The sequence below is a fragment of the Rhodothermales bacterium genome (assembly GCA_041391505.1).
Lineage (GTDB): Bacteria > Bacteroidota > Rhodothermia > Rhodothermales > JAHQVL01 > JAWKNW01.
In genome coordinates, this window is sequence record JAWKNW010000006.1 from 115344 (window position 1) to 230686 (window position 115343).

90 protein-coding genes (2 of these 90 cut by a window edge) are annotated in these 115343 nt (G+C 64.1%); 38 read left to right on the forward strand and 52 right to left on the reverse strand.

What is annotated here, in order from left to right:
* The 5 genes from R2834_08285 to R2834_08305 all read right to left on the reverse strand — a co-directional run.
* Positions 1-265: the start of a PmoA family protein gene (locus R2834_08285; GenBank protein MEZ4700312.1), read on the reverse strand. 935 nt of this gene lie to the left of the window's left edge; the window shows 265 of its 1200 coding nt (coding positions 1-265); its start codon is at positions 263-265; the stop codon falls past the left edge of the window.
* 1 nt (position 266) lies between these two features.
* Positions 267-1355 (reverse strand): PmoA family protein, encoded by a 1089-nt coding sequence (locus tag R2834_08290; GenBank protein ID MEZ4700313.1) that lies wholly within the window; start codon positions 1353-1355, stop codon positions 267-269.
* Between the two features lie 66 nt (positions 1356-1421).
* Entirely contained in the window at positions 1422-2807 is a 1386-nt protein-coding gene (locus R2834_08295) for a Gfo/Idh/MocA family oxidoreductase (protein ID MEZ4700314.1), read from the reverse strand.
* Between the two features lie 26 nt (positions 2808-2833).
* Positions 2834-3682 (reverse strand): sugar phosphate isomerase/epimerase, encoded by an 849-nt coding sequence (locus R2834_08300; GenBank protein MEZ4700315.1) that lies wholly within the window; start codon positions 3680-3682, stop codon positions 2834-2836.
* A gap of 88 nt (positions 3683-3770) precedes the next feature.
* Positions 3771-4592 (reverse strand): DUF1080 domain-containing protein, encoded by an 822-nt coding sequence (locus R2834_08305; GenBank protein ID MEZ4700316.1) that lies wholly within the window; start codon positions 4590-4592, stop codon positions 3771-3773.
* A gap of 523 nt (positions 4593-5115) precedes the next feature.
* On the opposite strand from R2834_08305, the gene R2834_08310 reads away from it, so the two are divergent.
* A complete protein-coding gene (locus R2834_08310) occupies positions 5116-5733 on the forward strand; it encodes a thioredoxin family protein (protein ID MEZ4700317.1) in 618 nt (205 codons plus the stop codon).
* A gap of 163 nt (positions 5734-5896) precedes the next feature.
* On the forward strand, positions 5897-6712 hold the full coding sequence (locus R2834_08315) for a TerB family tellurite resistance protein (GenBank protein MEZ4700318.1): 816 nt from the start codon (positions 5897-5899) through the stop codon (positions 6710-6712).
* A 9-nt stretch (positions 6713-6721) separates the two neighbouring features.
* On the opposite strand, the gene rsgA is transcribed toward R2834_08315, so the two are convergent.
* Positions 6722-7693, reverse strand: coding sequence for a ribosome small subunit-dependent GTPase A (gene rsgA, locus R2834_08320; GenBank protein MEZ4700319.1), 972 nt, complete (start codon positions 7691-7693; stop codon positions 6722-6724).
* 46 nt (positions 7694-7739) lie between these two features.
* Here rsgA and R2834_08325 point away from each other — a divergent pair, with 46 nt between their 5' ends.
* Positions 7740-8165 carry a hypothetical protein gene (locus R2834_08325; GenBank protein ID MEZ4700320.1) on the forward strand — a complete coding sequence of 142 codons (426 nt, stop codon included), beginning with the start codon at positions 7740-7742 and terminating at the stop codon, positions 8163-8165.
* Positions 8166-8173: 8 nt separating this feature from the next.
* Positions 8174-8413, forward strand: coding sequence for a hypothetical protein (locus R2834_08330; protein MEZ4700321.1), 240 nt, complete (start codon positions 8174-8176; stop codon positions 8411-8413).
* 64 nt (positions 8414-8477) lie between these two features.
* On the opposite strand, the gene lon is transcribed toward R2834_08330, so the two are convergent.
* Together lon and R2834_08340 are read right to left on the reverse strand one after the other, a co-directional pair.
* A complete protein-coding gene (gene lon, locus R2834_08335) occupies positions 8478-10988 on the reverse strand; it encodes an endopeptidase La (protein MEZ4700322.1) in 2511 nt (836 codons plus the stop codon).
* Between the two features lie 174 nt (positions 10989-11162).
* Complete coding sequence (locus R2834_08340) at positions 11163-12620, reverse strand: response regulator (GenBank protein MEZ4700323.1); 1458 nt, start codon at positions 12618-12620, stop codon at positions 11163-11165.
* Between the two features lie 212 nt (positions 12621-12832).
* Here R2834_08340 and R2834_08345 point away from each other — a divergent pair, with 212 nt between their 5' ends.
* The gene (locus R2834_08345) at positions 12833-14254 is read left to right on the forward strand and encodes a cystathionine beta-synthase (protein MEZ4700324.1); all 1422 of its coding nucleotides are present in this window, start codon (positions 12833-12835) and stop codon (positions 14252-14254) included.
* Positions 14247-14567 (forward strand): DUF3467 domain-containing protein, encoded by a 321-nt coding sequence (locus R2834_08350; protein MEZ4700325.1) that lies wholly within the window; start codon positions 14247-14249, stop codon positions 14565-14567. Before R2834_08345 ends, R2834_08350 begins: the two co-directional genes overlap by 8 nt.
* Before the next feature lie 9 nt (positions 14568-14576).
* On the opposite strand, the gene R2834_08355 is transcribed toward R2834_08350, so the two are convergent.
* The gene (locus R2834_08355; GenBank protein MEZ4700326.1) at positions 14577-15662 is read right to left on the reverse strand and encodes an LptF/LptG family permease; all 1086 of its coding nucleotides are present in this window, start codon (positions 15660-15662) and stop codon (positions 14577-14579) included.
* 240 nt (positions 15663-15902) lie between these two features.
* Here R2834_08355 and sucC point away from each other — a divergent pair, with 240 nt between their 5' ends.
* From sucC to R2834_08370, 3 genes are read left to right on the forward strand one after another with little or no spacing between them, the layout of a single operon-like run.
* Positions 15903-17078, forward strand: coding sequence for an ADP-forming succinate--CoA ligase subunit beta (gene sucC / locus R2834_08360; GenBank protein ID MEZ4700327.1), 1176 nt, complete (start codon positions 15903-15905; stop codon positions 17076-17078).
* Between the two features lie 10 nt (positions 17079-17088).
* Positions 17089-18117, forward strand: coding sequence for an ABC transporter ATP-binding protein (locus R2834_08365; GenBank protein ID MEZ4700328.1), 1029 nt, complete (start codon positions 17089-17091; stop codon positions 18115-18117).
* A 32-nt stretch (positions 18118-18149) separates the two neighbouring features.
* Positions 18150-18581 (forward strand): GNAT family N-acetyltransferase, encoded by a 432-nt coding sequence (locus R2834_08370; GenBank protein ID MEZ4700329.1) that lies wholly within the window; start codon positions 18150-18152, stop codon positions 18579-18581.
* On the opposite strand, the gene R2834_08375 is transcribed toward R2834_08370, so the two are convergent.
* From R2834_08375 to R2834_08415, 9 genes are all read right to left on the reverse strand, one after another.
* Entirely contained in the window at positions 18541-18903 is a 363-nt protein-coding gene (locus R2834_08375; GenBank protein ID MEZ4700330.1) for a hypothetical protein, read from the reverse strand. The two genes, R2834_08370 and R2834_08375, sit on opposite strands and share 41 nt — an antisense overlap.
* A gap of 444 nt (positions 18904-19347) precedes the next feature.
* Positions 19348-21978: a putative LPS assembly protein LptD gene (locus tag R2834_08380; GenBank protein MEZ4700331.1), complete on the reverse strand. Its 2631-nt coding sequence runs from the start codon at positions 21976-21978 to the stop codon at positions 19348-19350.
* A 31-nt stretch (positions 21979-22009) separates the two neighbouring features.
* Positions 22010-22996, reverse strand: coding sequence for an ROK family protein (locus tag R2834_08385; protein ID MEZ4700332.1), 987 nt, complete (start codon positions 22994-22996; stop codon positions 22010-22012).
* Between the two features lie 20 nt (positions 22997-23016).
* Positions 23017-23343, reverse strand: coding sequence for a septum formation initiator family protein (locus tag R2834_08390; GenBank protein ID MEZ4700333.1), 327 nt, complete (start codon positions 23341-23343; stop codon positions 23017-23019).
* A gap of 17 nt (positions 23344-23360) precedes the next feature.
* Positions 23361-24644, reverse strand: coding sequence for a phosphopyruvate hydratase (eno, locus tag R2834_08395; protein MEZ4700334.1), 1284 nt, complete (start codon positions 24642-24644; stop codon positions 23361-23363).
* Between the two features lie 114 nt (positions 24645-24758).
* Positions 24759-26036, reverse strand: a complete 1278-nt coding sequence (locus tag R2834_08400) for a tetratricopeptide repeat protein (GenBank protein ID MEZ4700335.1) — start codon at positions 26034-26036, stop codon at positions 24759-24761.
* 139 nt (positions 26037-26175) lie between these two features.
* Positions 26176-27501 (reverse strand): hypothetical protein, encoded by a 1326-nt coding sequence (locus R2834_08405; protein ID MEZ4700336.1) that lies wholly within the window; start codon positions 27499-27501, stop codon positions 26176-26178.
* Positions 27502-27538: 37 nt separating this feature from the next.
* Positions 27539-28702, reverse strand: coding sequence for a hypothetical protein (locus tag R2834_08410; GenBank protein ID MEZ4700337.1), 1164 nt, complete (start codon positions 28700-28702; stop codon positions 27539-27541).
* Positions 28703-28894: 192 nt separating this feature from the next.
* The gene (locus tag R2834_08415; GenBank protein MEZ4700338.1) at positions 28895-29659 is read right to left on the reverse strand and encodes a glycogen/starch synthase; all 765 of its coding nucleotides are present in this window, start codon (positions 29657-29659) and stop codon (positions 28895-28897) included.
* Positions 29660-29970: 311 nt separating this feature from the next.
* On the opposite strand from R2834_08415, the gene R2834_08420 reads away from it, so the two are divergent.
* A complete protein-coding gene (locus R2834_08420; protein MEZ4700339.1) occupies positions 29971-30396 on the forward strand; it encodes a DCC1-like thiol-disulfide oxidoreductase family protein in 426 nt (141 codons plus the stop codon).
* Positions 30397-30405: 9 nt separating this feature from the next.
* Here the strand turns inward: R2834_08420 and R2834_08425 are convergent, their stop codons facing one another.
* On the reverse strand, positions 30406-34071 hold the full coding sequence (locus R2834_08425; protein ID MEZ4700340.1) for a DUF4175 family protein: 3666 nt from the start codon (positions 34069-34071) through the stop codon (positions 30406-30408).
* 288 nt (positions 34072-34359) lie between these two features.
* Between R2834_08425 and R2834_08430 the strand changes: the two genes are divergently transcribed.
* The 3 genes from R2834_08430 to R2834_08440 all read left to right on the forward strand — a co-directional run bounded on the left by R2834_08430 (position 34360) and on the right by R2834_08440 (position 38601).
* Positions 34360-35631 carry a glucose-1-phosphate adenylyltransferase gene (locus tag R2834_08430; protein MEZ4700341.1) on the forward strand — a complete coding sequence of 424 codons (1272 nt, stop codon included), beginning with the start codon at positions 34360-34362 and terminating at the stop codon, positions 35629-35631.
* A 193-nt stretch (positions 35632-35824) separates the two neighbouring features.
* Positions 35825-36382 carry a hypothetical protein gene (locus R2834_08435; GenBank protein MEZ4700342.1) on the forward strand — a complete coding sequence of 186 codons (558 nt, stop codon included), beginning with the start codon at positions 35825-35827 and terminating at the stop codon, positions 36380-36382.
* Between the two features lie 182 nt (positions 36383-36564).
* Positions 36565-38601 carry a TonB-dependent receptor gene (locus tag R2834_08440; protein MEZ4700343.1) on the forward strand — a complete coding sequence of 679 codons (2037 nt, stop codon included), beginning with the start codon at positions 36565-36567 and terminating at the stop codon, positions 38599-38601.
* A gap of 55 nt (positions 38602-38656) precedes the next feature.
* Here R2834_08440 and R2834_08445 read toward each other — a convergent pair whose 3' ends face one another.
* The 4 genes from R2834_08445 to pyrF all read right to left on the reverse strand — a co-directional run bounded on the left by R2834_08445 (position 38657) and on the right by pyrF (position 42423).
* On the reverse strand, positions 38657-39601 hold the full coding sequence (locus tag R2834_08445; GenBank protein MEZ4700344.1) for an HDOD domain-containing protein: 945 nt from the start codon (positions 39599-39601) through the stop codon (positions 38657-38659).
* An 89-nt stretch (positions 39602-39690) separates the two neighbouring features.
* Positions 39691-39990 (reverse strand): antibiotic biosynthesis monooxygenase, encoded by a 300-nt coding sequence (locus R2834_08450; GenBank protein MEZ4700345.1) that lies wholly within the window; start codon positions 39988-39990, stop codon positions 39691-39693.
* Positions 39991-40027: 37 nt separating this feature from the next.
* Positions 40028-41512: a DUF2851 family protein gene (locus R2834_08455; GenBank protein ID MEZ4700346.1), complete on the reverse strand. Its 1485-nt coding sequence runs from the start codon at positions 41510-41512 to the stop codon at positions 40028-40030.
* A gap of 89 nt (positions 41513-41601) precedes the next feature.
* The gene (pyrF, locus tag R2834_08460; GenBank protein ID MEZ4700347.1) at positions 41602-42423 is read right to left on the reverse strand and encodes an orotidine-5'-phosphate decarboxylase; all 822 of its coding nucleotides are present in this window, start codon (positions 42421-42423) and stop codon (positions 41602-41604) included.
* Between the two features lie 297 nt (positions 42424-42720).
* Between pyrF and R2834_08465 the strand changes: the two genes are divergently transcribed.
* Positions 42721-44718, forward strand: a complete 1998-nt coding sequence (locus R2834_08465; protein MEZ4700348.1) for an acyl-CoA dehydrogenase family protein — start codon at positions 42721-42723, stop codon at positions 44716-44718.
* 78 nt (positions 44719-44796) lie between these two features.
* Here R2834_08465 and R2834_08470 read toward each other — a convergent pair whose 3' ends face one another.
* The 10 genes from R2834_08470 to R2834_08515 form a co-directional block, all read right to left on the reverse strand.
* Positions 44797-45873, reverse strand: a complete 1077-nt coding sequence (locus R2834_08470; GenBank protein MEZ4700349.1) for a WG repeat-containing protein — start codon at positions 45871-45873, stop codon at positions 44797-44799.
* A gap of 61 nt (positions 45874-45934) precedes the next feature.
* The gene (locus R2834_08475) at positions 45935-47002 is read right to left on the reverse strand and encodes a WG repeat-containing protein (GenBank protein MEZ4700350.1); all 1068 of its coding nucleotides are present in this window, start codon (positions 47000-47002) and stop codon (positions 45935-45937) included.
* A gap of 194 nt (positions 47003-47196) precedes the next feature.
* Positions 47197-48765, reverse strand: a complete 1569-nt coding sequence (locus tag R2834_08480; protein MEZ4700351.1) for a DUF1501 domain-containing protein — start codon at positions 48763-48765, stop codon at positions 47197-47199.
* Positions 48766-48938: 173 nt separating this feature from the next.
* Positions 48939-50561 carry a DUF1800 domain-containing protein gene (locus R2834_08485; GenBank protein MEZ4700352.1) on the reverse strand — a complete coding sequence of 541 codons (1623 nt, stop codon included), beginning with the start codon at positions 50559-50561 and terminating at the stop codon, positions 48939-48941.
* Between the two features lie 556 nt (positions 50562-51117).
* Complete coding sequence (gene serS / locus R2834_08490) at positions 51118-52398, reverse strand: serine--tRNA ligase (protein ID MEZ4700353.1); 1281 nt, start codon at positions 52396-52398, stop codon at positions 51118-51120.
* A gap of 9 nt (positions 52399-52407) precedes the next feature.
* Positions 52408-53334, reverse strand: a complete 927-nt coding sequence (rfbD, locus tag R2834_08495; protein MEZ4700354.1) for a dTDP-4-dehydrorhamnose reductase — start codon at positions 53332-53334, stop codon at positions 52408-52410.
* A 253-nt stretch (positions 53335-53587) separates the two neighbouring features.
* A complete protein-coding gene (locus R2834_08500; GenBank protein MEZ4700355.1) occupies positions 53588-54088 on the reverse strand; it encodes a hypothetical protein in 501 nt (166 codons plus the stop codon).
* 8 nt (positions 54089-54096) lie between these two features.
* Entirely contained in the window at positions 54097-54633 is a 537-nt protein-coding gene (locus R2834_08505; GenBank protein MEZ4700356.1) for an acyl-CoA thioesterase, read from the reverse strand.
* 19 nt (positions 54634-54652) lie between these two features.
* Positions 54653-55924, reverse strand: coding sequence for an asparagine synthetase B (locus R2834_08510; protein MEZ4700357.1), 1272 nt, complete (start codon positions 55922-55924; stop codon positions 54653-54655).
* 46 nt (positions 55925-55970) lie between these two features.
* Positions 55971-57830, reverse strand: coding sequence for a tetratricopeptide repeat protein (locus R2834_08515; protein MEZ4700358.1), 1860 nt, complete (start codon positions 57828-57830; stop codon positions 55971-55973).
* Between the two features lie 141 nt (positions 57831-57971).
* Here R2834_08515 and R2834_08520 point away from each other — a divergent pair, with 141 nt between their 5' ends.
* From R2834_08520 to R2834_08560, 9 genes are all read left to right on the forward strand, one after another.
* The gene (locus R2834_08520) at positions 57972-59192 is read left to right on the forward strand and encodes a 1-deoxy-D-xylulose-5-phosphate reductoisomerase (GenBank protein MEZ4700359.1); all 1221 of its coding nucleotides are present in this window, start codon (positions 57972-57974) and stop codon (positions 59190-59192) included.
* Between the two features lie 106 nt (positions 59193-59298).
* Positions 59299-60723, forward strand: a complete 1425-nt coding sequence (gene rseP, locus R2834_08525) for an RIP metalloprotease RseP (protein ID MEZ4700360.1) — start codon at positions 59299-59301, stop codon at positions 60721-60723.
* A 93-nt stretch (positions 60724-60816) separates the two neighbouring features.
* On the forward strand, positions 60817-61575 hold the full coding sequence (locus tag R2834_08530; GenBank protein ID MEZ4700361.1) for an isoprenyl transferase: 759 nt from the start codon (positions 60817-60819) through the stop codon (positions 61573-61575).
* Positions 61576-61717: 142 nt separating this feature from the next.
* The gene (gene bamA, locus R2834_08535; GenBank protein MEZ4700362.1) at positions 61718-64210 is read left to right on the forward strand and encodes an outer membrane protein assembly factor BamA; all 2493 of its coding nucleotides are present in this window, start codon (positions 61718-61720) and stop codon (positions 64208-64210) included.
* 19 nt (positions 64211-64229) lie between these two features.
* On the forward strand, positions 64230-64820 hold the full coding sequence (locus R2834_08540) for an OmpH family outer membrane protein (GenBank protein MEZ4700363.1): 591 nt from the start codon (positions 64230-64232) through the stop codon (positions 64818-64820).
* Between the two features lie 53 nt (positions 64821-64873).
* Positions 64874-65455 carry an OmpH family outer membrane protein gene (locus tag R2834_08545; protein MEZ4700364.1) on the forward strand — a complete coding sequence of 194 codons (582 nt, stop codon included), beginning with the start codon at positions 64874-64876 and terminating at the stop codon, positions 65453-65455.
* A 136-nt stretch (positions 65456-65591) separates the two neighbouring features.
* Complete coding sequence (panB, locus tag R2834_08550) at positions 65592-66425, forward strand: 3-methyl-2-oxobutanoate hydroxymethyltransferase (protein ID MEZ4700365.1); 834 nt, start codon at positions 65592-65594, stop codon at positions 66423-66425.
* Between the two features lie 78 nt (positions 66426-66503).
* Positions 66504-67292 carry a 5'/3'-nucleotidase SurE gene (surE, locus tag R2834_08555; GenBank protein MEZ4700366.1) on the forward strand — a complete coding sequence of 263 codons (789 nt, stop codon included), beginning with the start codon at positions 66504-66506 and terminating at the stop codon, positions 67290-67292.
* A gap of 201 nt (positions 67293-67493) precedes the next feature.
* Positions 67494-68408: a DUF2059 domain-containing protein gene (locus R2834_08560; protein MEZ4700367.1), complete on the forward strand. Its 915-nt coding sequence runs from the start codon at positions 67494-67496 to the stop codon at positions 68406-68408.
* A 308-nt stretch (positions 68409-68716) separates the two neighbouring features.
* On the opposite strand, the gene argH is transcribed toward R2834_08560, so the two are convergent.
* The 7 genes from argH to R2834_08595 form a co-directional block, all read right to left on the reverse strand.
* Positions 68717-70021, reverse strand: a complete 1305-nt coding sequence (argH, locus tag R2834_08565) for an argininosuccinate lyase (protein ID MEZ4700368.1) — start codon at positions 70019-70021, stop codon at positions 68717-68719.
* Between the two features lie 50 nt (positions 70022-70071).
* A complete protein-coding gene (locus R2834_08570; protein MEZ4700369.1) occupies positions 70072-71151 on the reverse strand; it encodes a M20/M25/M40 family metallo-hydrolase in 1080 nt (359 codons plus the stop codon).
* A 5-nt stretch (positions 71152-71156) separates the two neighbouring features.
* Positions 71157-71954: an acetylglutamate kinase gene (gene argB / locus R2834_08575; GenBank protein ID MEZ4700370.1), complete on the reverse strand. Its 798-nt coding sequence runs from the start codon at positions 71952-71954 to the stop codon at positions 71157-71159.
* A gap of 190 nt (positions 71955-72144) precedes the next feature.
* Positions 72145-73158, reverse strand: coding sequence for an N-acetylornithine carbamoyltransferase (locus tag R2834_08580; protein ID MEZ4700371.1), 1014 nt, complete (start codon positions 73156-73158; stop codon positions 72145-72147).
* A 107-nt stretch (positions 73159-73265) separates the two neighbouring features.
* Positions 73266-74432: an aspartate aminotransferase family protein gene (locus R2834_08585; GenBank protein MEZ4700372.1), complete on the reverse strand. Its 1167-nt coding sequence runs from the start codon at positions 74430-74432 to the stop codon at positions 73266-73268.
* Between the two features lie 5 nt (positions 74433-74437).
* The gene (gene argC / locus R2834_08590) at positions 74438-75472 is read right to left on the reverse strand and encodes an N-acetyl-gamma-glutamyl-phosphate reductase (GenBank protein MEZ4700373.1); all 1035 of its coding nucleotides are present in this window, start codon (positions 75470-75472) and stop codon (positions 74438-74440) included.
* Positions 75473-75585: 113 nt separating this feature from the next.
* On the reverse strand, positions 75586-76785 hold the full coding sequence (locus R2834_08595) for an argininosuccinate synthase (GenBank protein MEZ4700374.1): 1200 nt from the start codon (positions 76783-76785) through the stop codon (positions 75586-75588).
* 431 nt (positions 76786-77216) lie between these two features.
* Between R2834_08595 and R2834_08600 the strand changes: the two genes are divergently transcribed.
* Positions 77217-77951 (forward strand): 3'-5' exonuclease, encoded by a 735-nt coding sequence (locus tag R2834_08600; protein MEZ4700375.1) that lies wholly within the window; start codon positions 77217-77219, stop codon positions 77949-77951.
* 35 nt (positions 77952-77986) lie between these two features.
* On the opposite strand, the gene R2834_08605 is transcribed toward R2834_08600, so the two are convergent.
* The 3 genes from R2834_08605 to R2834_08615 form a co-directional block, all read right to left on the reverse strand.
* Complete coding sequence (locus R2834_08605) at positions 77987-78526, reverse strand: hypothetical protein (protein ID MEZ4700376.1); 540 nt, start codon at positions 78524-78526, stop codon at positions 77987-77989.
* A 128-nt stretch (positions 78527-78654) separates the two neighbouring features.
* Positions 78655-80769 carry a M3 family metallopeptidase gene (locus R2834_08610; protein MEZ4700377.1) on the reverse strand — a complete coding sequence of 705 codons (2115 nt, stop codon included), beginning with the start codon at positions 80767-80769 and terminating at the stop codon, positions 78655-78657.
* 76 nt (positions 80770-80845) lie between these two features.
* Entirely contained in the window at positions 80846-81601 is a 756-nt protein-coding gene (locus R2834_08615) for a copper homeostasis protein CutC (GenBank protein ID MEZ4700378.1), read from the reverse strand.
* Between the two features lie 149 nt (positions 81602-81750).
* Here R2834_08615 and R2834_08620 point away from each other — a divergent pair, with 149 nt between their 5' ends.
* The gene (locus R2834_08620; protein ID MEZ4700379.1) at positions 81751-85056 is read left to right on the forward strand and encodes an amidohydrolase family protein; all 3306 of its coding nucleotides are present in this window, start codon (positions 81751-81753) and stop codon (positions 85054-85056) included.
* A 103-nt stretch (positions 85057-85159) separates the two neighbouring features.
* On the opposite strand, the gene R2834_08625 is transcribed toward R2834_08620, so the two are convergent.
* The 3 genes from R2834_08625 to R2834_08635 form a co-directional block, all read right to left on the reverse strand.
* A complete protein-coding gene (locus tag R2834_08625; GenBank protein MEZ4700380.1) occupies positions 85160-87223 on the reverse strand; it encodes a DUF3857 domain-containing transglutaminase family protein in 2064 nt (687 codons plus the stop codon).
* Positions 87224-87325: 102 nt separating this feature from the next.
* Positions 87326-88060 (reverse strand): ThuA domain-containing protein, encoded by a 735-nt coding sequence (locus R2834_08630; GenBank protein ID MEZ4700381.1) that lies wholly within the window; start codon positions 88058-88060, stop codon positions 87326-87328.
* A gap of 98 nt (positions 88061-88158) precedes the next feature.
* Positions 88159-88926: a TIGR04283 family arsenosugar biosynthesis glycosyltransferase gene (locus tag R2834_08635; GenBank protein ID MEZ4700382.1), complete on the reverse strand. Its 768-nt coding sequence runs from the start codon at positions 88924-88926 to the stop codon at positions 88159-88161.
* Between R2834_08635 and R2834_08640 the strand changes: the two genes are divergently transcribed.
* The 8 genes from R2834_08640 (at position 88925) to R2834_08675 (ending at position 100533) form a co-directional block, all read left to right on the forward strand.
* Entirely contained in the window at positions 88925-89815 is an 891-nt protein-coding gene (locus tag R2834_08640; GenBank protein MEZ4700383.1) for a DUF547 domain-containing protein, read from the forward strand. The two genes, R2834_08635 and R2834_08640, sit on opposite strands and share 2 nt — an antisense overlap.
* 147 nt (positions 89816-89962) lie before the next feature.
* Positions 89963-92056 carry an AAA family ATPase gene (locus R2834_08645; protein MEZ4700384.1) on the forward strand — a complete coding sequence of 698 codons (2094 nt, stop codon included), beginning with the start codon at positions 89963-89965 and terminating at the stop codon, positions 92054-92056.
* Between the two features lie 4 nt (positions 92057-92060).
* Positions 92061-94349: an ATP-dependent helicase gene (locus tag R2834_08650; protein ID MEZ4700385.1), complete on the forward strand. Its 2289-nt coding sequence runs from the start codon at positions 92061-92063 to the stop codon at positions 94347-94349.
* Positions 94339-95178: a PD-(D/E)XK nuclease family protein gene (locus tag R2834_08655; protein MEZ4700386.1), complete on the forward strand. Its 840-nt coding sequence runs from the start codon at positions 94339-94341 to the stop codon at positions 95176-95178. Before R2834_08650 ends, R2834_08655 begins: the two co-directional genes overlap by 11 nt.
* A 26-nt stretch (positions 95179-95204) precedes the next feature.
* The gene (gene recJ, locus R2834_08660; protein ID MEZ4700387.1) at positions 95205-97499 is read left to right on the forward strand and encodes a single-stranded-DNA-specific exonuclease RecJ; all 2295 of its coding nucleotides are present in this window, start codon (positions 95205-95207) and stop codon (positions 97497-97499) included.
* Positions 97500-97617: 118 nt separating this feature from the next.
* A complete protein-coding gene (locus tag R2834_08665) occupies positions 97618-98040 on the forward strand; it encodes a S24 family peptidase (GenBank protein ID MEZ4700388.1) in 423 nt (140 codons plus the stop codon).
* 174 nt (positions 98041-98214) lie between these two features.
* A complete protein-coding gene (locus R2834_08670; GenBank protein ID MEZ4700389.1) occupies positions 98215-98514 on the forward strand; it encodes a tetratricopeptide repeat protein in 300 nt (99 codons plus the stop codon).
* An 81-nt stretch (positions 98515-98595) separates the two neighbouring features.
* The gene (locus R2834_08675; protein ID MEZ4700390.1) at positions 98596-100533 is read left to right on the forward strand and encodes a GWxTD domain-containing protein; all 1938 of its coding nucleotides are present in this window, start codon (positions 98596-98598) and stop codon (positions 100531-100533) included.
* A 6-nt stretch (positions 100534-100539) separates the two neighbouring features.
* On the opposite strand, the gene R2834_08680 is transcribed toward R2834_08675, so the two are convergent.
* Genes R2834_08680 through R2834_08690 form a run of 3 tightly spaced genes read right to left on the reverse strand, consistent with a single transcriptional unit; the run spans position 100540 to position 103922 of the window.
* Positions 100540-101517, reverse strand: a complete 978-nt coding sequence (locus R2834_08680) for a transglutaminase family protein (protein ID MEZ4700391.1) — start codon at positions 101515-101517, stop codon at positions 100540-100542.
* A 1-nt stretch (position 101518) separates the two neighbouring features.
* Positions 101519-102481 (reverse strand): alpha-E domain-containing protein, encoded by a 963-nt coding sequence (locus R2834_08685; protein MEZ4700392.1) that lies wholly within the window; start codon positions 102479-102481, stop codon positions 101519-101521.
* A gap of 10 nt (positions 102482-102491) precedes the next feature.
* Complete coding sequence (locus tag R2834_08690; GenBank protein MEZ4700393.1) at positions 102492-103922, reverse strand: circularly permuted type 2 ATP-grasp protein; 1431 nt, start codon at positions 103920-103922, stop codon at positions 102492-102494.
* Between the two features lie 229 nt (positions 103923-104151).
* On the opposite strand from R2834_08690, the gene R2834_08695 reads away from it, so the two are divergent.
* The 3 genes from R2834_08695 to rsmB are packed head-to-tail and all read left to right on the forward strand — an operon-like array spanning position 104152 to position 108568.
* Entirely contained in the window at positions 104152-105288 is a 1137-nt protein-coding gene (locus R2834_08695; protein MEZ4700394.1) for a Gfo/Idh/MocA family oxidoreductase, read from the forward strand.
* Positions 105289-105329: 41 nt separating this feature from the next.
* Positions 105330-107204, forward strand: coding sequence for an ABC transporter ATP-binding protein (locus R2834_08700; GenBank protein ID MEZ4700395.1), 1875 nt, complete (start codon positions 105330-105332; stop codon positions 107202-107204).
* A 35-nt stretch (positions 107205-107239) separates the two neighbouring features.
* Positions 107240-108568 (forward strand): 16S rRNA (cytosine(967)-C(5))-methyltransferase RsmB, encoded by a 1329-nt coding sequence (rsmB, locus tag R2834_08705; GenBank protein MEZ4700396.1) that lies wholly within the window; start codon positions 107240-107242, stop codon positions 108566-108568.
* Between the two features lie 126 nt (positions 108569-108694).
* On the opposite strand, the gene R2834_08710 is transcribed toward rsmB, so the two are convergent.
* The 3 genes from R2834_08710 to R2834_08720 form a co-directional block, all read right to left on the reverse strand.
* The gene (locus R2834_08710; GenBank protein ID MEZ4700397.1) at positions 108695-112036 is read right to left on the reverse strand and encodes an NB-ARC domain-containing protein; all 3342 of its coding nucleotides are present in this window, start codon (positions 112034-112036) and stop codon (positions 108695-108697) included.
* A 154-nt stretch (positions 112037-112190) separates the two neighbouring features.
* Positions 112191-112655, reverse strand: a complete 465-nt coding sequence (locus R2834_08715) for an NUDIX domain-containing protein (GenBank protein MEZ4700398.1) — start codon at positions 112653-112655, stop codon at positions 112191-112193.
* 62 nt (positions 112656-112717) lie between these two features.
* Positions 112718-113893, reverse strand: a complete 1176-nt coding sequence (locus R2834_08720) for a class I SAM-dependent rRNA methyltransferase (protein ID MEZ4700399.1) — start codon at positions 113891-113893, stop codon at positions 112718-112720.
* 238 nt (positions 113894-114131) lie between these two features.
* Here R2834_08720 and R2834_08725 point away from each other — a divergent pair, with 238 nt between their 5' ends.
* Positions 114132-115241, forward strand: coding sequence for a PorV/PorQ family protein (locus R2834_08725; GenBank protein MEZ4700400.1), 1110 nt, complete (start codon positions 114132-114134; stop codon positions 115239-115241).
* A 93-nt stretch (positions 115242-115334) separates the two neighbouring features.
* Positions 115335-115343: the beginning of a glycosyltransferase family 2 protein gene (locus R2834_08730; protein MEZ4700401.1), read on the forward strand. 969 nt of this gene lie beyond the right edge of the window; only the first 9 of its 978 coding nucleotides appear in the window; it begins with the start codon at positions 115335-115337; its stop codon lies off the right edge, out of view.

The window sequence follows — 115343 nt, forward strand, 5'->3', positions numbered from 1 at the left end:
GGGTGCGGGTTTGATGCGCGTCGAGCCGGTCCAGGACGAACCAGAGTCGGTCGTCGTGGCGCTGCACGGGGGTCGTTGTGCCTCCGTCATCCACGAGTACGAGCGCCGAGCCGGCATCGAGGCCGGCCGGCGGATCGAACGAGACGATCGACTGGACCCGGTCGACGTTGCCGGCGTCGAGGGTGATGCGCCAGGAATCGGACGCGGCGGACTGGCAGGCGGCGATGGTTGCGGCGAGGAAGACGGAGGTTACGAATAGACGCATGTCAGAGACTCGAAGCGAACGAGGAGGCGAGTTGTTTTACGGTGGATTCCGCGTCGGCGGGGTTGGAGAGCACCGCGATGCGGTAGCGAAACGTGACCGATTCACCCGGTTTCAGGGTATAGTTCAGCTCGTCCTTTCCGCCGCTCATGGCCTTTTGACCGAGCGGGTTGGCCGCGAAGAGGCCGTAGCCGCGGGCATGCCAGTACGTCGGGTAGCCGGGATTGCTAGGGTGATCGATCAGGGCCACCGCGACCCGTTCGTCGTCAAGCTGCCCGCTCAGAATCATCCACGTCGCGCGCGTCCCCCAGACGTCCACGCCGCGAATGCCCTCGCTGCTGAGGTATTCGCCCGAAACGCCCGTTTCGTCCAGGGTGGGCTCGTCCATCGGGCGGCCGCGCTCGTCCGTCACCCGTACCGGCTTGCCTTCGGGATGCTCGAGCGCCCGCGTGACGCGGATCGCGATCATGCCTTCCTTGTTGTCGGTGAAAACGACGTCCTGGCTCTGGGCGGTGAGGGTGGTCAGCCGGTCGATGTACCGCGCCGAGGCGTCGCCGCTGAAGGCGAATCGGGTGCGCTCCCGGAGCAACGGCTCGGCTGACGCCGGCGTGACCCAGTCGGTCTCCACCTCCAGCACCCCTTCGTCATCCCCGCTCTGCGCGCTCAGGATGCTGCGCTGCCGGATCGTCCCCATGTGCGGCGCACGGTCGGGCGCGATGGCGTCCGAGTTGTTCCAGAAATCGAACCCGTTCACATCGCCGTAATTCAGCCAGTGCCCGATGTGGTGCGGATGATCCACCCGTTCGCCGGCGCGCTGCTCGAAGGGATAGCCGCGCGTGACGTCGTGGCCGGCCGCCGTGCGGATCGGGTAGAGCACCGGCTTCTTCAGCGTGACGATCGAGTCGTTATACACGTACGAGGTGAACAGCGCGCCATCGATGCGGATATCCACCCGCTGTTCGGCGGCATGGACAGACACCTCGACACGGGCATCCGAGGAGGCGCTCGAGTCGGCCGGCGCGCAGCCGGCGAGCGCCAGGGCCAGCGCGGCGAGGAGCAGGGGGAGCGCGATCAGCGCCAGACGGGTCAGCATGAAATTGGGGGTTTGGGTAAACCAGAAAGCCTCGGAGCATCTGGCGATCCTCCGAGGCTTTCGACATCACATCGACGGGACGACCTTCATCGCAAGCGGATCCCAGTCGACCGTGCGTTTCTCGATATAGCTCGTGTTGGTGAGCAGCGCCGGCGCGGCGGCGCGGTAGCCGTACGCCGGGTCTTCGAGCACCTTCCCGCCTTCGCGAAGGGCGGTGAAGAAGTTGTTGAAGTGGTCGTACCGACTGTCGTAGCTCCCGGGTGCGCGGTAGACCTCTTCGGTCGTCGACCGCAGCTCGGGGCGCTCCGGCTCCGGATACTTCTCGCGGTACTCGGTGCGCGCCTGCTCCTGGATGGCGTCGGTGAACGTGCCGATGGACAGCCCGGGTTCGGGGTTCGGCGCCAGCCGGCTCAGGATCGTGCTCGACCCGGTGATGGTGATGACCCCTTCGTTGCCGATGAACCGGAACGAGGTGCCGTCGCCGCCGCCGCCGTCGGCGAAGTTGACCGACAGCGCCACCGTAAAGGCCGGATGCGAGTCCGTCTCGGGATAGTCGTACAGCCCGAGCATGACATCCGGGGCATCGCGTCCGTCGAGCCAGTAGCGCAACCCGCCGGTCGACATGATGCGCGTCGGACCGTTCGAGTTGAGCACGAGATGGATGCCCGTGAACAGGTGCACGAACAGGTCGCCGGGGATGCCGGTGCCGTAGTCGTAGTAATTGCGCCAGCGGAAGAAGCGGATGGGATCGAAGGGGCGTTTGGGCGCATGCCCGATGAAGCCGTCCCAGTCGACCGTCTCCGGCGAGGCATCGGGCGGGACGGTGTATTGCCACGCGCCCATGGCGGAGTTCCGGTTGATCCGGGCTTCCACCATGTTCAGCTTGCCGATCGAGCCGGCGCGGTACAGGTCGCGCGCCTTCTCGTAGATGAGCGAACTGGCATGCTGGCTGCCGACCGTCATCAGCTTGCCGGTCTTTTTGGCCGCCTGGAGGACGGCCGGACCCTCGTCGATGTGCTGCACCATCGGCTTTTCGCAATAGACAGCTTTGCCGGCCTCGAGCGCGTCGATCGTGATGCGCTGGTGCCAGTGGTCCGGCGTCGCGATGATGACCGCGTCGACGTCGCTCCGGCGCAGAATCTCGCGGTAGTCGCGCGTCGTGAAGACGTCCTTGCCGAACGCCTCCTTCGCATGGGCCAGCCGGCCGTCGTAGGCGTCGGCCGCGGCGACGAACTCGACGCCGTCGACCATCAGTGCGGTCCGCGTGTCGCCATACCCCATGCCGCCCATCCCGATGGTGGCGACGCGGATCATGTCGTTCGGTCCGTAGCGTACCCGCGACGGCTCGCGGAAGAGGTCGTAGGTGCGTGCGCCGGCCGGCAGGGCGGCGAGGGCGGCCGGCGACGTCGCCGCCAGGCGAAGGAAGTCGCGGCGCGAGGTGTACTTGGACATGGTGCTCTCCGTTTATCGTGCGAAACTCAGGCGCTCAGCGCGTCGATCACGCCGCGCATGTACGAGAAGGACTGCTTCATACCCGGCATCGGGTCGTCGGCGAAGATCTCGTACTCGAGGTTGACATAGCCCTGGTAATTCATCGCCATCAGCTGCTTGAAGATGCCTACGATGGGCATCTTGCCCTCGCCGACAGCGACCTGGCTGTCGCGTTCCGAGAGGTCGCCGAGGTCCTTGACGTGCATGTCCAGGACGCGCGGGCCGGCCTCCTTGATGGCCTCGACCACATCCACGCCCGTCCGCGCCGTATGGCCCACATCGACGCAGCATCCCACCCGCGGGTCCATGTTTTTCACCACGGCGATCACGTCCGCCGGCCCCGGGAAATAGCTGTCCTCCGGTCCGTGGTTGTGGATGGCGGCCTTGATGTTGTATTCCTTGACGAACCGCTCGATGCGCGGCACGATCTCGGGCTTCGGCGCGCACACGATGAGCGGGAATCCGGCGTGCTTCGCGTATTCGAAGACGGACCGGACGTAGTCGTCGGTGTCTTCGTGGATGGTGATGTTGCCGCCCCCGACGATGTGCAGGCCGGCGTTCTCGAATTCCTTGCGCCCGGCCTTCACGTCGTCGGCCGACAGCTCCTGTTCGAGGTGAAACGACTTGATGTTGATGTTCGTGATCCCCAGCTCCTGCATCATGGCGATGGCCTGGGCGCGGGGGAATTTGCGGAGCGAGTAGCTCGCCACGCCCAGCTTGATCGCCGTGGCGGCGCCGGATGCGCTTCCGAGACGGCGGGCGCCGTAGAAAGGCAGGGCGTAGGCGCCCAGGGCGCCGGTTGCGGCGTTTCTGAAAAAGTCTCTGCGTGAACTCATGGGGTGAAAACCGTTAAGGGCGTTGGACCTTCCGTCCGTCAACCGAAGCGGAAGGCGAGGCGAGGAGGCCTGCCGGCCGGCTGCTCGATTACAGCCGGCGTACCTTGATATTCCGATACCACACGTCGTCGTTATGGTCCTGCAGCACGATGTGGCCGGCGTGTTTGTCGCCGAAGCCCTCGATCGGGGCGTATTTGCTGAGTGCGAGCAGCGAATCCATCCGCGACGAGCCGAGATCGTATTCGAGCGTTTTCTGACCGTTCAGCCAGTGCTCGGCATGGTTGCCGTCAAAAACGATCTTGCCCTGATTCCACTCGCCGACCGGGTTCAGCTTCTTGTTCGCGGGCGGGATGAGATCGTAGAGGCCGGCGGCGGTCCGGTTGCCGTCCCGACCCATCTTAGCGTCGGGATGCAGGTCGTCATCCAGCACCTGGTACTCGAAACCGAGCGGGTTGCCTTCGGACATGGACTCGATCACGTTGTACTTGATGCCGCTGTTGGCCCCCGGAGCCACCTTCCACTCGAACGAAAGCTCGAAATTCTCGTACGGCTCGATGGTCATGATATCTCCGCCGGCCATCGGTTGGCCGTCGGCCATGAGGGGCACCTTGCCGCTGGCGATCTTGTGGATCACGCCGTCCTCGATCGTCCAGTGCTCGGTGGGCACGTGATCTTTCCGGTAGCCTCGCCACCCGTCGAACGTCTTGCCGTCGAAGAGCAGGACCCAGCCGGCCTGCTTCTCGGCGGCCGTTAGCGTATTCAGCGCGGCCATCTCGTGGCCGGCCGCCGCCGCCGGAGCGCTGTGGTCGCCGGGCGTGTCCGACTCGCAGCCGGCGGTGAAAAACAGGGCGAGGACGGCCAGCGCCGCCAGGGAAACAGGGCGGGATGCGTTTGATACAACGCGCTTCATGCGACTCTCAGGTAAGCGAAAAGGGACAGGGTGCTGTGGGAGGTGGCGTAGCTCGACCCCGTATGTAACGTCGATCCAGCGACCGGCATAAAAAATACACGCTTACCCAGGAGGAGTCAAATACGCCGACGATATCCACAGGGCCATCGCATGCTCGCCGTGGCCGTGAGCAGCGTAGGGGAGTCTGGGTGCATGGGAGCATTTTTTACCGCAAAACCTCCCATAACCCCATACGCCCAGACCGGGAGATGCTCACGATTGAAGAGAATGCGATTGCCCGGACGATATCCTGACGCCGCGGTGCTGCTATAAAAAGCGCTGCTATAGCTATAAAAAAGGCGCGGACATAAAAAAACAGCCTGATGCGGACACCAGACTGTTGGAGATAGCGCCCTTCCTACCGATCTGCCGAAGTACAGCCCCTTTTCGACAGATCTGCAAGAACTACAGGGTTCGCTACCTGTACTCTGGATATCGTCCGAACCCGGGGCAGCTTTACCAACCTCTTACAGAAAAACATACTATGCGGGATAGATTGATCGACGAGCGACTCCGGCAGGCGCTCTCTCTCGAAGCGTTCCTGGCCCTCTGGGCCGCCAAACTGGCGATGCCGCTCAAGGGATTGGACAAGGACCAGCGCAAATATGTGTTTTATTCGCGCTACAACTGGGAACGGCAGCAGCGCACGATAGCGGCCTACCGCATGTCGGATTCGCTGGCGCGGGCGGTGGATGCGATCGAGGAGCGGCAGGACTGGGTCCTCATCACCGAAGACTGGTGCGTCGACTCGGCCTACGCGCTACCCGTCATCCAGGCGAGCGTCGCCCGCAACCCGTTGCTCTCGCTGCACATCCTGCCGCGCGACGCGAACCTGGACGTCATGGACCGCTACCTCACGAACGGCGCCCGGAGCATCCCGCGCCTCGTGGTCTTCGGCGAGGCCGGGCGCGAGTGCTTCATCTGGGGGCCGGCGCCCGACGCGCTCATCGAGGCCCGCAACGGCTGGAAAGCAGCCGGCGTGCCCGGGCCCGAGATCTCGCAACGCAAGGTCGACTGGTACGAGGCCCGAGGCTGGGACGCCATCGATGCCGCCCTCGCGTCCGCCATCGCGACCAGCGCCTGCGTCCAGGAGACGCTCTAAGCGCGCCGGACAGAAATCGCGATGAAGAGCAGGTATTTGCGTCGGGTGGATGACGCATTCGTTCGGTTGAATTTCTTACCTTCCCCGTGCCCGTAAGAAACTGCGGGGCCGGATGCTGATTTTTCAAACGATACGGGTGCGCCCGATCTGCAATAGAGAAACGATGGCCAAGACAGAGGAAACCTGGACGCCGAAACACGATCTCGCGCTGGTGTATCTGGCGCTCGCTCACGGAGCGGACAACGCGCTGTCCGATGAAGAACTGGAAACGATCATCGCCATGATCCGGGGCTGGGACGAAAGCCTCACCGAATCGGAAGCCCAGGAGATCGTGCTGGAGGCCATGGCCATCTACCTCCAGGAAAATGCGAGCGTCGAAGTGACGCGGACCATCCGCTCCCTGAAGGCCTCGCTCGACGAGGACGGCCGCAAGCATGCCCTCATGGATGTGGTGCGCATCGCCGAGGCCGACGGCGTCCTCCTCAGCAGCGAGAGCAGCATGATCTCTACCCTGGCGGATATCTGGGGGCTCCGGGAGACCGGCTCCCGCCTCCTGGCGCAGACCACGGCGACCATCGCCGAGGATCCCGCCTGGAGCCTGCTGCACGACATGGCGCTCGTCTGCATCGTTCTGGCCCATAGCACCGATAATGACCTCAGCGCCGCCGAAATCGAGGCCATCCAGGAGCGCCTCCGGTTCTGGCAGCCGGATATGAGCCGGGAAGCGCTGCTCGAAGTGGTCCGCGAGGCCCTCCGCGCCTATGGCGCCGGCCCGGACCACCAGACCCTCGGCGCCTCGATCCGCAGCATCCGCGACGCCCTGCCGCCCATCCAGCGCATCGCCTTCCTGGACGACCTCATGCACATCGCGCGCGCCGACGGGCACATCAACCCGAACGAGGAGGCCATGCTGCACGACCTCTCCAGGGGATGGGGCGTCGATATCCGCCTCGCCGGCAAACGCACGATGCCCGACTGAGCGCTCCGCTCAGCGGCCCGTGTCGGCGCCGGCGTAGGAGTCGAGCATGTTGAGGTAGCTGCGATACCGCGACGGGTGGATCTCGCCGGCATCGACGGCGTCCCGCACGGCGCATGCCGGCTCGTGGTCGTGCGTGCAGTTCGGGAAGTGGCACTCGTCGAGATACGGCCTGAATTCGACGAAGTAGTGGCTCAATTCGCCGGCTTCCACATCGTAAAGCCCGTACTCCCGGATGCCCGGCGTATCCACCACGTACCCGCCTTCGGGAAGCGGATGCAGCGACGGGAAGGTGGTCGTGTGGCGCCCCTTGTTGGTCCGCTCGCTGACGGCGCCCGTCGCCAACGCGAGTTCGGGCGCCAGGGCATTCAGCAGGGTGGACTTGCCCGCGCCGGAAGGCCCCGTCAGCACGTTGGTTTTGCCCGCCAGCGCCTCGCGCAGCGTTTCCATGCCCACGCCGCTCACGGCGCTGGTGCGGAGCACGGGGTAGCCGATGTCGGTGTAGATCGCCTCGAACGCATCGACCGCTTCTTCGTCTTCCGGGCGCAACAGGTCGATCTTGTTGAGCACGATGCCGGCCGGCAGATGGTGGTATTCCGCCATCACGAGGAAGCGATCCACGAAGCCGGGGTTGGGCGCCGGCATGCGCACCGCCTGGATCACCCACGCCGCGTCGATGTTGGCGGCCAGCACGTGTTCGATCCCCACGCGTCGACCGGCGGCCCGCCGGCTCAACCGGTTGCGGCGCGGATGGATCGCGGAGATGGACCCCGTCTGGTCCGGATTCATCTGGAGCGTCACCCGATCGCCCACGGCCAGCGGGTTCGTCGCCTCCTTGTCCGATAGCCGGAATTTGCCCCGCATGCGGGCCGGCACGATCGTGTCGTCGACGCGCACATCGTGCCAGCTGCCGGTGCTGCGGACCACGATGCCTTCCACAGTCTCCGCCGGCTCTTCGTCGCGACGCTTGCGGTCAGCTTCCATACGCATCCTTCCACTCTGTGCCGCGCGGCGCTGAAACATGCGGCGCATGCCTCTCGTCTACCTCGTGAGACGCAACGGCGGGAGCCGGCAAACCGGAAGCCGGGACCGTCCGAAGAACGGCCGCGGCAAACGCCCGTTTTCGTTTCAACCCGGTGAACAATGGGATATCGAGGCTATGATCAAGCATAAAGAAGCATACAACGAGGCGCGAAGCGCATTCGATGGCTTGAAGATTGAAGAACAGGCCATCTTTCTGGTAGAAGCTGCCGTCTCGATGCTGGCGCATGGCATCGAGCAAATCGGCGCCATGATGGCCCGTCAATTCGACGACGAGCCGACAGGCAGCGAGGAAAACGGAACGGCTGAGCCGGCGAAAAGTACCACGAAAACCGGCGGCGCCGCGAAAACAAAACGCACCGCCACCCCGCGCAAGTCGCGAGCCGCCAAGCCGAAGAGTGATTCATCGACCTGAGAAGCCACATGGATGACGAGCACAAACACGGGCCCATCATTCAATTTAACGACTTGAATTTTCTCGGGAAAGCCGTATTCCTGGGCGGCATCCTGACCCGGGCCGCCACGCAGGTCGTCGATTCCGCCATCCGGGCCACGGCCGACGTCGTCGTCGAAACGCGCAAGGCGTTTCAGCAGGGGCTGGACCCGAACGTCGAAGACGCCCACATCATCGAGGAAACGGACGAACGCCGGCGGAAATCGTAGCCGGCGTTCGCCCTTCGTTTCGTAGCTAAAAAACCGTTTCGGTCGTCCCCGACCACACCCGGGCTCAGGCGACTTCGGGGTGTTCCTGGACCACCGTACCGTGCCCGTTCGTCGTCTGCGGGGTGGGGTTCTGGCGCTCCTTCTCGGGCACGGCGTAGAACTTGTCCGCACGCGTCATCGGCGTCTTCTGCAGCACCTCGTTCAGGACGTCCTCCACGCGCTTCACGTAGACGATCTTGAGCCCCTTCAACACGACGGGTTCGATCTCCTCGATATCCTTCCGGTTTTTCTCGGGCAGCAGCACCTTCCTGATGCCGGCGCGTTTGGCCGCCAGCACCTTCTCCTTGATCCCGCCAACCGGCAGCACCAGGCCCCGGAGCGTGATTTCGCCGGTCATGGCGACGGAATGCTTGATCCGGCGCTGCGTATAGATCGACACGAGCGCGGAGAGCAGGGTGACGCCCGCCGAAGGGCCATCCTTCGGGATGGAGCCGGCGGGAATGTGCACGTGCACGTCCCAGTACCGGAATGCGTCGTACGGAATGCCCAGGTTGGCGGCCTGCGCCTTGACGTAGGAATGCGCGGCCTGCGCGGACTCCTTCATCACATCGCCCAGCTGTCCGGTCAGGATCAGCCGGCCCGTGCCGCGCGCGGCAGAGGCCTCGATAAAGAGAATGTCTCCGCCCACGGGCGTCCAGGCGAGTCCCGTCGCCACGCCCGGCACTTCCGTGCGCTGGGCGACCTCCGAGTAGTACTTGCGCGCGCCGAGGTACTCCTTGATGTCGGTTTCGTCGATGGCGGCCTTGTCGATGTCGCCCATCGCCACCTTGCGCGCGACGCCGCGGGCGATGCCGCCGATTTCGCGCTCGAGTTGCCGCACGCCTGACTCGCGCGTGTAGCCATCGATCAGTTCGGCGATTGCCTTGTCGGAGATCGTAAACTGCTTGGCCTTGAGGCCGTTTTGCTCGACCTGGCGCGGCACGAGGTAGCCCTTGGCGATGGCCAGCTTCTCCTGCTGCGTGTACCCGGTGATCTCGATCAGTTCCATGCGGTCCCGCAACGGGGCCGGAATCCGCTCGAGATAGTTCGCCGTCGCGATAAACAGCGTGCGGGAGAGGTCGTAGTCGAGCTCCAGATAATGGTCGTTGAACGTGTTGTTCTGCTCGGGATCGAGCACCTCGAGCAGCGCGCTCGACGGGTCGCCCCGAAAATCGGAGCCGAGTTTGTCGACCTCGTCCAGCATGATGACGGGGTTCGACGTGCCGGCGCGCTTCATCGACTTGATGATCCGGCCCGGCAATGCGCCGACGTACGTGCGGCGGTGGCCGCGAATCTCCGCTTCATCCCGCACGCCGCCGAGGCTCATCCGCACGAATTCGCGTCCGAGCGCCCGGGCGATGCTCTTCCCGAGGCTCGTTTTGCCGACGCCGGGAGGACCGTAAAAGCACAGAATGGGCGCTTTCATGTCGCCCTTCAGCTTCAGCACGGCGAGGTATTCCAGGATGCGCTTCTTCACCTTTTCGAGGCCGTAGTGGTCCTCGTTCAGGATTTTTTCGGCGCGGCGGATGTTGAGGTCATCCTCGGAATAATCCAGCCACGGCAGATCGAGAATCCAGTCGACATAGTTGCGCGACACCGCATAATCCGGCGAGGCGGGGTTCGTGCGGGACAGCTTGTCGAGTTCCTTGTTCAGGACCTCGCGCACCGGGTCGGGCAGCTTCTTGTTGCGCGCGCGGTCGCGCAGTTCCGAGACCTCGGCCTCACCGCCTTCCGACTCGCCCAGTTCCTCCTGGATCGTCTTGATCTGCTGGCGCAACAGGTACTCGCGCTGCTGCTTGTCGACATCCGTCTTGACCTTCGAGCGGATCTCTTCCGAGAGCTGCAGGACCTGCAGTTCGCGGTTGAGGTGCTGCATCACCAGTTCGGCGCGCTTGACGAGCGAAACGGTTTCGAGCAGCTGCTGTTTTTCATGGACGTCGATCTGCAGGTTCGACGCGATGAAATGGATCAGGAACGTCGGCGAGTCGATGTTCTGGATCGCCAGCGCGGCTTCGCTCGGCAGGTTCGGCGACAGGTTGACGATCTGGATGGCCAGCTCTTTCAGCGAGCGGATGCGGGCATCCAGTTCGATTTCGTCGGTGTCCGGGTCTTCCTGGATGGCCTCGATCTGGGCGCGAAAATACGGCTCGGTCTGCAGGTACGCTGTGGTCTTGAAACGCCGTTTGCCCTGGATCACGATCGATTTCGACCCGTCGGGCATCTTGATCAGCTTCAGGATCGCGGCGGCGGTGCCGTAACTGAACAGATCGTCCGGCTCCGGATCCTCGACATCGCTTCGTTTCTGCGCCACGACCCCGATGAGGGCGTCGTCGCCAAAGGCGTCCTTGACCAGGCGCAGGGAGGCGTCGCGGCCCACGGTAATCGGCAGCACGACGCCGGGAAACAGCACGGTATTGCGTAGTGCGAGGATGGGCAACGAATCCGGGAGCTCGAACGAGCTCATCGCCTTCTCTTCATCCGCCGTGGGGAGCGGGATGGCCTGTTCGGAATCGTCGTCGATCATCAATCGCATCATGGCATCAATCATAGTCCTCCTCAATAGCTCGCGCGCCAGGCGATGGATGTCCTGCGGCTCAGAGCGGGTCTGACAAAGTGTACGCCAGGGGGCGAAAAACAACGTACACGGGGCAAATTCCAAAAACCAGGCCAAAGGAGGGATACTGCCACTCTGTCGTATCGCCGGAGGAATCTACCCCAATTCGTTGATTACCCGCTGCAGGTTGTCAAGCTGAAACGGCTTGCCGACGATGGCGTCGATCGTGTCGTCGGGCTCCCCAATGTCGGTGTCGCCGGTGAGGAGTACAACCGGCATCGACGGGAAGCGATCCTTGATGCGCTGCGCGAGCTGCCGGCCGTTCATGCCGGCCATGCCGTGGTCGGTGATCACGAGATCGACTTTGTTGTCGCTCAGGTACGTGAGCGCCTCGTCGCCGGAGCCGGCCACCTCGATCGCATGGCCTTTGAGCCGCATCAGATTCCGCAGCATGTTGCGCACGGCGGGCTCGTCGTCCACCGCGAGGATACGCATCAGCTTGTTTTCGACGGCCGGCGCCTCCTGCACGATGGTCTTCACGGTCTCCGCCGCCGGCTTGTACGTGATGGTGAAGCTCGTCCCCTCGCCCAGCACCGTGTCGACCGCGATCGACGCATGGTGGTTCTCGATGATGCTGTAGGCGATTGCCAGCCCGATCCCCGTTCCCTGCTTGCCCTTGGTGGTGAAGAGCGGTTCGAAGATCCGCCGCTTCACCTGCTCGGTCATCCCGTGTCCGGTGTCGGTGATCCGGGTGATGACGCCTACCTTTTTGTCGTAGCGCGTCTGGAAATGCAGGGTGCCTCCCAGCGGCATGGCCTGCACGGCGTTCATGATGAGGTTGACGTACACCTCGCGCAGCTCTACCGTCGAACCGAGGATGCTCGGTACCGGCTGCAAGTCGAACTTGGTGTTGATCGTGATCCCGTGCCGGCGCGGCTCGTTATGCCAGTACGGACGCGTCATCGAGACGCACTCCTGGATCAGCTCCGGCAGGTCGACTTGTTCGGTGAGCGTCACGTTCTCGTTCCGGATGTAGCTGTTGGTGCTCTTGGTGATGACGGCGCCGTCGTGGGCCGCGCGCTGGATCGTCTTGAGCGTTTCGTACAGCTCCGGGCGGTCGGCAGGCATCAGGCCCGACTGTTCGAGGACCTCGAAATTGCCCTGGATGGCCGTGAGGACGTTGTTGAACTCGTGGACGAGGCCGAGCGTCATCCGGCCGATGTTCTCCAGCCGGTGCCGGCGTGTCTGGCTGAGGATGAACGTCCCCGGCTCGGCGAGCACCTCGCCGGTTACGGTGACGGCCAGCACGGTCGGCTCCGAGGATGCGTCCGACACGACCGGGATGAAATGCAGCAGCACGGGCACGGGCTGGTCGCGATTGGGGACCTGGACGAAGATCACCTGGTTCGTGACCAGGTTGCCGGCCGAGGCCTCGATCAGCGAGCGCTGCATCAGGCTCCGGTCTTCCTCGGACAGCTGCGACCAGGCTTCCTGTTCGTGCCCGAAAAGCGAGAGCCAGGCGGGGTTGCGCGAGCGGACCGCGCCGTCGGGTGAAAACGTGGCGACAACGAGTTCCGTTGCCAGGGGAAAGGCGGATTCTGCGGATTGGGACATAGACGTGAAATGCGAAACCAGAGAACATCCTGCCACCGGTTCTGGTTGATGAGCCAGACGAACCGATCGCGACGAGAACGGTAGATACGCCGACATGACGGTCGATGATCGACACGATTCGAGATGAGGGCGCTTCGGGGGACGCGGACCGGAAGTGCGTGGATACCGCGTGATTTCCCAGTCACACTAGCAACGGGAGGCATTGTTTCAGCATGTGGCACGACAATATTCTGGGCACCGTAGGCAACACGCCCCTGGTCCGTTTGAACCGCGTGGCGGCCGGCGTACCCTGCACCGTATTGGCCAAACTGGAATACTTCAATCCGGGCGCGTCGGTCAAGGACCGGATCGGTATCGCCATGGTCGAACGCGCCGAGCGCGAGGGGCTGCTGAAGCCGGGCGGGACGATCATCGAGGGCACCAGCGGCAACACCGGCGCCGGCCTCGCCCTGGCGGCCATCGCCCGTGGTTACCGCTGTATTTTTACGACGACCGACAAGCAGAGCCAGGAAAAAATCGACGTGCTCCAGGCGCTCGACGCGGAGGTGATCGTGTGCCCGACAAACGTCGAGCCGGACGATCCCCGCTCGTATTATTCCGTCGCGCGCCGGCTCGCCGCCGAGATCCCCAACTCGGTCTACCTGAACCAGTATGACAACCCCGCCAATGCGGAGGCGCACTACGCCACCACGGGGCCCGAGCTGTGGGAGCAGACGGAAGGACGCATCACCCACTACATCGCGAGCGCCGGCACCGGAGGCACCATCTCGGGGACCGCGCGCTACCTGAAAGAGCAAAACCCGGATATCTCGGTGATCGGCGTCGATCCCTACGGATCGGTGTACTACAAGTACTTTTTCACCCGGGAATTCGACAAGAATGAAATTTACCCCTACCTCACCGAAGGGGTGGGCGAAGATATCCTGGCGAAGAACATGGACTTCGACCTGATCGACGACTACGTCCGCGTGACGGACAAGGAGTCGATGCAGATGACCCGCCGGCTGGCGCGGGAGGAAGGGATGTTCGTGGGCCAATCGTGCGGCATGGCCGTCGCCGGCGCGCTCCAGTGGTGCCAGACGAATCGCGAGACCCTGAGCCCGGACGACGTCATCGTGGTCGTCCTGCCGGATTCGGGCTTCCGCTACCTGTCGAAGACGTACAACGACAAATGGATGCGCAACAACGGCTTCCTCGAGCGACCGAATCACCTGACGGTCGAAGAGGTGGTGTCGCTGCGCCGCCGACGGAAGAGCATCGTCCAGGTCCAGGCCGGCGAAACCCTCGGCGACGCCATCGCAGTGATGACCGAACATGGAATCAGTCAGATCCCGGTGATGGAAGGAGATAAGGTGGTCGGGAGCCTCACCGAAAAAGGCATCCTGAAACGATTGATCGAGGCGCCGGCAGCGCGCAACGAACGCGTTCGGGAAGCCATGAGCGATCCGTTTCCGATCGTGCCGAGTTCGTTGCACCTCGAGCACCTCTCGGCGTATCTGGAAGAAGACATGGGCGCCGTGCTCGTCGAACGCGCCGACGGCACCTACGACATTATCACGAAAAGCGATCTGATCAGTGCCCTGGCCAACACCGGGCGCAGCAACCAGGAATCGAAGGGGAAATCCAATGAATGATGTAAACGATGCGCAGTCGCATGTCCAACTCAATATCGAACTGGGCGAAGACGTAGCGGAAGGGGAGTATGCGAATCTCGTGATGATCGCGCATTCGAGCGAGGAGTTTATCCTCGATTTTATCCGCGTCGTTCCCGGTGTCACGAAAGCCAAGGTGAAGAATCGGATCATCATTACGCCGCCCCACGCCAAACGGCTCCTCGCCGCCCTGGCCGACAACATCAAGCGCTACGAGGCGGCGCACGGCGTCATCCCCGCGCCGGCTCCGGGCGGTCAGCCCGTTCAATTCGGCGGGCCGAGCGGCGAGGCCTGATGCGCCGGCCTATTTGCGCGCCCGGAAGATGAAAAACAGCCCGAGCAGCGCGAAGAGGACATGCGGCAGCCAGGCGGCCATGGTAGGCGATAGCTCGCCCGTGTATCCGAAGGGCTCCACCAGTTTCATGGTGGCCAGGTAAAAGAAGGCGATGAGCAGGCCGAGGCCGATCTGAACGGCCTGGCCGCCTCGCCGGCGGACCGATGCGAGCGGCATCCCAATCAACACGACGATGAGGTTGGCGAGCGGGTACGCAAACTTGCTCTGATAGCCCACCAGCGTCCGCCCCGTATTGTTGGCCCCGGAGCGCCGGAGCGCGTCGATGTAGTTTCGCGCGTCCGGGATGGTCATCGACTCCACCTCGCGCTCCGTCCGGGCGAGGTCGCGGGGGTAAATGGTCAACGTCGTGTCGAGGTCCTCGATCTTGCGGTACTGCGTCATGCCTTCCGGGCTGAAGGATCGCTCCGTGATATCGTGCAGACGCCAGATGCCGAGGCTGTCGACCCACGCCATCCGCTTCGCATCCAGCCGCGCCCGGAGGTGCCGGTCGTCGCTGAAATGCTGGATGGAGACCTTGTGCGCCACCTGCGCCACGCGGTCGTAAAACCCGACGGACACCATGCTTTCGGGGCTGTTTTGCCGGTGGATGTCGCTCGGGTCCAGCTGCTGCTGCTTGTTCTTGAGGTACTTCTGCTCAAACTCGATCACGGTCTGATTGGTCTTGGGTACGATCCATCCATTGAACCAGAACATGAAGCCGCTGATGAAGACGGCCACTACGAGATAGGGAAGCAGCAGGCGGTACAGCGAGACGCCGCTCGTCTGCAGGGCGGCGAGTTGGAGTTGCTGGGATAACTTGCCCGTGAGGTAGACGCACGAGAGGAAGACGGCGAGCGGGCTGGTCAGCCGGACGATGTCCGGAATGAAGTTGGGGTAGTATTCCAGGAAGACCTGGCTCATGCTCGCCCCGCGGTCGAAAAAGTCGTCCACAAATTCGACATAATGGAGGACGACGAAAAACACGATGAGGCACCCGATCAGAAAAACGGTCCCCATCAGGAAGCGGCGCATGATATGGAAATCGATCGTCGTCATCGAACAGGGTAGCCGGCTGCGTACGGGAGGTGCGGTTGGCGCGCCGGCGCAATTTCGTATGCGGTTACGTATGCGGCCAAAAACTATGGCAAAAATTAAAGCAGGAATCGCAATGCGGAGTAAACTTAACGACGGACCTTCGGTTCAATAGGGCCTTAATAGGCGCCCATTCCGGCTCAAACGGGCTGCAGTCCCGGCGGCGCCATCACGCGATATATATTCCTTGACGCCAGTAGACGCATGAAATTACACGAATATCAGGCAAAAGACGTCCTCGAACGCTACGGCGTGTCCGTTCAACCGGGCATCGTGGCCTACTCGGTCGAAGAAGCCGTGGCCGCCGCAGAAAAAATGAAGGCGGAGCGCGGCATCGACCTGTTTGTGGTGAAGGCCCAGATCCACGCCGGCGGGCGCGGCAAGGGCGGTGGCGTGAAGCTGGCGCGGGGTGTTGCGGAAGTGCGCGAAAAGGCGTCGGCCATCCTGGGCATGATGCTCAAGACGCACCAGACCGGCCCCGAAGGGCAGAAGGTGCGCGCGATCCTCATCGCGGAAGCCTCCGATATCGCCAAGGAATTCTACCTCGGCATCACGCTCGATCGCCAGCGCAACCAGAATGTCGTCATGGCGTCCACCGAAGGCGGTGTGGAAATCGAGACCGTGGCCGAAGAGAGCCCGGAAAAGATCCTCAAGGTATGGATCGATCCGCTGACCGGCATGCAGCCCTTCCATGCGCGCCGGCTCGCCTACAGCCTGGGCTTCGAGGGCGAGGCGCTCAAGCAGGCGGTCAAGTTTATCCTCGCGCTGTACAAGGCGTACGAGGAAACCGATTCGTCGATCGCCGAGATCAATCCGCTCGTGCTGACGGAGCAGGGCGACGTGATCGCCGTCGACGCCAAGATCAATATCGACGACAATGCGCTCTACATGCACAAGGACATCGCCGAACTGCGCGACGTGCATGAAGAGGCGCCGCTGGAAGTCGAAGCCAGCGAGCACGGCCTCAACTATATCAAGCTCGACGGCAACGTGGGCTGCATGGTCAACGGAGCCGGCCTCGCGATGGCCACGATGGACATCATCAAACTCGCCGGCGGCGAACCGGCCAACTTCCTGGACGTCGGGGGCGGCGCCAGCGCCAAGACGGTCGAAGCCGGCTTCCGCATCATCCTGAAGGACCCGAACGTCAAGGCCATCCTCGTCAACATCTTCGGGGGCATCGTACGCTGCGACCGCGTCGCGAACGGCGTGGTCGAGGCGGCCCGCAAGGTCGATATCCACGTGCCGCTCATCGTCCGCCTGCAGGGTACGAATGCGGCCGAAGGGCAGCAGATTTTGAAGGAAAGCGGCCTGAAGGTCGAGACGGCCATCCTGCTGAAGGAGGCCGCCGAGAAAGTGACGCGCGCGCTCGCGGCCTGATCGCCTCGCGATGACGGCAACCGGAAAGCACGTTCCCGCTACCGCCGGCTCGGTCGAGTTGGAGGCGATCGTCAAGCGCTTCGGCGAGACGGTCGCGGTGAACGGTATCTCGCTATCGATCGCGGCCGGCGAGTTCGTGTCGCTCCTTGGCCCGAGCGGTTGCGGCAAGACGACGCTTCTCCGCGCGGTGGCGGGATTCGGCCACCCCGACGAAGGACGCATCCGGATCGGGGGCGACGATGTGACGTTCACCGCCCCGCAGGAACGCCCCACCGGGATGGTGTTCCAGAGTTATGCGCTCTTTCCGTCGATGACCGTCGGCGAAAACGTAGCCTACGGGCTGCAGGTGCGCAAACTCGACAAGCTGCATGTCCAGACGCGCGTACGGGAGGCGCTCGCCCGGGTCAATCTCTCCGGCTACGAGCAGCGCCCTGTGACCCAGCTCTCAGGCGGTCAGCAGCAGCGCGTCGCGCTCGCCCGGGCGCTGGCCGTGCGGCCGCTGGTGCTGCTTTTCGATGAGCCGCTCTCGAATCTGGATGTGGCGCTGCGCGAAAAAACACGGTCGGAGCTGAAGGAATTGCAGAGCGAGTTGGGGACGACGAGCCTCTACGTGACGCACGACCAGCAGGAAGCACTGGCGCTGTCCGACCGGATTGCCGTGATGAATGCCGGCCGGCTCGTGCAGGTAGGCCAGCCGGAAACGCTCTACCGCGAGCCGGCGACCGCGTTTGTCGCGCGCTTCCTGGGGGGCAGCAACATCGTCGACCATCCCCAGCTCATGACGGCCTTCGCCGAGTCTCCCAGGCCGGGAGCCGACCAGGTACTTGCGGTTCGCCCCGAGAATCTGCACTTTGCCTCGACCGGCATCGAAGCGCGTGTCATATCGCGCCAGTTTCTGGGCACCTACGTGGAATACTGGCTCGAAGCGGACGGACAGCGGTTCCGCATGTGGGCGGACCCTTCGGTTTCGGCGCCGGCGCCAAACGTCACGGTCGCGGCCCGTAATGCGCGCTGGGTGGCGGACGATACTGGCGTATGATGCCGGCCACCATTCCACCAGACTCCCTTGCCATGCTCGCCCCGTACAGCACACTCAGTAAAGACATCGCCGATCTGCAAATCCGTCGCGGCCTGGATGGCCTCACACCGGCGCGCATCGTCACGCTGTTTCGCCGGGGACCGCTGCAGCGCGAGGTCACCGATCCGGCCGCAATCTGGAAGTCGTACGAAAACTCGACGCTCGTGCTCACGGCCTGGCTCAACGGGCAGCTGGTCGGCCTGGCCCGCGTGCTGACGGACGGCGAACTGTTCAGCTTCCTGTGCGACCTGGTGGTCGAGCCGGACGTGCAGCGTATCGGCGTGGGCAAGGCGATGGTGCAGGCCGTGGTCGAGGCGTGCAAAGGGACCGAGCTGATGCTGCGCGACGCCGAAATCTCCGCCGGATTTTACCAGCACCTCGGCTTTACGCGGGTAACAAATGGCTGGGCGCGTATGTGTCGTTGAGCAGCAGTACGACGCGCGCATTCAATTCCTCGCGATGCACATCCTCCACCACGTTGATGCGATCGACGATGGCCTCCAGCCCGGGAATGCGTGCCGTGAGTTTGATGACGTGTTCGTGATCCATCGCGCGGTAGAGGGTACCGTAGATCGTCACGATCCGGCGCTTTACATAAAAACGAAGCGCCTCAGCCTGGGTGTGCTCCATGTCGCTCTCGAAGAGTTCGGCGAGGAAGCCGGCGATCTGGCGATCGGTGAGCGACCGATGGAAGAGGAGGGTGAAGTAACGGGCGAGTCGGGCAAACAAGGGGCGAGCAGAGGTCATGGATTCGGCTCCAATCTATGATACGTGACCTTGAGGAGGGCGTCAGCGCGGAATAATCGATCTATCTGTGAACGTAGCGCTGCACCGGGGGAAATCGCAGCATCTACGGGTCAGTGATCCCGGCATCGAACGGAATGCCGCGAACTTCTGTAGATGTACGATTTATTTGAGAGTTCGGGCTACGCCGGCACGACCAGTTTTCTGGTACTCCGGGAGTAGCACGGGCGAAACAGCAGGAAGGAATGAGGGCTGCGGGTAGTCTAACCGGATTCTAATTAATGTTGGAGATGCGTCGGGCGGAGGGTACGAAAGGGACTGGTGCCCATGCGCCGGAGGCTCATCGTCGTGCGGGTAAAAACGACTACGCCAACAAATGGCATTCCAAAAAGACGCGGCCCGGCATGAAAGGAAGGCACGCAGCGCGAGCCGGCGGATGCGCTGCGATCAGTTCAGCAATCCGTCGAATCGGCCGCTCACATCCGATCTCGGCTGACGGATACGGAGGAAATCCTTGAGCTGGCCGCTCTTGACCTGCAGATTGAACCCGAACGACTGGTACCGGCCGAAGGGGACCCAGCTCAGGGACATTTGCCAGCACTCGAAATCCCGGAAGAAACTGATATTGGTCGTTACGGCCTCCTTGCGCTCGAAGTCGTACCCGGTGCGCCCCTGCACTTTCCAGTTGGGCGTCAGGCTGAAATCGAACCGGGCATTGAGCGTGATGTTGCGCGTCAGGTTCGAGGTCTGCTTCTGGATACCGTAGGTGAAGTCCATCGAGAGCGTCCACGGGATGTTGAAGTCGACATAGTCGCCCGTGGGGTTCAGGATGCTGGCGCCGATGCGGGATGCGGGGTTGCCGGCAAATCCGCCCCGGTCGCCGGCCATGGTCGCGCGGCTGGTCTCGAGCGGCCGGCCGGGCTTGCCCGTCTTGCTGCGAAACGAGGTGTTGGCCGTCATGGACAGACTGGTCAGGCGCGCGAGTTTGAGCCGCTTCGGGTCGAAGATGAACTCGTCGACGACACGCGTGCCCTCCGCATTGAGGCGATACGGAGAGTAGGTGGCGCGCGCGTTCAGGTTGAGGTTGTTGTTCAGCAGACTCGTCCGCCCGCTGATCCCGATGTTCGACATCTTCAGCGAGTCGGCCGCGAAGTTGTAGCTGGCGGTGCCGTCCAGGTTGAAGAGCTTGACGACCTTGCTGCGGTCCGCTCCCGTCGAATCGATCGTCACCTGCTTCGCTTCGAACGTGTTGCCGAGCGAGAAGGAAAGCGCCTGCTGCAAACCCTGCTGGACGCCGTTCACGATGCCGTATTCGATCTCGTTGTCGTTCTGGTCGAGGTAGGACCGGGTATATCCCCAGAAATCGGCGCCGAAATCCGGGCGGTAGGTGAAAGACAGTGTCGGGCGGACGGTGTGGCGGACGCCGCTGAACGCGCCGACGTGCAGGGGGAAAAGCCCGTAAATGGTCGTGTTGGCGGAGATGCCGGACGAGAACTGGCGCAGCGCGAAAAAGCCCGGCTGGGCGGCGGTGACCAGGCGCTGCGTCGAGTCGGGCTGGAGTTCGAACCCGCGGCGCTGCGTGCTGATGTACCAGTCCTCGGTATAGTTGAAGTTGGGGGTCAGGTTGAGGCTGAACTTGCTCGACGAGAAGGTCGCTGAAATCGGGATGCGGTTGCTGGCCTTGAAGTCGAAGGGCTCATCCTGGCCGGTGGCGCGCTGGTATTTGTCGATATCGAACAGGGCGTCGATCCAGGTGATATCGAGGGCCGAGGTGTCGCCGGCGGCCAGCAGCTGCTGGTCCGATCGCGGACGGAAGTCGAAGCTGTTGTCCAGCGAGAAGTTGTAGGTGTACGTGATCTTTTCGTACCACTGCTCCCGGGTCCCCGGCGCCCGGCGTTCGCTGGCGAACGGCTTCCGCGAGTTCTGCGAGAAGGTGAGCGAGGGCAGGCGCAGGTTGGCGGCGTCGGTGTCGAGCACCTGGCGCTGCGAGAGGCTCAGGTTGAGCGACCGCCCGGTCGAGGCCCATCGCTTGGTGAAGCGCATGCTCGACGAGATCGTTTGCGACACGCGGTCGTCGTATTGCTCGGAGATGGTGCGCAGGTAGCCGGCGGTCGTCAGGTTGATGTCGCCATTGAGCGACGTCGACGGGTTGATGGTCTGATTGTGGCTCCACCGAAAGGAGCTGCTGTTACGAACCGCGAAGCCGGGGTCGTTCTTCTCGCCGTTGCGTTGCCGGGCGAAGTCCAGCTGCAACTGGCCGCTGTACCGGTACCTCCGGTTGTAGCGGAACAGCGAACTGCCCTGCCAGCTTCCGCTCGTCCACAGCCCGCCGCGAAGCTGGAGGTCCATGTAGTCGCTCAGCACGAAATACCAGCCGAGGTCCCTCAGGTAAAATCCAAGCTCGTCCTCACCATAGGTGGGGGCGAGGAGCCCACTTCGCCGCGAGTTCTGGGCCGGCAGGAATCCGAACGGCAGCCAGACGGGCGTGGGGATGTTGAAGAGAAACAACTGGATGGGCCCGGTGAAGATCTTGGTCTGATCGACGACCTTCATCTTCCTGGATCGCAGGGAATAGGAAGGATCTTCCGTGCACTCACACGTGGTGTAGAGTCCGTTGCGGATATAGGCCGTGCTGTCCTCGGTCAGCTTGACGACGCCGCCCCGGATGTGGCCGTCGTCGTAGACGGTTTCGGCGTTGGCGACGCGCCCCCGCTCGGTCCGCATGTTGAAGGCCATCTGGTCTCCCTGGAACGTCTCCTCGCCGGACTTGAACTGCGGCCGGCCGACCATGCCGGTGTCCGATGGGGTGCCGTGCGCCCGCATTTCGTCGAGGTCGAACAGGATTTCGATCGTTCCGGCATCGAGCTGGACATCGCCGTAGGTGACGGCGGCGCTTCCATAGAGCACGCCCCGATCGCCGCCTTTTTCGCCGAAAAAGAGGACCAGCGAGTCGGCTTTGGTTTCGACGGTGTTCTTCAGATCGCCGGCGTCCGCCGACTGGGCATGGGCGCGACGCGGCGCGACCGCCCACAGGGAGAGGAGCGCGAAGAGGAGAAAGACGTTTCGGCGCCGCAGCACGTCGGCAGGCCAGCCCGCACGGCGACGTCCGTCAGGAAGACGTCTTGCGGTGTTCGTCGTGATACTCGAACACGAGATGCGCTGCGCCGAGCATGCCGACTTCATTGCCGAGGTGTTCTCTGATGATTTCCAATCCATCCCGCAGGCCCGGCATCACAAAACGTACCATGGATTCATACGCCGGCTTCAGGATATAATCGCCGGCTGCGGACACGCCGCCGCCCACAATCACTTTACGGATGTCGAGCAGATTTATTGCCGAGCCGAGCACGCATCCCAGCTTGTGCCCCGCCCAGGCCAGCACGGCCTGCACATCGGTGTCGCCTGCGACAGCGGCCTCGTGCAGCATTTTGGGCGTTATCTTCTCCAGGTCACCGCCGGTCATGCGATGGATCGTGCTGTCCGGCCGGTTGAGCAACTGGTACCGCGCGTGTCGCGACAGGAATCGCTGCCCGAGATACGCCTCGATGGCGCCGGCGACGCCGGAACGATCGAAGGGGCCTTCGTAATCGATCGTCATATGACCGATTTCGCCGGCTCCGCCCGTGGCGCCCCGGAAAATGGTATTCTGATAGATGATGGCGCCGCCAACGCCGGTGCCGAGCGTGACGAGAATGAACGAATCGAACGGCAGCCCGGCGCCGTAATGCGCCGACCCGAGTCCCGCTACATTCGCGTCGTTTTCGACGATCACCGGAAAGTCCGTTCCGAGCCGGCTCTGCAGCGCGGTCTGAAGGTTGATGACGTCCCAGCCGGGCAGGTTGGGCGCGCGGCTCACCGATGTGCGCGCCCAGTTTACGGCACCGGGGGCGCCGATGCCGATACCGCTGATGGCATCCGGCGAGGCCGCCGCGGAGAGCCGGCGCACCAGATCGGCGATGCGGTCGATGACCGGCTCCGGGCCTTCCTCGGCGCGTGTATCGACAGAAACGAGTTCACGGATGCCCTGACCGCGCTCCACGAGCGCGGCCTTGATCATCGTGCCGCCCAGATCAATGCCAACAGCGAACGTATTCATGTACACCGCGTGGGAAGCGTCTATTCGGTTTCCTTGATGCGATACACCGTTTCGCCGGGGCGGCGCATGCCGTACTCTTCGCGCGCGATCTGTTCGACGATTTCGTCGGTCAGTCCGGCCTCGATGGCCGAACTGACCGAGTCGATCTCTACCTGCAAACGCGCGTTTTCTTCCACCAGGGCGCGATACTCCATCTGCCACCGTGCCCGGCGGAGCAGGCTGTGGCTATCGAAGAACGTCACCCAGATCAGCACGAACGACACGCCGGCGATGACGGCGTTGCGGCGCGACCTGGGGGTTTCGAACGTCGAGGCGAGGAGCGATCGCAGAGCGGTGAAGGGACGCATGACAGATCGGGGTTGTGTTAGAATTTAAACGCGCGAGCGCCGGGATACGTGGCGGCCGAGCCCAGATCCTCCTCGATGCGCAGGAGCTGGTTGTATTTCGCGAGGCGATCGCTGCGGCTGGCGGAGCCGGTTTTGATCTGTCCGGCATTGGTCGCCACCGCCAGGTCGGCGATGGTCGCATCCTCCGTTTCCCCGGAGCGATGGCTGATGATCGCCGTGAACTTGTGGTGCTGCGCCAGCTCGATGGCTTCGAGGGTCTCGGTCAGCGTGCCGATCTGGTTGAGCTTGATCAGGATCGAGTTCGCGCAGCCTTCGTCGATGCCGCGCTGGAGCCGGCGCGTGTTCGTGACGAAGAGGTCGTCGCCGACGAGCTGGACCTTGTCGCCCACGGCTTCGGTGAGCATGCGCCATCCGTCCCAGTCGTCTTCGGCCATGGCGTCTTCGATGGAGATGATCGGGTACTGATTTACCCAGCCGCTCCAGAACGCCACCATGTCCTCCGACGAGCGCCGCTTGTTGGGGTCGCTTTTCCAGAAGAGGTAGGCGCCATCCTTGTACATCTCGCTCGACGCGGGATCCAGCGCGATGAAGATGTCCTTGCCGGCCTTGAAACCGGCTTTTTCGACGGCCTCGAGGATGACCTCGATCGCCTCGTCGTTCGAGCGGAGATCCGGGGCGAAGCCGCCTTCGTCGCCGACCGCCGTGTTATAGCCTTTTTTCTTCAGGACCTGCTTGAGCTGGTGGAAGGTCTCCGCGCCCATGCGCAGGCCTTCGCTGAAGCTGGCGGCGCCGACCGGCATGATCATAAATTCCTGCATGTCGACCGTGTTGTCGGCATGATGTCCGCCGTTGATGATGTTCATCATCGGCACCGGCAGGCGGGAGGCATTGGCGCCGCCGATGTACCGGTAGAGGGGGAGCCCGAGCGTATCCGCTGCGGCGCGGGCGACGGCGAGCGATACGCCGAGGATGGCGTTGGCGCCGAGCCGGCCCTTGTTCTCGGTGCCGTCGAGTTCGATCAGCCGCGCATCGATCTGCTTCTGCTCGAAGACGCTCCAGCCGGCCAGTTCAGACTCGATCACATCGTTCACGTTGGCAACGGCCTTCAATACCCCTTTGCCCAGGTATTTGGACTTGTCGCCGTCGCGGAGTTCGACGGCTTCATGGATACCTGTCGAGGCGCCGCTCGGAACCGCGGCGCGGCCGAGCACGCCTTCTTCCGTGATGACATCGACTTCTACGGTCGGGTTGCCTCGGCTGTCGAGGATCTGGCGCGCACGGATACTATCAATCGTTGGCATGTGAAGGTTAATGCGTCTTGGCGGTGAATGATACTGGATGAACAGGGCATAAAAAAACAGCCGGCGGTCTCAAAACACACCGGCTGTAAGGTACCTATTTTCTACAAAAGGTGATCAATTCGGCGATCGAACTTTTGTTGATTCGTTGATCCAGGAATAGCACCCTTGATTAACCATGTAGGTGTCTCCGGGTTTCCAGGACTCGAAGAAGAGGTCTTCGGCCGTCGGGAAGAGCGGCTGATAGGTCCGGATCGCGCTGTTGACCGTCGCGGACAGCGAGGAGTCGGCCTGGCGGGCCCGCTCCATGTAGTCGACGACGAGCCAGTACACCGCGCGGTCCTTGCGTTCCATGTTGCCGCCGCACTCGCGGATGGCGCTGGCGTACAGATCGCCGATCGCCTTGATGGCGCGGCCGAACGACGGGTCTTCCTGCAGCGCGCGGCGGTAGTAGGTGCGCGCGCGGGCGTACTGCTCGAGCTGCTGGGCGGCGATGCCGAGGTTGTAGTTGATCTCGCGGCCATACTGCGGGCCGTCGGCGCCGGAAAGCGCGCGCTCGAGGTAATCGATGGCCTCGGAAGCGTCGCCGTCTTCCAGCTTCATGACGCCGATCTCCATGAGCACCTTCGCCGAGGGCGACACGTCGAGCATCTGCTCGAGCATGCCGAAGAGCTTGTCGCGCTCCTCCAGCTCCTTGTAGATGTCGATCAACTCGTCGATGATCTTCTCATCGCCCGGGTTTTTCTCCAGCTGCGTTTCCAGGAAGGCCATCCGCTCTTCGGGGTTGTCGAAGAGGCGGTTGCGCCAGTCGGCCACGATCTGCATCGTTTCGGCGTCGTCACCGAACTGCGATTCGACGTTCTCCATGAAGTCGATCGCCTCCTGCTTCATGTCCTGGCTGGCGAAGTCGGTGATGATCACGTTGATGTAGTAGGGACGCGGGCTGAGCAAGGACGGCTCGGTCTCATACACGCTGCGGTACAGTCCGCCCACTTCGCCCTGGAGGTCGGGCAGTTCGGCCGCGTGTTTCTGGATGAAGCGGCCCTTGTTCAGGATCCATTCCGCTTCGCTGAAATCGGCGCCTACTTCCTGCAGCACGGCCGGCGCCGTGTCGAAGTAATACAGGGCGGTATCCAGGAGGGCACGGACCATGGCCTGGTCCGAAGCTTCGGCGGCAAGCGCCTCATAAAGCTGTTCGGCGCGCTCGAAGTTCTTGTCCGTCAACTTGCCGGGGCCCTGGTAGGCGGGGGCGCATTTGAGGATCCACTTCAAGTAGGGCAGCGAGGACGCATAGTCCTTGTTCTTGAAGGATTCCCAGTACAGGCTGTAGTTCATCGCCTGTTCGTTTGCATCGGGCGGATCCGAGCATTCCTGCGCGAGAGCCGGCGTTTGCATCGTTCCGCCCAGCACAAGCGCGGCTAAGAGGCCTACCCAGTGAGCGGTATTGCGTCGTTCCGTTTGGTTCATCTGACCGTTTTTCGTTAGGGTTTCGCGGTGGCGAAGCGTAGAAGTATACACAAAAGACAAGTAGACCTCAACCGAGTTTCCGACGATCGAACCACCGTTCGCCGATATTCATGTTTACAATGATCTTGTAAAATGATTCTCGGACATAACCGAAGTCCGTGTTGCCTCGCCGGCCTACCTCAAACCCGATATCAATGTGCGTGCCGGGGAACAGGGTGGGCAGGCTCAGACCCCCCGTGAGGGCCATTGTCTTGAAACTCACGCCGGTTTGCGGGACCACGTATCCTGAATCTGTATACCCGCCTAGACGGTAGGCGGCTCGTTTAAAGTACGGATCCAGGGGATTGACGGTGGGCATGAACTCCAGGCCGGCCGAAAAACGGGTCCGTTTGTCGAGCAGCGAGGCGCCGTCGGGCGAAAAGCCGGCCAGCGCGAGGTCGCCGTCGAGTTGATCCCAGGGCTCGATCGTCCCATCCACCACGAATGTCCAGCGCCGGTTCAGGTAATACGCCAGACCCATGTTGGCCCGCAACGGGACGTTGAGTTTACCATCGACCGGCGTACCGAGGGTGTCCGGTTCGGCGGCGGAGCCCGTCGTCACCGTCTGCGTGCCATCGAGCCGCGTCCGCGTGGACAGGCTGATACCTACGGTGATGGCGTCCTGGTCGGACGTCAGCTCGCGGAACGTGAACAGTCCGCCCAGCGAGCCCGAAAAGCCGGCGAGACGCGTGGAGAGGTTGAGGCGCGTGGAGGCAAAGTCGCCCGAATTGAACTCGGTGAACCGGGATTCCTGCAGGATGCCGAAGTTGAAATTGACGGCGCCGCCGAGGCTGACGTTTTTGTTGACCCGGTAGCCGATGCCCGTGGTGATCGTCTGCAACCCGCCGCTGCCCTCAAACCGGATGCTGTAGGCGGCGGGGTCGGTGAGGGTGGGATCGTCGATGATCACCTGGTTGCGCAATACACTGTGCGCGACGCGCGAATACGGGGTAAAGGCGGCCACGAAGCCCATCTTGCCCTGTTTCATCGGGAAGCTGAACTGAAAGGCTCCGAGCAGGCTCGAATTCAGCCGGCTGCTCGTCCCGGAGGCGTCTTCAATGTCGAGCCCCTGGAACGTGACGCCGCCGGCGAGCCGGGTGATCACCTGATCCGCCCACGAGCCTGGATTGGCGAGGTTGACGTAGTTGAAGCTCGAAAGCGCCGTGCCGCCGCCGCCCATCGCCTGGACCTGGGAGGAGCCGTTCGTGTACAGTTCGCCCAGCCCGAAGCGGGAATAAACGGAGCCGTCGCTGTTCTGCTGGGCCCGGGCGGCGCCCGGAACGCACAAGGCGCCCAGCGCGAGGCCGATTACGAGACCGAAGCGGCTGAAGGACGAGATCGAGGAAAGCGACATAAACATGCGAGCGAACGGTGCGGAAGGAGGCGTGCGATCAGTTCAGCGGGGTGGAGGTCACAAACAGCCGGGGCGGATTCGAGACGGACGACGTGTCGTGCAGGACGATCGTGTCGAGCGTGTTGCCCGTTGTCGTGAGGAACCGAAGCTCGTAGTGATCGAAAGGATCGGCGCCCAGGAGGATGCTTTGCAGCGCCTGCCGGAATGTCGGGGAGGTAAAATCCATCGTGACATCGTCATCCCGCATCGCGCCGACGGCCAGGATGACCGGCGATTGGTCGGGAATGACGCCGTACAGCACCAGGCTCTCCAGCTCGGGTCGCACGAAACCCGGCGGATCGTTCGCGAAAACCAGGGTGTCCATCGTGATCTCCAGGGCGGCGCGATTGATGGACTGCCCTTCGAACGCGTTCACGTCGAAGTCGAACAGCAGGTTGGGGCCGATTCCTTGCTGGAGGACGGTGAGGCCGGGCGGCACAGCGACCGAATCTACGCGCGTGTAGGCGGAAAGCCCTTTCGTCGCGAGGAAGGTGACGGTGTCGGTGCCTACGATGCCGCGAAGATTGGATTGGGACGTGATGGTGTCGTAAAACCCGATGATGGCGCTGCCGGACACCGGGCGGATCTGGAAGCCGTGAAAGGATTGTCCGAACGTCGTGCTCCGGAAGGTGGTGTCCCGTTCGGCCTCGTAAAAGCTGGCCGGCAGCGGGATCAGGACCACGTCGTCGTTGGGCTGCATGGAGAACTGCAGGATCTCGGGGCCGACGGGCGGCAGGTTCTCCGGCGTCATGCCGGTAGTCGTGAATTCGTCCAGCACCTCATGCAGCGCAAACGTCATCGTCTGGGACGTGTCGCCGTAGACGCTGGCCTTTTCGAGGCGGAGGAGCAGGCCGTCGATCGGGCCGTCCTTGTAGGCCTGGGTCAACACGAGGTTTTCGAGGAAGTCGATGTAGCCGACAGCGTTCATGCGTCCGACAACGGGGTCATTCACATCGCCGGCGAGCATGACGGTGGCATTTTCCACAACGCCATCCACCGGAGCCGTCGTGAACTGACCGAATTCGACGCGTTGAACGACGGGAACGCCGCCATCGGTACCCACGAGGTCCAGGCCAACGGCTGAGGGGTCTTCGCAAGCGCTCAGCATAACGATTCCGGCGCCCAGCACGACGGCAAGGTAGATCGGTCGAAAAGAAACCATGCGTGATGGCGGGTTTTCACCGCCAGGTTACTTATAAAAGGGGCCGCGTCCGGCAGGAGCGACGCGTAGGGTGTGTGGTAGTAACGAAGGAGGTGGGTAAATCGTATGCCGTGATCTTCGTTTCGCGAAAAACCCCAGAGGTGGGCCCCTGGGGTTTTCGGGAGATGTCAATGCGTGAACGGGTGGCAGGTTTCAAACGACCACTTCATTCAAAACCTGTTCATAGAGCTGAGCCGCCTGTTCCTTCAGGCCGTCGAGGTCCGGAACGAACTGAATGCCCCCTTTGGCCGAGCCATTGGCGGAAGGGGGGTGGATGGTCATGTCGGCAATCCGGCTGCCCAGGTCGATCAGGCTGAGGCTGGGGCCCGGGATTCCATCCGGATACGCCAGTTCGGACAGGAACGCGGTGTTTACCGGGTTGTCGGGGGAATCGACGCCCGGGGTGTACACGCTGCGGGCCTTGGCGAAGATCGGATCTTCGGCGAACTCGGTGCGAAGCAGCAGCGGAGTGAGCGAACTCAGCCAGCCCAGGCAATGGACGATATCGGGCTGCCATCCCAGATTTCGGATCGTCTGGAGGACGGAGCGCGAAAAGAAGTAGGCTCGCTCGGCGTTGTCGTCAAACACCCCGCCTTCACGGTCCGACAAGATCCCTTTCCGCTTGAAAAAGTTCGTGTTGTCCATGAAGTAGACCTGCAACCGGATGCCCGGGATCGAGGCTACCTTGACCTTGAGGGGTTCTTTCTGGCCATTGATACGGATATCGTTCCCCGACAGGCGGATGACCTCGTGCAGCCGATTCTTGCGCTCGCTGATGAGGCCGTAACGGGGCATCATGATCCGTACTTCAAAGTCCCCGGATTCCTGCAGCTGCTCCGGGATATGGCGTGCGATTTGAGCTATTTCTGTAGCGTTGGCAAAAGGAGCGACCTCTTCAGATACAAATAAGATCCTCATATAAGATGGCTAACTTCTGTGTGTTGGGGTTGACAGAAAGGCTACAGGCTCGAAAGGCCTATTTGGTGGGGACCCGTCTGCATCGCTACAGCGGCGTGCCGGAATCCGGCCGACGAGAACGAGCACAAAGGTACTGAAAAAGCGTTTTCAAGACAAGTTTTTTACTCAATGAGAAACAAGACGGCGCGTTCCGCTATGAATCCGCGGCTTATGGGGGGCGTAGAACCCTCTGATCATCGCCGAATAAGCGGTCTCGAACCAATGAGAGGTGACCTGTGAACGGATCGGATTCTGACGCCCTTTTTCCCGGAATGCCGGGTTCTCCGAACGCGCTGGTATTGTTCGACGGGGTCTGCAACCTGTGCAACGGATCGATCAACTTCGTGATCGATCGGGACGAGGCGGGGTATTTCAAGTTCGCGGCCTTGCAATCGGACGCGGCGGCGCCGGCCCTGGCGCGGTGCGGGCGCGAATCGGGCACGCTGGATAGCATCGTGCTCGTCGAAAACGGACGCTGCTACAGCCGTTCCACCGCCGCGCTGCGCATCGCGCGACGCATGCCGGCCCTGTGGCCGATGCTTTACGCGGCGATCGTCATCCCGCGTCCCATCCGCGACGCGGTGTACGACTGGATCGCCCGTAACCGGTACCGCTGGTTCGGGCGCACCGAATCCTGCCGCATCCCCACGCCGGACCTTCGCAGCCGGTTCGTCGAGGATCCCGTGCTCGAGGACTAAGCCAGGCGCTCAGTTCTCGCCGGCCGTTTGCTGCAGCAACTCGAAGTACCGTTTGATCAGCTCCTCGTAATCGGCCGAGTAGCCGCTTTCGAGCGCTTCGATCAGCGCCTTGCGCAGGGATTCGGCTTCCTGGGAGGCCGGCAGGGCAGTAGGACTGTCGCGCGGCGTGGATTCCCCGATACGTCCCTCGCGCTTGTTTTCGCGTCCTCGCTCCTGCATCGAGCGGGTGGCGTCGAGCATGCGGCTGAGGATCTGCTGCTGCCGCTCCAGGGTCCGCCGGCCCGGCTGGGCGCGCTGCAGCTCCTGGATCGTCTCTTCCATCTGCTCCGCGATCTTGTTGAGATCGCCCATCATCTTGCCGCGCAGCTCCGGGTTGCGGCTCAGGCTCTTGACTTCCGATCGTATGGACTCCTGCTGGGCCGCCATCTGCCGGAGCCGCTCCTGCATGTCCTGTGAAAGCCGGTTGCCCTGCATCTGGTTGAGCATCTGCTGAATCTGCTGATTCAGCTGCTGTTGCTGCTGGGCGGCGTTCTGTAGCTGCTCGGTCATCTGCTGCATCGACATGCCGCTGCCCGAGCCCGAACTCTGCATGTTCATCATCTGATCGAGCAGGTCGGAGAGCAGGAGCGCGAGTTCGTTGAGATGCATCATGGCGCTCTTCTGATGCGCCGCGGCCTGGCCGGACATCCGCTCGGCCATGGCGTCGGTGGCGGAGGTCATGGCGCGCAGCGCCTCGCCGGCCTGTTGCTGCACCTCGCGGGTCATGTGGGGGATATCTTTCGCCAGCTTCTGCAACGAGTCGCTCACGACCGCCGCGCCCTCGCCGAGCTCGACCTGCGCCTGGGAGAACTGGCGTAGCGCCGGGCTGTCCGGCGACAGATCGCGTACCGCGTTGATCAGATCTTCCTGCTCCTGCGACAGCGTGAGGATATCGCTCAGGGCGCGCCGGAGCGCGGCGATGTTGATCTGGATCTGGGAGCCTTCCATGCCCTGTTGCATCTGCTGGAGCTGTTGCTGCATCTGCTGTAACTGCTGCTGCATTTGCTGCTGCTGCTGCTGGGCCTGGTTGAGCTGGTTCTGGCGCAGCTGTTCGGCGTTCTGCTGCATCTGCTGCGGGAGCTGTTCTTCCTGCACCTGCTCATTGAGCTGCTGCATCTCGTCGGTGGGAGCCTGTTTGAGCTCGTCCATGCGCTCCTTGATCTGCTCGAGGAGCTGCTCCAGCTGCTGCATTTCCTCGCTGGACATCTCCTGCTGCTTCGCGAGCTGCTCCTGGGGCGTCGACGGCTCGCCGGCCTGCTGCTGTTCCTGCTGCGAGGGGTTCTGTTCGCCGTTTTCCTGCGGATCGCCCTGCTGAGGGTCCTGCTGTTCGCCCTGCTGATCCTGCTGCTCGCCCTGAGAGTCCTGCTGTTCGCCCTGCTGCGGGTCCTGTTGTTCGCCTTCGGCGGGCTCTTCACCTTCCCGGGGCTCGCCATCCGCCTTTTCGCCGGCGTCCTCAGGATTCTCGGACTCGGCGTTTTCAGCATCCGGCGCCTCGTCGGTCGGCTGGTCCTCCAGTTCGGCGGTTTTCTCCCGGATTTCCTGCTGCTGTTCGGCCAGATCTTCGGCGCGTCGGGCGGCCTCCTCGAGGTCTTGCTGGACGCGGATCTGCTTGAACAGTTCGAGCGTGCGTTCGAGGCGCTGCTGGTACTGCTCCTCGTTGAACTCGAAGTTCTGCAGGGATTCCTGCATCTGCTGGAGATTCAGTTCCTGCATGGCCTCCTGGAGCTGGTTGAGGGCCTCCATCAGCTCCGGCGAATTGATCTCCTCGACCACCTTCTGCATCTCCTGATACATCTCCATCGTCCGGTCGGACGCGAGGTCGTTCTGCTCCATGCGGTCGACCATCTCCTCGAAGGCCTGGTTGAGATCTTCCGCCTGCTGTTCGAGCGACGACTGCTTCTCCTTGAGCTGGTCGAGCTGGCGCTGGTCCTCCCAGTCGCTCTCCTGCTTCGTCCGCAGCTCGTCGCGCAATTCCTGGAACTGTTCGCGGATCTGGCGCGCCTCTTCCATCATCGCCTCCATGTCGCTTTCGGCGGCGTCTTCGGTTTCGTCGAGCTTTTCATACTGCTCGGCGATCGAGGGGAGGCGCAGCTGGAGCGTGGCGCTGCGGGTGCTCTTGTAGCCGGCGACCGAGTCGTTGTCCCAGACCTGGACATAATATTCGATGACATCGCCGGGCACGGGGTCGATCGGCGTGTCGCGCCGAAGATCCCAGCCGTGGACGATCTCCTGGTCCAGCTCGTAGGGTGCGAGGCCGCCGAGCTGAATCGCGCTGAAGGTCTCCGCCGGCGCGCCGAAACGCGACTCGGCGAGCCGGTAATAGAGCGCAAGCCGGCTGAAGCCGAAGTCGTCCGCCAGTCGGAGGCGAAGCTGCGTGGCCAGTGACTCGTTGAGTTCGGAGACGGTGGACGGCTCCGTCACGATCACGCTCGGCAGCGCGTCCTGGACGACGCGCACTGTATATTCGATGGGGTCGCTGTTCTGGTTGCCCCGAGCGTCGACGAACGAGAGGTGGTAGGTCTCATCCTGGCGGAGCGTGAATCCCCCCTCGGCCGCCGTGCGGTCCAGCGACAGGGTGTCGCGTTGTCCGTCGCTGTGGACGATGTAGCCGCCGGCCAGCTCCTGCCCGCTCACGATGACCTCCAGGTCGGCGCGGGTGCCGGCCAGCGCCTGGATATCGCCCACGTTGGGGTCGAGGCGCTGGGGCGGGATGCGCGCGTAGCGGGGGAACGTGAGGCCAACCTGCATCGAGCGCACGAGGGGGCGTTCGGTGATTTCGGCGGTGAACCAGGCGGATGTCACCTCGCCGGCACGGAGCCGGTAGCGAAACGAGTGGCGGACGTTGAGCAGGCGATGCTCGTACCGGTACGTCGAATCGGCGCGCAGCGTCTCGGTCGTGACGAGGTCTTCCGACAGGTTCTGCATCTCGATCGACGCCGCGGCCGGCTGTTGCGCGCCGATGGCCCGGGCGCGGATCGTCAGCGAGTCGCCGCGCATGAGTTCGATGTCGCCGGGTTCGACGAGCAGCTGAAAAGGCGCCGGCCGGTCGAAATGCGTCCCGGGGGTCAGCAGGCGGTGGGATGCGCCCAGAAAGGCGCCGGGGGCGGCGAGGAGGAAGATCACCACGCCGGCGACGGGCACGAGCGCAAACCGCGAGGCGCGTTTCGCCCGCTCGTACGAGACCACCTGTTCCATGGGCACCGGCTCGATGCCGCGGCCCAGGGAGGCGACGGCATGGTCGATGAACGAGGGGGGAGACGGACTCGTTCGCCCCGCCGCAAGCTGGAGGAGGTTCGTGAGCCGGTCGGACACTTCCGGAAACCGCCGGCCGATTTCCCGCGCGATCTGCTCTTCGGACGGGCCGCGGAGCCAGCCGGCCATGCGGAGGAGCGGGCGCACCATAAACCAGTAGGCCAGCCCGACCGCCACGACCACGATCGACCAGAACAGCGCCTTCCGAAACGCGGTGTCGAGCCAGAGGCTGGCCTCGATGGCGACGGAGAGCAACCAGACCGCCGCGAGGGCGCCCAGGAAAAAGACGCCGCCCCAGGCCATTTCGGCAAGTTGCTGCCGGCGAGCGATCGCCTGCAAACGTGCGCGGATCGATGTGATCAAGGCCTGTGATTTTTCGCTCATGGTAATACCCGGCGCGGCGACGCGGTAAGAAGAATGGAACCTGTATGCTCTACCACGGGACAGGGCCCGGGTTTCAGGCGGTCGGCAGCATATCGCATTCCAGAATGAAGCGAAGCGCTTTCATAAAGGTTAACGCGGCGGGGAAGCACGGATTGTGTTGCGCGCAACTTTACCTATATTCCGACTACCCACCAGGGAAGTATGGTTGTATTGTTCGATGTCCTGCCCGGACCCCAGAGGTTTGCCACCAGAACGGGCGACGCGTCGGATCTAAAGCAGAGGCTTGTCATGAACGAAACCATCGCGGTCATTCTGGGCGGAGGGGCCGGCAGCCGGCTGCACCCGCTCACCCACAGACGATCGAAACCCGCTGTCCCGCTGGCCGGCCGTTTTCGGCTGATCGACATCCCGATCTCGAACTGCATCAACTCGGGCATCAACCGCATCTTCGTGCTGACGCAGTTCAACTCGGCCAGCCTCCACAGCCACATCCAGAATGCCTACCGGTTCGACCGCTTCGACCGGGGCTTCGTGACGATCCAGGCGGCCGAGCAGACCCCCATGTCGACGTCCTGGTTTCAGGGCACGGCGGACGCCGTGCGGCGCATCCAGATGCACACCCGCGTGTCCAGGCATTCGCACGTGCTCATCCTGTCCGGCGACCAGTTGTACACCATGGATTATCGCCTGATGCTGAAGCACCACGAGGACCACGGCGCCGATATCACCATCGCGTCGATCCCCGTGCACGCCAACGACGCCCCCGGGTTCGGCATCCTGAAGACGGACGACAAGCATCGGATCACCGAGTTTTACGAAAAACCGAAGCCCTACGATCTGGCGGGGAAGGAGAGCCCGGTAGACGACGACATGCGCGACGCCGGCCGCGTCTTTCTCGCCTCGATGGGGATCTACATCTTCAACAAGGATGTGCTGCGGGATTTGCTGGCGGAAGACGAGAGCCGGCATGACTTCGGCCGGGAGCTCATCCCGACTGCGATCAAAAAGCGCAACGTCGTCAGCTACCCGTTCAAGGGATACTGGAGCGACATCGGTACGATCAAGTCGTTCTACGACGCGAATATCATGCTCACGGCGCCCAAGCCGGAGTTCGACGTGTACGACCCGAATGCGCCGCTGTACACCGAGGTCCGGACGCTGCCGCACGCCAAGATTACGAATGCCGTCATCCGGAATTCCATTATTGCAGAGGCCAGCGTCATCATCGACAGCGACATCTCCGACTCGGTGATCGGCATCCGATCGCACATCGGGCGGGGGACGACGATACGCCGCTCCGTGATCATGGGGGCGGACTACTTCCACTGGCATGATTCTAGCGAACGGGAGCACCTCGAGGGGCCCGATCGGCCGGGCATCGGCGACGAGACCTTTATCGAAGGCGCGATCGTCGACAAGAATGTCAGCATCGGCGCAAGGTGCGTGATCGCCAACCGGGCGGGGATCGAAGAAGGAGGAGACGACGCCACGTTTTATATCAAGGATGGCATCGTGGTCATCCCGAAAAACGTGCGCATCCCGGACGGCACGGTCATCTAACCGACGGTCATCTAATCGAAAGTGCAATATTGAAAAAAAACCGAAGTCGCGGCCGGCCCGAAACGATGTGAAGTATCGGGAATTAGAGCGGAAAACCGTCAGGGCCGTTAAGCGGGACCTTTTGTAACCGATGCTCCGCATGATGCCGACGCGGCCGGCTCGTACAGATCCTATCGCCAATCCAAGAATTCCTATGCACGCCAATCGCCTTCCTGCTTTCGGGGCCCTCGTGGTCATGTTGCTTCTGTCTTCGTGCCGTACTTACGGCGGAGACGGCACCGAGCAGGGCACGTATGATGAAATCTCGAAAATGGCGGCCTCTTTCGAGGATGACCTGGCCAGTGCCCGCAACGAATTGCCGGTACTGCAGCGGGCGGCGCAGGGCAATCCCGGGCTTCAGGTCTTTGTCCACCAGTTCGAAGCCCAGCTCGAACGGCATGCCGCGCTCGTTGCGCACCAGGAGGAAGTGATTGCCGGGCTGAAGGTGAAAACGGGTCCGCTGGGCCGGCTCACCACGTCATACCGCGATCTCAATCGTACGCTCGGCGCCATGATTTCCGAACAGCGCGAGATGCAGATCGGTTATGAAGACCTCGCCATGGACGTGCGGAAAGCCGTTATGGGCGATGCGTTCCAGGCTGAGATGCCGGAGGAGATCGGCCGTTATCAGATCGCCCCGCCGTATTACGAGAAGTTGCGTTATGCGCTGGAGCGCGCGCGGCTCCAACTGGATACCGCCGTGACCGGCTGACGCCAGAATTTCCTGGTATGAGGAGCCTGCGGGATCACGATCGCGCAGGCTTTCTTTTTATCTTGACGTTCTGTGACGACTGTGAGATGGATCGCGGCACGCAATGGTAATTCCGGTTTGGAGAATGCCGTTCCGCCCGCTGTCTGCTGTCTGAATCACCGATACTCCGAAGCCTGGAATATATGTCTCGACCCCGTGCCCATACCCTCGTTCTCGGCATCCTGTTTATGACCTGCGGCATCGCGTCAACGGCCGTTGCGCAGGAGTCGCCGGCCAGGAACGATACGCTCATGCATCACGCGCTGGCCGAGATCGTCATCAATTCCGATGGGTCGGCCCCGCAGGAGACCTATACCGTTCAGCGGATCGCGCTGCGCCAGCTCGAGCGTCAGAATGCCTCGGTCGTGGCCGAATTTGCGCGCGCGATTCCCGCGGCGTTTGTCCAGACCAATTCGCGCGGTGAATCCCTGATCTATCTTCGCAGCGCCGGCGAACGCCAGGTCGCCCTCTTTTTTAACGGGGCATCCATGAACGTACCGTGGGATAACCGCCTCAACCTGGAGATGATACCCACCGGTATGATCGGCGGGATGACGGTTGCCAAAGGGGTGCCTTCGATCCTCTATGGCACCAACGTTTCCGGCGGCGTCATCAATGTGACCTCACGGGAGCTGGACTACATCGGCCACGAAACCTACGTCGATGGGCACTACGGCAGCCTCGACGACGTGCGGGTTGGCATCGGCCACCTCTACAACAGCGGCCCGCTGCATGTGGGCGTTTCCGCCGGCTACGTCTCGCGAAACGGGATTCCGCTGGCCGACCGATCCTTCGCGCCGTTCAGCCAGGGCAGCGACCGGATGCGGACCAACACCGATCGCGAACTCGTGAACATGTTCGGCGAGGCCGATTACCGGTTCAAAAACGGCATTCAGGCCGGTCTGAGCCTGATGCATATCGAGGGACAGTTCGGTGTCGCCCCGGAGGGCCATCTGGACCCCGAGGAGGCCTCCGTCCGCTTCTGGCGGTATCCGGAGTGGAATAACACCATGGCCATCCTGAATACGACGATCCCGATCGGGGTGACGACGGTGGTCAAGGGTGCGCTGTGGACCGGGCAGTTCGGGCAGACGATCGATCAATTCGGTTCGGTCGACTATGCCGAGGTGGCGCAGCAGCAGGTGGATGGCGACAACACGTTCGGGCTCCGGCTCTCGGCCTTGCGTAGCCTCGGGCCGCACCAGCTCACCCTGGCATTCAACGGTTTGACGTCGTTGCACGAGGAGATCGTTTATGCGCGGGACGATGCAAATCGGCTGGTGTCCGCCAACGGGATGCAGCGTTACCGGCAGCATGTCTTCAGCGCCGGCGCCGAGTTCGCGTTCCGCCTCGCCGAGCCGCTGAAGCTCGTCGCCGGCGGCAGCCTCGACGGCATCGCGACGCCGGAAACGGGTGACAAGCCGGGGCGCGATCCCCTGCTCGACTATGCGGTGAACACCGGGCTCTCTTATGCCCTCTCAGAGGCCTGGACGCTGCGCGCCTCGGCGGGGCGCAAGGTTCGTTTTGCGACGATGCGCGAACTCTTCGGCGAGGCGCTCAACCGGTTTCTCCTCAATCCCGACTTGAAACCGGAGACGTCTGTGGTCACGGAAATCGGCGTCTCGACCTATCGGGAAGCATTCCAGGGCGAGTTTGTCGTCTTTCATTACCGCGTCCACGACACGATCGATCAGCATAACGTGGAGGTCGACGGCCGCCGGCTGCGTCAGCGCATCAACCTCGAAGGGAGCCGCGTCTATGGCGTGGAGGCCGCCGGCCGCTACGACCTGAATCCGCTATGGACGGTCGAGGGACACGCCGCGCTGATGCATGCGCGCGGCATCGAGGACGGAACGTCGATTCGGCTCACCGAGAAGCCGGAAGCCCTGGGCGCGCTGGCGCTGGAATATGGCAGAAAGGAAGGGCTGTCGCTGATGGTGCAGGGCGAATTCACCGGCCGGGCTTACGGGCGCGATGAGGATAACGCGCTCGTCGCGCTGCCTACGGCGCTGACGATCGATCTGAAAGCCGGCTACGGATTCGAGATTCCCGGTCTTTCCTCGCGCCACGCCGAATTTTATCTCCGGGGCGACAATCTGACCGACGAAATCGTGCTGCCGCAACTCGGCCTGCCGGCGCCCGGACGGACGATCTCCGCCGGCATCGCACTCCAGCTCTAGAAGCGACCTCACATCGGCTGCCGTCTGCTCCCACGCCGGCGACGCGCGGGGCCTTTCACTGCGTCATGCTTTCGATATACTGGAACGCATCCTGCTGGTTGGACGAGATCAGGTGTTCGAGATCCTGTGTGTTTTTGCCGCAGGACTGGGCCAGCAGCGCCAGTTCGGGAATAAACGAGAACGCAAAATCGGGGCGGACTTCATCGAAGGCGGTCTGGCCCTCGGCCGCCAGCGCATCGCGGTAGGCGCAGACTTGCTCGGCCACGTTCACGCTCACCTTGAGGCTGAGCGCCAGCGTCCGAAGCATCGGGTCCTCGATATGCCCCGGCGTCAGATACGATTCGATCAGCTCGCCGATCGGCGACGGCAAATTCCAGTGTGCGGCGGCGATGCCGCCCAGCTGCGTGTGGTCGATGCCCAGCCGGTTCAACTCGGCCTCGGCCGAAGGCGCGTAGCCGGTTCGGTTTTCTTCCCAGAGGTCGGCGTATTCGTCGGGATTGTTGTAGAGCAACACCAGCCGGCCCACGCTGTGCAGCAGCCCTGTGGTGTAGGCCGTCGCCATGTGGGAGACCTGGATCCGGCTCGAGAGCAAACGCATGAAAAATCCGGTGCCCACGCTGATGCGAATCAGCTTTTCGAGGAGGGCGGCGTGCGCTTTCGAGGTCACGCTCTTGCGCACGCCGACGTAGCCGGACGTAAGCACGATGTTGCTGACTTCCATAAAGCCGATCATGACGATGGCTTTGCTGATGTCGTCAAAATGACGCTGCAGCCCGTAATAGGCCGAGTTGATGCGGCGCAAAACGGACGACACCACGACGGGGTCCATCTCCACGATTTCGATGAGCCGTTCGGTGCTCGGCGCCTCGCTCTTGTTGGAGAGGAGGGCGGAGATTTCCGATACCGTCCTCGAGAGCGGAGGAAAACGCAATTCCAGGTCGTAAAGCAACTGGGATCGCTGATCGGTTTCCTTGTGGCCTTCGTGTATCATAGACGGCATGGCGATGGCTGACATGGGCAGGCCCGTGGGAGGCCGCAGGGATTATCTATCGGGGTCGCATCGGTATTATCGGAGCAGAACCCCCCTGGTTAAGCGTCGACTACACATAAACTCCGGTAGCTGTGCGCGACTGCCGGCTCGGCAAAGAGCGGTTTCGTTTGCCGCCAGACGGACCGGAAGTAGTCACTCGATCGGTAGGCTTCCAGCGACGCCTCGTCGGCCCAGAGCGAATACGTGGTGCGGATGGCGGGCGCCGAGGTGTCGGCCAGCAGTTCGAGGTGCCGGCATCCCGGGAAGGCGCGTATGGTGGGCGATGTCGCTGCGAATAGCGCGTCGAAGGCGGCAACGGCGTCCGGTTGGAGGGTGAGGCGTACGATGCGGATGATCACGGCGGCAGGCTGTCAGATGATAGGGATCGCCGTGCATCTACCGGCCGCTATCGGGCAGGATCCCCGGCCCGGGTGGTACCGAGGGCGCTTCGGTGAGCTGCCGGCCGATCTCGCAAGACAGGCACCGCGCCTCCTGGCAGTACGATCTGAACAGCGCGTGCAGGCCCTGGGTGGCCACGGCGTGCTGCGGGATGCGTTCGAGGGCATCGAATCGCGCGGTGATGTGGTCGCGCTCGGGCTTGCAGCGTCTTAGCGCGGCGAAGACGGCCTCTTCCAGCGCCATATCCTGGTGTTGCTCGGCGACGAGCGCCAGCAGCGGTGCGACGGCATTGAGGAGGATCCGTTCGCGCCGCGGTCGTCCGATGCCGGCGTCATGATGGCTGCGGCTCCGTTTCCCGAAGCGGTAGTGCTCGTTCCAGAAACGCGACGGCGGGGTATCGAACAGCGCGAAGAAGGCATCCGGCGACGCGCCGCTTCGAAGCGCGCGGATGGCGTCGCCCACCGGATCCTGGTGCAGGAAACCGCCGGACTGGATGAGCGCCGCGGCCTGGGCGATGCGGAGCGTGGGGAAGTTGGCGGGCCGGAGCCGGAAAAACTGCCACGCCGACGCGGACATCGGCACGATGCCCAGCCGGGCGTTCAGGGCCTCGTAGCGTGTTTCGAGCTCGACGATGGCATCCGATGCGGGTCGGTCCGAACGAAGGAGGGCCGTGCGGGGTACGGGCAGGAAGCCGGCGGTGCCCAGGTGCAGGGCCTCCAGGTCGAGCGGATCGACGAGCCGGCGCACGATCGACAGCGGAAGCCGGCGCGCCAGTTCCTCGAGCGCGTGGCCGTTCGGCTCCGCGCCGAGCGCGTGAAACACGGCTCGATGCAGCATCGACTCCAGATCGGGCTCGGCCAGATAGGCGTTCGCCAGTTCGGTCTTGCGCGACGCCACGCGCCGAACGCCGAGCGTTTCGATCCATCGCCCCACGCGTTGCGGATCGACCTGGCCGAGCATCGACGCGCACGGCAGGCTGTCCTGCTGCAGCCGGTGGAAGTCGTAGAGCAGGCTCCGGAGCGGGGCTTGCAACCGCGGCGCCAGGACGCATTCGGGGAGGACGACCCCGTCCTCGCGCCGGAGCCGGCCGGTGAAGACGTCGGGAAAGAGCGTCACATGGAGCACCGTGCCGTTGTATGCCGGATCGCGTTCGTGCCGGTGGGATTGCCAGTCGCCGGAAGCGATGTGCAGTTCGATGTCCCCGTCGAGCCAGGCGCCCTCGATCTCGATACGCGCATCCCGGAAGTCGGGACCGCCGTGGGGGTTGGGCAGACCGGGATGCGCCACCTGAAGCCTTCGGCCGTCGACCAGGCTCAATTCCGCCCGATCGAAGCGCTGCGTGGCCCAGATGTCGTGGAGGAGGCGTTCGGGGACGCGCGCCGGCGAGGGCGGCTCGTGGAGGTGGACTTCAACCCATGCGCCGTCGAATCCGTACACATACCAGCGTTCGGATGAGGCAGAAGCAGAGCGGGGATCGGACATGTCCGCATGCGATGTCGAGGTGGCTGGAAAGGGATCATCCTTCTAGACACCTGCCCGCGGTGCGGCATACCGTCTGCGCCGCAGAAAAATCAGGCGATGACGGCGTTCAGTTCGTCGCGCTGTCGCAGGGCGGCCTGCGCGGACGCCTCGGCAAAATCGGCTCCCGATGACGCGAAGAGGATATTCCGGCTGCTGTTGACGAGGTTCAGGCCGTACCCGGTCCCGGCCGCCTGGAGGATCGACCGGGCGTCGCCGCCCTGGGCGCCGATGCCGGGGATGAGAAAGGGAAGGGAGGGGCAGGCCTCGCGGATGGCGCGAACGGGGCCGGCGTCGGAGGCGCCCACGACCAGGCCGGCTTCGCCGGGCCAGCGCCCATCCCACTGGCTTGCGAGGCGCGCGGTGCGCAGGTACAGTTTTTCGCCGTCCACCTCGAGCTCCTGGAGGTCCGCGCCGCCGGGGTTCGACGTGCGGGCCAGGATAAAGATCGCCTTGCCGGGGAATTGCAGGAAGGGCTCCACGGAGTCGCCCCCCATATACGGAGAGACCGTGCAGGCGTCGAACCCGAGATCCTCAAACACCGATCGCGCGTAAAACTGGGCCGAGTTGCCGATATCGCCACGTTTCGCGTCGGCGATGGCGATGGTGTCGTCGGGCAGGAGACGCCGGGTCTTTTCGAGCGCCTCCCAGCCGGCGGCGCCGAAGGCTTCGTAGAAGGCGAAGTTGATCTTGTACGCGCTGGCGTAGGGCTTTGTGGCCTCGATGATGGCCGCGTTGAAGGCGACGATGGCCTCGGCCGGCGTGTGGCTCCGACGCAGCGCATCAGGCAGTTTGGGGAGATCCGGATCCAGGCCGATACAAAGCAGGGAGCGTTTGTTTTCCTGGGCGAGCGTCAGCTTTCGGGCGAAGGTCATGCGGTCAAACGGGCGTCGATGGCGGCGTACAGCGGGCACCCGAATATACATCCACCGAACCCTGAAATGTCTATGGAGCTTCCGCGAATCGGGAGGAACCGGATTCGACCGTCCCGTGTAGTCAACCGACCCTCGGCGGAAGGGCTTTCATCCAATCGGCGCTTCGACGCATCTTTGCCGATCACGGTGTCGTTACCTGTTCTATGCCCCGTTCGGGCTTGATTTATAGATGATGGAGGACGTATGTCAGCTACCAGTTTGAGCAATATGAAGCATGTTTCGGCGAAAGACCGAAAGATGATCCAGGATATAGAAGCGATGATGGGGCCGGATCCGCGCGAGCTCGGTTTCGTCAAGAACATGTTCGCCGGCCGCTATCGTGAAGACCTGATCTTCCCGTATCCGCGCGAGAGCCGCTCCGAGCGCGAGAAGTGCGATCGGATGCTGGCCGAACTCGAACGTTATCTCAAGGAAGAGCACCCGGCCGTTCTGATCGATCAGGAGCAATACGTGCCGCAGTGGTGCTTCGACCGGCTGTTCGAGATCGGCGTGATGGGGATGACCGTCCCCGAAGAATACGGCGGCCTCGGCCTGGGCGTGACGAGCTACAACCGGGCCCTGGAGATGATCGGCAGCCATTGCGGCTCGACGGCGGTGATCGTTTCGGCGCACCAGTCGATCGGCTGCAAGGCGATCATGCTGTTCGGCACGGAGGAGCAGAAGAAGCACTGGCTGCCGCTGGTCTCCCGCAAATTCCTGTCGGCCTTTTGCCTCTCCGAGCCGGACGTAGGGTCGGACGCGGCCGGCCAGCGGACGCATTGCGTCCTGAGCGAGGACGGCACCCATTACATCCTCAATGGGGAGAAGAAGTGGAGCACGTCGGGCGCACTCGCCGGCGTGTTCACCGTGATGGCCAAACACACCTACACCGATCCGGCGACGGGCAAACCGCGCGAAGGCGTGACGGCCCTCATCTGCACGCCGGACATGGACGGGGTGGAGATTTTCCAGAACAACCGGAGCAAGACGGGTATCCGAGGCACCTGGCAGGCCCGTATCCGCTTTCACGATGTGAAGGTGCCTCGCGCCAATTTGCTTCACCATGAAGGCAAAGGGCTGAACGTGGCCCTTACCTGCCTGAACTACGGCCGCTGCACCCTGAGCGCCGGCGTCATCGGCGCGGCGCGGCGGGCCATGAATCAAAGCATAAAGTGGGCGCAGACCCGCTTCCAGTTCGAGCGGCCGCTGGCCGAGTTCGAGCTGGTCCAGCAGAAAATCGCCCGCATGAGCGCGCTCACGTACACGATGGACGCGCTGCTGTACATGATGACGGGCATGCTCGATCGACAGGACCGCGACATCATGGTCGAAACGGCCATCACGAAAGTCTTTTCGTCCCACATGGGCTGGGAGGTGATCGACGACGCGATGCAGATCATGGGCGGCGAGGGCTACATGACGGAAAACGAACTCGACCGGATCTGGCGGGACAACCGCATCCACCGGATCGTCGAGGGCTCGAACGAAGTGATGCAGTCCTTCATCTTCGCCTACGGCGGCAAGCAGATCGCCGAGCAGATGATGGGGATTCAACAGGCGCTGGCCTGGGACAAGGCGGATTCCGTGCTGGACAACCTGGCCCGTATCATCGGCAACGGCACCCGGGGCTATCTGCTCCGGCGAGCCATCCCGCTGGGCGCGGAACTGTTTCTCGGCATCCGTTCGCCGAAACCGCTCATGCGCAGCGCACACCCGCTGCTGGAAGGGTACGCAACCCGGCTGGCGACGATGGTGCAGCGGCACGCGTACTATTTCAAGATGGCGAGCAAGTGGAACCGCGAGCACATCGTCAAGCGGCAGGCCGTGCAGGCGCGCGTCGCCGACAACGCCATCTACCTGTTCGCGCTCTCCGCGGCGATGGCGAAGATGGACGGCCAGATTCGCAACGGCGAATACGGGCTCGCCTACGAGCGGGACAAGGCCGCCCTCGCGCATGCCTTCGACCTGTTCGAGCAGGCGTTCTACCGCAACATCGGCGAGCTCCGCAACAACACCGACGACAGCATGCGCAAGGCCGCCGAGGCGGCGCGCCGGCATAGCGACAGCCTGCCGAATGCCGACTTCTACATCCCGGAATCCTCCCCCGTGGCCGCCGGCACCGGAAAGCAGCCCCCCGCCGAACACATCAAACAGTTCCCGGGCACCGCAGCCACGGCCGGCGATGGCGCCATGAGCGAGGCGTCCGCCAAAGTGAATGCGCCCGGAAAGCCGTCAAAGCCCCGGGCGCGCACGTGATGAAGGGTTTCAGGATCGAGGTTCAAGGTTTAAGGGCATCGCGCTCCTTAAACCTTGAACCTCAGTCCCTGAACCTTTTCACCGCGTCGGATACCAGACGTATTTCCCGTCGCGACCCAGGTAGCCGATGTTGGTGATGATGTTGTTTTCGTTGTTCGGGTCGCGCGTCTCGATGATGACTTGCGCGAGGCCTTTGTGGAAGGGCGAGGCCACGTCGAAGTCCGGCTGCGCGATGACGTTGCCCGACTTGTCGATATAGCCCCAGAACCCGTCGATCAGCACGGCGGCGCGGCCTTCCGAGAACGGGCGGGCGTCCTCGAACTGGGGTTCGATCACCATCCGGCCCGACTTGTCGGCGTAGCCCCACGTATTGGTGTTTTCGCGTACGGCGACAAGGCCCTCGCTGAAGTCGCCGGCTTCGATATACTTCGGCGGAATCTTCGCGTTGTTGCCCGGATCGATAAAGCCCCAGCTGTCGCTGATCTTGATGGCCGCCATCCCGTCCGAAAAGCTCCTCGCCTCGGCGTACTGGAAGTCGACGACCATGTTGCCGCTCTCATCGATGAAGCCGTACTGGTTCGAGTTGAAGTCGAGCACCAGCGCGCGACCGCTGTTGAAGTCGTTGCCGGTATCCTCGAATTCGTTCAATTCGGGCGTTTCGAGCGTGCGGACGATGTTGCCGCGCGAGTCGATGTACTCCCAGTCGAAGTCCGACGTGCGAATGAACGCGCGGCCGTTCTTGAAGCTGTAGGCGGCGGTGTACTGGGGGTTGATGGCGAAGGCGCCGGAGCGATTGATGAACCCCCATCGCCCGTCGACCTGTACGGCCGCGAAGCCTTCCGAGAACGGACGCCCATCCTGGAAACGGGGTTCGATCACGTATTCGCCGGCCGGGTCGATGTAGCCGACGGCGCCTTCCCGAATACGCGCCAGGCCATCCTGGAAGTCGCGCGCCGCGTCGAACTGCGGCTCGATGATGATGCGGCCGTTTTCGTTGATAAAGCCCCAGTTGCCGTCGATGCGGACGGGGAACAGCGCGATGCCGTCGGTCTCGTTCGTCTCGTCGTTCGAGGTGAGCCCGCTGATGAAATCGCACCCGGTCAGGCTGATGCTGACGGCCAGTGCGGCGAACAGATACAATACAGAATACTTCATGATCATATGCGCTTGATGGTCCGGCGTGCGCCGGCAAGAAGGAGTCGGACGTCCGTTCCGATCAGTTCATGGGATACCAGACGTACTTGCCGGAGCGATCGATATAGCCGATGCGCGGATTGTTGTTGGGGTCGCCGATGAGGACGCGGGCCAGCCCGCCCCGGAAGGGTTCGGCGGCATCGAAATTCCGCTCCATCGCTACGCGGCCCGTGGCCTTGCTGACGAAGGTCCAGTCGCTGTTGATGCGGACCGCGGCCATGCCCTCCGAGAAGGGCTGCGCCTCCCGGAATTCGCCGAAGACGACGATCTCGCCCTTCTTGTTGATGAACTCGAAGCCTTCGTTGATGGCGACCACGGCGAGCCCTTCGGAGAACGGCTCGGCGCTGCCGAAGCGGGGCGAGATGATGGGGTTGCCCTTGGTGTCGAGGTATCCCCAGCCTTCGCCGGTCTCGAACGGCGCATAGCCGTCGACGAAGTCGCCCAGGACCTGCACCGTCAGCTCGGGGCTGATGGCCGTTTCGCCGTTTTTGCTGATGTAGACCCAGCCGCTGAGCCCTTCCACGGCGGCGAGGCCGTCGGAGAAGGAATGCGCGTCGCTGTAGCGCGGCTCGATCACCATCTCTCCCGAGCGGTTGATGAAGCCCCAGCGGGTGTCGGTGCGAACCGGCGCGAGCCCCTCGGAGAACGGCTGAGCCAGCTCGAACTGGGGCTGGATGACCGTCGTGCCCTCCTTGTTGATGAACCCGTACAGGTCGTCGAGCGCGGTGCCGCGGACGAACGCCATCCCTTCGGCGAAGCGGCCGGCGACCTGGAACTGGGGCTGGACGATGACCGCGCCTTTTTCATTGACGTAGCCCCAGAGGCCGTTCAACTGCACGGCGGCCATGCCTTCGGAGAAGTCGCGGGCGTTGTCGTACGCCGGCAGGATGATGATGCGTCCCAACCCGTTGATGTACCCCCATTTTCCATCGATCTGGACGGGATACAGCTGGCTGGCGTCGCCTTCGAGCGATGCCGAATCGGACTCCTCGAACAGATCGCATCCACTCAGGAGGACGCCGCCGAGGCAGAGGAGCGTGGTGGCGAGTATCGCGCTCGCCACCACGTTTTTCGTGATTACTGATTTCATGATTACTGCTGGATGAAGCGTAGGATGGACTCCTTACTCACTGATCTTACGCAGCCGTGTGCCTGGTAATCTGATGCAGGATGCAAGATGCAGGATTTTGTACCGGGCACCAGGCTTTTCGGACGAAATCCTGCATCCTTTATCTTGCATCCACAGATGGACACGATGCCTTGCGTAACACGAGTTACTCAGTATTACTTCATGAAGACCATCGACCGTGTCTTGACACCATCGGGGGTTTTCAGGGTGTAGAAATAGGTGCCGCTCGGCATGCGTCCGCCCTCGAAGTCGATCTGGTGCGAACCGGCGGTCTGGTACTCGTCGACCAGCGTCCGGACAAGCCGGCCCTGGGCGTCGTGCACCTGGAGCGTCACGCGACTGGGTTGATTGAGCGTGTACCCGATATTCGTCGTCGGATTGAACGGATTCGGGTAGTTCTGGGAAAGCTCGAAGGCCTCCGGCACCGGCGTCGGCTCGTTGCTGACGCGGATCTTGTTCTCGATGAAATCCATCCGCGGCATCGCCGTGCCAAGCATGCCGTCGACTTCGCCGGCCGGCAGGCCGAACCAGTCCTGCAGGATGGAGGCGTACACCGAGCGGAAGTCCGTCGACGGCTCGGGATCACCCCCGTACAGCTGGGTGATGAGGTCGGACTGCTGCCCGTAGACACCGCGTTTGAGGCCGGGGCCGAACATGAGCATCGAGGCGCCGGCGCCGTGGTCGGTGCCGCGCGAGCCGTTTTCGCCCAGGGTGCGTCCGAATTCCGAATAGGTCATCGTAAGCACCTTGTCGTTGAGCCCGTCGACGGCGAGGTCCTGATAAAACGCGGCCACCGAGTCGGCGATATTCCGCCAGCGGTCCGCGTACTGGCCCGTGGCGCCGCCCTGATTCGAGTGCGTATCGAAGCCGCCGATGGAGACGGAGATGACCTTGGCGCCAAGCCCGCCCCGGATGAGGCGCGCGGCGGCGGCGAGGTTGCTGCCGAAGCCGGTCGGGTACGTGCCGGCGAGGTTCGATCCGTTGTTGGCGGCGCGCTGGATCGAGGACACATAGCTCAACGCGGCGTTGGCGACGGCGCGGACGTATTTCAGCGGTCGGCCGTAGGCGACCCCGTTGACACGGCTGTCGTTCGCGTCGTAGAGACCGCGGCGCGCGATCTCCTCGATGAACTGCGCGTCGCCGAGGCTCACGCCGAGGTTGCCCAGGTTGCTCTGGAAGAGCGACACCGGTCCGCCGATCAGCACGGCCATCGGATGGTCGATCGGCTGGCCGAGGTTGTCGATGACGTCCTCGACATACCGCCCCCACACGCCGGACGTGAAGTTGGCGTTGCCGCTGCCGATGACATTGCCGCTGCCCGTCGCCCAGTTGACCGTGCCTTCGAAGTGCGAGCGCGTCGAACTGCGGTAGCCGGTATTGAGGATGGCGGCGAGGCTGTTGTTATTCCAGAGGTTGGTCAGGCTCGCCATGGCGGGGTGAAGACCGTGATCGCGTTCCAGGGCGACCACGGAGCTTTTCGGGATCGCGATCGTGGGGCGAACCCGATAGTATTCGTCGATCTCGTAGGGGACGACCGTGTTCAGGGCGTCGTTGCCGCCGTTGAGCTGGATGAGCACCAGGATGCGATCGACTTCGGCGTTTTGAAGCGCCTGGAGGATCGGCGCGTGGCCGAATGCGGTGACGGGGCTCCCGTTGAGCATGACCGAGGCGCCGGCGACACCCATTCCCAGACGGGTGAGGAAGTCGCGGCGGGACCAGGCCATGTGGTCCTGGGTGTGCGCTGCACCGTCCTCGAGACGGCGGCCGCGCCGCGACCCTTCATGCCCGTGACCCTCGTGCCCGTGGTGATGGTGATGATGACAATGCTCGTGCATGGGTTATAACCTGCGTGTTAAAGTCCGTTTCTTGAGGCGAAAACGGGGGGCCTGGGCGAGGGTTAGTGCAACTGGTATTCAGGGATCTCGCGGCTCAGGAGCGCGATGTAGTGCTGGAGCACGATGCGTGCGCGCGCCTTGTCGGTGCCGGGGCCATTGACGATGTCGGGCCATTCGTAGTGCGGCATGTCGCCGAGAAGCACCTTGGAGACGTTCGAGACGATGGGATCGCTCAGCACCGAGGCCGGCGGCGGCGTATCCGGGTCGCCGGCGAAGCTTTCGCTCACGTCGCGGATGCTCGCAATATCCAGCGGCACCGGGACGAGCGTCCGTGCGAGGTCTTCTGCGATCTTGAACGGGTTCGCGGGATCGGACACGCGCACGGCCACTTCGACGGGGTCGAAATCGCCGGCAGCGCCGTCGGTGAGGTCGGCGATGATGTTCCAGCGCTCGGGCAGGAGGCTCGTCGTCAGCCACTTTTCGTCGCCCGGCGCGTTGGCCGCATCCGGCGGATTCATGCCGGGCCAGCCGGCGACGTTCGGCGGGTTAAAGAGCTCCTGGTTCATCGAGCGCGGCTCGAGCTGCTGGCGCATGTATTCGAGCACGCTGTCGCTCGGCGGCGTTTCGGTCTCGTTCAGGAAACCGATGAGGAAATCGATCGGGCTCTTGATGCGCGAGCCGTAGTACGTCGGCGAGAAAAAGCGCTGGCTCGTGAAGAGCGTCTGGAGCACCGGCTTCAACTCGTAGTCGTTGTCCACCATGACCGCAGCCATCTCGGCGATGAAGGCTTCATCCGGGACCGGGTTGACGAAGTACACGTAGAGCTTGCGGCACAGATAGTGCGCGATCTGGGATCCGCGCTGCGCAAAGATGAAGTCGATCAGCTGCGCATATTCGACCTCGGGGTCGGCGTTACCCTGGAACGACTGGCCGAAGATCGTTTTGGTGCCGCTGTCGTGCAGCGTGCTTTTCGACACGGTGCGGAAGCGGCTTTCATCGACCTGCCATCCGGTCAGGACGCGGGCGATCTGTTTGATGTCGGCCTCGGTGTAGTTGAGGCTGCCGCCCGGACCGTACTGGCCCATGGTGAACAGCTCCAGCAATTCGCGGGCGTAGTTCTCGTTCGAGCCGGCGGGGTTGCCTTGCTCGTCGGTCGTCGGCACGTTGGAGTTGTTGTCCAGATAGAACAACATGGCCGGGTCGAGCCCGATTTCGAAGATCAGCTCCTTGAAGTTGCCGAGCGCATACGTGCGGAGCAGCTCGTAGTAGGTGTAGGCATAATACGGCCGCTCGTAGACGCTGTACCCGGTGACGAGGTGGTTGTGCAGCAAGAGGGTCATCTTTTCGATGAATCCCTGCTCTTTCATGCGCCACATCCAGTCGCGCTGCACTTTATACAAGTCGTCGATATCGCCCGAGAGCTTGTTCTTGTACCAGGTGGGGGCTTCCGGGAGGGCGTTCTCTTCGGCTTCCTGCAGAATAATAGCAACGGCTTCCTCAGCCGTCATTCCGATGAACCCGTTGACACGCCGCAGGCGAGCGCCAAATTCGCTACGGGTAACCAGATGTCGGGCATCTGCGCGCGTGAGGGGTGCGGTATGCGGCTGAATCGCCATCGCCGCTTGCGATGCCGGCATCGGCGCCGTGTTTCTGGCCGGCACGCCGATAAAGCTACGTCTGTTCATGGTAAGGTCCCAATGTGTGCAATCAAACCGTGCGGAGTATGGATGGCCTCTGCGAGAGTGGAGGGACTCACCTGGGGGAGAGAGGCATACTTGCTTGCCTCCCTCATTCCATCTACTGTGCCAAACATCGTTCGACGGCCTGCGGACGTTTTACGGACGGGACCGTGGCCAGGGCGGTCCGATATGGGGTATCCCGCCGTTACAAAAAGGAACGCCCGGGGTCAAAAGCCGCGTTAAATGCACAGAAAAGGGCATATTGCCGGCCGAGCCGGCGGTAAAATGGCCTACGGCGGCATGCGCCGGCGAGGGGCCGGAAAGGGGGCGCAAAGGGGGCGAACGGCCGCTCGAAGAATCTGGCCGGCGGTCGACCGCCGCGGGTCCGGTGTGTGAAAATGCGGGGTTAGACGGTAGGGGTCAGGGCGTCCCCGGGGAGGGCAGCCAGACCGGGTCCCACTCTGAGCGCGCGAATGAGACGGGGCAATAGGCTTGCCGAAAAATCAAAAAGGCCGCCTGGGTTTTTGCAGACGGCCTCATTTGATTAACCTGTTAGATCGCTTCAGCCGATGCGATCGAAACCGGTATAGCGACGCAGGGCTTCGGGGATCAGGATGCTGCCGTCGGCCTGCTGGCCGTTTTCGAGCAACGCCGCCACGATCCGGGGCAGCGCCAGCCCGCTGCCGTTGAGCGTGTGGACGAAAACCGGCTTCTTGCCGCCGGCTTTCCGGTACCGCAACGACAGCCGGCGCGCCTGGAAGGCCTCGAAGTTGGAGGCCGAGGAGACCTCCAGCCAGCGCTGCTGGCCGGCGCTCCAGACCTCGAGGTCGTATTTCTTCGACTGGGTGAAGCCCATGTCGGCGGTGCACATCAGCAGCCGGCGATAGCGCAGGCCGAGCCGCTGGAGCGGACGTTCGGCATCCTCCCGAAGCGATTCGAGCGCGGCGTAGCTGGCGTCGTCCGGCACGATCTGCACGAGCTCGACCTTGTCGAACTGGTGGAGCCGGTTCAGGCCGCGCACGTCCTTTCCGTAGGAGCCGGCTTCCCGGCGGAAGCACGGGGTGTAGGCGCAATACTTGATCGGGAGGTCGTCTTCGGCGAGGATCTCGTCCCGATGGTAGTTCGTGACGGGCACCTCGGCCGTCGGCACGGCGTAGAGCGCGTCGCGCGTCATCTCGTACATCTGGTCTTCCTTGTCGGGAAGCTGGCCGGTGCCGCGGGCGCTGTCGGCGTTCACGAAGACGGGCGGCTGCATCTCGGTGTAGCCCCCTTCGTCGACGGCCAGGTCCAGAAAGAACTGGATCAGGGCGCGCTGGAGGCGAGCGCCCTTGCCGATGTAGAACGGGAAGCCGGCGCCGGTCACCTTGGCGCCCCGCTCGAAGTCGAGCAGGCCGTGACGCGCGGCGAGATCCCAGTGCGGGAGCGGCTCAAAGTCGAATGCCGGCTCATCCCCCCAGATATGGGCGACGACGTTGTCTTCCGGCGACGCGCCAAGGGGCACGCTTTCGTGCGGGATGTTCGGGATCTCCAGCAGGAGGTCGTCGAGCTGCTGTTCGACGGCGCGCGCCTCATCTTCGAGCGATTTGACGACGCCTTTCATGTCCGTGCTCTCCGCCTTTTTCAGCTCGGCCTCGTCGCGCCGGCCTTCCCGCATGAGCAGGCCGATGTCGCGCGCGATCTCATTGGCGCGGGTCTGGAGGTCCTGGAGCCGCGTGAGCGTATCGCGGCGCGACGCGTCGAGCGCCAGGATTCGGTCTACGACACCGGTGGCGTCGATGTGCTTGTCGCGAATGGCTTTCCGCACCCGGTCGGGTTCGGTGCGGAGGATATGGATGTCGATCATACTACGCGATCAGGGGGTGGAGACGGGCAGGCCGAGGCGCGCCCCGAGGTCGATGAGCGACTGCTCGATCGTGCGCGGCTTGTACCCGAACTCGCTTTCAGCTTTTAGAATGATAAAACCCGTGTTGAGCGGACGAAGCGCCTTTTGACTGAATCCCGAGCTATTTGTTCGCTTGATGAGCGTGGCGTCGAGATCGAACATGGCGGCGATTTTTTGGGCGAAATCGTACACGCTGAGGTATTCGCGTCCGGAGAGGTGGTAGATCCCGGTCTTGTCGAACTTGATGAGCCGCAGGATCCCCTGCGCGAGGTCGGGCGCGTACGTCGGCGTGCGCCACTGGTCGTCCACCACCTGGATCTCCTCGCCCCGGCTGAGCTTGTCGATCACCCAGAGCGCGATATTGGAGCGCGTCAGGTTCTCACCGGCGCCATAGACCAGCACCGTGCGCGCGATGGCCCATCGCCCGAGGCCCGACTTCAGGATGGCGTTCTCGGCGGCAAGCTTCGATTTGCCGTAGAAGTTGACCGGGTCGGGCCGCTGGTTTTCCGTATACGGGCCGCCCTTGCCGTCGAACACGAAGTCGGTGGAGATATGGACGAGCTTGACGCCAAAATTCAGACAGCACCGCGTCATCTGCTCGACGGCATCGACGTTGATGCGCCAGCAGGCGTCGCGTTCGTCTTCGCACTGGTCCACGGCCGTCATGGCGGCGCAGTTGATCACCACGTCCGGCGTGAAAAGCCCGAAGAGGTGCCGCACGTCGGCGGCGCTGGTCAGATCGAGCTGGGTGTAGCCATACGAGCCGCCGGAAAAACGCGGCTGCTCGTCCTTGCCGGTTGCGAGGACGTCAAATTCGGGGTGTGGACTGAAGGCGGCGACGAGTTCCTGCCCGAGCAGGCCGTTTGCGCCGGTGATGAGGATTCGCTGGTATAACATATCGTGGTGCTCACGGCCGGCGCGCGCCGGCACTGAACGACGTAACGGACCTTGCGCACGGGCATCCTGGCTGCCGGATAATGGCGCGGCGCGGTGCATGGATGCGGGATGCGCATACATCGCGCCATCTCACCTATTCCGCATCCGCTGTACGGACCGCTTACGTGCGAAAGATCAGGTCGTAAGATAGCTGTTTTGGGGCTCCATTGTAAATGAGGGGCCGGGGGACGTCGCCGGCGGGGGCAGGATGCGCTCAGAAATAGTAGCGCAGGCCCGCGGAGCCGCCGATCCGCACGATGGACTGAGGCAAAAGCTCCATGCTGGGACGTGCCTGAAGGAAAACCTCGAAGCGCTGTGTGAAGTAATTGAGGCCAAATTGCGCGGAGAGCCCCAACAGAAGCCGGGCGTCGTTGGACCGGATGTCCCGCCCGATCAGAAAGCCCGGCCCGAGAAAAAAGCCGAGCGGCGATTCCGGGATGGCATACTCGTACGAGGCGTGGAAGTTTGCGAGCAGCGACCGGTCGAAGCCCCATGCGGCCATCAGGTCCAGGGCGATGTCTTGCTCCAGATACAGCTTGAACGTGAGGCCTGTCGGCTTGCCGATCTGTGCCCCGAGGGCGAAGCGGCCGGGGTGCGTCGCGCGTTGCGCCAGGGCTACGGGCCCCAGGAGGCCACAAGCCAGCCCGAGCCAGAGGATGACCGTCAGGCAACGCCCGGTGCGCGACCAGGCCCGTCGTGATAGGGCGCCGCTCACGGTTCCGCTCAATCGTCTCGATGCGTCAGGGTCCCGATGATGTCCTCCTTGATGAGTCGGGCATCCTTGAGTTCCATCCGGCCGGAGATCACCAGGCGCAGCTCGCGCCGGCGCGCGGCCGCCTCGAAATTCGCGTGCTCATGGTCGGTTTCCGGGTGAATCGGGGGCACGGGCACCGGTCGCCCCTCCTCGTTGATCGCCACGAACGTGTAGTAGGCCCGGTTGCACTTGCGCCGCGTCTGCGCGAACGGGTTTTCCGCCCAGACGTTGAGTTCGACTTCGAGGGAGGAGCGGAAGGTCCGGTTGACCTGGCCTTCGATCACGACGATTTCGCCCTGATGGATGGGCGACTCAAACTCGACCGAGTCGACGGCCGCCGTCACGCACACGTGGTTCGTATGCCGCTGCGCGGAGATGGCGGCGCAGATGTCCATCAGGTACATCAGCCGGCCCCCCATCATGTTGCCCAGGTTGTTCGTGTCGTTGGGCAGCACGATCTCGCTCATGGTGCAGCGGGACTGGCTGACGGTTCGGTTCTCGGACATACGGGGGCGCGGGTTCTGGTCAGGTTTTCTGTTTCTTCTTCTTCGCGGCCGGGAAGAGGACGTTGTTCAGAATCAGCCGGTAACCGGGCGAGTTCTTGTGCAGGTTGAGATCGGTGGGGGGATCTCCGACAAAATGCTGATAGTCCTCGGGGTCGTGGCCGGCGTAAAAGGTGTAGGTGCCTTCGCCGCTCGATCCGTGGAGATACCGCACCTCATCCCGGCCGGGCGATTCGGCGAGGATAACGACATTGGGCTTGATGAGATCCTTCCGGAAATTGGTCGTCTGGCCGATGAACCCTTTGACCGTGGCCACGTGGTTTTGCGTCAGCATGGTGGGCACGGGGTCCCACTTGGCGCTGAACTCAAAGAGGGTGAAATAGTCGAGCGCCGGGTTGCGCAGCTGCGGGGGCGGCGCGCCGGTGTCGATGTTGGAATGTTCGTACTGCTGCGCGTTGAAGTTGGGCTTGAAATCCTGAAACGCGAAGGTTTGCGAGAAATCCAGCTTCGACAATGCATCCGGGTCGATCGGGTCGCCATCGTACTCTGCCGGCACAATGTCGGTATTGTGCGCCGCCAGGGCGAGGTCGAACGTGTCGGTCCCCGAGCACATCGCGAACAGGAAGCCGCCCTGGACGACATAGTCGTGGATGGTCTGCGCCACGGCGAGCTTCAACTGGCTCACCTTGCGGAAGCCGTGTCGCCGGGCGGCCGTCTCGGCCTGCCGTTGCTGCTCGATGTACCACGGCATGGAACGGTACTGCAAAAACTTGCCGTACTGGCCCGTGAAGTCCTCATGGTGGAGGTGGATCCAGTCATATTCGCTGAGCTTGCCGTCGAGCACGTCGTCGTCGTAGATCATGTCGTAGGGCACCTCGGCATAGGTCAGCGCCAGGAGCACGGCGTCGTCCCACGGCAGCGTCTGCTTGGGCGCGTAGACGGCGACCCGCGGGGCTTTCTCCAGACGCATCATGGCCGTGTTGCTGGCTTCGCTTTCGACCTCGGCGATGATCGTGGCCGACTGCGCACCGCTCAGGCGTTCGTAGGAGACGCCGCGTACGCGCAGTTCATTTTCGAGGCCGTCGAAGGTGGCGATGAGAAACGAGCCGCCCCGGTAGTTGAGGAGCCAGTCGACATTGACGCCCTGTTTGAGCGTCCAGAACGCCACGCCATAGGCCTTGAGGTGATCGGATTGCCGCGCATCCATGGGGACGAGGATATCCTGGCCCTGCACGGAGGACGCGAAGACGCCGGCGAACAGCAGGGCCAGCAGGAGCGGAGTGGATCTGGACATGGTGTAATCAGCTCGGGAAGAAAAAAGCAGGCAAAACGGGGGCGGTTCAGATGCCGTCGCCCCGGAGAAAACGGATGCGCTCGCGGGCGCGCGGCCCGAGGAGCGAGCCCGGGTACTCCGTCAGGAGCCGGGCATAGAGCGTGACGGCTTCGTCGTCGTTGCCGAGTTCGAATTCGTAGATATCAGCCGCTTCGAACAGGCTCCGGTCGGTCAGATAGCTGGTCGGATGAATGAGCGGAAACTCGAGCAGCGCGGCGAGGGCGTCTTCGGCCCGGCCGGCCTGGCGGAGTGCCCGGGCGCGGCTGTAGCGGGCTTCGTCGGCGAGCGGGTGGGTGCCGTAGTCTTGCAGAAGCGAATCGAGCGTGGCGAGGGCCTCATTGAAATGACGCTGCCGGAGGGCGAGGGCGGAGCGGGCATACATGCGGAGCGCCGAGTTGAGGGAATCCGGTCCCTTGTTTTCGATCAGCATCACCTTCAGCTCGATGGCGTCGTTGGCGACATCGGTCGAGGTATTCTCGTTCATCGGGGCGGATATGGTGAGCGCCGCCTCGAACTCGCCACGGTAAAAGTGAAGCATGGCCATCTCGTAGCGGGCTCGTTCGGCGAGTTCGCCGATGCGGAGGCGGTCCACGAGTTTGGAGAAGATGAGGCGCGCCCCGTCCAGGTCGCCGCGCATCAGCGCGATGCGCCCCGTGTCGAACGCCGCTTCGTCCGCCGCCTCGCTGCTGCCGTAGATGGCGGTGACCTCGGCGTAGGCGGTCTCGGCGGCGTCGAGATCAAAAAAGACATCGAGTTGCAGCTGGCCGATGCGTCCGAGCACTTCGGGGTAGTAGGGATGGGTGGCGTACTTTTTCAGAAAGAGCTGGTAGGCGGCGAGGGCCTCTTCATAACGCGGGGCCGGCCGGCGGTTGCCGGCGTCGTCGACGGCGCGTTCGCCGAGGTCTTCCGCCTGTTTTTCGAGCATGCTGCCCAGCCCGAACTGCGCGTCGGCCGCGGCGGGGGAGTCGGGGTAGCGTTCCAGGATCTCCCGGTAGGCATCGGAGGCCACCTTGTAGGCGGCGGCGTCGGCCGCCTGCTCGGCGAATCCGAAGAGGACGTTGCCGTTCTCCTGCTCGAGGCGGTCGATCGCGCGGTACGTATTGAAGGCATCGCTGAAGCGGTCGGCCTCGATGTACAGCCAGCCGAGCAGTTCGCGGTAGGAACGGTTCAGCGGCGTCTTGCGCACGGCTTCCTCGGCAACGGGGATGCTGGCTTCCAGCACGCCTTCCTGTTCGACGAAGCGTCCGAGCCGGCTGCGGACGAAGCTGAGCTGCCGGTCGCTCTCGTCGAGCAGGCCCAGGTATTCGGTCATGGCGTCGGCATGCCGGCCGGTGAGGCTATACATATAGGCCAGATCCATCCGGAACAGGGCCGCGTCGCCCAGCACGTCGCGTCCTTTTTCCAGAACGGCCACGGCCTGTTCGAAGAGACGCACCTCGACGAGGCTTTGATAGACGACGCGATAGGCCGTCGCCTTGCCGGGCTCGAGGGCGACGGCGGCGTCCCAGGTCGCCAGCGCCTGGGCCTCGTCGCCCATGAGGTAGTAGAGCCGGGCCTTCTGGGCGGTGAGCACGACGGGCGCATCCTCGCGGGCGATCCGGTCGTCCACCAGCCGAATCGCGTCCTCATACCGCTTGACGCTCTCGTACGCCTCTTTCAGCTTCTCATAGAATACATAGGTAGACGGGCTCTCGGCGTAGAGGTCTTCGAGCAGCGAGATGGAGCGATCGAACTGTCCGGCCCGCAGGTAGGTGTCGGCCAGCTGAAAACGCGCGACGAGCGTGCTGTCGATCTGCTGCGCCGCGGCGGGAAGGGCCGTCGCGATCAGCAGGCCGAGGAAAAGGGTGCGCAGGGTACAAATTCGCATAAGAGTCAGTACATTTCGGCCTCCCTGGGAGGTAGGTAGCCGGCGGCGTAGCCGTTTAGTGCCTGAAGAGGCCCTTCGCGGGGCATCCTGTTTTTTTTATTCCGGCGGATGGGATTCCGCCAGCGATAGCATCCACTCTTTATGAATCGCGACGAAGCGAGACCTCGTGCATCTGCGAAAGGGCGTGCAAATAAAGGGCCCGTTCAGCGCCTCGCCGTGCTCGGCGCCACGGGCTCTATCGGTACGCAAACGCTAGAGGTTGTACGGCTATTCCCAGAAAAGTTCAAGGTTGTGGCGCTGGCCGGGAATCGGAATATTGAGCTGCTGCATGCGCAGGCGTTGGAGTTTTCCCCGGCCTGCGTGGCGGTGGGTGACGACGCATCCGCGCAGGCGTTGCGCCGGCGGCTGGAGGGGACAGGGATCGCCGTGCTCCAGGGAAAAAGCGGCCTGCGGGAGGCAGCCTGCTGGGAGGGTGTCGATGTGATCATGGCGGCCATCGTCGGTTTTGCCGGCCTGGAGTCGGTGGTGGCCGGCATCGAGGCGGGATGCACGATCGCGCTGGCGAACAAAGAGACGCTGGTCGTCGCCGGCGAGCGCGTCAACGCGCTGCTCCGGGCGCACGGAGGCCGTATGGTGCCGGTGGACAGCGAACACTCCGCCATCTTCCAGTGCCTGGTCGGCGAGCCGGCCGGCGCGGTGGAGTCGATCACCCTGACGGCGTCGGGCGGGCCTTTTCGGACGCGGCCGCTGGAGACGTTCGACCGGATCACGCGGGAGGAGGCCCTGCGTCATCCGAACTGGGCGATGGGCAGCAAGATTACGATCGATTCCGCGACCATGATGAACAAGGGGCTTGAGGTGATCGAGGCGCACTGGCTCTTTCACCTGCCGCCCGAGCGGATCGACGTGCTCGTCCATCCCCAGTCGATCGTGCACTCGCTGGTCAACTTCGCCGACGGCAGCAGCAAGGCGCAGCTGGGGCAGCCGGACATGAAGGTCCCCATCCAGTACGCGCTGAGCTACCCCGACCGGTGGCCGGCACCGCATCCGCGGATCGACTGGAGCGCGGCCGGCCGGCTCGATTTCGAGCGGCCCGACCGCCGGAAGTTTCCCTGTCTGGAGCTGGCCTACGAAGCCTTACGGCAGGGCGGCGCGGCGCCGGCGGTGCTCAACGCCGCGAACGAGGCGGCTGTCGCCCTGTTTCTCAAGGATCGCATCCGTTTTGTGGACATTCCCCGGGCGATCGAGACGGCGATGGCGCAATTCGACGGGCCGGCGCATCCTTCCCTGGACGATCTCGTAGCGCTGGACCGGGCCGTGCGTCGCCGCGTCGAGGAACTCTACGGCGCCCCTGCCTATTGAATAGTCTGCAGCAAGCGAGCGGCGTCTGTGGGGCTGACTCGTACGCGCTGGCCTTGCGCCGCGAAACCCCGCTAACGTCACTGTTTTTCGCTTTTTGGGAGCAAGTATGGATCTGGCACTCGAAATACTTTCAACACTATTCTGGGTGTTGCTCGCCATCACCATCCTCGTGTTCGTACACGAGATGGGCCATTTTCTCACCGCGAAATGGTTCAAGATGCGGGTCGACAAGTTTTCCGTCGGTTTTCCTCCGAGGATCTTCAGCAAGACCGTGGGCGAGACGGAATATGTGCTCGGGGCGACGCCGCTGGGCGGCTATGTCAAGATCGCCGGCATGGTGGATGAGAGTATGGATACCGAGTTCATCAACTCGGAGCCGCAGCCCTGGGAGTTTCGCTCCAAGCCCGTCTGGCAGCGCATCGTGGTCATCACGGCCGGCGTCATCTTCAACGTCATTCTCGCAGTCATCATCTTCTCCGGGCTCAAATACGTCTATGGCGAGCCCTACATTCCGGCCGATCGCGTCCAGCAGGTGTATGTGAAAGACAGCTCGCTGGCGTACCAGATGGGGCTTCGGACGGGCGACCGCGTCGTCAATGTAAGCGGCAAGCCGCTGGAGCGGTTCAACGAGATCGAGTCGATCGAATCCATCCTGGCCGACCCGATGACCGTTACCGTCGTTCGCCATGGCGAGGAGATGACGTTCAAGGGGCCGGATGACATCATGACGCAGCTGGGTCGTTCCGGCAAGTCCAGCTTCGGGATCGACATCATGCCGGCCATCATCGGCGGCGTGGCGTCCGACTGGTCGGCCGATCAGGCCGGCCTGCAGGCGATCGATCGCATCGTGTCGATCGGGGGGACGGATATCCACTTCTGGGCGCAGATGACCGAACTGATCCAGACTTCGAACGGCGAACCGATCGCCGTCGTGTGGTCGCGCCCGGATTCGCTGTTCGATGAAAACGCCGTGGTGCCGGCGGGCACCACGCTCCTGCGCCATGAAAACGGTTTCCGGTACTACGAGGCGCAGATCACGCCGCGTCTCGATGAGAGCGACGGCAAATACAAGTTCGGGGTGCTCACGCCGGATTACGCGGTCATCGCCCAGTCGTACGGGGAGGTCTACGAGCATTACAACCTGGCCGGCGCCGTGGGCGCCGGGATGCGCGAGACGTGGATCAACGCCAGCGCCATCGTCACGAGCCTCAAACGGGTGTTCACCGGGCGCGAGAACCTGCGGGAGAATCTGGGAGGGCCGGTCATGGTCGCCCGGGTGACCAAGCAGGCGGCCGAGGCCGGCGCGTATTATTTCTGGAAGATCGTGGCGGTGCTGTCGATCACGCTGGCCATCATGAACATCCTGCCGATTCCGGTACTCGACGGCGGCCATCTCGTCTTTTTGATCTACGAAGGCATTACGCGGCGCGAGCCTTCCATCAAGGTGCGGATGTGGCTGCAGCAGATCGGGATGATCCTGTTGCTGGTGTTCATGACATTCCTCGTATTCAACGATATCCTCCGGCTTTGACCGGGCGGAAAACGTGGATGCAGGGCCTGGCAACGCCGGCCGGCGCACAGGTATCAGAAATGGAATCCTCGCGTGCAGTTTAAACCCCCTCTCGTGGAAGGCGTACCCACCTCCGATGCCGCACAGCAGGCGGCGCTCAAGGCGCAGGGATCGATTCCCCGCCACGTTGCCATCATCATGGACGGCAACGGCCGCTGGGCCAAGACCCGCGGCAAGATCCGGGTTACCGGCCACTATGAAGGCGTCGAATCCGTGCGGGACATCACCGAAGCCTGCGCGCAGCTCGGGGTAGAATTTCTTACCCTCTACGCGTTCAGCACCGAGAACTGGAATCGACCGCCGAGCGAGGTCGATGCCCTGATGACACTCCTGATTCACACCATCCGGCGGGAGCAAAAAACGCTGCTGGACAGCAAGGTGCTGCTGCGCGCCATCGGCGATATCGACGCGCTCCCCGAGGCCTGCCGCAACGTGCTCGAGGAGTCCGACAAGGAGAATCCGGCGGACTACCGCATGATCCTCACCCTGGCCCTGTCCTACAGCGGCCGCTGGGATATCCTGCACGCCACCCGCGAACTGGCTCGCCAGGCCCGCGAAGGACGTCTAGACCCCGACGCGATCGACGACGCCCTGTTCAGCGCCCAGCTCAGCACGAAGAACTATCCCGACCCGGATCTGCTGATCCGCACCGGCGGGGAGCTTCGCGTCTCCAACTTTCTGTTGTGGCAGATTGCCTATTCGGAGATGTATCTGACGGAAACGTTCTGGCCCGACTTCCGCCGGCCCCACCTGTACGAGGCCATCGCCAGTTATCAGCAGCGGGATCGCCGTTTCGGACGCGTTACTTCGTGAACCCTGCAATAATCTCGCAGGCGCCTGCGTTCTGACGTTGTGGGCCCCCCGGCGCGGTCGAAACCAAGCCACCAGACGCCTAGTCTAATAGGCCCACCAAAAAAATGACCCGCCCATCCGTTCGTAAAGGTACTTGTCTACCATGAAAGTATTCTCCGTAGCAGGCCTGTTTGCCGTCTGCCTGTACGTCTCGCCAGTCGCCGCCCAGATACCAGGCGGAGGCTTGCCGGCCGGCAGCGAAGCATGGTTCGCGCAGGCGCCGACCGAGATCAAGATCGCCGGCGTCACGGTGGAAGGTGTGGAAGGCCAGAATATCGCCTCCTTCATCGTCCAGACGAGCGGCCTCCAGGTCGGCCAGACGGTGACGCTGCCCCTGGATCCGAGCTTCGGCGAGGCCATCCGGTCCATTTTTCGCCTCGGCAACTACAGCGACGTCAAGATTCTCGAGGAGAAGCGGGATGCCGAAGGGGTTTATCTCAAGATCCACGTGACCTCGGTGCCGCGACTGGGTGAATACAAGTTCGAGGGCGTGCGCAAGAGCCAGCGCAACGACCTGAAGGAAAAGGCGCCGCTGCTCAGCCGCACGCCGCTCCGCCAGGGAGACATCGAGCGGACCATTCAGGTCATCAAGGACTTTTACCGGGACGCCGGCCGGCCCCTGGCCACCGTCGAGGTCGAACGCATCGACCAGCCGGACAATACGGTCGACCTGACCTTCCATGTGGATCGCGGGCCCATCGTCGAGGTCGAGGAAATACGTCTCGCCGGCAACGAGATGGTGGATTCGAAGAAGATTCTCAAGAAGCTCGATACCAAGGAAGATCACTGGTGGCGCTTCTGGAAGAAGTCCAAGTTCGACCGGAAGAAATACGAGGAAGACCTCCAGAAAGCCGTCGCGGTGCTCAACGAGCGGGGCCATTTCGACGCGCGCGTCGTGCGGGACAGCGTCTATCTGAAGCAGGAAGACGGCAAGGCCGGCATGGTCGTGGAAATCGACCTGCACGAAGGGCCGCAGTACCACATCCGGTCGGTGGACTGGGAAGGCAACACGGTCTACACCGACGAGCAGCTGTCGCAGTCGCTGGACATCACCGCCGGCGATGTCTACAACAGCAAGAAGCTGGAGCAGAACCTCTACGCGAACAAGCAAAGCTCGGACGTATCGAGCATCTACATGAACCGGGGCTACATGACGTTTGGCGTCAGGCCCACGATTCGCATCGTCGAGGGCGATTCGCTCGACATGAGCTTTGACATCTCCGAGGGGGATATCTTCGAATTCGGGAATATCGAGATCGCCGGCAACGACAAGACAAAGGATCACGTGATCCGGCGCGAGCTCTATACGATCCCGGGGCAGACCTTCAGCCGCGACGCGATCCAGGAGTCGATCCGCCGGCTCATGCAGCTCAACTACTTCAGCCAGGAGTCGCTCGGCAAGGGGCCGGGCATCGATGTCGACGAACAGAACAAGGTGGTCGACCTCAGCTACTCGCTCGAAGAGACCGGCAGCGACCAGCTACAGCTTTCGGGCACCTGGGGCAGCTTCGGCCTGGTGCTGAGCCTCGGCTTCGAGTTCAACAACTTCTCGGCGCAGAACTTCTTCAAGAAGGGCGCCTGGCGGCCGCTGCCTTCGGGCGACGGCCAGCGCCTCTCGCTCGGCATCCAGACGAACGGGCGCTATTACCAGAATTATTCGGTGGGCTATACCGAGCCGTGGTTCCGCGGCAAGCCGACCCCCGTGGGCTTCTCGGTCTCGTACTCGCGGATCGGGCAGAACCCCTTCTTCGCCATCACGAACGGCGCGCTCTCGACGGCGACCGGGCGGGTGTTTTACGAGAAACGCCTGAAGTGGCCGGACGACAAGTTCAGCTACCTCAGCGGCATCCAGTATCAGTACACGAACAACGACAGCCTGTATGCGTCGCTCCCGCAGGGCGTCAGCCAGGAAGTGTCGCTGCAGCAGGCGATCTCGCGAAACTCGACCGACAATCCGCTCTTTCCGTCGCGCGGTTCGACGTTCCGCCTGTCGCTCGATGTGGCGCCGCCCGTGGGGAATTTCATCCAGTACCACAAATGGCGCTTACAGAACGGCTGGCACGTGCCGATTCTACCCAAGCTCACCCTGAGCGTGACCAGCGATTTCGGGTACGTCGGATCGCTTACCGGCGAAGATGTCCGCTTCCAGCGCTTCGTCGTGGGCGGATCGCCGTTCGACACCCAGGGTACGTTCAACCGGTTCTTCTTTGCGACGGACATCGTGTACATGCGCGGCTATCCGTCGGGCGCGCTCGGTCCGCGTGTGAACAACGAGCCGATCGGCGGCCGCATCCTCAACAAGTTCACCTCGGAGCTGCGCTGGATGGCCATCCAGTCGGAGCAATTGCAGGCCGCACCGTACCTGTTCATGGACGGGGCGAACACCTGGAACGATTTCAAGTCGTATAACCCGGCAGAACTCTACCGTTCCGCCGGCGTAGGTATGCGGTTCTTCCTGCCGATTCTCGGGATGCTCGAACTGGCGTACGGCTACAACTTCGACGAATTCCAGCCGACCTCGCTGTCCAGAACCAACCACGACGGCACGCGCCAGTGGCTGTTCCAGTTTACGATCGGCCAGGGATTCAATCAGTAACCGACATCGCCTGATCAGCATGCGTGTTTTCCCAACCTACATCCAGGCCCTCCTGCGCCGGCCCCGGGCCGCCGCTCTCATCGCCGCCCTGCTCGTGGCGTCGGCCGGCGTTGCGCCGTCCGCCGTGGCGCAGCAGAAGATCGGGTATGTCGATTCCGACTATATTCTGAGCAAAATCCCCGAGTTCGCCACGATCCAGCAGAACCTGGATCGCCAGAGCCAGGAGTGGGAGAAGGAGCTCGAGGAGAATCAGAAGAACGTCGATGAGATGTTTCGCGAATACCAGGCGCGCGAGCTGCTCTATACAAACGAGGAGCGCAAGCGCAAACGCGATGAAATCATGCAGGCGGAGCAGGACATGGAGCGGCTCCGCATGCGCTACTTCGGCCCGGAAGGCGAACTCTACACCCAGCAGGACAATCTGATGCGTCCGCTGCAGGAGCGGGTGCTCGAAGCGATCGAGAAGGTCGCGGCCGAAGACGGATTTGATTACATTTTTGACAAAAGCGGGGATTTTCTCTTTCTTTTCGCTCGCGAGCAGCATAACCTCAGCGACCGCGTGCTGGAAGAACTGGGGATCGACCTCGAAGCGCCCGGCGCCCGGCGATGACGCCGGCTCGATACGGACCCACACACCGAACCACCAACCAACCTCTTGCTAGAATGCGCACTACGTTTCTTTCAGCGTTTTTCCTGTTCACGGTAGCTTTTTCGCCTGCCACTACTTCCCAGCAGGCGGCGCAAGCGCAGACGCTGAAAGTGGGGTATACGGATCACGAAGTGATCATTGCGAACATGCCGGCGTACGTTCAGATTCAGGGCCGTCTGCAGGCCGAGTACCAGGGCGGACAGGAAGCGCTTCAATCCCTCGCGGCGGATTTCCAGAGCGAGGTCGAGAAGTACCAGAAGCAGCAGCCGCTGCTCTCCGCCGAGAAGCGTGCGGAACGCGAGAATGAACTGGCTGCACGGCAGAAGGAGATCCAGGATGCCGCCGGCCGCAAGGATCAGGAACTGGGTCAGCTCGAAGCCGACCTGATGCAGCCGATCCTCAAGCAGGTTCAGGATGCCATCGACGCCGTGGCCAAGGAAAAGAGCCTGGACCTCGTGCTGCGCTATCAGATCGGCGGCGGCCAGCCGGTGCTGCTGTACGCCAATCCGGATCGCGTGGTCGACATCACCCTCGATGTGGCCAAGCGCCTCGGCATCGACGTGAGCGAAGCCGAAGCCGCCAACGCCTCCAACTGAGGCCTGTCATCTTGGTTAAAAGGGCGCCGGCCATCGAGGTTGGCGCCCTTTTTCCGTTCTGTTCGCCCCCGGCGTCTGCCGGGGCGTATATTGTTGCGCTTCCTAACCTTGCCGGCCAGGCCGGAACGATGACCTCATGAGCACGGAGACGGTACCGCTCAAGCCGCTGAACGCCCGAAGGGTGACGACGCAGACCCTCCAGGAGATGCGCGTCGGAAATATCCCGATCGCCATGCTGACGGCCTACGATTACACCTCGGCGAGGCTGCTCGATCAGGGCGGTGCGGATGCGCTGCTGGTGGGCGACTCCGCCTCGAACGTCATGGCCGGCCACGAGACGACGCTGCCCATCACCCTCGATCAGATGATCTACCACGCCCAGTGCGTCGTGCGCGGCGTGGAGCGCGTGCTGGTGGTGGTCGATCTCCCGTTCGGCTCGTACCAGGGCAACGAAAAGAAAGCGCTGCAGTCGGCCATCCGCGTCATGAAGGAGTCCGGCGCGCACGCCGTGAAGCTGGAGGGCGGCGAGGCCGTCGCGCCGACGATCAAACGCATCATCCGCGCCGGCATCCCGGTGATGGGGCACCTCGGCCTGACGCCGCAGAGTATCTACCAGTTTGGGACCTACAAGGCCCGGGCGCGCGAAAAGGAGGAGGCGGATAAGCTGCGCCACGACGCCCTCCTGCTGCAGGATGTCGGCTGCTTCGCCATCGTGCTGGAGAAGATTCCGGCCGACCTCGCCGGCGAAGTCACCGCCTCCCTCCGGATCCCGACGATCGGCATCGGCGCGGGCCCGCAGTGCAGCGGGCAGGTGCTCGTCACACACGACATGCTCGGGCTCACCACCGATTTTAATCCCCGGTTCGTGCGGCGCTATGCGGAGATGGGTTCGATGTTTACCGGGGCCGTCAAGGCCTATGTCGATGACGTCCGCGCCCGCAAGTTTCCCGACGCCTCGGAGAGCTATTGAGGTTCGAGGCTCAGGGTTTGAGGATCAAGGGTTTTACAGGTTGTGCTTGACAGGGTCACGAATTCGGAACGGGGAATAGTGGAAACGAACACGGATGGCGGCGGGCCGCTAATACTGATTACAAACGACGATGGGATCGACGCACACGGCATCCGGGTGCTGACTTCGTCCCTCAACGGGTTGGGGACGCGGTATGTCGTTGCGCCGCGGGAAGAGCAGAGCGGCGTATCGCACGCCATCACCATACGCCAGCCGGTTCGCATCGTGCAGCGGGACGGCGGCGTGTTCGGGGAGGGGGTGGAGGCCTACGCCGTCACGGGCACGCCGGCGGATTGCGTCAAGATGGCCATCGATCACATCCTGCCCCGGAAACCGGACCTCGTGGTGAGCGGCATCAACCAGGGGCCGAATGCCGCCGTGAACATCCTGTATTCAGGCACCGTCAGCGCGGCGCTTGAAGCCTCGGTGATGGGGCTCGATGCGATCGCTTTTTCCCTCAACGCGTGGACGGGGGGCGACTTCGAGTCGGCCGGCGCCTACGCGCGCCGCATCGTGGAAACGGCGCTCCAGCGCAAACTGCCATCGGGGGTTCTCCTCAACGTGAACGTCCCGAACCTGCCCTATAACGAGATCAAGGGCATCGCCATCACGGCGCAGGCCAAATCGCGCTGGGAGGACTCGTTTGTCGAACACCGTGACCCGTTCGACCGGCCGTATTACTGGATCGCCGGCAACTTCGTCAACCTGGACACTGGCGATCACACGGATCTGGCGGCGCTGGAAGCCGGCTATGTCTCGGTGACGCCGGTGCATTCGGATCTGACGGCGTACGAGTTCGTGGATCATTTGAAGGGTTGGGGGATGTGAACCCGAATAACCCGTTCAGACAGGCATTACGCTACGCGACATGCCGCACGGTAGCGAAGCGTCATTTGGATACGGGATACACGATGCAGGATAATTACTGAAAACCGGTGCCTTTGATCGGCGATCCGGCATCCGGCATCGGATGCGCGACGCGCCGCGGGTCTAAAAAAAATCAGTTACCAAGGATCAGCTCTCATAGATATGAAATCACGTTTCGCTTCTTTTCTGGCGTTTCTGAGCCTGACGGTCGTAGGCCAGGTGTACGCGCAGGCCCCCAGTGCGCACAAGCAGGCCGCGCTCGACTTGCTCGAGGTCAGTCAGGCCGAAAAAAACATCGACGAGGCCATCGAGATGATGCTCTCCGTCCAGCTCGAGCAAAACCCGATGATGTCGCAGTTCGAGGACATCCTGCGCGATTACATCACCAAATACATGGCATGGGACGGTCTGGTCGACGAATACGCCCAGATCTACATGGACGCGTTCACCGAGGCGGAGTTGAGGGACATCATCGCCTATTATCGCACCGAGACCGGTCAGAAGGCGGTCACCCTGATGCCCACGATCATGCAGCAGGGCGCCATGATCGGGCAGCGCAAGATGATGGAGCACCAGGATGAACTCGAGGCCAGCATCATGGAGCGGTTCGAGCAGCTCAGCGCCGAAATGGGTGAGGATGCGTTTGGCGACGGCGGTTTCACCCAGCAAGAAATGCTGGCGGTGGATTCGACCGGGAGCATCTTCCGGGTCGCGCATCTCTGGCCCGAGGATACCGTGGCGCTGGACCAGCCCATCCGCGAGGTAAGCCCGCTCGTCTTTCGCCTCTCGGACGGCATCTTTCAGGTAAAGCCCGAGTTTTTCGGCGAAGCGCAGGCCATCACGCTCTTCACCGACGCGGAAGGCCGTATCCGGGAGATGCGGTTCGACTACGATTCGAGCTACGTGTTCGACGAGATGAAGGTCCGCTACGAGACCCTGTTCGGCATGCCGGCCATCTTCATCGAGGGCGCTTCATCGGACCTGATCTACTGGGAGGATGGCGCCACGCGGTTCGAGATCGTGCTGGATCGATCGCTCGGCGAAGGATCGATTCACGCGTCGCTGCGGAATCGGTAGGGAGTGGAGGACTGCGCGTCCAACCATGGGAATGGCGGCACGTGGTACGGGAGAGATGGCGCCCTGTCATCGCGACCGTACGCAGCGGCCATAGCCGATGCGGAAGCGGAGCGACCTCCCGGAGCTGGCGCTGAGTTTACTCTCTGGATGTCCCTCTACTACCGCGCCGGCTGGTGCCGCCGCTTTCGATCGGGATGACAGGGCAGCTCAATAAACACCACCACGCTGCGCGGCACTCAACCTCATTGGAAAAACGGTTCTGGCGAATTAGAGATCTTAAAAGAACAGCAAGGTAGGGAGAGCCGTCTTCAGTTCTTCCCTGCCCAACCCGCGAACGCAGCCACGCGCTCCCGGATGGGCGCAATAGCCAGTTTCCCGGGGAAGCCGGCGACTTTGTAGGCATCGAGCGCCTGTTCGAGGTCGACCTGCCCGATCTGGCTCACCTCCCGGGCGGCTTCGCGGTAGGCATCCCGGAACGGCATGCCGGCGGCCACTTTTTCCAGCGCCGCCGCCGTCGCAAACAGCTCGCTCGACGTGGCGCGGCGCATGGCTTCCAGGTCGAACTCGACGCCGGGCAGGAGCTGCCGCATGGCGTCGAGCATGTCGGTCGTGACCGCTTCGCTGCGCATCGTGGCCTCCTTCGTCAGCTGGAGGTCGCGGTGGTAGCCCGAAGGCATGTTGGCCGGCAGCGTCAGCAGGATCTGCATCTCGGCGATGACGCGGTGGTAGCTGGCGCGGATGAGTTCGAGCACATCCGGATTCTGCTTCTGCGGCATGATGCTGCTGCCGGTGCAGAAGGCCGCCGGCAGCCTGACGAACGCGAACTCGGACGTATTGAACAGCACGAGGTCGCTTGCCATCCGGTTGAGCGTCGCGGCGACCTGGGCGAATGCGTGGACGACGTGCAGTTCCAGCTTGCCGCGCGAGAGTTGCACGGCGGTGACGTGCGTCTGGACGTCGGTGAAGCCGAGCGCTTCGGCGGTAAAGGCGCGCGGGAGGTCGAGGTACGGCACCCCGTAGCCGGCGGCGCTGCCGAGCGGCGAAGTATCCACCTGATCGAAGGCGGTCTTCAGAGCGGCCAGGTCCGACACGAGGAGTTCGGCGTATCCCATCGCCCACAGGCCGGCGGTCGTCGGCATGGCGCGCTGCAGGTGCGTGTAGCCAGGCATGATCGACCGCTCGTGCCGCGCTCCGAGGTCGCAGAGCGCCGTCGCCAGATCGATGGCGCCGGCGGCGATCTGGCGCACGCGGTCCTTCAGAAACAGCCGCAAGGCCGTCAGCACCTGGTCGTTTCGGGATCGGCCGGTATGGATCCGTTTACCGGTGTCGCCGAGCCGCTTCACGAGTTCGCCCTCGAGCACGGTGTGGCAATCCTCATCCTCCAGGCGCACGACCAGCTCGCCGGAAACAGCCAGGGGCCGGATGTCGTCCAGCGCTTGCTCGATCTGTTTCAGCTCCTCGCCGGTCAGTATGCCGATCCGGGCCAGACCGCGCGCATGGCCGCGCGTGCCGTCTACGTCGTAGGGCAGCAGTCTGGTATCCCATCGGTAATCCTCACCCACCGTGAAGCGGGTGACCCAGGCGGCGACGTCGGTATCTTTTTTCCACAGCATGGCGGCGGGAATGCAAATCGCACAATGCGGATTGCAAATTGGTTCGTGGATCAGGTCTTGGGGGTGAAGTAGGCCTGGATGATGGCCTTGTAGGCTTCGACGGCTTCGTAGACGGAGGCGATTTCGATGTGCTCGTCGGGCGTATGCGAGCGAGGGCTTGGGCCGGGGCCGATCTTGACGGTCGGCACGTCCGGAAGGAAAATCCAGTCGGACGCCGTCGGCGAACCCATCGGCGACCGGTCGGGGAGCGCCTGCCGGCATGCCTGTACGATCCGGGCGTCCACTGGGGTGGAGACCGGGATCAGCCGCTTGCTGTGGATCTCGACCGTCGACCGCACGCGTTCCTGGATGAAGGCGACGAGTTCGTCGTGCGTGTACGCCGGCGTGGACCGGATGTCGACGTCGAACACGCACTGGTCGGGCACGACGTTGCGCGCGGTGCCACCCTGGATCATGGTGACGCTCAGCGTGGGCCGGCCGAGAAACGGATCGTCGCGGTCGAACGCAATCTGCTGGAGGCGCGCGATATCCGCCGCGGCCTTGTAGATCGCGTTGTCGCCCAGATGGGCGCGCGCGGCGTGGGCCGTACGTCCTTCCGCGCGGATCTTCAGGATCAGCAGTCCTTTCTGGGCCACGCACGGCGTCATCTCCGTGGGCTCGCCGACCAGCGCCGCATGGATGAGGGGAAGATGCGGGCGGAGTCGCTGCAGCCCGTTGTAGTCGCCGCCGATCTCTTCGCAAGTGGTCAGCGCCACCATCAACGTGCCCCACGGGGGCGTCCAGCCCGTGGCGGCCAGTTCAACGAGCGCCATCGTCATCGCGGCGCCGCTGGCCTTGGCGTCGACGGTGCCGCGGCCGTAGAGTTTGCCGTCCACCTCGGTCGGCGTAAACGGGTCGTACGGATGCTCGGCCGACGGCGGCACGACATCGAGGTGGGAGTTGAGCAGCAGGAGATCGGGCCCGTCGCCGATCCAGAAATACACGTTGTCGTCGAGCCGGCCCACGGAAATCCCCCGGTCGCGGACGTAGGTCTCGACGAAGTCGGCGATGGGGCCTTCCGATGTGCTGATCGACGGGAAGCGGACCAGCGCTTTGAGGAGTTCGAGGACGTCGGTGGGATGCTCGGGCATGTCGCTCACAGGATCCGGGTGCCGCGGGAACGGGTGGCGAGGTCGTCGGGGGCGAGGACCCAGACGTCTGGGATGCCGGCTTTACGCGCGTCGAAGGCGACGGACAGCTTGACGAGCATGCCGCGGCTGATCCAGCCCGCCTCCGCGCCGGCCTCGAAGTCGGACGCGCTCATCGCGGAGATGACCGTTGCGGCGTCGGTCGCGTCGCGACGCACCCCGCCGGAGTCGGTGACGAGCGCAAACAGCGCCGCGCCGAGGGCGCGGGCGATGGCCGCCGCGATGGTGTCGGCGTTGACATTGTAGATCTGGCCGGCGTCGTCGACGCCGAGCGGCGCCACGATGGGGGTGTGGCCGCCGGCGAGCAGGGTCTGCAGGAGCGCCGGGCGGACCTCCTGGATGTCGCCGACCCAGCCGAAGTCGACCTGCCTGCCGTCGATCGTCCAGGGCGGCCGGCGCTTCACCTGGACGGTCCCGCCATCCACGCCGCAGAGGCCGACGGCCGACAGGCCGGCGCGGCCGGCCATCGCGGCCAGGCGGCTGTTGAGTTCGCCGCGAACCGTCCACTGCATGATCTGCAGATCGAGATCGGTCGTCACCCGCCGGCCGTTGACGATCTCCGGCTCATGCCCGAGCCGGCGAGCCATCTCCGTGGCCTGCGGGCCCCCGCCGTGCACGACGACGAGCGGCATCTCGTTTCGCAGCGCGCGAACGGACGACCAGAACACCTCCATGGCGGCCGGATCCTCGATCAGCGAGCCTCCAATCTTGAGGACGGCGGGCGAGGCGGGGGAAGTTGTGCTCATAGGTGGCTTGAGGCGCTATAAGCGCAAAATGGACAGCGTAAATCGCAAATGGTCTTGATGTTCATCGCACCGGTCTATGCAAACGTCAACGGTTGAATGACACTCTCAGAGGATTCTCGCACGCAAGCGCATCCAATCTGCGATGTGCCTTTTACGATGTGAGCTGGCTATCTGCTGTGAGTTAATGGCCTTACAGTAAGTCCCAGATATGCTCCAGGATCGCTTTCTGGGCGTGAAGGCGAAACTCGGCCTGGAGGAGGTGGATGGTGCTGGGTCCGTCGAGCACGGCGTCGTCGACGACGACGTTGCGGCGGACGGGGAGGCAGTGCATGAAACGGCCGTTGGCTGTTCGGTCCATGATGGCCCGGGTAACGCGCCAGTCGCGGTGTGCGGCGCGGATCGCCGCTTCCTCGTCGGCGCCGGCGTAGACCGCCGGCCCGCTCCAGGCTTTGGCGTAGACGATATCGGCGCCCTCGCAGGCGGCGGACTGGTCGTCCGAGATCGAAAACTGCGCGCCGTGCTGGTGAGCGTACCCTTCGGCCAGGTCGAGGATGCGGCTGTCCAGGACATACGGCGGCGGGCAGGCGAGTGTCACGTCCATCCCGAGGCGCGCCGCCGTCAGCAGCGCCGAGTTGGGCACGGCCATGGGGAGGGCGCGGGGATGGTAGCACCAGGTGAGGACGAACTTGCGCCGGCGGACCTTCCCGCCGAAATGGGTCATCATGGCCGCGGCATCGCTCAGGGCCTGGCAGGGGTGATAAAACGCCGACTCCAGGTTGATTACCGGCACCGTCGCCGCGTCGACGAAGGTGTTGAGCAGCGTCTCGTCGCGGTCCTTCTCGCGGTCGGTCAGCGAGGCAAAAACGCGGACGCCGAGGGCGTCGTAGTAGCGCGACAACACCGCCACGGCCTCATCGATGTGCTCCGCTTCGTTGCCGTCCATCACTCCGCCTTTCTCCCACGCAAACCCCCACGTGCCCTGCCCGATGTTCAGGGTCGAGGCATGCGCCCCGAGCTGCACGGCGGCCAGCTCCATCGACGTGCGGGTGCGCAGCGACGAATTGAAGAACAGCAGCCCGATGCTGCGCTTCGCGGCGACGGTGCTCCATCGGTCGGTCGCACGGTAATGGTGGAGGGATCGTTCGATGAGGCGTTCCCAGGTGGCGTCGTCGAGCAGATGCCAGTCGATCAGGTGTCGGGGCATGGGGGATGGGGGATATCGGGTGCGGGATGGGGGATGCAGGAAGTTGGATGCAGGATGCGGGATGCAGGATGCAGGATGCGGGATGCGGGATGCAAGATGCGGGATCTCTAGGCGGCGATGGCTTTGCGGAAGGCATCGATGAATTCCTCGACGGCGCTGTCGGGCGTGTTGAGGGCCGGCATGAGGCGCATGACCTTCGGATCGTCGGAGCCGCCGACGAGTACGCCGAGCTGCCGGAGGCGGGCCGACACCGGGGCGACGGGGTTTTCCATCTCCAGACCGATCAGGCAGCCGCGTCCGCGGACGCGTTTGACGAGCGGCGCGAGGGCGGTGGAGAGGGCGCCGAACAGGGCATCCGCCCGGGGCATGAGGTTATCCTGCTCGATCGTGTCGAGCGTGGCGAGCATGGCCGCCATCGCGATCATCCCGCCGCCGAAGGTGGTTCCGTGGTCGCCGTAGTGCACGGAGCCGGCGATCGCGTCGGAGGCCAGCACGGCGCCGATCGGGATACCCGAGCCCAGGCTCTTGGCGAGCGTGATGAGGTCGGGCTTCATGCCGAAATGTTCGCTGATCGAAAAGGTGCCGGTCCGGCCGACGCCCGTCTGCACCTCGTCGAACACCAGCGCCACGTTGTGGCGGTCGCACAGTGCGCGGAGGGTGCGGTAGTAGGCATCCGGGGCGTCGACGATGCCGGCCATGCTCTGGATCGGCTCGAGAATGAACACCCCGATGTCGTCGTGCGCCTGGAAGACGGCTTCGAGCGCGGCGATGTCGCCGAAGGGGACGAAGTGCGTGTGGGAGAGGACCGTCTGGTACGGCTCCCGGTAGTGCGGATTCCAGGTGGCGGCGAGGCTGCCCATCGTCCGGCCGTGAAACCCGCCGATCGTCGCGGCGACGCCCGGCTTGCCGGTCCACGTCCGCCCCAGCTTCAGCGCTGTTTCGTTCGCCTCGGTGCCCGAGTTGCAGAAGAAGGCGTGGCCCATCCCCTCGGGCGCCATCTCGGCCAGCCGCTGTGCGCCGCGGGCGCGGATCGAGCTGTAGACCACGTTGGAATAAAACATGAACTGGCCGGCCTGATCCTGGATGGCCTCAACGACGCGCGGGGGGCAGTGCCCGAGCAGCGTGACGCAATGGCCGCCATAGAAATCGAGGTAGCGATTCCCATCCGCGTCCCACACATAACACCCTTCGCCGCGTTCGAGCGAGATCGGGAATTTCTTGTAGGTGGGAATCTGGAAGGCGTCTTCGGTTTCTACGATCGAAGTTTCGAGCATGGACATCAGTAGTCGGATTGAGCGAGGGAAGGGGCGTGCGCGATCAAACCGGTCTCCTCCGGCAGTCCGAACACGAGGTTGAGGTTTTGCACGGCCTGGCTGGAGGCGCCCTTGAGCAGGTTGTCGATCGAGAAGCCGACAACGAGGTCATTCCCGCGGACGATCCAGCCGATGTCGCAGAACGGCGTGCCGGCGGAGTACCGCAGCTCGGGCAACTCGCCCGGCCAGAGCCGGACGAGCGGCCGGCCGGCGTACGCCGTGTCGTACAGATCGCCTATCGCCTCCGCACGGGCGAGCGCGTCCGGCAGGGTCACCTGGATGGTGCCCCAGATGCCGCGCACCCAGGGACCGGAGACCGGCGTGAAGATGAGCCGGCAGTCCGCCCCCACGCTCTGCTGGATCTCGGGCGTATGCTGGTGGCTGAGCACCTTGTACGCGCGGACGTTGCTGTCGCGGGTGGGAAAGTGCGTCGTCGAGCTCGGTCGAGCCCCCGAACCGGAGGCGCCGGTGATGGCGGTGATATGGGCGTTGAGCGTCCCAAGCCGGCGCGCGATCGGATGGAGGGCGAGGGTGATACCCGTCGCAAAACAGCCCGGGTTGGCGATGTATTTCGTCCCCGGGGCATACGGTCCGTACACCTCGGCGAGGCCGTACTGGAAGCGTTCGATCAGCTCGGGCCGCGGATGCGTGACGTTGTACCACGCGGGGTAGTCGCCGGGGTTCTTCAGCCGGAAATCCGCGCTGAGGTCGATGATCGCGCCGGCATAGCCGCGATCGAGCAGGTCGGCCACGATGACCACGCTCTGGCCATGCTCCGCGGCGATGAACACCGCGTCGATCCCGTCGAGCGCGTAGTCCTCCGAATCCGCAAACCGGAGGTCGGTCTGGTGCCGGAGCGACGGATGCGTCTTCCAGAGCGGCTCGCCGGCCTGCGACCGGCTCGTCACGAAGTCCAGGCTGAAGACCGGATGGTTGAGCAGCAACCGGATGAGTTCGCCGCCGGTGTAGCCGGCGCCGTGGAGTAGGGCTACGCGCTTCATGGGCTTCAATAGTTAATGTTCCGTGTACAAGGGGACGTTTTAACGAGCAGGATCGCGAGGCCTACTCCTTGAACCTTAAACGTCGAACCTCGAACCGCTAGACCGTGAAACGGTCAGGCGTTCTTCTTACGCGCATTGTGCGCGAGCATGGCCTGGATGCCGTAGATCTGGGTGAAGCCGGAGGCGTCGCGGGCGTTCCAGAGCGTGTTGGTTTCGCCGTAGCTGGCCACCTTGAGATCGAACATCGAATACGGGCTGGCGCAGCCGAGGGTGCTGACGTGGCCCTTGAACAGCCGGCACGACGCCGTACCCGACACCACCTGCTGCGACGAGTCGATGAACGCCTCGATATCGCGCATGACGGGGTCGAAATACTGGCCCTCGTGGAGCAGCATCCCGTAGAAATCGCTCAGATGATCCTTCTGGAACCGTTGCCAGCGGGTGAGCACGATCTTTTCGAGTTCGCGGTGTGCCTCGATGAGGATCAACGCCGCCGGCGCTTCGAAGCCCACGCGTCCCTTGATCCCCAGGATCGTGTCGCCCACGTGGATGTCGCGGCCCACGCCGTGGTCTCCGCCCAGCTCGTTGAGCCGTTCGATGAGGCGCACGGGATCCATCATGACGCCGTCGAGCGACACCGGGATGCCCTTTTCAAAACCGATCTTGATGTCGAGCGGCGTGTCCGGACTGCGCGCCGGCGACACGGTGTCCGGGTAGGCCTCGTCGGGGAGCGGGTCGGTGGTGCCGAGCGTCTCCTTTCCGCCGATGGTCGTGCCCCAGAGCCCGCGGTTGATGGAGTAGGTGGTCGTCGATTTGTTCACCTCGAACCCGCGCTCGTTGAGGTATTCGGTCGTCTGCGCCCGGCTGTAGCCAAGGGTGCGGATCGGGGTGATCACCTCGAGATCGCTGGCCAGGAGGCGGAGGGCGACGTCGAAGCGGACCTGGTCGTTGCCGGCGCCGGTCGACCCGTGCGCCACGGCGCGCGCGTTCAGCTGGCGGGCCATCTCGACGATCTTCTGGGCCTGCGTGACGCGCTCCGGCCCCACACACAGCGGATAGACGCCGCCTCGCAGCACGTTGCCCTTGATGAGATAGCTCAGGTGGTTCTTGAACAGCTCGCTGCGACCGTCCACCGTGTGGTGCGCGACCGCCCCGAGGGCGCGGGAACGGTCGATCAGATCCTTCTCGTCTTCGGCCGACAATCCGCCCGTGTTCACCGTCACGGTATAGACGGGTTCATCGTACGTTTCTTTGAGGTAAGGGACGCAAAACGACGTATCCAAGCCGCCGCTGAAGGCAAGAACAATGGCCATGGGGACAAACGTGGGGTTGAGGGAAGGTTAAAAAAAAACGCTGATTCTCGGGCAGAACCAGCGCAGCATACGGTATCGATTACCTCTCGGTCGAGGGGTCAACCATGAACCCCTGTGCATGCTGACGCTGACATGAAAACGCTATGTGCCCCGAGTCGTCGGATCGAGCGCGTCATGTGCATGTCGGGCATCTTGTAGGAGAGGGTTTTGTTCATGCGGGAAGTATACACGATGCCTCCAAAAGAGTCAATGCACTATACAATCTTCGCGGCCTGCCGGCGGTGGCGCTGGAGGGTTGTTTGGAGTACCTTCCCGGATAGACGCGCCATACTCCCCATGTCATCTCGACCGAAATCGCCACGAGGTGGCGATGAAGCGGAGAGACGCTTGGGCAACTTTGGCGCTCCTACCCATCTTATCCCGAACTGCCCATGCGCCTCGAACGCCCGCTTTTGTTTTTCGATCTGGAGACCACCGGACTGGACGTCGAGAAGGATCGCATCGTTGAGATCGCCTGCATCAAGGTGCATCCGGACAAACGCCAGGAGCGTTTTGAAACGTTTCTGAACCCGGAACGGCCCATTCCGCCCGAGGTCACCGAACTGACGGGCATCACCGACGAGATGGTGGCGGCGGCTCCGCTTTTCCGCGAGATCGCGGATACCCTCGGCGGGATGCTGCGGGACGCCGATCTCGCCGGCTACAACGCGATCAACTTCGACGTCCCGATGCTTCAGGCGGAGTTCAAACGGGCCGGCGTGGTGATGCCGGCGCCGGCGGACCGCGCCGTGCTGGATCCGTTGACCATCCTCAAAAAATACGAGGTGCGGACGCTCGGCTGGGCCCACGCGTTTTATCTCGGCCAGGAGATGCCCCGCGCCCACCGCTCGATGGACGACACCGAGGCGGCGATGACCATCCTCCGGGAGCAGATCAAACGCTACCAGCTCACCGGCTCGCCGCGCGAACTGCAGGACGAACTCCGCAAACCCTACCTCGACGACGGCCAGCGCTTCAAACTCGAAGGGGAGACGGTGATGATTACTTTCGGGAAATACCGGAATAAGGCGCTGTCCTTCGTGCGCAAGACCGATCCGGATTACCTCAAGTGGATGCGGGATACGATGGGGCCCGAGGTGGCGGCCATCCTGGATCAGTACCGGTAATCGGGGACGCGATAGATGCAGTCCGCGGGTGGGCCTCAGTTCCGCATCCGCATCCGTTCGGCGCCGACGATCTCCGCGCCTTCGCGGCGGATGCGGATGATGTAGTCGTTGCGCATCACGTTGGAGAGGATGTTGATCCAGTCCGCTGGCAGGTAGGGGATCATCTCGTTGTCGATGATCAGCAGGTCGGCGTTTTCGCAGATGTGCGTGAAGGCGGTGCTATGGCCTTCGAAGAGGATGACCGCGTGGCCGATCTGGACGAAGCCTTCCAGGGTGCCGAGGAAGGGGATGCAGCGGTAGGGGTCGCTCTTGAGCGCGGTGAAATCGGTCATCCCGATCCCGACGATCAGCCACTGCTCGGTCGACGGCGCGATCGATTCGAGATGGGCCTGGAACGGACGCGGCAGGGCATCCCTGCCGGGCAGATTCGCGGACGTTTTGATACGCCGCTCGGGCGTGATGAGCACGAGCCGGCGGTTAACCGGGTCGAAGGCCAGGTCACGGGCTTGCTGTACGACGCCATCGGCCAGGGGCTTGACCACCGGCATGCGCGGCGAATAATCGATCGTAGTCAATGCGGCGCTCGGGAGATGATGCGGTTCGGGATCGGCAGATGCGCTGCAAAATACATGCGCGATCCCCCCGCGGCCGAGCGCCTTTTCGACGCGTAGTGCTGTCGCTTTTGGCGTATCGTGCGGCCGGGTCAGCCGGCCTTCGCCGCGGCCTCGCCGTTGGTGAGCCCCGCATGCCGCAACAGGGCGTGGGTGGACGGCTCGCGCCCCCGGAACGCCGTGAACACGGCCATCGGGTGCCGGCTTCCGCCGAGCGCCAGGATGGTGTCCCGGTAGGTGCGCCCCAGCCGGCGCACGGCCGCGTCGTCGTCCAGGCCGGCTTCCTCGAAGGCGGCGAAGGCGTCGGCGCTGAGCACCTCGGCCCACTTGTAGCTGTAGTAGCCGGCCGCGTACCCGCCGGCGAAGATGTGCGAGAAACTGCACAGGAAGCGGTCTTCCTCCAGCGGAGGAAGCACCGCGAGGTCCTTCGCGATGGTTTTGTATACGTCGAACGCGCTCTTGCCCTCGCCGGGATGATAGCGGTGGTGCAGCGTCATGTCGGTCGCTCCGAAAAGGAGCTGGCGGAGCATCACGGAGCCCGAGCGGAAGGTGCGCGCGGCGCAGAGTTTTTCGAACAGCGCGTCGGGCAGCGGCGCGCCGGTCTGGTAATGCGCCGTCATGCCGGTGAGGGTCGGCTTGTGGTAGCACCAGTTCTCCATAAACTGGCTGGCCAGCTCGACCGCGTCCCACTCGACGCCGTTGATGCCGGCGACGTCGACGTAGTCCACCGTCGTCAGCATGCCCTGCAGGCCGTGTCCGAACTCGTGGAACAGGGTTTCGACTTCCCGGAAGCTCATCAGGGATGGGGTGTCGCCCACCGGCGGGGTGCCGTTGCAGCAGAGGTGCACCACCGGCGTCCGCAGCTTTCCGTCGATCCACCGGCGATCGAGGCAGTTGTCCATCCACGCGCCGCCGCGTTTGTTTTCCGGGCGCGAGTAGGGGTCGAGGAAAAACGAGGCGACGACCTGGCCGGCTTCGTTCAGGACGTCGTAAAACCGCACGTCCTTGTGCCAGCGGTTCGGCTGGTTCGCCACTTCCCGCACGGTGATGCCGAACAGGCGTTCGCAGACGCCGAAGAGGCCCTCCAGCACGCGTTCGAGGGGGAAATAGGGTCTCAGCTCTTCGTCGGTGAACTGAAAGCGCTGCTCCTGCAGCCGTTCGCTCCAGAACGCGAGGTCCCAGTGCGCCACCGGCTCCGTCTGACCGTTGGCTTTCGCGAGATCCCGCAACTCGTCCAGATCCTTTCGCGCATGGCGCAGGGAGGCGCCCTTCAGCTCGTCGAGCATCGTGAAGACGGCGTCGACGTCCGGGGCCATCTTGGCGTCGAGGCTGAGTTCGGCATAGGTGTCGAACCCGAGCAGGCGCGCCTTTTCCTGGCGGAGCGTGAGGATGCGCTCGATGATGCCGCGGTTGTCCAGCGGGCCGTCGGACGCGCGGGTGATGTAGGCGAGGTAGACCGTTTTCCGCTGATCCCGCCGGCGGCTGTGCTGCATGAACGGACCGAAGCTGGGGAAATCCAGCGTGATGCGCCACGGGCCCTTTTGGGCATCGGGCTGGATGCCCTCGTCGGGCCGGGCCTGGGCGTAGGAGGCGGCGGCGAGGTGCTTGAGGCTGGCCGGCCAGCCGTCGGTGTCGGCCGCGTCGGTGACGATCAGTTCAAACGCCTTGGTGGCGTCGAGCACGTGGTTGGAGAAGTCGGTCGTGAGCTTCGACAGCTCCTGCTCGATGGCCGTGAAGCGGGCCTTTGCGTCGCCTTCGAGGGCGACGCCGGCGTGGCGGGCCGACCGCAGGCGGAGTTCGACGACCCGCCGCTGTCCCTCGTCGAGCTTCGCCCATTCGGGGCCGGATTGCAGCGCCGCGAGGCCTTCGTAGATCGGCGCGCTCTGCCGCATCCGCAGCGAGAGGGAGACGACCGCCGGCTGGACCTCCTCGTGCGCGGCGCGCAGTTCGGTCGAATTCATCACGTTGAGCAGGTGATGGATGGGCCCCCAGGCGTATTCGAAGGGCATTTCCAGCCGCTCCAGGGGAAGAATCAGGCCTTCCCAGGTCGGCTTATACGCATGTTCGAGCGCATCCAGCTCCTTTTCGAGCCGGTCGATGAGGCTGGTGATGGCCGGCACGACGTGCTCCGGCTTGATGGATTCGAAGGCGGGAAGCCCTTCGAACTGGAGAAGCGGGTTGGTGGCGGCGTCGGCTTGCGTGGCCATAGGAACGGTTGCGTTTCGAAGTGAATGAAGTGGACCCGTCGAGAGGCAAACTTATAGCCGAAAACGCCGTGTTGTTTCAGCGATCCGCGAGATTGGCCGGCCCGAGCGCCCGCCGCACCTTCCGGATCTCGTCGGCGCTGGATCCAGCGGCCGGCGGCACGCGAAAGGCAGCCAGCCCGAAGGGGATGGGTTCGCTCGCGCCGCCCGGCGCGCGGAACGTGCCGTGCACCTGCGTGCATCCGGTTTCGTCGACGAGCCGGCGCACGTTGGCGGCGTTAATCCCCGCCCCGGCCAGAACTTCGATGCGGGTGGCCGCGCGTTCGACGAGGCCGGCGAGCGCGGGGATGCCGGCGATGGCCGAGTCTGCCCCGCCGGACGTGAGCACGCGGCGCACGCCGAGGTCGACGAGCGTATCCAGGGCGGCGTCGAGCGACGGCGTGATGTCGAAGGCCCGGTGGAAGACGACGTCCCGCTCGCCCGCTAATGCTGTTATTGCAAGAGTTAAATCGCGGTCGACGGCGCCTGAGGGGGAGAGGAAGCCGACCGCCAGGCCGGCGACGCCGGCGGCCAGCAGCGCCTCGGCATCGCGCCGGATGACGCGGGCCTCGGCCGGACTGTATACGAAATCGCCGGCGCGCGGCCGCACCATCGCGACCACCGGAAGCGGCGTCGCGGCCAGCACTTCGGCGACGAGACCCGGCGGCGGGGTCAGGCCGCCCAGCTCGAGCGCGGCGTTCAACTCCAGCCGATCCGCACCGGCCTCGTGCGCCGCCACGGCGCTCTCCACGCTGTCGACACAGACTTCGATGATAACAGGGGCGTTTCGGGGCATGGTTGGGACTGAAGAGTGTGAAGCGGTGCGTACGTGCAGGGGTCCTGGGATGCGGGATACAAGATGCAGGATGTTTACCGAATAGAACGTAGTTTGATCGGGCTTGCGTAGATTACGGCGTTACAGCCAAGCAATCTATCCCGCTCATCATGAACCGCACGACCCCAATCGCCCGCCTCCTCGGCTTGCTGACGCTCTCGATCGTTCTGGCGATGCCCGCCGGAGCCCAGGACACGCCGGCGGACACCTCAAAAAAAGCCAAAAAGGAGCTGCCGCTCGAAGCGGCGCGAACGATCGCCTTCTCCACCGACGAAGGGACCTGGATGTCGGTCGATGTGAGTCCGGACGGCCAGACGATCCTGTTCGATCTGCTCGGCGATCTCTACACGATCCCCATCGCCGGCGGCAAGGCGACCCCCGTCACGCAGGGCATGGCCTTCGACGGGCAGCCGCGCTACAGTCCGGACGGCAACCGGATCCTGTTTACATCGGATCGCAGCGGAGGGGACAACCTCTGGTACATCGACCTCGCGACGAAGGATACGGTCCAGATCACGAAGGGGAATGGCTCGATCTATCTGTCGCCCGACTGGACGCCGGACGGCGCCTATGTCGTGGCCTCGCGCGGCGAGAGCCGGCTCGGCGTGGTCAAGCTCTGGATGGGACATATCGACGGGGGGACGGGGAAGATCCTGATCGATAAGCCGGAAACGCTCAAGACGGTCGGGGCCGCCGTCACGCCGGATGGACGCTACATCTGGTACGCCTCGCGCACGGGCAACTGGCAATACAACGCCGCCTTCCCCCAGTATCAACTGGGCGTGTACGACCGGGAGACGGGCAAGACGTTCGCCCGCACCTCGCGGTATGGCTCTGCCATCCGCCCGACGCTGTCGCCGGACGGAAAATGGCTGGTGTACGGCACGCGCCATGAGGACCAGACCGGATTGCGTCTCCGCGAACTCGCGACGGGTGAGGAGCGCTGGCTCGCGTATCCCGTCCAGCGGGACGACCAGGAATCTATCGGCGACCGCGACGCGCTGCCCGGAATGGCGTTTACGCCGGATTCGCGCGAACTGGTCGCTTCGTATGGCGGCAAGCTGTGGCGGATCCCGGTGGCCGGCGGCCGGCCGATTGCCGTGCCGTTCGAGGTCGATGTCGCCGCCGGCGTCGGCCCACGGCTGGCGTTCGATTACCGGATCGTCGACGAGCCGACCTTCACGGTGCGCCAGATCCAGAACGCAGCGCCCTCGCCCGACGGCGCGCGGCTCGCATTCGGCGCGCTCGACCGGCTGTATGTGGCAGCGTATCCCGGCGGGACGCCGGCTCGCCTCACGAACGCGGCCTTTATCGAAGCGCAGCCCGCGTGGTCGCCGGACGGCCGCTGGATCGCCTATGTGTCGTGGGAGGGCATGGGAGGCCATGTGTACAAGATGCGCGCGGACGGGCAGGGGCAGCCGGTGAAGCTGACGCGCGTGCCGGCGGTCTATCAGGAGCCGGCGTGGTCGCCCGATGGCAAACGGATCGTCGTGGTGAGCGGCCCGGCCCACGCGTATGTCGAGTCGAACGATCCGGTAACGCCGCAGGCATCCACCGACCTGGCGTGGGTGCCGGCGGAGGGCGGCGACGTCACGTTTATCGCGCCGGCGGACGGGCGCAGCCACCCGCACTTCGTCTCCGGGTCGGATCGCATCTACCTCCACCACGACGCGCGGGGCCTCGTTTCGATCCGGTGGGACGGGACCGACGAAAAAGCGCACGTCAAGGTGACCGGCAACACGCGACCGGGCGCCAAGGAGCCCAACGCGGCTTCGATGACCCTGATGGCTCCCGCCGGCGATCGCGCCCTGGCGCAGGTCAACAACGACCTCTACGTCGTCACCGTCCCGATGCTGGGCGGCGAGACGCCGGCTATCTCCGTCGCCTCGCCGGAAAGCGCGTTGTTTCCGGTGCGCAAGCTGACGGATATCGGCGGCCAGTTCCCGGTCTGGAGCGCCGATGGCCGCGCGGTGCACTGGTCCATCGGCAACGCGCACGTCGTGTACGATCTCGACCGCGCGAAGGCCGTGGAGGACAGCCTGGCGGCGGCCAAAAAGGCGGGTCTGCCCGCAGATACCTCGGCGACGGCCATCAAGGCGTACAAGCCGGCGGAGGCGCGGGTACTCATCCAGGCGCCGCGTGATATCCCGCAGGGCGTCGCGCTCCTTCGCGGCGCGCGTGTCGTGACCATGCGCGGCGATGAGGTCATCGAAAACGGCGAGGTCCTCATCCGCAACAACCGCATCGCCGGCGTGGGGCCCGCCGGAAGCCAGCAGGCGCCGGCCGATGCGCGGGTGATCGATCTGGCCGGCAAAACGATCGTGCCCGGTTTCGTCGACACCCACGCGCACATGTGGCCCACCTGGGGGATCCATAAACCCGAGGTGTGGATGTACCTGGCCAACCTCGCCTACGGCGTGACCACGACCCGCGACCCGCAGACGTCGAGCACCGACGTGCTGACCTACGGCGATCTCGTGACCGCCAACACGATCCTGGGGCCTCGCATCTATTCCACGGGCCCGGGCGTGTTCGGCGATTATGTGGAGGATCCGATTCGGGACCTCGATCATGCCCGCAGCGTGCTCAAGCGCTACAGCGACTACTACGACACGAAGACGATCAAGATGTACATGGCCGGCAACCGCCAGCAGCGGCAATGGCTCGTCATGGCGGCGAAGGAGCAGGGTCTGATGCCCACGACCGAGGGTGGCCTGATGCTCAAGTACAACCTGACGATGATGATCGACGGCTACCCGGGCCAGGAGCACTCGTTTCCGATCTATCCGATCTACAAGGATGTCGTTCAGTTGACGGCGCAGACCGGGATCACGTATACGCCCACGCTGCTGGTGACGTACGGCGGACCGTTTGGCGAAAACTACTATTACGCCCTCGAACACCCGCATGACGATGCCAAGCTACGCCGGTTCACGCCCCATGAGGTGATCGATGCCTCCACGCGCCGGCGGAACGCCGGCTGGTTCATGGCGGAAGAATTCGCCTTCCCCGAACACGCCGCCGGGGCGAAGGCGATCGTGGAAGCGGGGGGCCGCGTCGGGATCGGGAGCCACGGCCAGTTGCAAGGGCTGGGATACCACTGGGAGCTGTGGTCGGTGCAGTCCGGCGGCATGCGCGAGCACGACGCGCTGCGGGTCGCCACCCTCTACGGGGCCGAGGCGATCGGGCTGGGGAAAGACCTGGGGTCGATCGAGGCCGGCAAGCTGGCCGATCTGGTCGTGCTCGACGCCAACCCGCTCGACGACATCCGGAATTCCAACACCGTCCGGATGGTGATGAAAAACGGCCGGCTCTACGACGGCGATACGCTCGACGAGGTCTGGCCGAATGCCCACACCCAGCCCGCTCCGTTCCAGGACGACCCGCCGGCCGGCCTCGAAGCGGGCAGCAGGTGAGGCGGTTTGAGGTTCGAGGTTCAAGGTTCGAGGTTTAAGGAGTGTGTAGCCCTTGAACCTTGAACCTCACCCCTTAAACCTTAAACCTCACCCCTTGAACCCCTTACCCCTTACCGTTGCGCTTTCGCGCGCGGCGCGCGGCGTACACGAGGGTTCCGGCGAGCAGGCCGGCGCCGGCGAGCAGCCCGAACACCCAGGCCCAGGTGCCGTCCGGTAGATGGCCCCCGCGTGTGAGTTCGTACCCCAGGTTTTCCTCGACGCGCTCCACGTTGCGCAGGTAGCCGGCGACGCCGTCGGCCGGCACGGCGTCGGTTTTGGTCTGGAGGGTATGGGTGATCGTGACCACGTTGTCGCGGTAGCCGATGCGGTGCGTGTACCGGAACGCCGGGTCGTCGACGACGGCCTCGTCCGGCTCGATGGGCCAGGGTTCGGGCAGCAGGACGCGGGTTGTTTGCGAGGTGAACACGGGATGCGAGATCCCGAACGGCATGGTGCGGATGCGCGACGCCGGTTTTTCGAGCAACGCGCTGAACTCGAGCGGATAGAAGAAGGCCGAGCGGTGGCCAAGCCCCTCTTCGTCGGTCCACAGCGAGTCGATGGTATAGCGTTCGGTGAGCCGGACGATGTTCGTGGTCTCGTCATCTTCCAACTGCATCTCGCCGGCGCTGCGGATGTGCGGGTAGAGATCGGCGTAATAATTCAGGTAGTCGCGTTCGAGCTCCTGGCGGCTCTGCTCGGCGAACAGGTTGCGCATGTAGTCGGCGCTTTCGCCGCGGAAGGTCGACCGGATCGTGTACATTGCCGGCCGATCCAGTCCCTGGCGCAGGTCGAACTCTTCGCTGATATCGTCGAGCGGCTCCTCGGAGACGGGCGGGTTCATCCGGGTCAGGGCGGTCGCGCCGGGCTCGAGGACGAGCACCTGGTCGTAATCCGGCTGAAAAACCGCGTCGGCGGTGCCTCGCTGGAGGGTGCTGGTGGGGTCGTACCAGAACGTGGTGTCGTTGAGCGTGGCGCGTACGATGGCGTGGTCGAACAGGCCGGCCGCCGGTAGCCATCCATCCATTTCTTTTGCGTCGATGGTGTTCACGAGCACCGGATGGGCCTCGATGCCCAGTTCGCGGAGCATGGCGACGAGGAGGAGCGACTTGTCCTTGCAGTCCCCGAAACGTTTCTGGATCACCTCGGCCGGCGAGCGGGGCTCATGGGAGTTGACGCCGATCTCGATACCCATGTAGCGGATCTCGTCCTGCGCGAACCGCAGCGCCGCGGCCATGCGTTCCTTCGGCGACGGGTAGCGGTCGCGGATGCGATCCACCTCCCGGCGCAGCGCCTCAGAGGGTTTATCCACCCGGTCGAAAAGCGATAAGCCCCAGCTGGCTACGGCTTCCCAGCTCTCCCATTCGCTGAGCTGGATCCACGGATACGGGTTGTACCAGTACGGTAACTGGTCGTCGACGACCAGCGCCGGCACGTCCGTCATGCGCCAGCGGTATTCTTTCGATCCTCCGTTCAACGTGATCTGGGGTTCGACCTGCGCGCCGAGGCTGCGGATGTGCAGCGGCCTGTCGGCCGGCCAGAGCAGGCGGTATGTGACCTCCTTGACGGGAATCCCGAATTGGGTCGTGAATCCGCTCGAGTACATCCCCTCGAAGATGGGGTTGTCACCGCTCGTGGTGTAGGCGTACTCCACGATGTCGCCGGCCTGGACGTCTTCCAGAATGATGGAGGCCGTCAACGTGCCGTCGAAGATCAGGTATTCGAGCTCGGTCTCGCGCTGCAGGATGCTCACACTCTTCGGATCGAGCCGGTCGATCGTCTGTCCGTTCCGCCGGATGCGGACGAAATGCAGCGTCAACGCCTGGTACGTCGGGTCAAACTCGATCGCGATCTGCGATCCGTTCTGGATGCCCTGCGTGTTGACGATGGCATACGCCGTGTGCTCGAAGACATCGAGCTGCCGGCCCTCGACGCGGTCCTGCTCGTCGAGACGGAGGTAATACAGACCGTCGCTGATTTCGTTGACGGGGATCGGATCGGGATCCGGCAGCGGGGCGATATCTACCCACGCCGGCACGTCGGCGATGCGGTAGGGCGGCGACTGCGCCGAGGCGGTCGCGGCCAGAAGGAGGAGAAGAAAATACGGAAGCGTCCGTCGTACGATGCGCATGCAAATACGTTGGCGTGAAAGGGTCGCGGCGGAAAGGCGGCGTGGAATATACGTACAGTCGCAACACCCGCCGATGCCGCAGGAAAGCGCCTGGTGTGCGAGTCATTCCCTGCCAGCGGCCCATCGAACACTGTTCGTCAGCAGCTGGCGAAACGCCGGCAGCTCGTGCGCCGCGCCGTCGTGCCCCAGCGTGAGCCCCACGATGCGCGCGGTGGGGTGGCGCACGGTCCACAGGACGGGGAAATCGGTGCCGGAGGCGGCTTCGTGCCCCGTGGCGAGCACGTCGATGCCCGGACCGTCGGCGGCGACGGCGAAGCGGTACAGTTCGTCGTCGAGCGAAAACGTGGCCGGCACGCCGAGCGTGATCGGGTGTGTCGTGTTCTGGATGGTGACCGTGAAGGCGCCGTAGGGACCGTGGCTCGATGCGCCGCCGCCGACGAGGTCGCGGTTGTAGGCCGGCCAGTCTTTCCAGTTGATCCAGACGGCCGGGTGGTAGAGGACGAGCCCCTTGCCCGCCGCGGCGAAGGCCTCGATCGCCGCGCGCGTCGCGCCGTCGTCGACCGGCTGGTTCGTGGAAAGGACGAGGACATCCAGGGTGTCGACGGCCGTCGGGATGGCGGACGGGTCGCTGGTGTAGACGATGTCGATGCCTGCTTTCCGAAGGGTGGCGATGTCTTCCTGGTTGAACCAGCGGTCGAAGTCGTGCGAGGACCCGCCGCCGACGAGGAGGGCGCGGATGGCGGACGTGCCGGATTCCGCCGGCGGCGCCGCGTCGGGTTGGGCGCAGCCGACGGCGAGGGCGAGCAGGAGGACGAAAGTGATGCGAGGACGGGTCATGGGCGGGATGGATTGCGTGAGCCGGGAACGACGCGGCAAGATACGCACTCCGCGTCAAACGGTGCACGGTGTAACGCGGGGCCGCCTCACGCATCCATTCAGGTGGCGCCGGAACGATACCGATGCAGCAGCCGGCGGTACAGGCGGCGCAGCCGCGGGGTGGAAATCCCCATCGCGTACAACGTATAGACGCACGCGTTGGCCAGATTGACGCGCAGGTAGCTGGCGTCGCGGTATTTGCGGGCGGAGACGGTCACGGTTTCCGGGAGGATGGCGAAGGGCGCGCGTTCGCGCGCGCGGCGCAGCCAGTCGTACTCCTCCATGATGACATGCGCTTCGTCGTACCCGCCGGTCGCCTCGAAAAGCGATGCGGTGACGAAAAGCGTCTGGTCGCCGCCGCGGCAGAACGGGAGATCGAACCGCGTGCAATACGCGTTGACGCGAAGCAGGGGATGGGCCGTGTCGAACGCCATCCGGAAACAGCCCATCGGCCGGCCCTGCGCCAGCGCGCGTTCGATGGCGTCGAGGAACGATGCCGGCGGGAGCGCGTCCGCATGCACGAAGTAGAGGACATTCCCGCCCGCCATCCGGGCGCCCAGATTCATCTGCGCCGCCCGGCACCGGGTGTCGCTTCGGATGACCCGGGCGCCGGCCAGATCGGCCACGGACGCGGTGCCGTCCGCGCTGTCGGCGTCGACGACGAGGATGTCCTCCAGCCTCGCATCGGCATGCCGGCGCAGGTGCTCGACGAGCCGGCCAATCCGGGCCGCTTCGTTGAGCGTAGGAATGACGACGCTCAGACGGAGCGCGCCGGCCGCCGTACGGGCTTCAAAATCAACAGGTAACGTATCAACCCGATTTTTCATGCGATCGCAATCATTCAAACAGGCCGTTTATACCGCAGGCGAGGAAACGAAGATCGGTCCGTCATGGCCGGCCATCCTGCTGCTCGGCGCGTGTCTGCTCGCCCTGACCGGCTGCACGAGCGGTCGTTTCGACCTGATCACGGCGCGGGACCCCGTCCGCGCTCCGGAACGGTTCGATCATGGGGCGTTCGATACGATCCTCGGGGCCTATGTTCGGGATGGGCTTGTGGATTACGCCGGGCTCAAGGCGTCCGGTCAGCTGGATGCCTATCTGGAGGATCTGGCCGAAACCGATCCCGCCAACATGAACGAGCCCGATCAGCTCGCGTTCTGGCTCAACGCCTATAACGCCCTCACGTTGAAGCTCATCGTCGAGAACTATCCGACAAAGAGCATCCTCCGCCTGGCCCCCCGGGGCGTCCGGGGCATCCCGTTCATCGTCCCGAAGGTCAACACCCCGTTCAAGGTGAGCGTGGGGCAGGTGGCGGGCGTCACCCGCACGCTGGACGAGATCGAACATACGATCATCCGGCCGACATTTGCCGAGCCCCGCGTCCATTTCGCGCTCGTCTGCGCCGCGATGAGCTGCCCTCCGTTGCGCGAGGAGGCCTACGCCGGCGAGCGGCTGGATGCGCAGCTTGACGACCAGGGCCGGCGATTCCTGCACGATGAGGCCAAAAACCAGGTCCCGGTGTCGGATGACGCCGTCGCGCTGTCCAAGATTTTCAAATGGTTCGAGGCCGATTTCGGCGGGAGCGAGGCCGCCGTTCAGCAATTCATCGCGCGCTATTTCGACGGCGACGTCGGGGCCCGGCTGGAGGCCGGCGGCTACCGGGTGGATTACCTGGGTTACGACTGGACGCTGAACGATCAGTCGGCCGGCGAATAGCCTGCTGACACCGGGTTGTCACCCGCGGTTTTTATTCTGGCTGGCGGAAGGTATGTTTGAGGCGCAAAACGCGTCTGGTAGGTTTTCCGGGGGATGCCCGCATCGACGATCCGCCATCCCCGATCCCGCAGCCCGAATCCCCGATTCATGCAGCCCGCATTCACCGAATTCGACGCCCTGTTTCTCGACGGCCCGGCCGGCGCGGGGAAGACTACGGCGGCCGTGGCGCGGATCCGTGCGCTGCTGGATGCCGGCGTCGCGCCGGAGTCGGTCTTGCTCATCACGCCGCAACGCAGCTACACGCGGGCCTACGAGCCGGCCTTCACGCCGGCGGAGTGGTACCGGCTGGAGAAAGCGACCATCGGGGGGCTGGCGCGTCGGTACGTGGAGCTGTTCTGGCCGGAAGTGGCGCCGACGGACGGGTTTTCACTGGATCGGCCCCCGCATTTTCTGACCTACGAGCAGGCGCAATACTTCATGGCGGCCGTCGTGCAGCCGCTGATCGAGCGGGGCGCCTTCGCCGGCACCCGCCTCACCCGTCCCCGGCTCTACAGCCAGCTGCTCGATAACCTCAACAAGGCGGCCGCGCACGGGCTGGATCTGGATCGTCTGCCGGCTTTTCTGGACGACGTGGCGATCGGCGAAAAGAGCGGCGGGGGGATGACGGGGGACATCATGGCCGCGCTCGAAGGATATCGGGCGCATTGCCGCGCCCACAGTCTGGTCGATTTTGCCTCGTATCTCACCCTGTTCGTCGGCATCGCCGGCGAGGACACGGCCATCCGCCGGCACCTGCTGGCCCGGTACCGGCACCTCGTCGTCGATAACCTCGAGGAGGATGTCCCGGTCGCGCACGACCTGATCGCCGCGTGGCTGCCGTCGTTCGAATCGGCCTTGCTCGTGGCGGATACCGAGGGCTCGTACCGGCTGTTTATGGGCGCGAGCGCGCGCTCGGCCGGCCGCCTGGCTGCCCGGTGCGACCGGCACGAAACGCGGGAAATCATCCATACGGCTCCGCCGGCGCTCCAGGCCTTCGGCGAGGCGCTGCGCCGGGCTATCCGCCGGGATGCCGCCGCAAATCAGGAGGTCGCGCCCGCCGGCGACGCCGCGTCTTCGGTGACGGTGTACGTGGACCGCTTGCACCACGGGATGATCGACCGCGCGGCGGCGTGTGTCGGGCGGCTGACGGACGCCGGCGTGCCGCCGGGGGAGATCGCGGTGATCGCGCCGATGCTCGGCGACAACGTGCATTATGCGCTGACGCTCCAGCTTGAAAAAATGGGGATCGCCTCGTATGCTCACCGGCCTTCGCGCCTGCTGTACGACGAGCCGGTGACGCGCGTCATGCTCACCCTCGCGGCGTTTGCGCACCCGGCGTGGGAGGCAATTCCGCACCGGGAGGCGGCTACGCTGCTCTTTTATCGGGTGCTCGGGGGCTGCGATCTGGTGCGGGCGTCGTTGCTCGCCGGGGCGGTGGTCCCTACGGCGAGCGAGGGCGTGGCGCTGCTGCCCTTCGAGGCGGCCCCGGCGGGCGTGCGAGACCGCGTTTCGTACCAGATCGGCGAGGCCTACGAGGGGCTCCGGGCCTGGGTGGAGGCCTACGCCGCCGGCGAGCCGGCGCCCATCGATCATTTTTTCAGTCGCGCCTTCGGGGAGCTGCTCAGCCAGCCTGGCTACGGATTCCACCGGGGAGCCGCCGAGTGGCAGGTCGGCGCGGTCGAGGCCGGAAAGCTCGTCGGCGCACTGGTCGAATCCGCCGCGCGGTTTCGCGGGGCGGCGGCCGGCATGCCGCACGCCAGCGCCGGGAAGGCCTATCGCGACATGGTCCAGGAAGGCGTGATTTCCGCTTTTTACGCGTTCGAGTGGGACGAGCCGGCGGACGCCGTGCTCCTCGCCCCGGTGCATACGTTCCTGCTTCGGAATCGGCCGGTCCGGGCCCAGCTATGGCTCGATGTAGGCAGCACGGCCTGGCATCGCCGCATCAACCAGCCGCTGACGAATCCCTACATCCTGAACCGCGAATGGACGCCGGGATCGACGTGGGACGACCGGCAGGAGCATTCGTTCGAACTCGAACGCCTCACGCACGCCGCCCTCGGGCTGATCCGCCGCTGCACCGGCGAACTGCATCTCTTCGTGAGTTCGCTCAGCGCGACGGGGCGGGATCAGAAAGGGCTGCTGCTCCAGGCGCTCAGCCGGGCGGCACGTCAGGTGCCGGTAGACATCCAGAGCGAGGCCTGAGTCCATGTTCAACCCCAGGCCGGCGCAACAGGCCATCCTCTCCTACACCCGGGGCACCATGGGGATTGCCGCGGTGCCCGGCAGCGGGAAGACGTGGACGCTTTCCCGCCTGGCCGCGTCCCTCATCCAGGAAGACCGGATCGAGGACGGCCAGGAGGTGCTGGTGGTCACGCTCGTCAATTCGGCCGTCGACAATTTCCGGAAACGCATCGCGAGCTTCCTGCAGGACGAGGGGATGATCCCGGGGATCGGGTACCACGTGTCGACCCTCCACAGCCTGGCCTACGACATCGTGCTCCAGGCGCCGACCACGCTGGGCCTGCCGGAGGATTTTTCGATCGTCGACGAACGCACGGTCGAGGCGATCCTGCGGGAGGCGTTTCATTCGACCTATCCCCGCTACATGAACACCCTCGCCGGCTACCTCGTCGCCGACATGCCGGGCAACAAACAGCGGGGCATCCTCGAGAAACAGCTGCCGGACGGCCTGGAGCAGGTGATGCGCAACGCAATATCGCACCTGAAAAACCGTCGTGTCACGGCCGCATCGCTGCGCGCGGCACTGGGCGAAGAGCACCCGGCACTCGTCGGGCTCGCCGCCGAGGTCTACGAGCGCTACCAGCAGGGTCTCGCCGCCCGCAGCGGTGTCGACTTCGACGATCTGATCACCTTCGCGCTCGATGTGCTGGATCATCCATCGAGCGCCCCGCTCGTCGAACGGCTGCGGTGGCAGTGGCCCTATATCCTCGAGGACGAGGCGCAAGACAGCAGCAACCTGCAGGAGCAGATCCTCCGCCGGCTCGTCGGCCGCGACGGCAACTGGGTGCGCGTCGGCGATCCCAACCAGGCGATCTACGAGACGTTCACGACGGCGAACCCGAAATACCTGCGCGATTTTCTGGAGGAGGCGGATGCCCGCAGGGCGCTGCCCAACTCGGGACGCTCGGGCCGGCCCATTCTGCGGCTGGCCAATGCGCTCATCCAGTGGACGATGGAGGAGGCGCCGGTCGTCGATGTGCGCGACGCGCTCGGCACGCCCCTCATCGAGCCCACGCCGGAAGGGGATCCGCAGCCGAATCCGCCGGACGACGCCTGCCGGATCACGTTTCATTACGACGGAGCGTCGGCCGAGCAGGAGCTGGATCTCATCCTGCGCTCGCTCAAGAAGTGGCTCCCCGAGCACCCGGACGAAACCGTGGTCGTGCTCGCCCCCACGCACCGCCAGGCGGCGGAAGTCATTCATGCCCTCGTCGTAGCCGGCCTGCCGTTTACCGATGCGCTGCTTCGACTTACGACCTCCACCCGGGAGGCCGCCGGCGCGCTGTGCCGCATCCTGCAGCACCTGGCGCATCCGGCCTCGGCGAAGATGCTCCCCATCGTGTACCGGGTCTGGTTCAGCCGGGTGCGTCGGGATGAGGAGAGCGACGAAACGGCGAACCGGCTCAAGGAGCATGAAGCCCTGATCTCCGAATGCGCCGATGTGGAAGCGTTCCTGTGGCCCCGCCCGGGGGCGGACTGGCTCGCGGCGCAGGCCGCCGGCTTCGGCGCCGACGCCGTCGCGTATTTCGAGGCCTTTCGCGAGCAGCTGCGCGCCTGGCATCGGCTGGCCCTGCTGCCGATCGGCGAACTGCTCACAGGCCTCGCGCAGGATCTGTTCGTCGAACCCGAAAAGCTGGCCATGACGCAGCTGTTTGGAGACGAGCTGACCCGGCGAGCGCAGCCTTATCTGTATAGAAAAGATGACCTTCCGGTCAGTCTAGTAAAAGCCAATCAAAACATGCTGAAAAAGCAACTGGATACGCTCGACGCGTTTCAGTACGCATTGCAGGAGATTGCGAAGGATCAGCGCCGGCTCCGGGCCATCGAGGCGGACAAGACCGGTTTCGACCCCGAGGCGTTCAGGGGCCAGGTGGCCGTGGCCACCATGCATGGTGCGAAAGGCCTGGAGTGGGACCGCGTGTATCTGATGTCCGTCAACGACTTCCACTTCCCCGCCGGACTCGACACCGACTCGTTCCAGTCCGAAAAATGGTTCGTACGCGAGCACCTCAACCTGGAGGCCGAGACGCTCGCGCAGCTGGACGCCGCCCTGGACGGGTCGTCCTATCGGGAAGGCGACGCGACGCGGCGCTCGCGCCTCGAGTATGCCCGCGAGCGGCTTCGGCTGCTATATGTCGGCATCACGCGGGCGCGGAAGGAGTTGATCGTGACGTCCAACAACGGGAAGGGGAAAAACAAGCCGGCCGTCGTATTCGAGGCCCTCAAAGCATGGGTAGCCGCGCATGGAGCATGAACGTCCGCTGATTTTCAGCGCCCACAACCTGCAGACGTTCGTCGACTGCGAGCGCCGGTTCGAGCTGCAGTACCTCGATCGGATGACGTGGCCCGCCATCCCCGCGCATCCGCCGCTGGCTTATGAACAGCTGATGGCCGACGGCCGTCGGTTTCATCGGATGGTCGAGCAGGACCTGCTGGGCGCCGCCGTCCTGGAGCCCACCGCCGCTGACACCCCGGAGGTGGCCGACTGGTGGGAGAACTACGGGATGTACGATCCCGCCGGCGAGGTCGAGGGCGAGCGCTTCATCGAGCGCATGCTGGTCGGCACCATCGGATCGGGTGGCCCGACGCTCGTGGCCCAGTACGACCTGATCGTGTGGAATGGCGAAGCCGCCGTCATCTTCGACTGGAAGACCTCGCGCCAGCCGCCTCAGCGTGCGCGCCTGCTCGAGCGGATGCAGACGCGCGTGTACCGCTATCTGCTCGCGTCGAGTGGCGCGGCGCTCACCGGCGGGACGCCGATCCCTCCCGAGGCTGTGCAGATGGTGTACTGGTTCGCCCGTTATCCCGAGGAGCCCGTCGTCGTCGGTTACGACAGCGATACGTTTCGTCAGGATGAGCGGTATCTGACGGAGCTGGTCGACCGCATCGCGGCCGGCCGGCAGGAAGGGCGCTTCCCGTTGACGGAAGACGAACGCCTGTGTCAGTACTGCACCTACCGGTCGTTTTGCGGCCGCGGTGCGGCAGCCGGACCCCTGCTCGGCGACGAAGCGGACGATGCGGTGGACCTCGCCCTGGATGCGCTCGGCGACCTGGATGAGATCGAGGCGATCGCCTTCAAATAAGCAACTTCCCCACGAATCGACGAGCCATGCGCACCTGGCGTCTGCTTCCGCAACATACCCCCATTCCGCCGGCGCTGCTGGACGCCGCGGGCGGAAGGGCGCGGCTGGCGCGCATCCTGATGCAACGCGGACTGGTGGATCCGGACAGGGTGCGCGCGTTTCTCGATCCGGGCGCCTACACGCCGGCTCCACCCGAGGCGATGCCCGGACTCGTCGCCGGCGTGGCACGGATCGAGGCCGCGATTCGCACGGGACAGCGCATCCTTGTCTGGGGCGATTTCGATGTGGACGGGCAGACGTCGACCGCCCTGTTTGTGTCCGCGCTGGAGGGGCTCGGGGCCCGCGTCGATTACCACATCCCCATACGCGCCCGCGAGTCGCACGGGGTGCGCCCCGACGTGCTGCAGACCTATCTGGACGACGGCATCGACCTGCTGGTGACGTGCGATACCGGCATCGCGGCGGCCGACGCCGTGGAGTTGGCGAATGCGGCCGGCGTGGATGTGGTGGTGACCGATCACCACGATCTGCCCGAAACATTGCCCGAGGCGATCGCGCTGGTCAACCCTAAGTTTCTGCCCCCCGAACATCCGCTGTCGACCCTGCCCGGGGTGGGCGTCGTGTACAAGGTGGTCGAGTCGCTGTATGCCCGGGCTGGCCGCGTGGGCGAGGTGGAGGCGTTTCTCGACCTCGTGGCGCTTGGTATCGTCGCCGACCTGGCGACCCTGACGGGCGATGCGCGTTACCTGCTGCAGCGAGGGCTGGAGGTGCTTCGGCGGACCGAACGTGTCGGGCTTCGCGCCATCATGGAGCGCGCCGGCATCCAGCCGGCGGTGCTGAACGAAGAAGATATCGGATTCGGGATCGGCCCGCGTCTCAACGCCGTGGGCCGTCTGGCGGATGCCAACGTGGCGGTCCCGCTGCTCACCACACGGGATGCCGGCCTCGCCAACGAGATTGCCGAAGAGCTCGACCGGCTGAACGAGCAACGCCGGCTGCTCACCGATCAGGTCTATGGCGCCGCGTGCGAACAGATCGAAAAAGACGCCACGCTCGCGCAGTTCGCCGCCCTCGTACTGGCTCATCCGTGGTGGCACCAGGGGGTGATCGGGATCGTGGCCAGCCGCCTGGTTGAAGACTACGGTAAGCCGGTCATCCTGCTCGCGAGCCCGGAGGGCGAGCCGGCCCGCGGCTCGGCGCGATCCGTCGACGGCTACAACGTGACCGAGGCCATCGCCACGCAGGCGCACCTCTTGCACGGATTCGGCGGCCACCCGATGGCGGCCGGCCTCGCGATCGATGCCGATCAGATCGACCGGTTTCGCGTCGGCGTGTCGACGGCGTTGTCCAGACAGCGCGACGGCGCGCCCCCGGATCCCGTGTTGGAGATCGCGCTCAAGGTCGATTTCAACGAACTCACGCCCGACTTTGCGGATGAGATCAACGCCGCCGCGCCGTTCGGACCGGGCAATCCGCCGGTCCACATCCTCTGTACGGGGCTGGACCCGGTTGGCGTTCGCGAGATCGGCAAGACGAAGCGGCATCGGAAGGTTACGCTCCGGGACCGGCGGGGCGCGGAAGGCGAGGTGCTCTGGTGGAACAGCACGACGGAGCCGGCGCCGACTGAGGCGATCGACCTGGTGCTGCGCGCCCGCGTCGGTTATTTTCGAGGAGAGCCGTCGCTGTCGTTGACGTGGCAAGAATACCGCGAGGCCGGCGGCGACGCGCATCGGCCGGCGGTGGAACGCATCGATATCGTCGATCACAGACAGCAAGCCGATCCCGCGGCCGCCTTGCAGGGGGTGCTGGACCGACATCCGGATGCGCTGGTCTGGGGCGAGGTCGGGCCGGCTTGCGACGCGATGAAAGGGCGCCATGAGGCGGAGCCGGCGGAGGTGCTGGTGATCTGGACCTGTCCGCCGCACCAGCGGGTCGTGGACGATCTGCTGGCCCGCGTGCAGCCGCGGACCGTCTATGCCTTTGCAGCGGATCCGGGGCTGGATACCGTGGCGGCTTTCCGCCGGCGGCTCGCCGGCGTCGTCAAATACGCACTGACCGAGCTGGGCGGGCGCACGGACATCGAGCGCCTGGCCGCCGCGATGGCGTCGACCGAACTGGCGGTGCGGGTGGGGTTGGAAACGCTGGGTGAACTCGGCGTTCAGGTCCGGTTCGCCGATCGGGACGTGTTGCTGGAGGCCGGCCGGCGGACGGCTCCGGCGGGGCTGGAGACGCTCTCCATGCTGCTCGAAGAGAGCGCGGCCTACCGCCGGCTTTTCGGGCGCGTGGCATCGCTCGATCCCTTGCTCGACCGGAGCGCCTGAGCGGCGCGCCGACGGCCTCAAAAAAATTTACGATCGGATCACACATACATCTTGCAAACACATGTGTGATATATGTATAATGGTGACAGCTCCCCGATAGCTCGTCCCATTAACCTATATGCTCCGATCGACTATGGCCATAGCAGTGCAGAACATCGCCCCACGCCGCCCCCAGGGACGCGCCACCAGCCATCCGGCCAGCCGGGAGTCCGGCAGCGTGCTCGAGCCGCCGATGTGTTTGAACGACCTGATCGCCAAACCCGCCTTTACCTTTCTGGTGCGGGTGCAGGGCCATTCGCTGGTTCAGGCCGGCATCATCGATGGCGATTTGCTGGTCGTCGACCGCTCGGTGCGGCATCGGAATAACGACTTTGTCGTCGCCGCCGTGCAGGGCGAACTCACGGTCAAGCGCATCGAATACCGCAACGGCAAGGTGCGGCTGGTGTCCGCAAATCCGGAGTACCCGCCGATCGACATTATCGAGGAGATGCGCTTCGAGGTGCTGGGCGTCGTCACGCATGTGGTGCATTTCATGCGCTAGGAGGGCAGGGCATTCTCGCGTGACGTCGGACCCGCGGTGAAACGGTCGCGTTTACAGGGATGGATCGCTCCGGTCGGATGGACCCGCCGACGGGATCGACTCCACTGCAAAGCTCCGCTGCGGAGCTCCCTTGCTAAGCTTCCCCGCAAAGCCCCTTCACCGCCGGACGCCACCATGCCCGCTACGAGCGCGACACGACGTATTCTGGTCATTCTCCTGCTGGCCGTGGCCGGCGCGGCGTGGAACATCGCGCCGGCCACGGCGCAGTCCCCCGCCGACTCCCTGCACTTCCTGGAGGGCAAGGCGGCCTTCGATGCCGGTCGCTTCGACGAGGCCATCGAACACCTGACGGCGTTTGTCGAACAAAGCCCGGGAGCGGCGAACGCGTATTATTACCTGGCGCGCGCGTATGCCGTGCAGGGCAACGAACCCGATGCCACGCGCTCCATCAACCGCGCCATCGATCGCGACTAGACCAACCTGCTCTACCGCGAATGGCAGCACCGCATCGGGTCGCGTGCGTTTCGGATCATCCAGAAGGCCCGTGAACGCGATATGCTGCGCGATATGCTGCGCATCGATCCGGACAATGCGTACGCCAACACGGCCATCGGGGCCGAGCGCACCCTCGTCTACCAGCATCACCGCAACCGGATACGCCTGCCGGAACTGACGCCCTTCGAGTCGCCGCTGGAAACCAACCGGGAAATCCAGCACCGGCTCGTGGTGGACGACAAGGACATCCCGGATGCGCCCGAGCCGCCGGCCACGCAAAACCCGTTCGACATCGAGGAGATGCGTCAGCGCGGGTATGTCGTACAGGACCTAGGGATCCGGGCGGACTCCGCCTTTGCGGAGGCGAACGAGCGGCTGCTTGGCGTCCTCGAGCGGGACCCGTCCTATCTCGAAGCCTATGCGCCACTCATGGCCCTGTTGTCCGGCGACGGCGACGCGCATGGCATGAAGTACTGGGCTTCCACCATGCGACAGGAATATCCGGACGACTACCACGCGTGGCTGTATCTCGGATACGCGACGCATCAGCTCGGGCAGACGGAAGAAGCCGAACAGGCCTTTCACGAGGCGCTCCGGCTCATGCCGGCGGACGAGCGCGCCGTGTTCGACGATGTGCATCGGGTCATGAACGACGCCGGCGAGGCGCTCGCCGCGGCGGATCCGGCCTTCAGCACCGAGCGGTTCTGGTCGCGCCGGGATCCGCGGTACCTCACTCCCTCGAATGAACGCGAAATCGAGCATTATGCCCGGCTCGTCTTTGCCGACATGCATTTCGGCGAGGAGAAGCTGTCGTTGCGCGGATGGGATTCCGACCGTGGCAAGGTCTACGTACGCTACGGACCGCCCACGGCCATGTACTACATGAGCAACCAGATTGCAGGCTGCAGCGGCCGGATGACGTCGGGCAATCTGAGCAGCATCAGCAATTTCCACATCTTCGAGTATCCAGACTACCGGTTTGTCTTCGGCAATGCCGGCAATTTCGGGGATGCCCAAAATGTCATCATCCCCCCCCTGAACGAGTTCACGCTCTATACGCCCTGCTCGGAAGCGTTCAATACGGTACGTTCGACCGCGGCGGATTTCGATTACGTCATCAAGACGCGCAATACCATCCGGGAAACGCCGGAGGCCTATGCCTACGAGCCGGCCGGCCGCAAGGTGTTCTTCCCGCATCTGGCCAGCGCCTTCAAGCGCGAAGGCGGCGGGTCCGACCTCTATGTGGCCTATGGCATCCCGCTTTCGGTGGGTCCGCGCCAGAGTGCCCTCAAGCTTGATGTCGAGGCCGGCGCCTTCCTGCTGGCCGGCGAGGAGGGACCGGTATCCGAAAAGCGGCTCCACATCGATGAGGTGCCCGGCGCGGAGGCGCATGTCTTCAACGACGCCACCATCTGGATCGGCGCCATGGGCCTCGATGCGCCGGCCGGCGAGCACACGCTCGCGGTGGAGTTTGAATCCAAAACGCAGGGCGCGCTGGGGTTTGAGCGCTCGGATATCACGATTCCCGATTTCACGTCGAGCGATTTCGGCGTCTCCGATATCCAGCTTGCGTACCTCGCGGAAGAGGCCGAGACGGAGCATATCGGCGCATCCTATTTCGAGCGACGGGGGTATCGCATTTATCCGGCGCCCTGGGGCGTATTCGGCGTCGAGCAGCCGTTATACATCTATTTCGAGATGTACAACCTGAAGGCGTCAGCGGAAGGCAGCACGCGGTATCAGGTCGAGGCGCTCTTGATCGCCCGGAAAGATGCCGGCCGGCTCAATCAGGTGTTTCGGCGCGCGTTTCGACGGGGCGGCGGCGGCGAGGGCGTGGCGGTGCGCTTCGAGGGCGTGGGCTCCACGGCGGACGACGGGCAATACTTCATCATGGATGCCAGTAACCAGCCGCCCGGTGTGTATGTGCTGGCCTTGCATGTGACGGATCTTGAGAGCGGCAAAACGATCGAGCGCGTGCGGACGGTGATGCTCGAGTAATCGCGTTTATTGCTGTTGCTGCTGCTGTTGGAGTCTTTCCGCCGGCGTCATTTCGACGCCGTTGAGATCGCCGGGCTGCACCACGAGCGCCAGCTGGGGCATCGCCGCCTCGCGCACGGGGAATCGGGCCCGCGCCACGGAAACGCCCACGTGCAGCGTGCTCCGGGCCGACCCCTTGTACACGCCCCGCGTCGGCGGCACATCGACATAGTCGCGCCCGATGGCCACCCGAATATGCCGGTCGTCGGCGAGGGTGTTGTTGGTGGGATCGAACCCGACCCAGTCGAGGCCGGGGATGTAGGCCTCCACCCACGCGTGCGAGCCGTCTTCAGCCGACCGGTTGTGCTCCTGGTCGGTGTTGGGGCGATGAAAGAGGTAGCCGCTGACGTAGCGGCAGGGAATGAACAGATGCCGGGCCAGGGAAATAAAGATATGGGCGAAATCCTGGCAGACCCCGCTCCGCATCTTTAACGCGTCGTCGATGGGCGAATGGGCGTGCGTGCTCTGGGGGCTGTAGTCGAACTGCTCGTAGATGAGTCCGTTGAGCCGGCGAAGCAGGGTGAGCGGATCGCTCGTCCGTGCGATGTCGTGCTCTGCGATGAAGGCGTGCAGCAGCTGCGTCGGACGGGCATATGCGCTGGGCAGCACCATCTCCAGATGCGCATCGCCGGCCATGATGGCTTCGATGGCCTCCCAGGCCTCCATCCCGACGGCCTCCGGCAGGTCGTCTTTCGGGCGCACTTCCACCAGCGCGCGTGAGGTCAGGGTCAGTTCATCGTGTACATCCGGAATATCGAAGTGGTGGATCGTGTTGCCCATGTAGTCCTGGTAGCTGTGCACCTGGGCATGGGGCGTGATGTCGAGGTCGAATGAATAACACTGCTGCTCGGACTCGGTTCGCGGGCACATGCGTACTTCCATGCGGCTTTCGCGAATGGGGGACTCGTACGAAAACCGGGTGATGTGGCGGATGACATACTGCATGCTAGTAGGCGAGGTTGTAGTTGAGCGGGTACGTGATGCAGGTTTCGAAGACACTGTCGTGGATCTGGAGGCAGCGGTGGTGGATTTCCTCCAGATAGCCCTGGACGTCGCCGGCGAGGATGTCACCGATCGGGTCGAATTGCAGGCTGGATGCCAGCTTGCCGGCCTGTCGGTACGCCTCACTCTGCTTCATCAGCGGGATCGATTCGGAGAGCGCTTCGAGGGCGCTGAGAATCATCCGGATGCCGAAATGGACGGAATGCGGGAAAGAGGGATGGAGCAGCAGAAAGCCCATGGCCCGATCGGGCTGGATGTTGGCCGTGTGGAGCCGGCAGTAGGCCTCGAACGCCGTGCAGGACTTTAACAGGCCGACCCACTCCATGTAGTCCTCGATTGCAAACGATCCGTCTTCCGGCACGGCAGGGTCGTCGAAATGGACGCCCAGCAAGCGCACGATGGATTGCACGCGCTCGATGTACCGCCCGAGCTGGATGAACAGCCACCCTTCGTCGTGGCTGAGGGTCGTGTCCGACATGCCCTGGAACAGGTGCGAGCCGTCCCGGACGGCCTGGAAGAAGGCATGCGCGTCGGTATCCCAGATGCCCAGCCGCTGGGCGTGCTGTACGTGCAGGAACATCCTGTTGATCTGCTCCCACATCTCCGTGCTGATCTGCTCGCGAATCTCCCGCGCATTCTGGCGGGCGGATACGATGCTGTTGACGATCGACCCGGGGACCCGCGCGTCAAACGTGAGCGAGGCGGCGACGAGGTAGGGCTCGAAGCCCGTGTCCGGCACCGCCGGCATATACAGGCTGCGGGCCACCCTGCGCCAGCGCTGCTGTACGACATCGTCCTTTTGATCGAGTAGGCCGTGCAGGTTGACGTTCAGCACGCGCGCCGTATGCTCGGCCCGTTCGAGGTACCGGCTCATCCAGTATAGACTATCCGCGACTCGTGAAAGCATGCGTTTTCTCTCAGTCGATGACCCAGGTGTCCTTGCTCCCGCCGCCCTGCGAAGAGTTCACCACCAGCGAACCTTCCTTCAGCGCCACCCGCGTGAGGCCGCCCGGCACGATGCGGACGCTGGAGCCGAACAGCACGTACGGACGGAGGTCGACGTGTCGCGGCACGACCCGCTCGCCTATGAAACAGGGGGCTGCCGAAAGCGCGAGGGTGGGCTGGGCGATGTACTTCCGCGGCGATTGCTGGATGGCGAGCCGAAACGTTTCTCGCTCTGAGGCCGTGCTGTGCGGCCCGATCAGCATCCCATAGCCGCCCGACTCGTCGACCGATTTGACGACGAGGTGCTGCAGGTTTTCCAGGACGAAGCTCCGATCGGAGGCGTTCTCCAGCAGGTACGTTTGCACATTGGCCAGAATCGGCTCCTGCTGGAGATAATACTCGATGATCGCCGGCACATAGGCATACATCGCCTTGTCGTCCGCCACGCCGGTGCCGATCGCGTTCGCGAGGATGACGTTGCCGGCGCGGTAGGCGTTGAACAACCCGGGTACGCCCAGCGTCGAGTCCGACCGGAACGGGATCGGGTCGAGGAAGTCGTCGTCGATGCGCCGGTAGATGACGTCGACGCGTTTCAGGCCGGCGGTCGTGCGGGTATAGACCACGTTGTTGTGCACGAGGAGGTCGCGTCCTTCGACCAGCTCAATGCCCATCTGCCTCGCAAGGAAAGCGTGCTCGAAGTAGGCGGAATTGAAGACCCCGGGGGTTAGCAACACGACCGTCTGCTCGCGGACTCCGGCGCCCAGTTCCTGCAGTGTGTTGAGCAGCGCGTTGGGGTAGTGGTCTACCGTCCGGATCTGATAGTGCTGGAAGAGCTTGGGGAAGACATTGCGCATCACCTGGCGGTTGTTGAGCATGTAGGACACACCGCTCGGCACCCGCAGGTTGTCCTCCAGGACCGCGAACGTGCCGTCGGGGAGCCGAACCAGGTCGATGCCGGCGATCGACACGTAGATGTCTTTTGGGATCCGGACGCCCCGCATCTCCCGGCGGTAGTGCTTGCAGCTGTACACGAGCTGTCGGGGAACGACGCCGTCGCGGAGGATATGCCCCTCGTGGTAGATATCCTTCAGAAAAAGGTTGAGGGCCGTAATGCGTTGCGAGAGACCGGCTTCCAGGTGCTCCCATTCCTGCCGGCTGAGGATGCGCGGCAGGATGTCGTACGGGAAGATCTTTTCGGTCCCCTCATCGTGACCGTAGACGGTGAAGGTAATGCCGCGCTGCAGGAAGGCCATGTCGGCCGCGTGCTGGCGCTGGATCAGCTCGTCGGCGGACAGCTCCTGGAGCCGGCGATGCAGTGTCTCGTAGTGCGGGCGCGGGACGAGGCCCTCCATGAACATCTCGTCATGCGCGCTGGTGAGGGCATAACTTGATAGTAGCGACATCCGGCTGGATCCTCAATCGGGCAAAAGGGGTGGGGTTTTGCATGATATGCATAAAACGGGTTCGATAACCTAAAAAAATAAAAGAAATTATGATATATGGGGCAATAAAATGATGTCGAGGCGGCGGGCATGTGTTTCCTTTCGCCGGCGCGATGCGTCGCGTGTGGCATGCTGGCGGGAATTTCCGTAGACTGTTCGCCATCATCTGGACACCCTTTCCCACACCCGTATGAAGCGCCTCGCGTCCGCCGGCCGGCTGCGCCGGCTGGCTCTATTCCTGGTTCTGCCCGCCCTCATGGCACTCTCCGGCAATCGCCCCGAATCCCCCGCGCCGCTGCGCATCGCCATCGTGGGGCTGGTCCACGGACATGTGAACGGCTTTTTGCGGGACGCCATGCAACGTTCCGATATCGAACTGGTCGGCGTGTACGACCCGGATCCGCGCCTGCTCGCCGAGCGCGGCGCCCGCTTCGATGTGCCGGAATCGATGCGTTATACGGACCTCGCTACCATGCTGGATGTCGTTCGGCCCGAAGCGATTACGATCTTCACCAACACGTTCGATCACCGGCGCGTCGTGGAGATGGCGGCGGCCCGAGGCATCCATGCCATGATGGAAAAGCCGCTCGCCGTGTCGATGGAGCACGCCCAGGCGATACGCGATGCCGCGTATGCCGCCGGCATCCATGTCCTCGTCAACTACGAGACGACCTGGTACGCGAGCAACCAGTTTGTGTACCGGCGCGTGATCGACGAAGGCGCGATGGGCGAGGTCCGCAAAATCGTCGTGCACGACGGGCACGAAGGGCCGCGAGAGATCGGGGTGGAGCGGGAATTTTTCGACTGGCTGACCGATCCCGAGCTGAACGGCGGCGGGGCGTTGACCGACTTCGGGTGCTACGGCGCCAACCTGATGACCTGGCTGCGCAAGGGCGAACGCCCGATTGCGGTCACCGCCGTCCTCCAACACCTCAAAACGGACGACCCGGGGTACGCGCGGGTCGACGACGAAGCCAATATCCTGGTCGAGTACCCGGATGCCACGGGCATCATCCAGGCGTCCTGGAACTGGCCATTCGGCCGGAAGGACATGGAGGTCTACGCCGAAACGGGCTACGCCATCGCGCTCGATGCCGACCGGCTTCGCGTCCGGCTGCCCGGCGAGGAAGAACAGCTCGCCCGGGGCGCCGGCCTGAAGGCCCCGTTCAACCACCCGCTGAGCTATCTGGCGGCCGTCGTGCGCGGCGAGATCCGCGTGGCGCCGCACGACCTCTCCTCGCTGGAGAATAACCTCACCGTCACGGAAATCCTCGATGCCGCGCGCGTCTCGGCGGCTACGGGCCGGCGTGTGCTGCTGACTCCTTAATCCTTGCCGCGCAACACGATACCGCGCAGACGTTCCCCCGCATGCTAAAAGCAGCCTCCGGCGCGCGAAAGGCTCCTCATGGACCCCGCAAAAACCCGAACGAGCGCTCCTACGAGGAGATGGGTCTCAAGGAGCGCTTCGCGGCGCTGACCTACGTCCCTCCGTTTTTCAGATTGCTCTGGCAGGCCGGCCCCCGGCTCATGCTGGGCAACATGGCCCTGCGCATCGTCCGCTCCGCCATTCCCCTGGCCACGCTGTACCTGGGGAAGCTGATTATCGACGAGACGATCCGCCTGGTAAACGCCGGCGGGGGCGACATGAGCCGCATTTGGTATTACCTGGGGCTCGAACTGGCGCTGGTCGTCGTGTCCGACCTGATCGGACGTGGCATCGCGTTGATGGACGGCTTGCTCGGGGACCTGTTTACGAACGATATCTCGGTGCGGCTGATGCGCCATGCCGCGCAGCTCGACCTCATCCACTTCGAGGAGTCGACCTTCTATGACAAGCTCGAACGCGCACGCCAGCAATCCTTTGGCCGGCATGTCCTGATGAGTCAGGTCTTCACGCAGCTCCAGAACATGTTGACCATCCTGTTTCTGGCCGCCGGCCTCGTAGCGATGGCGCCCTGGCTCATCCTGCTCCTGCTCGTCGCGCTGGTGCCGGCGTTTCTGGGCGAGGCGCACTTCAATGCGCGGAGCTACAGCCTCATCCGCGGGTGGACGGAGGAGCGACGCGAACTCGACTACCTGCGTTATGCCGGCGCAAGCAACGAGACCGCCAAGGAGGTCAAGATCTTCGGGCTGGCCGATTACCTGTCGACCCGGTTTCAGGACATCGCCGATGCCTACTACCGGGCCAATCGCGAGCTGTCGGTTCGCCGCGCCGGCTGGGGCGGCCTGCTTGCCGTGGTCGGTACCCTCGGATACTACGCGGCGTACGGCATCATCATCTGGCGCACGGTCGCCGGCCAGTTCACCGTGGGCGACCTCACGTTCCTCGCCGGGGCTTTTTCCCGGCTGCGCGGGTTGCTCGAAGGGTTGTTGCTCAATTTTGCCTCCATCGTCGAGCGCGCGCTGTATCTCAAGGATCTCTTTGAGTTTTTCGAGATCAAACCGCTGATCGTGGAAGCCGAAACGCCGCGCGCCGTGCCGGCGCCGATCGTGGAGGGATTCCGCTTCGAGAACGTCGGTTTCCGGTACCCGGGCACGGACGTATGGGCGGTCCGCGAGCTGGATTTTACGCTGCATGCCGGCGAAATCCTGGCGCTCGTCGGCGAAAACGGCGCGGGCAAGACGACGCTCGTCAAACTCCTCGCCCGGCTCTACGACCCGGACGAAGGCCGCATCCTGCTGGACGGTCACGACCTCCGCTCGTACGATATCGAAGCGCTCCGGCAACGCATCGGGGTGATCTTTCAGGACTTTGTGCGGTACGATTGGACCGCCGGCGAGAACATCGCCGTCGGCAGAATCGAGCAGCGCGACGAAAGTGAACGGGTGGCGCGCTCCGCCGAAATGGGGATGGCGCGACCCGTCATCGACAAGTTGCCGGGCGGGTACGCCCAGATGCTGGGGCGCCGGTTTTCGGAAGGCGTGGAGCTCTCCGGCGGCGAATGGCAGAAAATCGCCCTGGCTCGCGCCTATATGAGAGATGCCGACCTCGTCATCCTCGACGAACCCACGGCCGCGCTGGACGCCCGGGCGGAATACGAAGTCTTCCAACGGTTTGCGCAGCTTACCGAAGGCAAGATGGCGGTGTTGATCTCCCACCGATTCTCGACCGTTCGCATGGCGGACCGCATCCTGGTCCTGGATCGCGGCCGGCTGATCGAGGAAGGCACCCACGAGCAATTGCTCGCGCTGGGAGGACGTTATGCCGAACTGTTCGGGCTCCAGGCGGAAGGATACCGCTAGGCCGTCACGTAGTAGTTACCTCACCCTTGACCACGTTGAATCAACCATCCAGCCGCGCCAGCGCCGTCCGTCAACTGAACCGGATCGAGCTGGAGGGCGCCTCCATCTCGGATGTCGGCGAAGCCGGCATCGACGCGCGCGACCACCGTCAGGTGCGCGAGTACGTCGCGGGCGTAACCCGCTGGCGTCGCTGGCTGGATTTTGTGCTGGGACAATACTATAGGGGCGACCTCTCGGCGATGGAGCCCACGCTCCGGCAGGTCCTTCGCGTCGGCCTTTACGATTTGCTGTTCCTGCACACCCCCGAACACGCCGCGCTGAACGAGGCGGTGCAGCTGGCCAAAACCCTCGTCCGGCCCGGCGCCGGCGGCCTCGTGAACGCCGTGTTGCGCAACGCCCAGCGCAACCAGGATCGCCTGCCCGAACCCATCGAGGACGACCCGGCCGAAGCCCTCGGCATCCGCTATTCCCACCCGACCTGGATGGTGCGGCGGTGGCTCGATCGCTACGGGCGAAAAAGCACGATCGCGCTTCTCGAATGGAATAACACGCGCCCGGTTTATGCGCTGCGGGTGAACACGCTCAAGACGGATGTCGCGACGATGCTGGCCCGCTGCGAGGCGCTGGGCGTCCGGGTCGAGCCATCGCCTTATGTGCCCGAGGGCCTCCGCGTCGATGCGCTCCAGCCGCTCATCCGCGGCGGCGTGTTGAGCGAGGGGCTGTGCACGGTGCAGGACGAAAGCGCGATGCTCGTCGTTCATCTGCTGGATCCGCAACCCGGCGACCTCGTGGTGGATGTCTGCGCCGCGCCCGGGGGCAAGTCGTTTTTCGCGGCCTCGCTGATGCGCAACCAGGGCCGCATCGTCGCGGCGGACGTGCAGCCCGAACGGCTGAGCCGGCTCGAGACGGGGATGAAGCCGCTGGGGATCTCGATCGTCGAGACCCGCGCCATGGATGCGGCGCAGCCGGATGCCGATCTGCGGGCGACGGCGGATCGGGTGCTGCTCGACGCGCCCTGCACGGGGCTGGGCGTGCTGGCCAAACGGGCCGATCTGCGCTGGAAACGCACTGAGGAAGAGCTTTCCCGCGTCGTTTCGTATCAGGCGACACTCCTGGATGCGGCCGCCGAGATGGTCCGGCCAGGCGGCCTCCTCGTCTACAGCACCTGCACCATCGCGCCCGAGGAAAACGAGCAGCAGGTCGAGCGTTTTCTCAAACGCCACGACCAGTTTGTCCTGGAATCCGCCGGCGCGTTCGTCCCCGAAGCGCTCGTGAATCCCCTCGGTCACCTGGCGACGCTGCCCCAGAGACATGGCATCGACGGCGCCTTCGCCGCAAGGATGCGGCGAAGGATTAGCGAATAAGGATTAGCGAATAAGGATTGGCGATCAAGGATTGCTGAGGGATGACAAAGGGGCGACGAGCCGTACGGTCCTGATTCTCAATCACCATTCGCTAATCCTTGATCGCTAATCGCTAATCGTTAATCTTTATTCGCTAATCTCCAGCAGATGCACGCCGCCCCCGGCGTCACCGAGGATGAGGACCTGGCCCTCGTTGGAAAACTTGCAGCTCGTGAGGGGGAAATCGGCATAGTAGGAGCCGGCCAGCTCCCGCGCGTCGAGATCCCAGATCCGTGCCGTATGATCGTCAGACACGCTTACGAGGTACCGCGCATCGGGCGAAACGGCCAGGTCGCGGATCTCATCCGTGTGGCCGGCGAAGCGGAAGTCCTCCTCGCCGCTGGTGAGGTCCCAGAGCCGGATGGTGCGGTCTTCGGAGGCGGACAGGACCTGAAAGCCGACGGACAGGGCGTGCAGGTGCCGGATGGCCTGGGTGTGGCCACGCAGCTCCATTTCGGTGGTGCCGGCGAGCAGGCTCCAGGTCCGTATGGTGCCGTCGTCGGCGCCGGACACGATGCGCTGGCTGATGTCGGACACCTGCAGCGCGCGCACCGCGCCCCGGTGGCCGCGCAGGAGGTGGAGCAGCCGCCCGTCTTCGAGCGACCAGACCCGCACGGTCGCGTCGACCGACGCGGAAACGATGTAACGGCTGTCCTGCGTGATGCGCACCGCCGTCACGCCGCCCTCGTGGCCGGCGAGGGTATGCACGCGCTGCCCGTCCTCCATCCGCCAGACGATCAGGGCGCCGTCCTCCGAGGCGGAAACGAGGTGGTAGCCGTCCGGCGTGATTTGAACGGACCAGACCCAGTCGGTGTGGCCCTCCAGCACGAAGTCGGCCCGTTCAGTCATCAGATTCCAGATGCGGATCGTGGTGTCGAACGACGCGGTCGCCGCCAGCCGGCCGCTCGGCGCGAAGGCGGCGTCCCAGATCCAGTCCCGATGCCCCTCGAATGTGGCGAGGCGCTGGCCGTCGCTGAGCCGCCAGACCCGCATCGTCTGGTCGTCGGAGACGGAGATGGCGTGCAGGTAGTCGGGCGAAACCCGGATGGCGCGCACGCTCTTCTCGTGCGTGTCCTGGTCCGGATGCCGATGCTGCGACGACAGGCTCCAGCGCTTGATGGCATGGTCGTCGGACGCCGAAAACGCGGTGTGCCCGTCCGGCGCGAGGGCGACGTGCCAGACCCAGTCGTCGTGCCCGGTGAACGTCCGCACGATGGCGCCCGTGCGCAGATCCCACACGATGAGCGACTTGTCCTCGGACGCCGTCACGAGGGTCGACCCGTCGGAGGCGACGGCTACGGAGCGGACGGCGCCCTGGTGCCCTTTCAGCACCCGCACGATGTGGCCGGATGCGAAATCCCAGACGATCACGGTGCGGTCTTCCGAGGCGGAGACGATGTGCGAGCCGTCCGGCGTCACGGCGACGCCCCAGACCCAGTCCGTATGCCCCGGCAGCGTCCGCTCCACGACGCCGCGCGCGAGATCCCAGATCGTCACGGTGCGGGCGTCGGAGGCGGTCACGAGCCGTCGGCCGTCCGGGGTGATGGCCATCGACCAGATCTGCCGCTTGCCGGCGTCGATGGTGGCCCGCAGGATGCCGGAGCGGGCATCCCAGACGCGGATGGTGCCGTCTTCGCCGGCGGACAGGACGTGCCGGCCGTCGGGCATGACGGCCAGGCTCATGATGCGGCCTTCGTGATGGATGAGTTGCAGCCGTTCCTCGCCGGATTCGAGATCCCAGATCCGGATGGTGCCGTCGTCGCTGCCGGAATAGGCCAGCGGCTGGTCGGGCGAGACGGCCACGGCCTGCACGCCGGCTTCGTGCCCGTACAGGGTGCGCAGAAGCAGACCGGTATGAATGTCCCAGACCTTCACGGTCGCATCCTCGGACCCCGACACGGCGTAGCGGCCGTCCACCGTCACGGCGACGCTGCGCACCACATCGAGATGGCCGTGGTACGTGTCGAGCAGGGCGCTGCCGGGGGTGGTGAGGCTGGATTTGCGCGGTTCGAGCCAGAGCGCGCGACGGTCAATCCGCTGCCGGATCTGGTGGACGAAACGCTCGATAGCGACGATGTCGAACCGGTTCAGGCGGGCGATGAGCTGCGCCGGCAGCTGGCCGGCGTCGCGCGTCAGGGCGCGAGCCGAGAGCCAGAGGGCCTCCTGGACGAGCCGCAGGGTCTTGTCCTCGTGGAGCAGGGCATAGTCGTCCTGCACGGTGGCCATGTCGGTAGCCCGCAGGGCCGCCTGGATCCAGTCGAAATCCAGCAGCAGGTCGCGCAGCGTATCGTGCTGGCGGGCCTCGACGAGATGGTAGCCGAGAAACCGGCAGATGTAGCCGTCGTCGCGGACGTCGTGCCAGGGCCGGCGTTTGGGGATGTAGCTGGCCAAAAATCGGCCATGGAGATCGACGAGGCGTTCGTCGAGCACGTCGCGGGCCAGCTGCACGAGCACATCCTGGATGACGACGGTCTGCGGATCGCCCCGGCGTTCGATGAGGCCGTAGCTCTCGAGGTCCTCGAAGGCGACGCGGCGGTCGTACGAGGTGAGGGAGGGATCGATGACGCGCCACGCGCGGTCGATGGCGGTTTCGGGGAGGGCGATGCGGGGCTGGAAGAGGCCGAGGGCGAAAAACAGGTCGCGCCGCTCGGCCGGCACATACATCAGGTTGATGGTCGCGCAGGCGCGGAGCCGCGCATCGAGGTCGCCGGGATCGTCGACGGGCTGGCTGTCGAAGGTGGCGATCCAGTCGCCGGGCCGCATGCCCTTGCGGAGGATCGCGCCGGCGATGGCGAGCCCCATGGGGTTTCGCTGGAGCCGGTCCACGATGCCTTCGTGCAGCGGATGCGACTGGCCGGCGCGGCCCGCGATGAGCGCCAGGGCCTCGTCGGGCGTGAACGGCGGGCAGCCGAGGGTCGCGTCGGGCAGCCCCTCCGCAACCTGGGGATTGCGGGTGAGCAGGAGGGTCCGGCCGGGATGCCGGAGGGCCTTGAGTTCGAGCGCCTGGTGCAGATCCCACACATCGTCGAAGACCAGCAGGGTGGATTTGCGGCTCAGGGCCGTGACGATGCGCTCCATCGCGCTCTCCCGCGTGGCATATTCTTCCGATTGGTCGTCCCCGACGCCGGCCCCGATTCGCGCGAGCTGGTGCGGGAGGTCCATCGGCTTGGGCCCCATATCAACCCAGAAAACGCCGTCCCGGAACGCGGAGCGGATGCCGGCGCCTTCGATGCATGCGCGGACGAGGCGGGTCTTACCCGATCCGATGGGGCCGGCGACGACGCGCACGTGGTCCGTGGGCGATTGCCGGGGCTGCAACAGCCAGGATGACAGGGCGGCGACGGCGTCGGGCCGGCGCAGGACTTCGGCAGACCGCGGGGCGGCCGGGGGGCGGGGTATGGACGGGGTGTCGTGCGCCTTCCTCTTCATGGTCGGGCCATCGCTGTGCGGCACGGTTGGGGTATTTGAACGGTAAGCTCACAAGATCGGAAGGGAGACGCCGGCGGACCATGGCGGTTTAGCGCATCCGGGGCGGGTCTTTTGCGCGTGTGACGACACAGGTGAGCTCTGGACGATTACCCCTTTATCCCATCCGCTCCATCACCATCGCTATGACGCGGCGGTAGACGGGATGGAAGCGGTCGACGTCGTCCTCGAGGGGGTGCCAGAAGTATTCGAACAGCAGGCCGGCCTCGGCCACGCTGCCCACCGCCCGATGCGCCCACCGTTCAGGCAGGTCGCTACCGGGGTCGATCAGGTAGATATGCCACCGCTGCCACTGGTTTTCGGTGAACGTGGCGGTGCCGGCGAAGACCTCCCAGTCGAGCTCGCCGATCTTGGCCACAATCCGGCCGGTGGCAATGCCCGACTCCTCCTCGAGCTCGCGCAGCGCGGCCTGCGCGGCGGTTTCCCGCAGCTCCACACTGCCCTTGGGGAGCTGGTAGCCGGCGTAGGGGTGCTTGAATGCCAGAATACGCCCATCCCTGACGACACAGGCGCAGGCTTTGAGCACCATCTTGCTCCAGTCTCTGTCTGGTTCGTCAAACATCATTAGCCCTGGCGGTTCTCCGCAGTGTTTTCCGTGGGGTGCGTCGGCGAGCGCCGCGCCCTTCAGCCCTCCATCTTCTGCACCACCTCGAACTTGAGGTAGCTCGTCTCGGGCATCGCGTCGAGGACGGGATGGTCCGGGGGCTGGCATCCGTGGTGCAGGGTGCGCAGCGTCGTGCCGCTTTTTATGGCGCTGTAGCGGACGATCTTCAGGAAGTCTTTCTCGTCGATCGCGTGGGAGCAGGATGCGGTGGCGAGGATGCCTCCCGGGTTGAGTAACTGCATCGCCGTGATGTTGATCCGCTGGTAGGCGCGGGTGGCGGCCTCGAGGTGTTTGCGGCTCTTGGCGAACGCCGGCGGATCCAGCACGATCAGGTCGAACGTTCGGCCCTGTTCGCGGAGCAGATCCAGCTCGTCCAGGGCGTCGCACGCCTTGTATTCGATGCAGTGGGAGACGTCGTTCATCTGCGCGTTGTGCGCGGCCCGGGCGAGGGCGCTCTCGGAGGTGTCGAGCCCCAGCACGGATGCGGCGCCGCCGGCGGCGGCATGCAGGCTGAATCCACCGTCGGCGCAGAATACGTCGAGCACCGAGCGGCCCCGTGCGAGCCGGCCTACAAAGGCGCGGTGCAGACGCTGGTCGATGAAGAAGCCGGTCTTGGGGCCATCGGTGACGTCGACATCAAACGCGATCCCGTTTTCACGGATGCGAATCGGGCCCTCGTACGCGCCCCGGATCACCCCCTTGCATTCCGGCAGGCCGTCCTTGCCGCGGAGCCAGGTGTCGTTGCGTTCGACGATGGCCGCCGGCTTGAGGCGCTCCTCGAGCAGGTCGAGCACGAGGTCGCGCTGCTTTTCCATCCCGTAGCTGAGACAGCTCCACGTGAGCACGTCGCCGTAACGATCCACGATGGTGCCGGGAAAGCCGTCGCTTTCGCTAAAGATCAGGCGGTAGTGGGTGGCGTCGTGGAAAAACGACGAGCGCAGGGCGAGGGCCGCGTCGATCCGGCGGGCGAAAAAGGCCTCGTCCACCGGCGTCGCGACGTCCGTGGTTACCAGACGCACGGCGATGAGCGACTTCGCATGATAAAATCCCTGTCCGAGAGGCCGTCCGTCGGCCGTGCGCACGTCGACGATATCGCCCGTGGCGGCTTCATCGACGGCGTCGATCTGATTCGAGAATATCCACGGATACCCTTTAAGAACGTGTTTTTCCTGACGGGGGCGGAGCGTGACGGGCATGAAGGTGGATGCGGGTATGGCGGTGCATGGAGGGATGGACGCACTCAGACGTGCGACCGTGCTACGCGTTCCGCGCACGCCGGCACGAGTTATGCGCAGCGAGGGAACGCCGTCCGCCGGATTCCGTTTTACGGCATACCTCGCGAACACCCGCTTCTCGAACGATCCTGTCGACATCACCCGCGCACGGTTACAATTTTTCGATCTCATCAACGGTAGCCGGCAGGTGATCATCCCTATGCCTCGTAGCATCTCGACATTGCGCGCGATCCCCATCCTCCTCGCGGTCCTTGCGCTCGCCGCACAGGGCCCGGTGTATGCCCAGAAAACCGCCAAATACGGGGCAGACTTTCTCTCCGGCGGCGTCGGAGGACGCGCCCTCGGGATGGGCGCCGTCCATGTGGGCATCGTGCGGGACGTCAGCGCCGTGTACTGGAATCCCGCCGGCCTCGACGGACTCGCCTATCCGGAAGTGGCGTACATGCACGCCGAACGCTTCGCCGGCATCGTGTCGTTCGACTACGCCGGCGCCGCGCTTCCCGTCAGCGCGCAATCCACCGTCGGCATCACGATCATTCGAAGCGGCGTGGACGACATCCCCAACACGCTCAACGCCTGGGACGCCGAGCGCAACCAGCCCAAGCCGAACCCGGAAAACTACATCGAACGGTTTTCGGCTGTTGACAACGCGATCATGCTCAGCTACGCGCGCCGGCTGCGTGAAGGCCTCACGGTCGGTGCGACGGGCAAGCTGATCCGCCGGAAAATCGGCGACTTCGCCGACGCATGGGGATACAGCTTCGATCTCGGCGCGCAGTACATCCGGGATCGGGTGTTCCTGGGCGTGAATCTGCAGGATATTTCGACGATGCTCCAGAGCTGGAGCGTCAACAAGGCCGAACTCGCGGCGCTGGAGGACTTCGGGCAGGAGATTCCCAACGGCGGGACGGTGCTGGTGCTGCCCGTGCTCCGCCTCGGCGCCGGCTATGTGGCCCCGCTTCGCTCCAGCAGCCTCACGCTGGCGTTCGATATGGACGTGGCCTTCGACGGGCAGCAGGCGTATGTGCTCAATGCCGGCGACATGTCCTTTCATCCCCGCGTCGGCGCCGAGTACCTGTTCAAGAACGTGGTGGCGCTGCGGGCCGGCATCAGCCGCATGCTCGTGTCGGACACCGTCGGAGGCATCAACCTCACGCCCAACGTCGGCGCCGGGCTCCGTCTCAACCAGTTTAACATCGATTACGGCTTCGGCGATTTCGCCGGCCTCACCGCCGACCTCGGCTTTTCCCACCGCATCGCCGCCCGACTCGTCCTCCAGCAGCCCCGGATGGCTCGGCCGGAAAAATAGGTTCTACGTTCCAGGTTGCAGGTTTCAGGTTCTCGCGGTACCCGTACGGCCGCGGTTCTACCGACGTGTGTCTGGCAATTTCTCGATTATGGCATGACCGCT

Excerpts from the sequence above, each read along its gene's own strand:
- R2834_08290 (MEZ4700313.1), bottom strand. The coding sequence starts at position 1,355 with ATGCTGACCCGTCTGGCGCTGATCGCGCTCCCCCTGCTCCTCGCCGCG.
- R2834_08295 (MEZ4700314.1), bottom strand. The coding sequence starts at position 2,807 with ATGTCCAAGTACACCTCGCGCCGCGACTTCCTTCGCCTGGCGGCGACG.
- R2834_08300 (MEZ4700315.1), bottom strand. The coding sequence starts at position 3,682 with ATGAGTTCACGCAGAGACTTTTTCAGAAACGCCGCAACCGGCGCCCTG.
- R2834_08305 (MEZ4700316.1), bottom strand. The coding sequence starts at position 4,592 with ATGAAGCGCGTTGTATCAAACGCATCCCGCCCTGTTTCCCTGGCGGCG.
- R2834_08310 (MEZ4700317.1), top strand. The coding sequence starts at position 5,116 with ATGCGGGATAGATTGATCGACGAGCGACTCCGGCAGGCGCTCTCTCTC.
- R2834_08315 (MEZ4700318.1), top strand. The coding sequence starts at position 5,897 with ATGGCCAAGACAGAGGAAACCTGGACGCCGAAACACGATCTCGCGCTG.
- rsgA (MEZ4700319.1), bottom strand. The coding sequence starts at position 7,693 with ATGGAAGCTGACCGCAAGCGTCGCGACGAAGAGCCGGCGGAGACTGTG.
- R2834_08325 (MEZ4700320.1), top strand. The coding sequence starts at position 7,740 with ATGCCTCTCGTCTACCTCGTGAGACGCAACGGCGGGAGCCGGCAAACC.
- R2834_08330 (MEZ4700321.1), top strand. The coding sequence starts at position 8,174 with ATGGATGACGAGCACAAACACGGGCCCATCATTCAATTTAACGACTTG.
- lon (MEZ4700322.1), bottom strand. The coding sequence starts at position 10,988 with ATGATGCGATTGATGATCGACGACGATTCCGAACAGGCCATCCCGCTC.
- R2834_08340 (MEZ4700323.1), bottom strand. The coding sequence starts at position 12,620 with ATGTCCCAATCCGCAGAATCCGCCTTTCCCCTGGCAACGGAACTCGTT.
- R2834_08345 (MEZ4700324.1), top strand. The coding sequence starts at position 12,833 with ATGTGGCACGACAATATTCTGGGCACCGTAGGCAACACGCCCCTGGTC.
- R2834_08350 (MEZ4700325.1), top strand. The coding sequence starts at position 14,247 with ATGAATGATGTAAACGATGCGCAGTCGCATGTCCAACTCAATATCGAA.
- R2834_08355 (MEZ4700326.1), bottom strand. The coding sequence starts at position 15,662 with ATGACGACGATCGATTTCCATATCATGCGCCGCTTCCTGATGGGGACC.
- sucC (MEZ4700327.1), top strand. The coding sequence starts at position 15,903 with ATGAAATTACACGAATATCAGGCAAAAGACGTCCTCGAACGCTACGGC.
- R2834_08365 (MEZ4700328.1), top strand. The coding sequence starts at position 17,089 with ATGACGGCAACCGGAAAGCACGTTCCCGCTACCGCCGGCTCGGTCGAG.
- R2834_08370 (MEZ4700329.1), top strand. The coding sequence starts at position 18,150 with ATGCTCGCCCCGTACAGCACACTCAGTAAAGACATCGCCGATCTGCAA.
- R2834_08375 (MEZ4700330.1), bottom strand. The coding sequence starts at position 18,903 with ATGACCTCTGCTCGCCCCTTGTTTGCCCGACTCGCCCGTTACTTCACC.
- R2834_08385 (MEZ4700332.1), bottom strand. The coding sequence starts at position 22,996 with ATGAATACGTTCGCTGTTGGCATTGATCTGGGCGGCACGATGATCAAG.
- R2834_08390 (MEZ4700333.1), bottom strand. The coding sequence starts at position 23,343 with ATGCGTCCCTTCACCGCTCTGCGATCGCTCCTCGCCTCGACGTTCGAA.
- eno (MEZ4700334.1), bottom strand. The coding sequence starts at position 24,644 with ATGCCAACGATTGATAGTATCCGTGCGCGCCAGATCCTCGACAGCCGA.
- R2834_08400 (MEZ4700335.1), bottom strand. The coding sequence starts at position 26,036 with ATGCAAACGCCGGCTCTCGCGCAGGAATGCTCGGATCCGCCCGATGCA.
- R2834_08405 (MEZ4700336.1), bottom strand. The coding sequence starts at position 27,501 with ATGTCGCTTTCCTCGATCTCGTCCTTCAGCCGCTTCGGTCTCGTAATC.
- R2834_08410 (MEZ4700337.1), bottom strand. The coding sequence starts at position 28,702 with ATGGTTTCTTTTCGACCGATCTACCTTGCCGTCGTGCTGGGCGCCGGA.
- R2834_08415 (MEZ4700338.1), bottom strand. The coding sequence starts at position 29,659 with ATGAGGATCTTATTTGTATCTGAAGAGGTCGCTCCTTTTGCCAACGCT.
- R2834_08420 (MEZ4700339.1), top strand. The coding sequence starts at position 29,971 with ATGCCGGGTTCTCCGAACGCGCTGGTATTGTTCGACGGGGTCTGCAAC.
- R2834_08425 (MEZ4700340.1), bottom strand. The coding sequence starts at position 34,071 with ATGAGCGAAAAATCACAGGCCTTGATCACATCGATCCGCGCACGTTTG.
- R2834_08430 (MEZ4700341.1), top strand. The coding sequence starts at position 34,360 with ATGAACGAAACCATCGCGGTCATTCTGGGCGGAGGGGCCGGCAGCCGG.
- R2834_08435 (MEZ4700342.1), top strand. The coding sequence starts at position 35,825 with ATGCACGCCAATCGCCTTCCTGCTTTCGGGGCCCTCGTGGTCATGTTG.
- R2834_08440 (MEZ4700343.1), top strand. The coding sequence starts at position 36,565 with ATGTCTCGACCCCGTGCCCATACCCTCGTTCTCGGCATCCTGTTTATG.
- R2834_08445 (MEZ4700344.1), bottom strand. The coding sequence starts at position 39,601 with ATGCCGTCTATGATACACGAAGGCCACAAGGAAACCGATCAGCGATCC.
- R2834_08455 (MEZ4700346.1), bottom strand. The coding sequence starts at position 41,512 with ATGTCCGATCCCCGCTCTGCTTCTGCCTCATCCGAACGCTGGTATGTG.
- pyrF (MEZ4700347.1), bottom strand. The coding sequence starts at position 42,423 with ATGACCTTCGCCCGAAAGCTGACGCTCGCCCAGGAAAACAAACGCTCC.
- R2834_08465 (MEZ4700348.1), top strand. The coding sequence starts at position 42,721 with ATGATCCAGGATATAGAAGCGATGATGGGGCCGGATCCGCGCGAGCTC.
- R2834_08470 (MEZ4700349.1), bottom strand. The coding sequence starts at position 45,873 with ATGAAGTATTCTGTATTGTATCTGTTCGCCGCACTGGCCGTCAGCATC.
- R2834_08475 (MEZ4700350.1), bottom strand. The coding sequence starts at position 47,002 with ATGAAATCAGTAATCACGAAAAACGTGGTGGCGAGCGCGATACTCGCC.
- R2834_08480 (MEZ4700351.1), bottom strand. The coding sequence starts at position 48,765 with ATGGCCTGGTCCCGCCGCGACTTCCTCACCCGTCTGGGAATGGGTGTC.
- R2834_08485 (MEZ4700352.1), bottom strand. The coding sequence starts at position 50,561 with ATGAACAGACGTAGCTTTATCGGCGTGCCGGCCAGAAACACGGCGCCG.
- serS (MEZ4700353.1), bottom strand. The coding sequence starts at position 52,398 with ATGATCGACATCCATATCCTCCGCACCGAACCCGACCGGGTGCGGAAA.
- rfbD (MEZ4700354.1), bottom strand. The coding sequence starts at position 53,334 with ATGTTATACCAGCGAATCCTCATCACCGGCGCAAACGGCCTGCTCGGG.
- R2834_08505 (MEZ4700356.1), bottom strand. The coding sequence starts at position 54,633 with ATGTCCGAGAACCGAACCGTCAGCCAGTCCCGCTGCACCATGAGCGAG.
- R2834_08510 (MEZ4700357.1), bottom strand. The coding sequence starts at position 55,924 with ATGTCCAGATCCACTCCGCTCCTGCTGGCCCTGCTGTTCGCCGGCGTC.
- R2834_08515 (MEZ4700358.1), bottom strand. The coding sequence starts at position 57,830 with ATGCGAATTTGTACCCTGCGCACCCTTTTCCTCGGCCTGCTGATCGCG.
- R2834_08520 (MEZ4700359.1), top strand. The coding sequence starts at position 57,972 with ATGAATCGCGACGAAGCGAGACCTCGTGCATCTGCGAAAGGGCGTGCA.
- rseP (MEZ4700360.1), top strand. The coding sequence starts at position 59,299 with ATGGATCTGGCACTCGAAATACTTTCAACACTATTCTGGGTGTTGCTC.
- bamA (MEZ4700362.1), top strand. The coding sequence starts at position 61,718 with ATGAAAGTATTCTCCGTAGCAGGCCTGTTTGCCGTCTGCCTGTACGTC.
- R2834_08540 (MEZ4700363.1), top strand. The coding sequence starts at position 64,230 with ATGCGTGTTTTCCCAACCTACATCCAGGCCCTCCTGCGCCGGCCCCGG.
- R2834_08545 (MEZ4700364.1), top strand. The coding sequence starts at position 64,874 with ATGCGCACTACGTTTCTTTCAGCGTTTTTCCTGTTCACGGTAGCTTTT.
- panB (MEZ4700365.1), top strand. The coding sequence starts at position 65,592 with ATGAGCACGGAGACGGTACCGCTCAAGCCGCTGAACGCCCGAAGGGTG.
- R2834_08560 (MEZ4700367.1), top strand. The coding sequence starts at position 67,494 with ATGAAATCACGTTTCGCTTCTTTTCTGGCGTTTCTGAGCCTGACGGTC.
- argH (MEZ4700368.1), bottom strand. The coding sequence starts at position 70,021 with ATGCTGTGGAAAAAAGATACCGACGTCGCCGCCTGGGTCACCCGCTTC.
- R2834_08570 (MEZ4700369.1), bottom strand. The coding sequence starts at position 71,151 with ATGCCCGAGCATCCCACCGACGTCCTCGAACTCCTCAAAGCGCTGGTC.
- argB (MEZ4700370.1), bottom strand. The coding sequence starts at position 71,954 with ATGAGCACAACTTCCCCCGCCTCGCCCGCCGTCCTCAAGATTGGAGGC.
- R2834_08580 (MEZ4700371.1), bottom strand. The coding sequence starts at position 73,158 with ATGCCCCGACACCTGATCGACTGGCATCTGCTCGACGACGCCACCTGG.
- R2834_08585 (MEZ4700372.1), bottom strand. The coding sequence starts at position 74,432 with ATGCTCGAAACTTCGATCGTAGAAACCGAAGACGCCTTCCAGATTCCC.
- argC (MEZ4700373.1), bottom strand. The coding sequence starts at position 75,472 with ATGAAGCGCGTAGCCCTACTCCACGGCGCCGGCTACACCGGCGGCGAA.
- R2834_08595 (MEZ4700374.1), bottom strand. The coding sequence starts at position 76,785 with ATGGCCATTGTTCTTGCCTTCAGCGGCGGCTTGGATACGTCGTTTTGC.
- R2834_08600 (MEZ4700375.1), top strand. The coding sequence starts at position 77,217 with ATGCGCCTCGAACGCCCGCTTTTGTTTTTCGATCTGGAGACCACCGGA.
- R2834_08610 (MEZ4700377.1), bottom strand. The coding sequence starts at position 80,769 with ATGGCCACGCAAGCCGACGCCGCCACCAACCCGCTTCTCCAGTTCGAA.
- R2834_08615 (MEZ4700378.1), bottom strand. The coding sequence starts at position 81,601 with ATGCCCCGAAACGCCCCTGTTATCATCGAAGTCTGTGTCGACAGCGTG.
- R2834_08620 (MEZ4700379.1), top strand. The coding sequence starts at position 81,751 with ATGAACCGCACGACCCCAATCGCCCGCCTCCTCGGCTTGCTGACGCTC.
- R2834_08625 (MEZ4700380.1), bottom strand. The coding sequence starts at position 87,223 with ATGCGCATCGTACGACGGACGCTTCCGTATTTTCTTCTCCTCCTTCTG.
- R2834_08630 (MEZ4700381.1), bottom strand. The coding sequence starts at position 88,060 with ATGACCCGTCCTCGCATCACTTTCGTCCTCCTGCTCGCCCTCGCCGTC.
- R2834_08640 (MEZ4700383.1), top strand. The coding sequence starts at position 88,925 with ATGCGATCGCAATCATTCAAACAGGCCGTTTATACCGCAGGCGAGGAA.
- R2834_08635 (MEZ4700382.1), bottom strand. The coding sequence starts at position 88,926 with ATGAAAAATCGGGTTGATACGTTACCTGTTGATTTTGAAGCCCGTACG.
- R2834_08645 (MEZ4700384.1), top strand. The coding sequence starts at position 89,963 with ATGCAGCCCGCATTCACCGAATTCGACGCCCTGTTTCTCGACGGCCCG.
- R2834_08650 (MEZ4700385.1), top strand. The coding sequence starts at position 92,061 with ATGTTCAACCCCAGGCCGGCGCAACAGGCCATCCTCTCCTACACCCGG.
- R2834_08655 (MEZ4700386.1), top strand. The coding sequence starts at position 94,339 with ATGGAGCATGAACGTCCGCTGATTTTCAGCGCCCACAACCTGCAGACG.
- recJ (MEZ4700387.1), top strand. The coding sequence starts at position 95,205 with ATGCGCACCTGGCGTCTGCTTCCGCAACATACCCCCATTCCGCCGGCG.
- R2834_08665 (MEZ4700388.1), top strand. The coding sequence starts at position 97,618 with ATGCTCCGATCGACTATGGCCATAGCAGTGCAGAACATCGCCCCACGC.
- R2834_08670 (MEZ4700389.1), top strand. The coding sequence starts at position 98,215 with ATGCCCGCTACGAGCGCGACACGACGTATTCTGGTCATTCTCCTGCTG.
- R2834_08675 (MEZ4700390.1), top strand. The coding sequence starts at position 98,596 with ATGCTGCGCGATATGCTGCGCATCGATCCGGACAATGCGTACGCCAAC.
- R2834_08680 (MEZ4700391.1), bottom strand. The coding sequence starts at position 101,517 with ATGCAGTATGTCATCCGCCACATCACCCGGTTTTCGTACGAGTCCCCC.
- R2834_08685 (MEZ4700392.1), bottom strand. The coding sequence starts at position 102,481 with ATGCTTTCACGAGTCGCGGATAGTCTATACTGGATGAGCCGGTACCTC.
- R2834_08690 (MEZ4700393.1), bottom strand. The coding sequence starts at position 103,922 with ATGTCGCTACTATCAAGTTATGCCCTCACCAGCGCGCATGACGAGATG.
- R2834_08695 (MEZ4700394.1), top strand. The coding sequence starts at position 104,152 with ATGAAGCGCCTCGCGTCCGCCGGCCGGCTGCGCCGGCTGGCTCTATTC.
- R2834_08700 (MEZ4700395.1), top strand. The coding sequence starts at position 105,330 with ATGCTAAAAGCAGCCTCCGGCGCGCGAAAGGCTCCTCATGGACCCCGC.
- R2834_08710 (MEZ4700397.1), bottom strand. The coding sequence starts at position 112,036 with ATGAAGAGGAAGGCGCACGACACCCCGTCCATACCCCGCCCCCCGGCC.
- R2834_08715 (MEZ4700398.1), bottom strand. The coding sequence starts at position 112,655 with ATGTTTGACGAACCAGACAGAGACTGGAGCAAGATGGTGCTCAAAGCC.
- R2834_08720 (MEZ4700399.1), bottom strand. The coding sequence starts at position 113,893 with ATGCCCGTCACGCTCCGCCCCCGTCAGGAAAAACACGTTCTTAAAGGG.
- R2834_08725 (MEZ4700400.1), top strand. The coding sequence starts at position 114,132 with ATGCCTCGTAGCATCTCGACATTGCGCGCGATCCCCATCCTCCTCGCG.